Here is a 115343-nt window from a genome sequence, read left to right on the forward strand (position 1 = left end):
GCGTGAACTGGCTCGCGATCACGAGGCCGCCCACCGCCTTGAGCGCGCGCGCCACGTCGGCCACGCGCGCCGGCAACAGCAGCGCCGGCGGGTTGGTGTCACCGCCGCGCGCATACGCGCCGTTCGCATCGAGAAAGTCGTTCTGCAGGTCGATGACCACCAGCGCCGTCTTCGCTGCAATGGGTTTCTTCGCTTCGCTCATGACAGCCTCACCAGCAGGTTGCCGTGCGCATCGACCTCGGCATGGAAGCCGGGTTCGAGCCACACGGTGGTGTCGGCCTGCTCCAGGATCGCGGGCCCTTCGATGCGCGCAGCCACCGGCAATTCGAGCCGCGCATAGCGCACGGCCTCGTGCCACTGGCCGTGGTGGAACACGCGCTGAGTGCCCAGCGGCGCGATGCTGCCCTCCCCTTCGGGAGCGAGCACCTTCAGGTCGAACTTGGGCCGCACGCCGATGCGTGCGTAGCGCAGGTTCATCACACGAATCGGGATGCCTTCGAGCACGCGGCCGAAGGCGGCCGTGTAGCCGGCTTCGAATGCGGCGCGGATCGATGCGGCCGTGAGCGGCGCCCTGCCCGCATCGGCGAGCACCACGGGCAGCGTGTGCGTCTGGCCCGCGTAGAGCATGTCGAGCGCAATCACCTCGCGCACTTCGTCGAAACGAACGCCCGAGGAATCAAGGCGCTGCTGGCAGCTCGCGGCCAGTTCATCGATGCGGCGCTGTAGGTCGCCCACGTCGAGTTCGGTCAGCGGCTTGTTGAGCGTCTGAACCGCGTCGTGGCGCATGTCGGCAATCACGCAGCCCAGCGCCGAGGTCACGCCGGGGTAGCGCGGCACGATGCCCGTTGCCACGCCGACCTCGCGCATCATGGCGCACACATGCAGCGCGCCGCCGCCGCCGAAGGGCATGTAGGCGAAGCGGCGCGGATCGTGGCCGCGCTCGATGGACACGAGGCGAATGGCACCCGCCATGCGCGCATTGGCCACCGTGAGGATCGCCTCCGCCGCCGCGTGCACGTCCAGGCCCAGCGGACGCGCGACGTGTGCCTCGATGGCCTGGCGCGACTTCTCCGCATCCAGTGCCGCGAGCAGTCCGCCGCCCAGTGGCCTGTCCGCGGCGATGCGCCCCAGCAGCACGTTCGCATCGGTCACAGTCGGCCGCATGTTGCCGCGGCCGTAGCAGGCCGGACCGGGCACGCTGCCCGCCGACTCGGGGCCGACCTGCAGCATGCCGCTCGCATCCACGGAAGCGATGGAACCGCCGCCGGCGCCGATGGTCTCGATCTGGATCATCGGCGAGCGGATCACCATGCCGAACTCGATGGCAGTCTGCGCAGCCAATGCGGCCTCACCGTTCGCCACCAGCGACACATCGAACGACGTGCCGCCCATGTCGCCGGTGATCGCATTCGGAAAGCCCGCCGCGCGCGCAATTGCCGCGCAAGCGATCACGCCGGCCGCCGGACCCGACAGCGCGGTGCGCACCGGCAGGTCGCTCGCGGTCTGGCGCGACATCACGCCGCCGTTGCTCTGCACCACCAGCAGTTCGCCGCCGAAGCCCTGGCCGCGCAGGTCGGATTCGAGCCGACCGAGGTAGCTGCCCACCACCGGCTGCAACGCCGCGTTGAGCGTGGCGGTCGAGCAGCGCTCGAACTCGCGGATCTCGGGCAGCACTTCGCTGGCCGAGGTGACGTGCGGGTTGGGCCACAGCTCGCGCACCGCCGCGGCCGCGAGGCGTTCGTTCTCGGGGTTCGCGTAGGTGTTGATGAAGAACACGCACACGGCCTCGCAGCCGGCTTCGAGCAGCGAGCGAGCCTCGGCGCGCACCTGCGCCAGATCGACCGCCGTGTGCAGCGTGCCGTCGGCCAGCACGCGTTCGTCGACCTCGCGGCGCAGGTCGCGCGGCACCACGGGCAGGAAGCTGCCGCGCAGGCCCCAGGTCTCCGGCCGGTCGCGGCGGCGCATTTCCAGCACGTCGCGGAAGCCGCGCGTGGTGATGATGCCGGTGCGTGCCACCTTGCGTTCGAGCAGCGCATTGGTGCCGACCGTGGTGCCGTGCACGATGGTGGCGATGGCTGCGGCCGAATCGGCCACGCGCGCCACGCCGTTCATGAAGCCGCGCGCTTCCTCGCCGCGCGTGGACGGCACCTTGACGATGCGCGCCGTGCCGTTGGCCTCGTCGAGCACGAAGAGGTCGGTGAAGGTGCCGCCGACATCGACGCCGACGACAAGGGATTTACCAGTGGAAGTCATTCGGAGGCTTTCTTGTCGCTGTTGCCGGTGGGGGTTCCGGTCGTCACATAGCCCATCGCGCTGTCAACTTCGCGCTGCGGCGCGGGCCGCTCGGCCGCGTTGCCCCAGCCACCACCGCCGGGCGTTTCGAGCCGCACGCGCTCGCCGCGTGCAAGCTGGATGCCGCGCATCTTCGAAACCATGGGCGGCGTGTGCCACTCGCCCGCGTTCTCGTAACTGAACCTGTTGACCGCGCCTTCGCCGCCACCCGCGATGCCCTTGGGCGGCGAGGTGCCGCGTTCGCCGAAGACGAACACCTCGGCGTCCTTCTCCAGCAGTTCGATTTCATACACGGCACCGAGGCCGCCGCGATGCCAGCCGTCGCCGCCCGAGTCGGCGCGCAGCGACCATTCGGTGAAGCGCACCGGGTACGCAGCTTCGAGGATCTCGAGCGGCGGAATCGTCGCGGTCGAAATCGGCGCGTTGCCATGCGAGAGCCCGTCGCCGCCCGAATGGCCGCCGTGGCCGCCACCGAAGAAGCTGAACATCACCCAGCGCTGGCCCTCGCGGCCCTTGTCGCTGCGGTGGCCCGCGATGGACAACGCGTTGATCGTGCCGTAGGCCTGCGCCACCGCGCGGGTCGGGTCGGCCTGCGCCGCGGCGCTGAAGATCACGTCGATCATGCGCAGGATGGTCTCGGTGTAGCCGCCAACCGGGCGCGGGCGCTCGCAGCTGATCACCAGCTTGTCGGGAATGTTGAAGTCCACCGCGTCGAGCACGCCGGCATTGGCCGGCACGTCGGGAAAAAGGTGCTTGAGCGCGACGTAGCAAGCGGCCACGGCCGTGGCGCGCGAGATGTTCACCGGCCCCGCGCATTGCGGCGAGGTGCGCGAGAAGTCGAGCAGCAGCCGGTCGCCGGCCACCGTCATGTCCAGCGCGATGGTGAGCGGCTCGTTGGTGATGCCGTCGTTGTCGAGCACGTCCTCGAAGCTGTAGCGCCCGTCGGGCAGCGAGGCGATGTGCGAACGCATCAGGCGCAGCGCGCGACTGCGCAGCTCGCCGAGCGCATTCAGCACCAGGTCGTCGCCGTATTCGTCGAGCAGGCCGTTCAGGCGTTTTTCGCCGAGTTCCAGCGCAGCGAGCTGGCCATTCAGGTCGCCCCAGAGGCTGTCGGGCAGGCGCGTGTTGGCCTGCAGGATGGCGAGCACGTCCGCATCGAGCACGCCATCGCGCACGATGCGCACGGGCGGAATCTGCACCGCCTCCTGCCAGCACTCGGTGGCGGCGGGGTTGTAGTTGCCGGGCACCGCGCCGCCCACGTCGTGCCAGTGCGCGGCCGAGGCCATGTAGCAGTAGAGCTTGCCGTTGCGGAAGAACGGCTTCACCAGCTTGAAGTCGTTGGCGTGCGTGCCGCCGTCGTAGGCGTCGTTGCTGATCCAGATGTCGCCGTCCTTCATGCCGCCGCGCGGCTCGGCCGCCTTGGCGGTCGCGCGCACCGCGAAGGCCATGGCGCCGACGAACACCGGCAGCCCCGACTTGCCCTGCACCAGCGTGTCGCCGCTCGCCGCGTCGTACAGGCCGTGGCAGGCGTCGTGCGCCTCGGCAATGATGGGATTGAACGCGCTGCGGTAGAGCGTGGCGTCCATCTCGTCGGCCACCTGTTCGAGGCGGCCGCGCAGCACGGCGAGCGTGACGGGGTCGATCGCTGTCGTGGCCGCGGTCGGGGTAGCTGCAAGAGAAGAAGGATCAGGCATTGCTTGCTTTCTGGGAGGCCGGGGAGCCGCCACGCTGGCGTAACTGGTTCATCAATCCGCCGGCGCGGACCATGTCCATGAGGAATCCGGGAACGGGCTCGCAGGCCAGTCGCGCGCCGCGAGGCGAGACGACGGCGGGGATCGTGGTGTCGAGCGTGATGCGGTCGCCCTCGTTCAGCGTCTCGGCCTCGGCGCAGGTCAACAACAGCAAGCCGAGATTGAAGGCGTTGCGAAAGTACAGGCCGCTGTACGACGGCGCGATCACCGCCGCCACGCCCAGGTGCACGAGCACGGCCGCGGCCTGCTCGCGCGAGGAGCCGATGCCGAAGTTGGGGCCGGCCACGATCACGTCGCCCGGTTGCACCTCGCTGGCGAACTCGGGGCGCACGGCTTCGAGGCAATGCCTCGCGATGATGTCGATGCCATGCTTCATCGCATGGCCGGGCGCGAGCGCGTCGGTGTCGATGTCGCCACCCAGGCGCCACACCCGGTGCGGACGGTGCAGGGAGCGATCGTTCATGCGAGCACCTCGCGCGGATCGGTCACGCAGCCGCGCAATGCGGCGGCGGCCACTGTGTAGGGCGAACCCAGGTAGACCTGCGCGGTCGGCGAGCCCATGCGCCCCTTGAAGTTGCGCGCGGTGGTCGAGATGACGGTGACGTCGTCGCCCATCGGGTCGCCGTAGCCGGAGCAGGCGCCGCAGGCGGTGGGAAACAGTTCGGCGCCGGCGTCCATCAGCACCTGCAGCACGCCCTCCTCGCGCGCCTGTTCCTGGTCGCGGATACTGGCGGGCGCCACGATCAGGCGGATGCCGCTCGCCACCTTGTGGCCGCGCAGCACCTGCGCAGCAGCGCGCAGGTCGTCGAGCTTGGCGCCGGTGCAGGCACCGATGTAGGCCACATCGACGTGCGTGCCCACGTACCGGCTCACGCCGTGCGCGTTGGCCGGGCTGTGCGGCGCGGCGACGTAGGGCTCGAGCACGGAGGCATCGAAACGATGGTCCGTGAGCACGGCGCCGTCGTCGGTGAACCAGGGTGCCATGTCGACGGGCGGCGCGCCTGCGCCAGCCAGGAACGCAGCCGTGGTCGCATCGGGCGCAATCAGCCCGGCCTGTGCACCCAGCTCGGCGCTCATGTTGGAAAGCGTCATGCGCTCCTGCATCGACAGCGCGGCAACCGCAGGCCCCGCGAACTCGACCGCCTGGTAGCGCCCGCCGTTCATGCCGAAGCGGCCGATCATGTGCAGCATCATGTCCTTGGCGGTCACGCCCGCGGGAAGCGCGCCGTCCCACCACATGCGGATGGTCTCGGGCACGCGCAGCCAGATCTCGCCGGTGACCATCACGCCCAGCATCTCGGTGCTGCCGATGCCGAACATGTAGGCACCGAACGCGCCGCCCGTGGGCGAGTGCGAGTCGCCGCCCACGCACAGCATGCCGGGGCGGATGTGGCCGTGCTGCGGTACCACCACGTGGCAGATGCCCTGGCTGTCGTAGACGTGCGGCAGTTGCTGGTCCCGCGCCCAGTCGCGCGCGATGCGCACGATGCGGCGCGAGTCGTCGTCGCGCTCGGGCACGTAGTGGTCCATGACCAGCACCACGCGCGAGCGATCCCAGATCTGCGCGCCCAGTTCCTCGAGCATGGGCTTCAGGCGTCGCGGACCCGAGGAGTCGTGGAACATCGCCAGGTCGACGCCGCAGGTCACGATCTCGCCCACCGACACCCGCTCGCGTCCGCTCGCGCGTGCAATGAGCTTCTGCGCCAGCGTTTGCGCCGGCGCACGGGTTGGAGCCATCGATGTCATTCCGGCTTGGCTCCCGAGAACTTGACGACCTTGGCCCAGCGCGTGATCTCGCTCTGCACGAAGGCGGAGAACTGCTCGGATGAATTGCCGACCGGGATCGCGCCTTCGGTCTCAAGGCGCTGGCGCATGTCGGCCTGCTGCAGCGCGTGGCGCGCGGCATCGCCGATCTGCTTCACACGATCAGCGGGCATGTGCGCGGGGCCGAAGAGGCCGAACCATGCGCTCGATTCGTAGCCCGGCAGCGCCTCGGCAATCGCCGGCACGTTCGGGAAGGCCGGCAGCCGCCTGGCCGTGGTCACGCCCAGCGCCTTGAGCTTGCCGGCCTGGATGTGCGCCTTGACGTTGCCCACAGCCGCGAACATCAGCTGCACCTGGCCCGCGAGCACATCCTGCACCGCGGGCGAGGTGCCCTTGTAGGGGATGTTCACGATGTCCACGCCCGACTGCATCTTGAAGGCCTCGCCCGCCATGTGAAGCGACGAACCCACCGCGCCGATCGCGAAGTTCAGCTGCCCCGGCTTCGCCTTCGCGAGCGCGATGAGTTCGCGTACATCCTTTGCGGGCACCGACGGATGCGCGACGAGGATCGACGGCGACGTTGCCACGCAAGTGAGCGCGGTGAAGTCCTTCACCGGATCGAAGGGCAGCGCCGGGTAGAGCGTGGCGTTGATCGCGTGGCTGGTGAAGCTCATCAAGAGCGTGTTGCCATCGGGCGCGGCCTTGGCGACCGCATCGGCCGCGATATTGCCGCCGGCGCCGGGCCGGTTCTCGACGATCACCGTACGGCCGAGCGCCGGGCCCATGCTCACGGCGAGCGAGCGCGCGAGCGTGTCGGTCGAGCCGCCCGCGGGCGCGCCGACGAGGATGCGGACTGGTACGTTGCCGATCTGTGCGAAGGCACCGCCGGCCCATGCCGCGGCCAGCGACGTGAGGAGGATGTCGCGTCTCTTCATATGTTGTTCTCCGGGAAATCGTGGGGTAGTTCGCGGGGGTCAGAGCCCCAGGTAGGCTCGCCGCAGTTCGTCGCTGCCGAGCAGTTCGCCGGGCAGGCCCGAGAAGCGCACGCTGCCGTTTTCCAGCACGTAGGCGCGGTCGGCGATCTCCAGCGACTGGCCGACGTTCTGCTCGACCAGCATCACCGCGAGGCCGCCGTCGCGCAGGTTGCGGATCAACGAAAACATCTCTTCGACAAGGAGCGGCGAGAGGCCAAGCGAGGGTTCGTCCAGGATCAGCAGCACCGGCTCGGCCATGAGGCCGCGTGCGATGGCCAGCATCTGCTGCTCGCCGCCGCTCATCGTGCCGGCGTGCTGCGCCATGCGCTCGCGCAGCCGCGGGAAGATGTGGAACATCTTCTCGACGTTGGCCGCGCGCCGCTCGCGGGCGCGGGTGAAGGAGCCGAGCTCCAGGTTCTCCAGCACGCTCAGGTTGGGAAACACCTTGCGGCCTTCGGGCACCTGGATGAGGCCGGCCTTGACCACGTCGCGGTAGTGCGCGCCGCTCAGGTCCTTGCCGTCGAAGCGCACCGTGCCGCCCCAGGCCGGGCAAAGACCGCAGACCATCTTGTTGAGCGTGGACTTGCCCGCGCCGTTGCTGCCGAGCAGCGCGACCATCTCGCCCGCGTTCACCTGCAGGTCGACGCCGCGCAGCACCTCGACGCGGCCGTAGCCGCCACGCAGGCCCTGGATTTCAAGCAATGCGCTCATTCGAATACCTCCGTGCTTCGCACTGCGGTGCGAGCTTGCTTGGGAGCGGCCCGGCGCGCGCTCATGCCGCAACTCCCGATGCCGCCTTGCGCAGCCGCGCCGCAGTGCCATGGCCCAGGTAGGCTTCGACGACCTTGTCGTCGGAGGTCACCTGCGCCGGGCTGCCCTCGGCGATCAGCTGTCCCTGCGCGAGCACCCATACGTGCTCTGCGAGATTCATCACGGCCTGCATCACGTGCTCGATCATCAGCACCGTGACGCCGCTGTCGGCGATGCCGCGCACCACCGGCATCATCTCGGCGATCTCCTGCGGGTTGAGGCCGGCCAGCACTTCGTCCAGCAGCAACAGGCGCGGCTTCGTGGCGAGCGCGCGGGCCAGTTCGAGTCGCTTGCGGCCGGCCACGGTGAGGTCGGATGCGGGCTTGTCCAGCTGCGGCGCGAGGCCCACGCGCAATGCGACGGCCTCGGCGTTCTGCAGCGCCTCGGCACGGCCGCGCACATGCAGGTGCGCGCCGACGGCGATGTTCTCGCGCACGGTCTGCGCCGCGAAGGGCTTCACGATCTGGAAGGTGCGGGTCATGCCGAGCGCGGCATTGCGGTGCGGCTCGCGGCCGGTGATGTCCTCGCCCGCGAAGCGCACGGTGCCGGTGTCGGGCTTCAAGAAGCCCGACATCAGCGCGAACAGCGTGGTCTTGCCCGCGCCGTTCGGGCCGATCAGTGCGCTCAGGCTTCCCTCGCGCACCGAGAGGCTCACGTTCTGCACGGCCTTGAGGCCGCCGAAGGAGCGCGAAATTCCGTCGAGCATCAAGAGGGCTTCAGTCATTGCGGCCTCCCTTCGATTTCCACAGCTGCCGCACCGACAGCCCGATGCCCGCGATGCCCCGCGGCACGAAGATGACGATGAGCACGAGCACCGTGCCATAGATCACCATGTTGATGCCCGGCAGTTCGCCGAAGAGATTGCGCGTGAGGTCTGACAAAACATGCAGCACGACGGCGCCGAGCACCGGGCCCCACATCGTTCCCATGCCGCCGACGATGGCCGCGACCAGCGCCTCGATCGAAACGGCCGGGCCGTAGGCGATGCCCGCGTCGATGTACTGAAACACCTGCACGTAGAAGGCGCCCGCCGCACCCATGAAAGCAGCCGACAGGCCGATGGCGCCGAGCTTCACGCGGAACGGATTGACGCCGACGGCGCGCGCCGCATCTTCGTTGTCGCGCACCGCCTGCAGGTAGGCACCGAAGCGCCCGTTGCGCAGCCACCAGGTGACGAGCAGCGCAGCAACGACCATCGCGAGCACGACCCACAGGTAGCCGGCGCGTGAGGAAAACTGCAGGTTGGCCACCGATTCGCGCAGCGGCACCATGAGCCCGACGCCGCCGCCCGTGAAATCGACCGAGAGCGCGAGGATGCGGAACACCTCGGCAAAGGCCAGCGTGACGAGCGCAAAGTACGAGCCCTTGAGGCCGTAGCGGAAGGTGAGGGCGCCCATGAAGAGCCCGACCAGCGCAGCGCCGGCGATGGCCAGCGGCAGCGCGACCCAGGCGTTGATGCCGCCCTGCAGTTGCGCGATTGCCTGGATGTACGCGCCGGTGCCGAAGAACAGCGCATGCCCGAACGAGAACTGCCCGCCGAAGCCGCCGAGAATGTTCCAGGCCTGCGCGATGAGCGTGGCGTAGAGCGCCATCATCACGAAGTTGAGCGTGACGCCCGATTTGGTGACAAACGGCACGCACGCGACCAGCACCGCGAAAAGCGCGATGCCCGCGAGTTGCTTCATGCCTGCGCTCATGCCTTGGCTCCGAACATGCCTTGCGGCCTGAAGAGCACGACGCCGATGAAGATCGCAAAGATGCCGATCTGCCCCAGCGATTCACCGAGGTAGAGACCGCCGAGCGACTCGACGATGCCGACGAGGAAACCGCCGACGAGCGCCCCCACGAAGCTGCCCATGCCGCCAAGCACGACGATGGTGAAGGCTACGAGCACGAAGCCGCCGCCCACCTGCGGATTGACGTAGTACGCCGGCAGCAAAAAGCACGCGGCAGCGCCCAGGCACGCGAGGCCGATGCCGAAGCTCATCGCGTAGACATGGTCCACGTCGATGCCCATGAGCTTGGCGCCTTCCTTCTCCTTCGCGACGGCGCGGATGGCTCGGCCGAGGTCGGTGCGGCCCATGATCCAGAACAGGATGCCCGAGACCACGAGCGCACCCGCGAAAGCGACCAGTTTGGGCACCGCGATCATCGCGGGACCGATGGCGGCGGTGCTCAGCGAATAGGCCGTGTCGATGTTGCGCGTGTCCGACTTGAAGAACAGCAGCGCAAGGTTTTCCATGACGATGGCGATGCCCAGCGTGGCGAGCAGGATGTTCTCGTCCTTGCCGTGGCCCGCGCGGTTGATGACCACGCGCTGCAGCGCATAGCCGAGCGCGAACATGCCCAGCACGACGATGGGCAGCGCGAGGTACGGATCGATGCCCAGTTTTTCTTTCAGGAAGTACACCGCGTACAGCGCCAGCATCAGGCTGGCGCCGTGCGCAAAATTGATGATGTGCAGGACGCCGTAGATCAGCGTGAGCCCCAGCGCGATCAGTGCGTACACCGCGCCCGTCGTCAGCCCGTTCAGGACCGACGGGAAAAGAATGCCGAAATCGAACATCCCGCCTTCCGCCTCAGGCTGCGCGCAGCGGGAACACCGGGTCCACTTCGCGGTAGTCGCGCGGGATGATGACCTTGATGTCGTTCTTCACCACCTGCGTCATGAGCGGCTGCGCGCCTTCGTTCTGGCCGTTGACGAATTTCGTCGGGCCGTAGGGCATGAAGTGGTTCGAGAAGGTGCTCTTGTCCAGCGCGTCGATGATGGCGGCGCGCTCGCTCGATTTCGCGCGCTCCAGCGCATCGGCCAGGAGCCACATCGATGCGTAGGTCATGAAGACCTCGTAGCTGAAGAACTGGCCCTTGGCCTCCACGCGCTTGCGCAGGTCCTGCGCGCGCTTGTCCTTGGGGTTGAACCAGTGGTTGCAGTCGATGATGCCGTTGGCCGCATCCGGAAATTCCTTCACGAACTTGTAGCTCGACGCCGCGCCGCCCAGCACCGAGAAGATCGCCTTGGGCACCACCTTCTGCTGCTGCATGGTGCGCACCAGCAGCGCGTACTCGTTGTAGTAGTTGGCCGGGATCACGATGTCGGGGTTGATCGACTTCATGCGCAGCACGATGTTGTTGAAGTCGCGCGTGGGGTTGGCGTGCTTCACCACCTCCTTCACCTCGAAGCCGTAGCCCGGCAGTTCGCGCGAGAGCAGTTGCGCGGTGCCGGCGCCGAAGAGCGACTCCTCGTGGATGATCATCACTGTCTTGGCGGGGTTGCCCGCGGCCTTGTTGAGCACCAGCAGGTTGGCCATGGCCACCTCGGTCGACTTCTTGTAGCCGGAGCCGAAGCGGAAGGTGTTCTTCAGGCCGCGCTCCACGATCTGGTCGGCCACGCCCACATCGACCACATGCGGCAGGTTGTACTTGGCCGCAGCCTGCGTGGTCGCGAGACAGATCGCCGAGGCGTAGGCGCCCACGATGGCGGAGACCCCGGCTTCGTTCATCTTCTCGACCTCCGCGGCACCCGCCTGCGGCTGCGACTGCGCATCGCCGAGCAGGGCCTCCAGCTTCGCGCCGCCAAGCGACTTGATGCCGCCCGCCGCGTTGATGTCCTCGATGGCCATCAGCGCGCCGAGGCGGCACTGCTGGCCCGAATAGGCCAGCGCACCGGTGACCGGATGCAGCACGCCGACCTTGACGGTCTTGGGCTGCGCGCCGGCCACGAGCGGGAAGGCAACGGCGGTCGCCAGGGCGGCGGACTGCGACACGAAACTGCGGCGGTTCTGCATGGTGGGCTTTCCTTTTCTTCTCTTCAGTTGAACTGGGCTGACACGTCTTTGCTGACCCACACCTTCGCGTCGATGCTGCCCACGCGGGAGAGCTGCATTTCGTAGGTGTAGCGGTCGGGGCGGTAGAAGCCGTGCAACCACTGCACGGGCCGCTCGTCTTCGTCGTAGATGAGGCGGCGCACCGCCAGCAGGGCCGAGCCGACCGACACATCCAGGTGCTGCGCGAGCACGTTGTCGGCCAGGCGCGCGGAGATGGTCTGGTGCGCGCGCCCCACCTTCACGCCCGACTCCTCCAGCAGCACGAGGATGGGCTTCTTGGAGAGCTCGCGGCGGCCGAAGCGGCGCGCGATGGTGTCGGGCACGTAGGTGGTGATGTGGGAAAGCGGGCCTTCCTTGGTGGAGCGCACGCGCACCGCCTTCTGCACCGCATCGCCCAGCTGCAGCTGCAGCGCCTCTGCCACCTGGGTGGAAGCCGTGATGGTCGCGACCTCGATCACCTTCACCGAGGTGTGCAGGCCCATGGTGACGAGGTTCTCGAGCAGGCCGCGCAGGTTGGCACGCTCCAGGTTCTTCGCGCCCGGCTGTTCTCCGGCGGCCGATGGCGGCAGCGCACGCGTTCGGCGGCCGGGGTTGCGTGCGATCAGCCCTTCGGACGAAAGCTGCTCGAGCGCGCGGCGCACCGTGACGCGCGCCACGCCGAACTGCGCCATGAGCGCGAGTTCGCCGGGCAGGCCTTCCGCGAAACGTCCCTCATGCAACTGCTCACGCAGGACCAGGTAGATCTGGTGGTACTTCGGCAAAGGCATTTGCGACATGCCTTTGATGTTTTTGCAGTTTCAATGTTCTGTCAATGGGACATTTAAAACCGAAGACCGCGCTGCCAGGCACCGGGGGTAAAGCCGAACTGCCGCGTGAAAATGCGCGTCATGTGGCTCTGGTCGGAGAAGCCACTCGCCGCAGCGGCCTCTGCGAGATCGGCGCCGTGGCGGATCAGGTGGCGCGCGCGTTCACCGCGCTGCAGCACGAGCCAGGCATGCGGCGGCACGCCATAGGTTTTCTCGAAACGGCGCAGCACCTGGTAGGTGCTCAGGCCCGTCATCGCCGCGAGCTCGGCGAGCGTGGGTGGGGCCAGCAGTTCGTCGGCGAGGCGGTCGCGCACCTGCTTCACATCGGCAGATGCTTCGCGCGAAGGTGCGGCGGTGGAATGGTTGTCGCGCAGCAGGCCGCAGACTTCGGCCAGCGATTCTTCGCAAGCGAGCGATTCGGCGCGGTGTGCATCGGGTCTCGCAATGCGCCAGTCGTCGAGCCGGGTGAACAGGCGGCGCAGCGTGTCGCCGAGCCTTGCGTCCTGGATGACGGGGCGTGTCAACGCCACATCGGCGCCGGCATCGCCATGCAGGGCGGCCATCACATCGGCATCGAAATACACCATGCGCCAACGGCGCGACGGCCCGCCGAGCGGCTGGCCGTCATGCACTTCACCGGGGTTGGTGGCGATCAGGTCGCCGGCATACGCATCAACCTTGCCGCGCCCGCTGGCCGAGCGCTGCGCGCCCTGCTCCAGGAGGCCGAGTCCGTAGGTGGAATGCCAGTGCCGGCCGTAGTGGCGAGCACTCTCGATCGCGGTGCCGTGCACGCCCTCCCAGGGCGTGCCGAACACCTGCGATCGATGGTCCGGCGGCGCTTTCATCCGCCGGATGATCGCAGAGGATCAGAGCTTGAAGGGAATCACTTCCTGGCGTTGCTCGCCGAGACCTTCGATACCGAGCGTCATGACGTCGCCCTTCTTGAGGTACAGCGGCGGCTTCATGCCCATGCCGACACCGGGGGGCGTGCCGGTGGTGATCACGTCGCCGGGCATCAGCGTCATGAACTGGCTCACGTAGCTCACGATCTTGGCCACGGTGAAGATCATGGTCTTGGTGCTGCCGGTCTGCACGCGCTGGCCGTTCAGGTCGAGCCACATCGAGAGCTTCTGCGGGTTCTCGATTTCGTCGCGCGTCACGAGCCAGGGGCCGAGCGGGCCGAAGGTGTCGCAACCCTTGCCCTTGTCCCAGGTGCCGCCGCGCTCGATCTGGTATTCGCGCTCGCTCACGTCGTTGATGGTGCAGTAGCCGGCCACGTAGTCGAGCGCGCTCTTTTGCGAAACGTAGCGCGCCTGCGTGCCGATGACCACGCCGAGCTCGACTTCCCAGTCGGTCTTGACCGAGCCCTTGGGCAGCATCACCGGGTCGTTCGGGCCCTGGATGCAGCTCGTGGCCTTCATGAAGACCACAGGTTCCTTGGGCACCGGGAGGCCCGATTCGGCCGCATGGTCCGCGTAGTTCAGGCCGATGGCGATGAACTTGCCGACGTTGGCGACCGGGCTTCCGAAGCGCGGCTTGCCCTTGACCAGCGGCAGCTTGTCCAGCTTCAGCTTGCGCAGCTTGGCAATGGCGGCATCGCCAAGCTGCTCGGGACCGATGTCCTTGACGACGGCGCTCAGGTCGCGCAGCTTGCCGTCTGCGTCGATGAGGCCGGGCTTCTCCTTGCCGGGGTTGCCATAACGGACGAGTTTCATGCTTTCCTTTCAGTGCATTGAATGATCAATAAGTGGAGCGGCCACCGGACAGGTCGAAGACCGCGCCGGTGGAGAACGAACAATCTTCGGTGCAGAGCCAGCCGACCATCGCGGCCACCTCTTGCACCGTGCCGAAACGGCCCATGGGTATTTTCGACAGCATGAACGCGATGTGCTCGGGCGTCATCTGGTCGAAGATCGCGGTCTTCACCGCGGCGGGCGTCACGCAGTTGACGCGGATGCCGGTGTCGGCCAGCTCCTTGCCGAGCGACTTGGTGATGCCGATCACCGCCGCCTTGCTCGCGCTGTAGGCGCTGGCGTTGGGATTGCCCTCCTTGCCCGCCACCGAAGCGATATTGACGATGCGGCCATAGCCCTGCTTGCGCATCTGCCCGACCACCTCGCGGCAGCAGAGGAACACGCCGTTGATGTTGACCTCCATCACCTGGCGCCAGTCGTCCACCGGGTAGTCCCACAGCTTCACATTGGGGCCGGTGATTCCGGCGCTGTTGACCAGCGCGTCGATGCGCCCCGCATGCGCGAGCGTCGCGGCCACGGCCTTGGCGACCGAAGGCTGCTGCGACACATCGACCTTCAGCGCAAAGGCCTTCTCGCCGAGCGACTGTGCCGCCTGGTTCGCGGCCGCCTCGTCGCGGTCCCACAGCGTGACGCTGCCGCCCGAAGTCACCAGCCGCTGCGCGATACCGAACCCCAGGCCCGTGGCGCCGCCGGTGATGACCGCGTGCCGGCCGGTGAAGTCGAGCTGGTTCATATGGTGATGCCGCCGTCGACGGTGAAGAACTGGCCGGTCGCGAAGATCGATTCGTCGCTCGCGAGGAACACGACCACGGGCGCAATCTCTTCCGCCTGCGCGAGCCGGCCCATCGGCTGGCGCGCGATGAAGGCCTTGCGGGCTTCCTCGGGGTCGGCGTTGGCGTTGATGCGGTCGCCGAGCGACGGCGTATCGACCGTGCCCGGGCACACCGCATTGCAGCGAATGCCCTTGGCCACGTAGTCGGCCGCCACGCTCTTGGTGAGACCGAGCACCGCGGCCTTGGTGGTGCCGTAGACGAAACGGTTGGGCAGGCCCTTCATGCTGGAGCACACGCTCGCCATGTTGATGATGCTGCCGCGCCCCGCCTTCAGCATGCCGGGGAGCACAGCCTGGATGGTCCACATCTGGGCGCGCACGTTGAGCGCGAAGGCGAAGGCCAGGTCGTCGTCGCTCGCCTGCTCGATGGTGCCGTTGTGCACCACGCCCGCGCAGTTGAAGAGCACGTCGAGCGCAGGCAGCTTCGCGAACAGTGCGCCGATGGCCGCCTTGTCGAGCACGTCGAGCTTCACGGCGGTGACGTTCGCGACGCCGGCGTAGCGCTCCAGCAGCTTCTCGTTGACGTCGGTGGCCCAGACCTGGGCGCCCTCCGCGGCGAGCGCCAATACGCTCGCGTGGCCGATGCCCTGACCGGCTGCTGTGACGAGCGCGGTCTTTCCCTTCAGTCTCATGGATGTCTCCGATTCGGGTTTGGCCCGATGGGTGACACGGGCGACACATCGTATTCTGAATTGGCCTTACCACTTGTCCAATTCAGGACAACCCTTAAACCCTGCCCGCTCTCCACCCCTCGTGCCCCTCCAGACCGTCGAACCCCAGCGTCTCTATCGCCAGATCGCCGACCAGCTGCGCGCGCTGATCGCCAAGGGCGAGTTCGCCGTGGGCGCACGCCTGCCCGCCGAGCGCGACCTCGCCAAGCAGCTCGGCGTGAGCCGCCCTTCGGTGCGCGAGGCGCTGATCGCGCTGGAAGTCGAGGGCTGGGTCGAGGTGCGCACGGGCTCCGGCGTGTACGTGCTCGACCGCTCTCACCGTGCTGCGGCGCCGGTCGCGCCCACCGAGTGGGGGCCGCTGGAGCTGATCCGCGCGCGCCGCGTGATCGAGGGCGAAACGGCCGCCATTGCCGCCACCGCCGGCAAGCGCAAGGACGTCGACGCGATGACGCGCGCCATCGAGGTCATGCGCGAGATGGCCGACCGCAACGTGATGCCGCTGGAGGGCGACCGCGCCTTCCACCTCGCCGTCGTCAATGCCAGCGGCAACGTCGTGCTGGTCGAGACGGTGCAGAACTTCTGGGACTCGCGCAAGGGCCCGATCTTCACGCGCCTGGGCGGCTACTTCGAGAACGTGTCTTCCTGGCGCTCGGCCATCACCGAGCACGAGGCCATCCGCGATGCGGTGGCCGCCCGCGACGCCGAGGGCGCGCGTGCCGCGATGCACGCGCACATGGACAAGTCGCACCAGAGATTCAGCGCGAGCTGGCGACGCGCGAAGCCTTCCTGATTTCTCGCCAGCATCCCTGCCATTACTACAACGGAGACAAGCCACATGATCAGCAGCAAGAACAGCAGCAAACGCACCGCCCTCAAGGCCCTGGCCGCCTGCGCCCTCGCGGCCGGCGCGCTGGGCATCGCGGGCATCGCCTCGGCGCAGACCAAGCTCAAGTGGGCGCACGTCTACGAGACCTCGGAGCCGTTCCACAAGTATTCGGTGTGGGCCGCCGAGGAGATCAAGAAGCGCACCAACGGCAAGTACGACATCCAGGTGTTCCCCGCTTCCACGCTCGGCAAGGAAGCCGACATCAACCAGGGCCTGACGCTGGGCACGGTCGACATCATCCTGTCGGGCGCGAGCTTCGCGGGACGCACCTACACGCCGCTGGCGATCTCGTACTTTCCCTTCATCTTCCGCGATGCCGAGCACCAGCTGAAGTACGCCAAGAGCGACGTTTTCAACGAGCTCGCCAAGGGCTACGACGACAAGAGCGGCAACCACATCACCGCGCTCAGCTACTACGGCGCACGCCACGTGACATCGAGCGCGGCGCGGCCGGTGAGCAAGCCCGAGGACATGAAGGGCCTGAAGATCCGCGTGCCCGATGCGCCGGCCTACCTCGCCTTCCCGAAGGCGCTGGGCGCCAACCCGACGCCCATCGCGTTCGCCGAGGTGTACCTGGCCCTGCAGAACAACACGGTCGATGCGCAGGAGAACCCGCTGCCCACCATCGAGGCCAAGAAGTTCTTCGAGGTGCAGAAGAACATTTCGCTGACCGGCCACATCGTCGATTCGCTGCTCACGATCTGCTCGGGGCAGCTGTGGGGCAAGCTCTCGGCCGATGAAAAGAAGATCTTCACCGACGTGATGCAGGAAGCCGCCGAGAAGACCGGGCGCGAAATCATCGCGTCGGAGACGCGCCTCGTGGAAGAGTTCAAGAAGAAGGGCAACAACGTGATCACGGTCGACAAGAACGCGTTCCGCGAAGCGGTGCTCAAGGCGACCAAGCCCACTGACCAGGGCTATCGCCAGCAGGACTACGACCGCATCCTGGCGATCAAATGAGCTAACCCCCAGGCTGCGCGCACTGCGTGTCGCTTCTCCAACCCCCTTGCAGGGGGCGATACCAGAGGCCCGGCAAAGCCGGTTCCTCGGTATCCCCATGAAATACCCATCGCACCATCTGGAGCTGTATGACTGAGCAAAAGATCATCGACGACGAAGGCCACTTCCACGCGGAAGACGAGGTGGTCGACCTGTCGGGCACCATCGCCGAAGGCTGGATCTCGCTGGCCGTCTTCTGGCTCCTGGGCCTCACGGTCTTCTACCAGTTCATCACGCGCTACGTGATGAACGACTCGGCGGCCTGGACGGAGGAAGTGGCGCGCTACCTGCTCATCGGCGTCGTCTTCATCGGCGCGGCGGTGGGCGTGGCGAAGAACAACCAGATCCAGGTCGACTTCTTCTACCGCCACATGCCGCGCGCCATGGGCCGCGTGCTCTCGATGGCGGTGGATGTGCTGCGCACCGCCTTCTTCGTGGCTGCGGTGGTCATGACGGTGCAGATGATGATGAAGATCGGCAACCAGACGCGCATGACCCTCGTCGACCTGCCGATGAACTTCGTCTACGCGCTCTGCGTGTTCGGCTTCGCCGCGATGGCGTGGCGCTCGCTGCAGGTGCTGCGCATCCACTGGAAGCGCGGCTACAGCGTGCTGGAGCAGCCCGAGTCGACGCTCTCCGACCGTTGACCCCCGGCGCTGCAACGACCAAGAAAAAGACCCATGCTGAAAATCATCTTCCTGTTCTTCATGGCCGGCGGCATTCCGGTGGCCATCGCCATGGCCGGCGCCTCGCTGGTCTACATCCTGGTGAGCGACAGCACGCTGCCGCCCTTCGTGGTGATCCACCGGATGGTGAGCGGCATCGACAGCTTTCCGCTGCTGGCCGTGCCCTTCTTCATCCTGGCCGGCAACCTGATGAACAACGCGGGCATCACCACCCGCATCTACAACTTCGCGCTCGCGCTGGTGGGCTGGCTCAAGGGCGGGCTGGGCCATGTGAACGTGCTGGGCTCGGTGATCTTCGCGGGCATGAGCGGCACTGCCATCGCGGACGCCGCGGGCCTGGGCACCATCGAGATCAAGGCGATGAAGGAGCACGGCTACTCGACCGAGTTCGCCGTGGGCGTGACGGCCGCATCGGCGACGCTGGGACCGATCATTCCGCCGAGCCTGCCGTTCGTGATCTACGGAATGATGGCCAACGTGTCGGTGGGCGCGCTGTTCCTGGCGGGCCTCTTGCCCGGCGCGCTGATGGCGATTCTGATGATGCTCACGGTGGCCTACTATGCGCACAAGAACAAGTGGGGCGCGGACGTCAAGTTCTCGAGCACCCGGCTCTTCAAGGCGCTGATGGAGCTGGCCGTGGTGATCGGCTGGCCGCTGCTGCTGTGGCTGCTGGTGGTCAAGCTCGGCACGCCGCCGCAGCTCACGGTGTTCGCGGGGCTGGCCTCGCTCTTCGTGCTCGACAAGATCTTCAGCTTCGAGGCGCTGCTGCCCATCATGACGCCGGTGCTGCTGATCGGCGGCATGACGACCGGCCTCTTCACGCCCACCGAAGGCGCCATCGCAGCCTGCGTGTGGGCCATGATCCTGGGCTTCGCGTGGTACCGCACGCTCTCGTGGAAGATGTTCGTGAAGGTGTGCCTGGACACCGTCGAGACCACGAGCACGGTGCTCTTCATCGTGGCGGCGGCATCGATCTTCGGCTGGATGCTGACGGCCACCGGCGTCACCACCGACATCGCCGCCTGGGTGCTGGGCTTCACCAAGGAGGCATGGGTCTTCCTGCTGCTGGCCAACCTGCTGATGCTCTTCGTGGGCTGCTTCCTGGAGCCGACCGCGGCCATCACCATCCTCGTGCCGATCCTGCTGCCCATTGCCACGCAGCTGGGCGTGGACCCGATCCACTTCGGGCTGGTGATGGTGCTCAACCTCATGATCGGCCTGTTGCACCCACCCATGGGCATGGTGCTCTTCGTGCTGGCGCGCGTGGCGGGGCTGAGCTTCGAACGCACGACGATGGCGATCCTTCCCTGGCTCGTGCCGCTCCTGCTGAGCCTGGGCGTGATCACCTACATGCCCAACCTCGTGCTCTGGCTGCCCAAGATGTTCTTCTGACCATGACTCCCTATATCCGACTCCATCCCGCCGACGACGTCGTCATCGCGCGCTCGCAACTGCTGGGCGGCACGCTCGTCGAGAACGTGGCCGTGCGCGGCCTGATCCCGCCGGGCCACAAGGTCGCGATGCGCGCCATTGCGCAGGGCGAGCCGGTGCGGCGCTACAACCAGATCATCGGTTTCGCGAGCAAGGCCATCGCGCCCGGCGAGCACGTGCACACGCAGAACCTGAACATGGGCCCCGACAAAGGCGACTTCGAGCGCGACTACGCCTTCGGCGCCGACGTGAAGCCCGCGCCCGCCAGGCGCGAGACCACCTTCATGGGCATCAAGCGCGCCGACGGCCGCGTGGCCACGCGCAACTACATCGGCGTGCTCACCAGCGTGAACTGCTCGGCCACGGCTGCGCGCGCGATCGCGGACCACTTCTCGCGCAAGACCAACCCGTCGGCGCTCGCGGCGTTTCCGAACGTCGACGGCGTGATCGCTCTCACGCACGGCACGGGCTGCGGCATGGACACGCAGGGCATGGGCATGCAGATCCTGGAACGCACGCTCACCGGCTACGCCACGCACGCGAACTTCGCGGGCGTGCTGGTCGTCGGGCTCGGCTGCGAGGCCAACCAGATCAACGCGTGGCTCGCGACCGGCCACCTGGCCGAGGGCGAGAACTTCCGCACCTTCAACATCCAGGACACGGGCGGCACGCGCAAGACGGTCGAAAAAGGCGTGGCGCTCATCAACGAGATGCTGCCGCGCGCCAATGCGGTCAAGCGCGAGCCGTGCAGCGCAGCACACATCACCATCGGGCTGCAATGCGGCGGCTCGGACGGCTACTCGGGCATCAGCGCCAACCCCGCCCTTGGTGCGGCGGTCGACCTGCTGGTGGCGCACGGCGGCACGGCCATCCTCAGCGAAACGCCCGAGGTCTACGGTGCGGAGCACCTGCTCACCCGCCGCGCGGTGAAGCGCGAGGTGGGCCAGAAGCTCGTGGACCGCATCAAGTGGTGGGAGCACTACACCGAGATCAACGAGGGCGAGATGAACAACAACCCCTCGCCGGGCAACAAGACGGGCGGGTTGACCACCATCCTGGAGAAGTCGCTGGGCGCGGTCGCCAAGGGCGGCACGAGCAACCTGGAGGCGGTGTACGAATACGCGGAACCCGTCAGTGCACACGGCTTCGTCTACATGGACACGCCGGGCTACGACCCGGTGAGCGCCACGGGCCAGGTGGCCGGCGGCGCGAACCTCATCTGCTTCACCACCGGGCGCGGCTCGGCCTACGGCTGCGCGCCCTCGCCCTCGCTCAAGCTCGCGACCAACTCGGCGCTGTGGCAGCGGCAGGAAGAAGACATGGACATCAACTGCGGCGAGATCGTCGACGGCACAGCCTCGATCCAGGAGATGGGGCAGCGCATCTTCGAGCTGGTGCTGGCCACCGCGTCGGGTGCGCAGTCGAAGAGCGAGCAGCACGGCTACGGGCAGAACGAATTCGTGCCCTGGCAAGTCGGCGCGGTGATGTGAGCACGGTGCAGGCCATGGCAACACTCCCCTTCGGCTTCCTGGAAGGCACCGGCTTCGAACGGCTGGATGCGCGTTTCAACCCCTGCATCCCCGGCCCCGAGCGCGTCGAGCGGCTGTGGACCGGCGCGCGCTGGTGCGAGGGACCGGTGTGGTTCGGCGCACACCGCACGCTCCTGTGGTCGGACATTCCGAACAACCGCATGCTGCGCTACGACGAGGTGAACGGCACGGTCGGCATCTTCCGCGAGCCGTCGAACAACACGAACGGCCACACGGTGGACCGCAAAGGCCGGCTCGTGAGCTGCGAACACCTCACGCGGCGCGTGACGCGCACCGAGCACGACGGATCGATCACCGTGCTGGCCTCGCATTGGCAAGGCAAGCGCCTCAATTCGCCCAACGACGTGGTGGTGCATTCGGACGGCGGCGTGTGGTTCACCGACCCGAGCTACGGCATCCTCTCGGACTACGAGGGCCTGCGCGCGGAGAGCGAGATCGGCGCCTGCTACGTCTACCGCATCGACCCCGTGAGCGGCAACGTCGAGCGCATGGCCGACGACTTCGTGAAGCCCAACGGCCTCGCGTTCTCGCCCGACGAATCGCTGCTCTACATCGCCGACACCGGCGCGAGCCACATGAAGGACGGGCCGCGGCACATCCGCCGCTTCAAGGTGGGCACCGACGGTCGCTCCTTGAGCGGCGGCGAGGTGTTCGCCGAATGCACGAGCGGCATGTTCGACGGATTTCGCCTCGACACCGAAGGCAGCATCTGGACCAGCGCGCTCGACGGCGTGCACGCCTATCACCCCGACGGCACGCTGCTCGGCAAGATCCTCCTGCCCGAGCGCGTGGCGAACGTCTGCTTCGGCGGACCCAAGCGCAACCGGCTTTTCATCTGCGCGACGACGTCGCTCTACGCCATCACGCTGAACGCGAAAGGGGTCTGACCCATGCCCAGAACACTGCCGGCCGACGGCCTGCAAACCAACGTCTCCCGCATCCTCGAAGCGGCGGGCAGCAGCGCTGCCGAAGCGCAGCAAGTGGCCGCCAACCTCGTGCTGGCCAATCTGAGCGGGCACGACTCGCACGGCGTGGGCATGCTGCCGCGCTACATCGATGCGGTGGCCGAAGGCGGGCTGAAGCCCAATGCGTCGGTCAAGGTCAACCTCGACATCGGCACGCTGATGGGCCTGGACGGCCAGCGCGGCTACGGCCAGATCGTCGGCGTGCAGGCGATGGAACTGGGCATCGCACGGGCGAAGCAGCACGGCAGCTGCATCTTCACGCTCGCGCACGCGCATCACCTGGGCCGCATCGGGCACTTCGCCGAGATGGCGACGGCCCAGGGGCTGGTGGCGATGCACTTCGTGAATGTGCTCTCGCGGCCCGTGGTCGCGCCCTGGGGCGGTGGTGACGGGCGCTTCGGCACCAACCCGTGCTGCATCGGCGTGCCGCTCGCGGGCGCCGAGCCGTTCGTGCTCGACTACGCGACCAGCCGCGTGGCCCAGGGAAAGATGCGTGTGGCCCACAACAAGGGCGAGCAGGTGCCCGACGGCTACCTGATCGACGAGAAAGGCGCACCGACCAACGACCCGGGCGTGGTGGTCGTGCCGCAAGGCAACGGACTCTTCGGCGCGCTCATGACCTTCGGCGAACACAAGGGCTACGGCATGGCGGTGGCGTGCGAGCTGCTGGGCGGCGCGCTCACGGGCGGCGGCACGTGGCACCGGCCGGCGGACACGGCGCGCTCGGTGCTCAACGGCATGCTGACGGTGCTGATCGATCCGGCCAAGCTCGGGACGCAGAAGGCCTTCGACGAGGAGGCGCGCAAATTCATCGACTGGCTGCGTCGGAGCCCGCCGGGGCAAGGCTTCGACGAGGTGCAGATCGCGGGCGAGCCGGAGCGCAAGGCGCGTGTCGCGCGCCGGCAGGAGGGAATCTGGGTGGATGACGCGACCTGGGGAGAGATCGTCGCGGCGGGAGCCAAGGTGGGCGTCGCAGTCGCGTCCTGACCTTTCCTTCTTCTTGCGCCTTCCCCGAACGGGGAAGGGAACGTATCAGACGATCAAGGCGATCGTGGCTTCGAGGTGCTCGGACGGCGCGCGCCGGAAACCCGAGCGCGCAAAGCGCTGCAATTGCCCGACCACGAAGGCCGTGAGCGCCGCGGCGCGCACCTGCGCATCGACGGAGGGCGTGGACGACCCTTCGGCGGTGGCCGCGCCGCGCAATACCTGGCGCAACGTGGCTTCGATCTTGTCGAAGAACTGGTTCATGCGCTGCTGCAGGCGCTCGTTCTCGTAGACCAGCGCGTCGCCGACCATGACGCGCGTCATGCCCGGATTGCGCTCGGCGAACTGGACCAGCAACGTGAGGATTCGCGCGGCTTGCTGGGCGCCGGTGGCACCCTCGCGCTCGAGGATCTGGTTCACCAGGGTGAACACGCTCTGCTCGATGAAATCGATCAGGCCCTCGAACATCTGGGCCTTGCTCGCGAAATGGCGGTAGAGCGCAGCCTCGCTCACCTCGAGCCGCGCGGCCAGCGCCGCGGTGGTGACCCGCTCGGCGCCGGGCTGCTCGAGCATGGCGGCCAGCGCCTGCAGGATCTGCACGCGCCGCTCCCCCGGTTTCGGACGCTTGCGCGTCGGGGTGGCTGGCGTTTCCGCTGAGGTCTCTACGCCGGGAGCAGCTGTCTCTTCGTTCTGCATGGGAGCGCGTGCAAAGATGTAATCAATTGATTCTCGCACAGCGCAACAGGCGCGCCCCCCGCCCCTCTCAGCGGGCGCGGATCATCGTCCCGTAGGCCTGGTCGGTCAGGATCTCCAGCAGCATCGCGTGCGGCACGCGGCCGTCGATGATGTGCACCGCGTTCACGCCGCTCTTGGCCGCATCGAGCGCACCCTCGATCTTGGGCAGCATGCCGCCCGAGATGGTGCCGTCGGCGAACAGGTCGTCGATTTCGCGGGCGCTCAGGTTGGTGAGCAGCTTGCCGTCCTTGTCGAGCACACCGGGCGTGTTGGTCAGGAGCATGAGCTTCTCGGCCTTGAGCACGGTGGCGAGCTTGCCGGCGACGACGTCGGCGTTGATGTTGTAGCTCTCGTTCTCCTCGCCGAAGCCGATCGGGCTCACGACGGGAATGAACGCATCGTCCTGCAGCGCCTTCACCACGCTGGGGTCGATGGAGACGATGTCGCCGACCTGCCCCACGTCGTGCTGCACGTTGGGATCGGTGCGGTCGGCCAGCTTGAGCTTCTGCGCGCGGATGAGGCCGCCATCGCGCCCGGTCAGGCCCACGGCCTTGCCGCCAGCCTGGTTGATCAGGCCCACGATGTCCTGCTGCACCTCGCCGGCCAGCACCCATTCGACGACTTCCATGGTCTCGGCGTCGGTCACGCGCATGCCCTGGATGAAGCTGCCCTTCTTGCCCAGCTTGTTGAGCGCCGCCTCGATCTGCGGGCCGCCGCCATGCACCACCACCGGGTTCATGCCGACCAGCTTGAGCAGCACCACGTCTTCGGCGAAGTCGGCCTGCAGGGCCGGGTCGGTCATGGCGTTGCCGCCGTACTTGATGACGATGGTCTTGCCGTGGAACTTGCGGATGTACGGCAGCGCCTGGGCCAGGATCTCGGCCTTGTCGCGCGGGGGGATGTTGAGGACGGGGTCGGTCATGGGCGGTCAGGCTCCAAAGCGTTGAACGATGGGAACGAACAGAAAAATTCTCTCAAGGTCGCAGCCAACGCGGGACCTTGAACCTGACGATCATCAGGTAGGCACCCACGTACGTCGTGACGAACAGCAGGCAGAACAGCATCAGCACGATGGTGTTGTTCCAGAACAGCACCGCGGGCACCACCGACAGCGCGGCGAACATCCAGAGGTAGGGCGAGGTGCGGTTGTTGCGTGCGAGCAGCTGCCGCGCCTCATCGTCCGCCAGCGCCACGCGCACGATGCGGCGGAAGATCAGCTGGTGGAAATGCAGCGCATCGGCCGTACCGGGCGACTGGCCGCGCGCGAGCTTGCGGTAGATGGAGAACAGCGTCTCCCACACCGGGTAGATCAGGAGCAGCATCGGGAACCACGGCGACACCACGCGGTGCCGCTGCACCAGCGTCACGCAGGCCACGGCGATCACCATGCCCCAGACGTAGGCGCCGCCGTCGCCGGCAAAGATCTTGCCGCGCGGATAGTTCCAGACCAGGAAGCCGACCGTGGCGCCGACGAGGCACACCACCATGGCCGCCAGTTGCCGGTCGCCCACCTGCAGGGCCACGTGCGAGATCGCCAGGCAAACCAGCACGGCGACGGTGCCGGCCAGGCCGTTGTAGCCGTCGATGATGTTGAAGGCATGCGGCAGGCCGCCGATGGCGAGCGCTGCGAACAGAACCGTGGCATACGGCAGCATGGCCAGCCAGCCATCGACCATCGGGATGCCGGTGCGCGCAACGCCCAGCCCGAGCAGCCAGCACACCAGCAGGGCCGAGCCGATGGTGAGGCCCAGCCGATAGCGCACCTTCACCTTCTGCGTCATGTCTTCGACGATGCCGCCCAGCACCGCCGGCGCAATGCACAGCAGCGTCAGCATCGAGGTCTTGACGGGCCACGACACGTTGAAGGGATCGGTGCCGGTAATGCCCGCCGCCAGCCAGGCCACCCCCATGCCCAGCAGGATGCCCGCACCGCCCAGGCGCGGCACATGACCCTTGTGGAAGCGCTGCGGCATGTCGGCGCCGTAGAGCCGCGCGTGCCGGCGCGCCCGGCGCATGAAGAGCTGGACCGCGAAGGCGGCGACGAAGAAACTGATGACGATCAGGGCAATCATGTGTGGGAGTTGGGGAACCCTAGAATTCCCGAGCGAAATTAGACCATGCCCACGCCCTCATCCCCCGCCTTCCCCGCTCCTTTGCCCCCGATCACCATTTCCATCGTGAGCCACGGCCAGCTCGCGCTGGTAAAGCCGCTGATCGACCAGTTGGACCGGCACAGCCGCGCGTCGATTGCCAAGGTCGTGCTCACGGTGAACATTCCCGAGCCGGACGTGCTCGCGGGGCAAAGCTGGGGATTCGAGGTCGAGCGGATCGAGAACGCGAGCCCCAAGGGCTTCGGCGCCAATCACAACCAGGCTTTTGCGCGCTGCACGACGCCCTGGTTCCTGGTGCTCAACCCGGACATCCGTTTCGACAGCGACGTGCTCGCGCCGCTGATCGTGCAGGCCGCACCTGACGCCGGCCTGATGACACCGCGCATCCTGGAACCCGGCAAGCCCGCGCCCGAGCCGCACCGGGCCTTGCTCACGCCCTTCGAGATCCTCGGGCGCAACAAGGCAGGCTATGTGCCGCCGGCCGTTCCCGCGTGGATTCCCGGCCTGTTCATGCTGTTTCGCAGCGACGCCTACCGCCAGATCGGCGGCTTCGACGAGCGCTTCTTCATGTATGGCGAAGACTTCGACATCTGCGCCCGCACCCAGCTCGCGGGATGGAGACTGCAGGTCGGCGAAGACCTGCTCGCGCGACACGACGCCCAGCGCGCGAGCCACCGCAGCAAGCGCTATCTGTACTGGCACGTCACCAGCCTCTTGAAGGTGTGGCTGTCGGGCGCCTTCTGGCGCTACAGGCGGATGCAGCCGCCCCGCCCCTAACGAGCGCACCGATCGGGGCAAAAAGCGTTTGCGAGGACAATCGGGAACGAAAAAAGCAAGCGCGCCTTCACACAGACGATGACGACGACAACGACGAGCCCGACGTTCCATAACGAACACGCCCACCTGGTTCACCCCAAATACCGCCCGGACATCGACGGGCTGCGCGCCGTGGCGGTGCTCTCGGTCCTGGGTTACCACGCGTTCCCGCAGTGGATCAAGGGCGGCTTCATCGGCGTCGACATCTTCTTCGTCATCTCGGGCTTCCTGATCACCACGATCATCCTGGGCAGCTTCGAGGGCGACGGCTTCAGCTACCGCGAGTTCTACGCCCGGCGCGTGAAGCGGATCTTCCCGGCGCTGGCGCTGGTGCTGGCGGCCACGCTGGCCTTCGGCTGGTACGCGCTGCTGCCCAACGAATGGGTGCAGCTCGGCAAGCACATCGCCTCAGGCGCCGGGTTCGTCTCGAACTTCGCGTTCTGGAGCGAGGCCGGCTACTTCGACAACGCCGCCGAGACCAAGCCGCTCTTGCACCTGTGGTCGCTCGCCATCGAGGAGCAGTTCTACATCTTCTGGCCCGTGCTGCTGGGCCTGGCGTGGAAGCGCAAGTGGCGCGTGCTCTGGGTGGTGGGCATCGTGGCGGCGGCGTCGTTCCTGCTCAACGTGACGACCATCCACAGCCACCGCACGGCCGCGTTCTATTCGCCGCTCTCGCGCTTCTGGGAGCTGATGATCGGCGGCATGCTCGCGTACATGCGGCTGCACCGGCCCCTGCCCAAGCCGGGCTGGGGCCGCCATGCGCAATCCATCGCCGGGCTGGCGCTGATCGTGCTGGGCCTGTGCTTCATTCGCGGCGGCAAGGCCTTCCCGGGCTTCTGGGCGATCCTGCCGACGCTGGGCGCCTTCTTCTGCATCGCCGCCGGCCCGACTGGCGTGCTCAACCGCTACGTGCTCGCATCGAAGCCGATGGTGTGGGTCGGGCTCATCAGCTACCCGCTCTACCTGTGGCACTGGCCGCTGCTGGCGTACGCGCGCATCCTGGAAGGCAAGCTGCCTTCCGACGGCATCCGGGCGCTCATGCTGGTCGCCTCCTTCGTGCTCGCGTGGCTGACCTACCGCTTCGTCGAACGCTACACGCGCAAGAGCGAGAACCCCACGGTGACCTCGGGCCTCGTGGCCTCGATGGTGGGCTTCGTCGTGCTTGGCCTCCTGGCCACCACGGGCTACTACGTCGGACGCCACAGCGACCCCTACTTCAACAAGACAGCCGCAGCCGCCAAGGACTGGGCGTATCCGGACGGCCTGAGCCCGATCAAGGTCGACGGCGAGGTGCTGCAGCAGATCGGCCACGGCAAGCGCCGGGTGCTGTTCTTCGGCGACAGCCACATCGAGCAGTACGGCCCGCGCGCGGTGGAACTGAGCAAGACCTCGCCCGACACGCTCGACTCGCTCTCCTTCGTGACCTGGGGCGCCTGCCCGCCGATTCCCAATGTAGTCGACGAGCAGAACAACCTCTGCGCGGAACGCCGCGATGGCGGCATGCGCCTGGCGGTGAGCGACAAGTTCGATGCGGTCGTCTTCGGCGGCTGCTGGAACTGCTACTTCTCGGAAACCGACAAGCCCACCGCCGACAACGCCGCGGCGGATCGCTACTACTACCTCGACGGCAAGAACAAGCGCCGCTTCATGGGCGGCGGCGGCGCGGACTTCGCGCTCAACACGCTCGAGACCGTGATGACGGCGCTCTCCAAGCACAAGCAGGTCTACCTGCTGCTCGACAACCCGGTCGGCGAAGGCTTCGGCCCCGAGGAATTCGTGAAGGGTGGCCGCCTGGGCAACATGACCGTCGGGCGCATGTCGCCGACCGCGCCCTGGGTGCCGGAGCAGAAGGCGCTGCACGAGCGCATGCGCCAGATCGCACAGCGCAGCGGCGCCATCGTGATCGACCCGATTCCGACGCTGTGCGAGAAAGACTGGTGCACCCGCGCCGACGCCGATGCCACACCGATCTACAAGGACGCCGGGCACCTGCGCGCCGAGTACGTGCGCAAGTTCGCCACCTACGTCGACCCGGCAATGACGACGCCGAAGCAGCCTGCGGCGGCCGCTCCAGCCCCCGCCCGCTAGGCGTACAGGCGGCGCAGGCTGCGAATGCCCGGCAGGCGCGTGACGGCGCCGACCAGGCGCACCACGCCCGGCGGGCAGTGGTTGAGCAAAAACAGCGTGATCCGCAGGCGCAGCTTCTTCTTGCGCCCCACGTAGGGGTTGGCCAGCACCATCGCGCCGTATTCGTTGAGGATCGCAGTCATCTCCTCGCGGTACTGGTCGTCGTTCTTGATCGACTCGATCGCGTGGTTGACAAAGTACGGCTGGAACCGCGGCACCAGGCAGTCGCGGAAGTAGTAGCGCCCGCGCACGTGCTCATCGGGGAACATCTGCGTGAGCTTCTTGAAGTACTTGAAGCGGCTGCGGATCATCCGGATGCCGAAGGAGGTGCTCGCCGTATGGATGCACCAGACGGTGACGGCCTTGTCCACGAAGTAGTTGCTGAACCCCTTGCGGAAGATGCGCAGGAACAGGTCGTCGTCCTCGAAGCCCATGAACTGCGAATCGAAACCGTCGACGGCCTCGAAGGCCTTGCGGCTCACCAGCGCGGCCGATGGCAGCACGAACATGTCGTTGCGCAGCAGGTCGTTGATGTTGCGCTTGGGGTGCGTCGCGTGCTCCTTGATCACGCCGGTGCGGATCACGTTGCCGTCGGCGTCGGCCTCGTACAGGTCGGCGTAGACGTAGCCGAACAGCCGGTCGCCGGGCGGGATCGAAGACGCCAGCGTCTCGATGTGGTTGGGCAGGTAGAAGTCGTCCTGGTCGAGAAAGCAGATGAAGTCCGAGGTGGACGCCTTCACGCCGGCATTGCGCGCCGACCCTTGGCCGCCGTTTTCCTTGTCGATGATGCGAAACGGATAGCGCGCGGCCAGCGCGTCGAGCGAGGCGCGCTCCTCGGGGCGCGAGCCGTCGTTGACCACGATCACCTCGGCCGCAGACACCGTCTGCTCGAAGACGCTCTTCACGGAGCGCTCGATGAAATCGGCGCCGTTGTAGAACGGGATGATCACCACGACGCTCGGCCAGGCGGTCGGTTGCGCTGCGATGGTGGAATCTGGGGAGGCGTTCATTGGGTTCATGGTTCTTTGGGGGCGGAGCCTACACAGATTCGAAAAGGTCGCGGACCACGCCGCGCACGCCGCGGCCAAACTTGTCGTAGCGGCCGGTCATGGCTTCGCGCGCGATCGGCACGATGCGCGCGAGCCGCGACGCGGGCAAGGCGGCGCGGAAACGCTGGTGCACGATCTTGCTGCGCACCTTGGCGATGATCTCGGGCGGGACCCTGTCTCCCAGTTGCAGCAGCCTCGCAAGCAGCAGTTCGGCCTTGATTGCGCGCTCCACGTGCGTATTGCCGCGGGAAGCCAGCGCCTTGCGCACCTTCTCCGCAAGGGTGTCGCGCCGCGCGCCGATCTGGTTGGATTCGTGCTGGCGGTATTCGATGAGCGGCTGCTCCAGCAGGTCGACCCGCGCCGTGGTCGATGCGACGATGCCCAGCCATTCGTCGTGCACCCACTCGACCGGCAGCGGCAAGGCGTCGGCCAGCAGCGCGCGGCGAAAGACGGTGGTCGCGCCGGTCACCAGGTTGCGACGCAGCAGCGCATCGAAGGCCTTGCCGCCGTGCACCTGCGCGAGCTCCAAGGGCGTGACCTCGAGCGCATGGAACAGCGTCTGGTTCAGGTCGCGGCGCTCGGAATCGACCAGCCGCGCATCGGTGTGCAGCAGCATCAGGTTGGCGTCCTGCTCGAAGCGGGCCACCATCAACGCGAGCCGGTCGGGCATCCACACGTCGTCCTGGTCGCTGAGCGCAATCAGCTCGCTGGCGCAGGCACTGATGGCCTGCTCGAAATTCTTGACGACGCGCAAGGCAACCGGGTTCTCGAAGACCCGCAGGGCGATCGGCTGGCCCGGGCGTTCGGCCGCGCATTCGGCCACGGTCGCGCGCACCACCTCGACCGAGCCGTCGCGCGAGGCGTCGTCGGACAGCACGATTTCGACCGGCGGCCGGGTCTGCAGGCAGATGCTGCGCACCTGCTCGCGGAGGAACCGGGCGCCGTTGTAGGTGCAGAGGGCGACGGAGACTTCGAGAGGACGGGGAGCGTTCATGGGTGGGTTGTCGTGGCGATGCCGTTGCGGGGTTCGCGCGGCGGCCATGCCAGGTCGAAATCTTCGGTGTCGAGCGTGAGGTTGGGGTTGTAGGCGGGGTCGTGGGCGATCAGCCCGGCCCAGCGGCTTTGCATGAACGCGGACTCGCGCGCGAGCCGGTCCCGCGATTCCGCAGCCACTTCGAGGCCGCGGCTCGCCGACTCGTGATGCAGCAGTTCGGCATACGGTGTCCAGACGTTGCGATAGCCGGCCTGACGCAGGCGCAGGCAGAAATCGACGTCGTTGTACGCCACGCCGAGTTGTGCTTCATCGAGCCCGCCGACCTGTTCGTAGAGCGACTTGCGCACGACGAGGCAGGCCGCGGTGACCGCCGAAAAATTCTGGATCAGCTGGGCGCGCCCGCCATGGCCCGCGACGGTCGATGGCAGGTGCTTGTGCGCGTGCCCCGCCATGCCCCCGATGCCCAGGACCACGCCGCCGTGCTGGATGGTCATGTCGGGATAGAGCAGCTTCGCGCCGACCGCGCCCACGCCGGGCTGCAGCGCGAGCGACACCATTTCATGGAGCCAGTCGGGCGAGATGACTTCGATGTCGTTGTTGAGCAAGCCGACGAGTTCTCCGCGCGCCCGGGCCACGGCGGCGTTGTTCAGCGCCGAATAATTGAAGGGGCGGTCATCGCGAATCACGGTGATGCCCGGCTGCGCGTCGAGCGCGGCGAAGTACGCGAGCGCCTCGGGGTCGTCCGAACCGTTGTCGACCAGCAGGATCTCGTAGTTCGGGTAGGCAGTCTCCAGGACGATGCTCTCGATGCACTGGCGGACCAGGTTCACGCCGTTGCGGGTCGGGATGACGAGCGAAACAAAGGGCGGCGCCTCGGGCAGCGCATAGTGCGCGCGGAGGCCGTGAGGCGTCGCCTCGGCGGTGGCCGCGGTGCCGGTACGCTGGAAATGGCGTTCGAGTGCTTGCTCGTCGGCGGCACCGGGCGGCGCAGGCGGCGCGCTGGAGTGGCTGAGGATTCGCGGGATGTGGCGGATCTGGTCGGGTTGGATTCGCTCCACGCAACGCAATGCCAGATCGAAGCCCTCGGCCGCCGGGTTCAGGCCTCCCGCTTCATCGAACAGGCTGGCCTGGATCACGCCCATCGGCGAGAAAAGATTGCGCGACAAGAACAGGTCTGGATTCCAGTCGGGCTTGAAGCAGGGATTGCTGCGCTGCCCAGCGGCGTCGATCACGTCCGCATCGGCATACAGCATGCGGACCTCGGGGTGCGCGACGATCTCCTTCGCAATGCTCAAGAGCGCGTGGGCGGGCAGCGTGCAACCCGCCTCGAGCCAGACGATCCAGTCCGCCTCCGCGGGCCCGGTCAGCGGGCCGGACTGGAGTGCCCATTCCTTGTAGGACTGGGCCGCCAAGGACCGGGCCGCGTCCTGCGACGCCGCTGCGTTTGCAGTCAACACCAGGAAGCGGGGCCGCGCGGGCCATCCGGCCATCTCCACACGCAGGCGATCTTCTCGGGCGTCGCTGCCAGGGTTGTCGTAGCGCGCCACCCAGTCGGCATAGTTCCCCCGCTGAACAGGAGCGGCCGCCACCGGCACGCCGCGAACAATGCGCTGAAAGTGCCCGCCGAGCCATCGCAGCGGCGCGGTCAGGCGCCAGCTGCTGGACTGCGTCATGCTGCGCACCTGCGCATCCAGCGCCTTGACCTGCACCTCCAGCAGACCTATCTGCCGCTGCAGCTGGGCATTGCTCGAAGCGATGTCGAGTCCGCGCCGCCGGGGAAAGGGCTGCGCAGCCGGCAGCGTAGGCTTACTGAACATTGCTAAAGATCACGAGATGGCAGCTTCCACTGGTTACGGCCCCTCGAATCAGGGCCGGTAAAATTATCCCCTTCTTCAAACCTTACAAAAATATGCGCGTTCTTTCAGTTGTGCTCTCAGGAGGGGCGGGTTCCCGGCTTTGGCCCGCATCGCGCCAGACGTTTCCCAAGCCCTTCATGAAACTGGGCGGCTCGTCGCTGCTGCAGCAAGCCATCGAACGGGGACAGGCTTGCGGTACTGGCGACCTGATGATCGTCACCAACAAGGACCATCTTTTTCTTACAAAGGACGTGCTGCGGCAGATGACTGATCCGCCGGAAGCCACGCTGATGCTGGAGCCCAAGGGCCGCAACACTGGACCGGCGATCGCCCTGGCAGCGCTTCAGTGCATCCAGCAGTTCAGCGGCGACACCGTCATGCTGGTGCTTTCCGCGGATCATCTGGTGCCGGATGTCGAAGCTTTCGTGGCCAGCGCGAGCCAGGCATTCCGTCTTGCCACGCAAGGAGCCCTGGTCGTTTTCGGCATCAGCCCTACTGGGCCGGACACGGGCTTCGGCTATGTCGAAGTAGCCAAGGTCTCGCGCGACAACCAGCCCGCGAAGCGCTTCGTCGAAAAGCCAGACCTCCAGACCGCGCAGGAATACCTGGCAACCGGCCGTTACTACTGGAACAGCGGAATGTTCTGCTTCACGGCCGACGCGATCGTTGCTGCTTTCGAAAAATATGCTCCGGAATTGCTGGCCGCGGCACGCCATGCATTGAAGTCCTCGCAAGCTGTCGACAACACCATCCAGTTCGACCTGCATGCATTTGGCCTGCAGCCAGACATCAGCATCGACTATGCCGTCATGGAACCTGCGGACAACGTGTATGTGGTGCCGGCCAAGTTCAGCTGGAGCGATGTGGGCTCGTGGCCGGCGGTCGCCAAGGCTCACACGCCCGATGCCAGCGGCAACACAATGCCCTCAGATGTCGTCGCCATAGACACCACGGGCACCCATGTACAGGTCGACAGCCACGGCCCCAAACTGGTTGCCACATTGGGAGTGCATGATCTCGTGATCGTTGACACGCCCGATGCGCTGCTCGTGGCCCACAAGAACAGTGCCCAGGAAGTGAAGCGGGTTGTCGACACGCTGAAGGCCCGCAAGCATGAGACAGTGCATTTGCCTGCCGTCGTTCATCGTCCATGGGGCACGTACGCATCGCTCAAGGAAGAAGACGGGTACAAGGTCAAACGCATTACGGTAAAACCGGGAGAATCACTGTCTCTGCAATACCACCACCAGCGCGCCGAGCATTGGGTCGTCGTTCAAGGGCGTGGCATCGTGCAGATCGGTGAACTCGAACACGTCACCCTGCCGGGCCAGTACCGGTACATCCCATTGAAAGAGAAACATCGCTTGACCAATATCGGCGAAGAAGAACTGGTGCTCATTGAAGTCCAGTGTGGCGGCTACCTGGGCGAAGACGACATCGTCCGCCTGGCAGACACCTACGGACGCGCATGAGCCAAGTTCACTCCAACCTGCATCGCAGCGCCTTCTCCGACTGGTGGGAAGGTACTCGCCGCTCCGACATCTGGTGGACCCTGGCCTGGTTCGACATCGTGTTGCGCTATCGGCGCTCGATGCTCGGACCGCTGTGGCTCACGCTGAGCATGGGGGTCATGATCGGTGGCATGGGGCCGCTGTATGCATCGCTGTTCGGCAGCGAGCTGTCGCGGTTCTTTCCGCATCTGGCACTCGGCGTCATCTTCTGGGGCTTTTTCTCGAGCATCGTGACCGATGCCTGCAATGCCTTCGTCGGCTCGTCCAACTATCTGAAGCAAGGCTACTTTCCGATCAGCCTGTTCGTCTGGCGCAGCCTTGCGCGAAATCTGATCCAGTTTGGTCACCAGATCGTGCTGTACATCCCGGTGGCCCTGTGGGCGGGCATTTCACTGTCATGGTCGGTGCTGCTGATCTTGCCGGCCTTCGCCATCCTCATCCTCAACGCGCACGCCTTGGGTCTGCTGTTGGGCCTGATCTGCACGCGTTACCGCGACGTAACCCAGATCGTGACCAGTGTGATGCAGATGCTGATGTTCCTCACACCCGTGTTCTGGCTTCCAGAAAGTCTTCCGAGCCGCGCAAAGTATGTGCTCTGGAACCCCTTTGCACAGATGCTCGACCTGCTGCGCACCCCCCTGATGGGCGGTGTGGCCCACATTCATAGCTGGATCGGTATCGGCGTATGGACTGTACTTTGCGTGGCCGCCGCGATCGTGTTGTTCGCCAAATACCGCCGCCGCGTCGTCTACTGGCTCTGATCCATGGCATTCATTTCACTTAAAAACGTCGCCGTCAATTTCCCGATTTATGGGGCGGGCGCAGCATCGCTCAAGAAGACCCTGGCGGCTTCCGTCACAGGCGGGCGCTTTGGCAAGGAAACCGGCGTCACCGTGGTGCAAGCGCTCAGCGGCATCAACATCGAACTCAAGAGTGGCGACCGGCTGGGCCTCATCGGCCACAACGGCGCGGGCAAGTCGACATTGCTGCGCACGCTGGCCGGCGTATACGAACCATCGTCGGGTGAATTCATGCGCCAAGGCTCGGTCGCCAGCCTGATCGACCCCGCATTGGGCATCGAGATGGACGCCACAGGCGTCGAGAACATCATGCTGCGCGGGCTTGTGATGGGCATGAGCAAGAAAGAGGTGGACCGTCTCTCGCAGGATATCTGTGAGTTCAGTGGTCTGGGTGAATACGTCAACATGCCGGTGCGGACCTATTCGACCGGCATGATGATGCGGCTGGCTTTCTCGATCTCGACGAGTGTCGAGGCAGACATCCTGCTCATGGACGAATGGCTCTCTGTAGGCGACGCCGAGTTCACAGAGAAGGCAGAGAAACGCATGCGGGATGTGGTGGCGAAGTCCGGCATCCTGGTGCTTGCCTCCCACTCTCCTGAATTGATTGCGAAAGAGTGCAATCGAGTGATCCACCTGGAGCACGGGCGGATCGTCGAGCGTTAAGGCAGATTCGTCGGAGGCGTTGCGCTGCGACGCAGGGCATCGATTTCGCTCAGGCGCTCGGCCATTCGACGCCCTGCTTTTTCCAGCGACAAGTTCTTCTCCGCACTCAATCTACCGCGTGCCCCGATTTCGCGCGCCCACTCGGGCTCCTCGTAGAGTCGACGCATGAGTTGTGCCGCGTGCTCGACCGAAGGCTCCGCCCATTCCAGATCCGCATCGTAGGGAGGAATAGGGCGCCCGACCTTCACGCGCTCGTAAGACACAAGAAGGCTGTTTTCTTCGTCCATGAAATCCATGTTGCCGGAGAAGCCTGTCGCGATCACGGGTTTGCCCATCAACATCGCTTCAGCCATCGTCAAGCCAAGACCTTCGCTGCGATGGAGCGAGACATATGCATCGCACGCATGCATCAGCGAAAGCACTTCGTCCGAGCTCAGAACCTGGTCGATGATTGTGATAGTCGGAAATCCGGCCACCGCTTCGCAAAGCTCTCGGAATTGCTCGGGATGCCGGTCGCCGAACGAGGTCTTCAGCACCAGCGCGACAGGCTCGTCGGCGCTGAACGCCATTTTGAAAGCACGAACGAGCCCCAACGGGTTCTTGCGCTCCATCACACTCATCATGTGAAAGGTGAACAAAAACGTGAAGCGATGGGCATCGAGATCGAAGTACGCGCGTTCGCGAACCTGAAAGGGCGCGAGCGTCACGCCGGGGAAAAGCGTGCTCACTGGAACAGAAAGGCGCTCGCGCAGGCCGCGCGCGATAAACTCCGTTGCGGTCCAAACTTCATCAGCCTGAGCAGCATGGGCGGACCAAGCATCAGGTATGGAATCGAACTCCCAGTACCAATATGCGATGCGATAAGTGCGTGGCATTCGCTCGACGAGGTCTGCTCTCGCATAGGCTTCTGCGAAGAACGGCTCCGGTTGGGCGTGGATGATCGTGATGTCTCCTGTTTCCAGACCGTCAAAGCGCACATGCTGGGGATCGTCCCGCGCATCGGTTCTGATGTCGCGAAGGGACGTACGAACACCCGCTAGCGCCATCGCCTCGATCATGGCCTCTACGGAAACACGCAGGCCCGAGGGATAACAGAAGTGGCCGATGACATTGACGGTGGGCTTGAGCAAGTCGGGAATCAGTGCCTGCCCGTTCAGACCTGCAACCCATGCTCGCGCCTCTGGTCCGATCTGCGCCTCCTCGCTGCTTTCAAGCCATTGAAGTAAGCCCAGTGCAGCCGCTTTGTTCGACAGCGCGTCAGGATGCTCATCTCTCCAGCTGGTGCGTGCCAAATAGGCGATGCGGATCTGTAGCGCCGGCTCGAGAAAGTCGGAAGACACGGCCAAGCGCTGCGACACGCTGCCTGCACCATAGGTTTTGTCCACCCAGTCCGCGAAGCGGGACCAGCCAAAAACGGTCAACGCGTCGGGAAAGTGCTGCTGCCAATGTGGCGTGAACAAAAAGGCCAGTCGCAATTCCGCGCGCGGATTCTCCCGGGCCTGCAAGAACAGCCACCAGACCTCCTCAAGACCCAGATCACCCGCTTGCAGCCCGTGCTGCACGAACCACCGGAAGAGGCTTCGTTGGCCGGATGGCAGCAGGCCGTGCGGCAGCACGCTCCGTATCTCCTCACTGACCAAGAAGAATTGCCTGGCCCTGGCGGCAAAATCCTCGGAAAAAAGTGAAACCAGATGCTGGGCATTTTCAGGGGTCACCCCCAGGTTCTGCTGCCCTTCGGGGCTGTGCAACCAAAGCACAAGCCCCCCCCCTCCCGGCTCGGACAGTGCACCAGGAAACCGATCGCGGAGCTCTTTCCGCTGACGCAGCGCGTCAAGTAGAAAGCGGGCTGCGGCTTGGCGGTTCGTCACCGCATCCGCGTGGACGGACGGCCAAAAAACCTGTTCCGGCGGTAATTGGGCAGCCTTGAGCACGTCAGCTGTGTCGAGCAGATCAAGCATCAGAGCGGGGGCGGCGTCTGAATCTCCCCTCCGGAGAGTTTCCAGGCGCAACCTTTCCTGGTCGAGCAGATCGGCCAACGCCTTCACGCGCGCTTCGCGAGCCGCCCGTTCGTACAGAAATTGAAGCCGCTCACGCATCCGCCAAGGCGTCACCAGCCAGAACGCGGCCTTGGGAATCTTGCGTGCCGCTCGCCGCAGGGAATCAAACCCTCGCTTCACAGAAAGACACTTTCACAGACAAATGTAGCTTTCAACATTGGGGCTTTATCGTTGTGGCACCAATCATGCCAAGAAACCATCATTCCACCTCGTAAAATGGAAGGTAAACGCCAGAACATGCATTTCTTTCGGGAGCAAGCGTTTCAGACGCAAGTCACAATGACTAAAAACAACAGTCCCACGCCCTTTACTTCGTACGCACAAAACTTCGAGGACGTCATGCTCTGGCGGGCTTTGAAGCATGTGACTGCCGGTGTTTATGTCGACGTCGGCGCGCAGCATCCGGTGGTGGACTCCGTCAGCAAGGCCTTCTACGAACAGGGATGGCGTGGCATCCACGTCGAGCCTGTGCCGCACTATGCGGAACTTCTGAGGCAAGACAGGCCCGATGAAATCGTGCTACAGCTCGCACTTGCGAATCGCGCTGGAATTCTGGACCTCCATGTGGTTGCCGGAACAGGCCTGAGCACCGGCGTGAAGGCCTATGCGCAGAGCCTTCAGGCAACGCACGGATTTGCCCACCAAACCATACCAACGCCCATGCTGCCAATGAGCACTGCCCTGGCGTCGCTGGCAGGTCAGCAAGTGCATTGGCTCAAAATCGATGTCGAAGGCCTCGAAGAGGATGTGCTCCGCGGCTGGGACAGCAAGGCGCTGCGCCCGTGGATCATCTTGATCGAAGCCACCGTGCCCATGTCGACGGAACTGCGCTACGAAGGCGCCGACAGAATTCTGGTCAACGCAGGGTACCGGTTCGTGTATTTCGATGGACTTAATCGTTTTTACATCGCAGCGGAACACGCGGAGTTGATTCCGGCATTTCAAACGCCACCCAACGTCTTTGATGGCGTGCAGCTAAGCGGTTTTTCCTCCAGCGCATGGTGCGCACACCTGATTTCTAGTCACCGCACGGAGCGACAAGCGGATGCCGCACAACTCGAAGCCGCACGGGCCGAACTGGCTCGGGCAGAAAACAATGCGAGAGCCCGACTCGAAGAAGAAAAGACTCGCGTCCACCAAGCTGTGATGCGCGCCGTTGAGGCTGAAGCGCGCGCCAGCGCGGCCGAGGTATCGGCAAATCATGCAAACGACCGTGCGATTCATGCAGAAGCCAGAGCATTGCTTGCGGGGAACACACCGCTTAGACGGGTCGCAACAGCCATCGCAGATGGCCGCATCAAGAGCGGGATCAAGCGCCGAATCAAGACGGCGCTGCGCATCGCGGCCATTGCGGTGGCGCGGCATCCCGCACTGAAACGTTCGGCTGTCTTCGCCCTGAGTTGCATCCCGCCCTTGAGGCGCCGCTTGCAAGTGATGCTCGCCCCGTCGCCGGGTGCTGCATCAACGGACTCCATAGAAAAGCCTCTGCCGATGTCTCCAGACACCGCGTTGGTATTCAGACAACTCCAGCTTCGTCAAAGCCAGTACAGATCGGAAATCGCCTGATGCGAATCGTCATTGACCTTCAAGGCGCCCAGTCGAACGGCAGCAGGCACCGCGGCATCGGCCGCTACTCCCTATCCCTGGCACAGGCGATGGCGCAACATACCAGAGGCCATGAGTTCTGGCTTGCCTTGAATGGACATTTTCCTGATTCGGTAGAAGACATCAAAGTTGCCTTCGATGGGCTGATCGACCCCGCGTGTGTCAAAGTCTGGCGTCCGGCAGCACAGTCCGGATCCGCGGCCAGAGCATCAGGCGACGTCCAGGCAGACGAGAAGCTCTACGAAGCCTTCCTGTCGAGTCTTGCTCCCGATGCTATCCATGTATCCAGTCTCTTCGAGGGACTGGGCGATGCGAGCATTACCAGCATCGGCCGCTTTGCGCGTACGCCCACAGCTGTCACGCTCTACGATCTCATTCCCCTGATCAATCCGCAGCCTTACCTTGATAACCCCGTCATTCGAGACTGGTATATGGGAAAGGTCAAGGCAATGGAAAGAGCCAGCCTTTGGCTCGCCATATCGGAATCATCGAGGCAAGAGGGCCTTTCTCAACTGGGGCTTGACGCCGCGCGCTGCGTCAATGTCTCGACGGCTGCCAGTGATCATTTCAGAAAGGTCGATGTGCCTGAGGGGCGCATTCAGGAATTGCGCGCACGCTATCGCCTGCACAAGCCTTTTGTGATGTACACCGGAGGCATCGACCATCGGAAGAACATCGAGGGTCTTATCAGGGCATTTGCCCTGATCCCTCCGACATTGCGATCGGGACACCAGCTCGCCATCGTCTGCTCGGCGCGCGCCGAGGACCGCGAGGCCCTTCTTGCGCTCGCCCGAAAGCAAGGGCTGGCCGAAGGGGACGTGGCAGTCACGGGATTCGTGCCTGAACAAGACCTCATCGATCTGTACAACCTGTGCGCACTGTTCGTTTTTCCATCGTGGCACGAAGGGTTCGGGCTTCCAGCGCTGGAGGCCATGCTATGCGGCGCGCCAGTGATCGGTGCAAACACGTCCAGCCTGCCGGAAGTCATCGGATGGGACGACGCAATGTTCGACCCGCGCAACGACAGCGCCATCGCCGCGAAAATGTCGCAGGCGCTCGAGGACGACGCATTTCGAAAGGCCCTCGTCGAGCATGGTACGAAGCAGAGCAAGAAGTTCTCGTGGGACGAATCGGCCCGACGTGCACTGGCGGCCTTCGAGCAGATGCACGAATCAATCGGCGCCGCCGCCAAGGCGCCTCGCATGGCAATCGGAAAATCCCGTCCTCGCCTGGCTTATGTATCGCCGCTTCCGCCCGAGCGAAGCGGCATCGCGAACTACAGCGCCGAGCTGCTGCCGGAGCTTGCCAAGTTCTATGACATCGAGCTCATCACAGACTTGAAGGCGATCGACAAGCGCGAATTGCCGGTTTCATTTCCACTGCGCACCGTCGAATGGTTCCGCACAAACGGATCGGCGTTCGATCGGGTTCTTTATCACTTTGGAAATTCCGAGTTTCACCAACATATGTTCGGTTTGCTGCAGGAAATACCGGGCGTCGTCGTTCTGCACGACTTCTACCTGAGCGGCGTCCAGGCACATCGCGAGATCGTTGGGAAAGAGCATTTCAACTGGACGCATGCGCTCTACGAATCCCACGGATACCGCGCAGTAGCAGACCGCGCGCACGCAGCAGACTCGGCGGAGGTCGTCTTCCGGTATCCATGCAATTTCGATGTGCTTCGGCTTGCTTCGGGCGTTGTCGTTCATTCGCAGTATTCAGCAATGTTGGGCACCGAGTGGTTCGGCCCGACGCTCGCTGACAAGTGGGCACTCATCCCACACCTGCGGGTCATCCCTGAATCCATCGAGTCGGCAAGAGCTCGCGCTCGCGCGGACCTGGGACTGGACTCCGAAGAATTCCTAGTCTGCGCATTCGGCCTTCTGGGGCCCACAAAATTGAACCATCGCCTGCACGAGGCATGGTTGAAATCTTCGCTGGCGCAAGATCCAAAATGCAGGTTGGTCTTCGTTGGGGAGAACGAGAAAGGCCCATATGGACAGCGTCTGGAGCGCGCAATAGGCCAGGCTCAAGGGCGATCCGGCGTCAGCATCACGGGTTGGGCGGACTCAGAGACGTTTCACCGTTATTTGAGCGCAGCAGACGTCGCAGTGCAATTGCGAACCCTGTCCCGCGGTGAGACTTCGGGGACGGTACTGGACGCAATGAGCAGAGGAGTTCCGACGATCGTGAATGCCAATGGGTCCATGGCATCTTTGCCGACCGATGCCGTCATGATGCTCCCCGATGAATTTACCAACGACGAGCTCATAGCGATGCTGGAGAAGCTGCGTCATTCGCCCGAGGCTGCAAAGGCACTGGGACAAAGAGGGAAGCATCGGATCGAGACCGCGCACGCGCCCGCTGCTTGCGCACAAGCGTACTCAGATGCAATTGAATCATTCGCGGCCGATGCCGAGTACAGCCGCATCGGCTTGATCAGTTCAATCGCTTCGGATCTTGAGCTTTCCGAGACCAGCCTCGTCCAAGCCGCTCGCAGCATCGCACGAGCGCTGCCCTTGCCTGCACCCGCGCGCCAGATCTTTGTAGACGTCTCGGAACTGGTGCAAAAAGACTGGCAGAGCGGCATTCAGCGCTTGGTGAAATCGATGCTGCGCGCATTGTTCGAGGCACCGCCGGACGGATACCGAATCGAGCCCGTCTACGCCTTGAAGGGCACCCCGGGGTACAACTACGCAAGAAAATTTGCACTCCGATTTTTGGGATGCGGCTCAGAGAGCTTGCAGGACGCCCCGATCGATGCCAGAGAGGGCGACGTTTTCGTGGGCCTCGATCTGCAGCCGCATATCGTCCTGGAACAGACGGCCTTTTATCGGGAACTGCAGCAAATCGGCGTGCACGTTGAATTCGTCGTGTATGACCTGCTGCCTGTCCTGTTGAGCCACAGGTTCTTCGACGGCGCCAAGGAACTGCACGAACGCTGGCTCAAAGCAATCTCCGAAAGCAATGGCGTCCTTGCCATCTCCAACGCCGTGGCCGACGAGTTCACCGCTTGGGCTTCCGCGAACGTGCCTGAACGAATTGCCGCAGGGCTCAAGGTCGGCGTGTTTCATCTCGGTGCCGACATCGCTTCTTCGACATCCACAGCCAGCATACCGGCTCATGCCGCCTCGACGTTAGCCCTGATCGCTAAGGCCCCCAGTTTCCTCATGGTCGGCACGATCGAACCTCGAAAGGGCCACGAGCAAGCGCTGAGTGCGTTCGAGCAACTCTGGCGGGACGGGACCGATGTCAATCTCGTCATCGTCGGGAAGGCAGGTTGGATGGTCGAGGCGCTTGTCGAGCGCTTGCGACAGCACCCACAGCGTGGTCGACGCCTCTTTTGGCTCGAAGGCGTCAGCGATGAATACCTCGAACGGCTCTACGACACATGTGCGTGCCTGCTTCTGGCGTCGGAGGGCGAAGGCTTCGGCTTGCCGTTGATCGAGGCCGCAGCACACAAGCTGCCCATCGTGGCAAGGAATTTGCCCGTATTCAGGGAAGTCGCTACGGACCATGCGTTCTACTTCGATGGCATGACAAGCGATGCCCTGGCCTCAGCAGTCGAACAGTGGTTGGTCCTTCTCCGAAAAGAAGAGCACCCGCGCTCGGAGACAATGCCGCATCTGACCTGGCGGCAAAGCGCAGAACAGTTCAAGGCCGCGCTTCTGGGCGCCAGATAACACCAACCAAACTCGCGTCACCAGCAAGGCGGCATTTCGAGCTCCCATCGCCGCGGATATCTCACAATCATTCAGTTCAATAGGAAAGAGGATTTCGATGAAAAAGTGCGCTGTTGTAACAGGCATCACGGGCCAGGACGGTGCCTACCTGGCGGAATTGCTGCTGGAAAAGGGTTACGTGGTCTATGGAACCTATCGCCGCACCAGCTCCGTCAATTTCTGGCGCATCGAAGAGCTCGGCATCCAAGACAATCCCGACCTGCATCTTGTGGAGTACGACCTGACCGACCTCGGCAGTTCGATCACGCTGCTCAACGACGCAACACCAGATGAGGTCTACAACCTCGCGGCACAAAGTTTCGTGGGCGTAAGTTTCAACCAGCCCGCTGCCACGGCACAGATCACGGGCATCGGCGCCCTGCATTTGCTCGAGGCCATCCGCTTGGTCAATCCAAAGATTCGCTTCTACCAAGCCTCGACCTCCGAGATGTTTGGCAAAGTCCAGGCTATTCCACAGGTCGAGGACACGCCCTTCTACCCGCGAAGCCCGTACGGCGTGGCCAAGCTCTACGCCCACTGGATGACCATCAATTACCGCGAAAGCTATGACATCTTCGGCTGCAGCGGGATCCTGTTCAATCACGAGAGCCCTTTGCGCGGACGTGAATTCGTCACCCGCAAGATCACCGACAGCGTTGCCAAGATCCAGCTCGGCAAGCTCGAGGTGCTGGAACTGGGCAATCTCGACGCCAAGCGCGATTGGGGTTTTGCCAAGGAATACGTTGAAGGCATGTGGCGCATGCTGCAAGTCGCCGAACCCGACACCTATGTATTAGCGACAAACCGAACAGAAACAGTCCGCGACTTCGTCAAGCTCGCCTTCAAGGGCGCTGGCATTGCGGTTGACTTCAAGGGTTCGGCCGAATCGGAAATCGCAGTCGACACTGCGACCGGCAAAACCGTGATGCGCGTGAACCCGAAGTTCTATCGTCCAGCCGAGGTCGAACTGCTGATTGGCGACCCGGCCAAGGCCAAGGCCAAGCTGGGCTGGGCTCCTGCCACAACGCTGGAGCAACTGTGCCAGATGATGGTAGAGGCCGACCTGCGGCGCAACACTGCGGGATTCTCGTTTTGAAGATCCTGCTGACCGGTGCAGACGGCTTTACCGGCAGGCTGTTTGCCGAGCGCGCTTCCGCGGCCAGCCATACGGTGGTGCCTTTACAGGCCGACCTGACCAACGCCGCTGCTTTGCAGGAAGAAGCACTGGCAGTTGCGCCCGACGCGGTCGTGCACCTGGCGGCAATCAGCTTTGTCGGTCATGCAAACGAACACGCGTTCTACGGGGTGAATGTAGTTGGCAGCACGAATCTGCTCAACGCACTGGTGGCATTGCCGGTTCGCCCGAAGCGAGTGCTATTGGCGAGCAGCGCCAACATCTACGGCAACAGCAAGCATTCCCCCATCGACGAGATGCAGCCGCCGGCCCCGGTCAATCACTATGGAACGAGCAAGCTCGCCATGGAGTACATGGCAAGGACCTACACGGACCGATTGAATCTGGTCATTACCCGGCCGTTCAACTACACAGGGCCGGGACAGGACATCAATTTTTTGATTCCCAAGCTCGCCACGCATTTTGCGGAGCGGGCGCCTTCCATTGCACTCGGAAATTTGAACGTCGAACGCGAATTCAATGACATTCAAATGGTGTGTGATGCCTACTTGGTTCTGCTGACCCATGGCGAACCTGGCGAGATCTACAACATCTGCTCCGGAAATCCATACGCACTTCGCTTCGTCATCGAGACATTTTCCCGATTGACCGGGCATTCCCCTCTCATCGAAGTGAATCCGGCATTCGTCCGTGCCAATGAAGTTCACCGGTTGTGCGGCAACCCCGAAAAGCTCAACCGATTGATCCAGGCAAGCGGTGCGACCGTGCACACGCCAACGCTTGATGAAACGCTGGAACGCATGTTGCAGGCACTGAAAAAATAGCCGGAGTCGGGCGACAGTGCCTTGAAACTGTTCGATCTAGGCGAACAGATCGGCATCGCCGAGCGAGGAGCCTGCGACATCTTTCGCAGAAAGCTGCGGCTCCATGCCGATATCGGGCCAGACGATGCCCAGGGGGCGATCGTTCCAGACAATGCACCGCTCATGCGCAGGCGCGTAGTAGTCGGTGGTCTTGTAGAGAAACTCGGCCGTCTCGCTCAGCACCAGGAAGCCATGCGCAAACCCGGCGGGCACCCAGAGTTGCTTGTGGTTGTCTTCGTTCAGCTCGACGCCCACCCACTTGCCGAAGGTCGGCGACGACTTGCGGATGTCGACGGCCACGTCGAACACCGCGCCGCGCACCACCCGCACGAGCTTTCCCTGCGGCTGCTGGATCTGGTAGTGCAGCCCACGCAGCACGCCCTTGGCAGAGCGCGAATGGTTGTCCTGGACGAAATCGACGTGCTTGCCGATCGCTTCGTCGAAGGCCTTCTGGTTGAAGCTCTCGAAGAAGAAGCCCCGAGCATCGCCGAACACCTTCGGCTCGATCACGATCACCTCGGGGATCGCGGTGGGCGTGGCCTTCATGAGCGCACCTCGTCGTTCAGCAGGTGCTTCAGGTACTTGCCGTAGCCACTCTTCTCGAGCGGTGCGGCAAGCTTTTCGAGCTGCTCGGTCGAGATGAAGCCATTGCGCCACGCAATCTCTTCGGGACACGCGATCTTCAGGCCCTGACGATGCTCCAGCGTTGCGATGAACTGCCCGGCTTCCAGCAGGCTGTCGTGCGTGCCTGTATCGAGCCACGCATAGCCGCGCTGCATGATCTGCACGTTGAGCTGGTCGCGGTCCAGGTACGCCTGATTCACCGCCGTGATTTCCAGCTCGCCCCGCGCGCTGGGCTTCACTGCCTTGGCGATATCGACGACCTGGTTGTCGTAAAAGTAGAGGCCCGTGACCGCATAGCTGCTCTTGGGCTTGAGCGGCTTTTCCTCGATGCTGCTCGCCCTGCCCTGGGCATCGAAGGCCACCACGCCGTAGCGCTCGGGGTCGTGCACGTGGTAGGCGAACACCGTCGCACCCGAGGTCTTGGCATCCGCATCGGCGAGCAGGTGGGCGAAGTCGTGACCATAGAAGATGTTGTCGCCCAGCACCAGCGCGCTCGGGTCATTGCCCACGAACTTGTCGCCGATGATGAAAGCCTGCGCCAGCCCGTCCGGACTCGGCTGCACCGCGTACTGCAGGTTGATGCCCCACTGGCTGCCATCGCCCAGCAGCTGCTGGAAGCGCGGCGTGTCCTGCGGCGTGCTGATGATCAGGATGTCGCGCATGCCGCCGAGCATCAGCGTGCTGAGCGGGTAATAGATCATCGGCTTGTCGTACACCGGCAGCAGCTGCTTGCTGAGCGCCAGCGTCGCAGGATGCAGGCGGGTGCCCGAGCCACCGGCGAGGATGATGCCTTTGCGTTGCGTCGTCTTGGTCATGGATGTTCGTGTCTTGGCTTGCTCTGAGGATGTCAGAAGGTTTCGCGCAACATGCGGGCGACGCCGGACTGCCACTCGGGCAGCACGAGGCCGAAGGTCGATTGCAGCTTGGAGGTGTCCAGACGCGAGTTGTGCGGCCGCTTGGCCGGCGTCGGGAATGCGGTGGTGGGCACGGGCTCGACCGCGTCGGGGCCGGCCTTGAGCTCCACGCCCGCCGCCTTGGCCTGCTCGATCACGAAGCGCGCATAACCGTGCCACGTGGTCACGCCACCGGCCACCGCGTGATAGAGCCCGGCCTTGGACGGGTCCTGCAGCGTCGCGCGGATGGCGTGCGCGGTGATGTCGGCCAGCAGCTCCGCACCGGTGGGCGCGCCGAACTGGTCGTCGATGACGGTGAGCTTGTCGCGTTCCTTGGCGATGCGCAGCATGGTCTTGGCGAAGTTGCCGCCGCGCGCGGCGTAGACCCAGCTGGTGCGAAAGATCAGGTGCTTTGCGCAGCGCCTTGCCACCAGTTGCTCGCCTTCGAGCTTGGTGCTGCCGTAGACGCTGAGCGGGCCGGTCGCGTCGTCTTCCTTCCAGGGCTTGCTGCCGCTGCCGTCGAAGACGTAGTCGGTCGAGTAATGGACCATCAGCGCGCCGATCTGCTGCGCGGCCTCGGCCACCACGCCGGGCGAGGTGGCGTTGAGCTTGCGCGCGAACTCGGGCTCGCTCTCGGCCTTGTCGACCGCGGTGTGCGCGGCGGCATTGACGATGACGTCGGGCCGCACCTTCAGCACGGTCTCGGCCAGTTGCTCGGGGCGGCTGAAGTCGGCGTTGAAATCGGTGCTGTCGAAATCCAGCGCGACCAGTTCGCCCAGGGGCGCTAGGCTGCGCTGGAGCTCCCAGCCGACCTGTCCGCCCTTGCCCAGCAGCAGCAGCTTCATGCGGATGCCTTCGCGTCGTATTGCTTTTCGACCCACTCGCGGTACGCACCGCTCTGCACGTTGCGCACCCACTCGCCGTTCGCGAGGTACCACTCGACCGTCTTGCGGATGCCGCTGTCGAAGGTCTCGGCGGGCTTCCAGCCGAGCTCGCGCTCGAGCTTGCGCGCGTCGATGGCGTAGCGGCGGTCGTGGCCGGGGCGGTCGGTCACGTAGGTGATCTGTTCCTTGTACGGCTTGCCGTCGGCCTTGGGGCTCAGCTCGTCGAGCAGCGCGCAGACGGTGTTGACGATCTCGATGTTGGGCTTCTCGTTCCAGCCGCCCACGTTGTAGGTCTCGCCGAGTTTGCCGGCTTCGAGCACACGGCGGATGGCGCTGCAGTGGTCCTTCACGTAGAGCCAGTCGCGCACCTGCATGCCGTCGCCGTACACGGGCAGCGGCTTGCCGGCCAGCGCGTTGACGATCATGAGAGGGATGAGCTTCTCGGGGAAATGGAACGGCCCGTAGTTGTTCGAGCAGTTGGTGGTGACCACCGGCAGGCCGTAGGTGTGGTGCCAGGCGCGCACGAGGTGGTCGCTGGCGGCCTTGCTGGCCGAGTAGGGGCTGTTGGGCTCGTACTTGTTCTCTTCGGTGAAGGCCGGATCGGTCTTGGAGAGCGAGCCGTAGACCTCGTCGGTCGATACGTGCAGGAAACGGAAGGCGGCCTTCTGGTCGGCCGGCAGCGCATTCCAGAAGCCGCGCACGGATTCGAGCAGGCGGAAGGTGCCGAGCACGTTGGTCTGCACGAAGTCTTCGGGGCCGTGGATCGAACGGTCGACGTGCGATTCGGCGGCAAAGTTCACGACGGCACGGGGTTTGTGCTCGGCCAGCAGGCGGTCGAGCAGCGCGCTGTCGCCGATGTCGCCCTGCACGAAGATGTGCTTGGGGTTGTCCTTCAGCGACGCGAGCGTCTCGAGGTTGCCCGCGTAGGTCAGTTTGTCGAGATTCACGACCGGTTCATCGCTCTGTGCGAGCCAGTCGAGTACGAAATTGGCGCCAATGAAGCCTGCGCCGCCGGTTACCAGGATCATGGAGTCCCCTGTTGTTGTCGAACGATCGCCCTCTGGCGAATGAACGGACGATTATCCCATCGGCCCAAGGGGCGAAACCCGGGGTTGGCGCATCGCCGGTGCCCACCTACAATCGCCCCACTGCAGGAGAGCGGGCCACCCCGGTGGCCCTACCGAAGGCGCAAACTCCCATAAACGCTCAGGTCGGCCCGAACAGGGGGTCAGTACTGCATCAAATCAAACGCCGTCTGGAGAGCCATCGCACCCGCAAAGGTGTCGCGATGCACCGAAGGAGCAAACCCGTTGCAAGGCGCAACAGGTGAATCTCTCAGGTACCGAGGACAGGGGGAGCGGCAACTTGGACGGCGGACGTCCGGTTGCTTGCTATTGATTCAATAGCACACCACGCCCGCCATTCAAGCGCTGCACCTCAAAGGTACTTGAAATGCGCGTGATCGTTCTTGGCGCCGGCCTGCTCGGCGTGACCTCGGCTTACTACCTCCAGCAACTCGGCCACGAAGTGACCGTGATCGACCGGCAGGCCACCCCGGCCGCCGAAACCAGCTTCGCCAACGGCGGGCAGATCTCGGTGAGCCACGCCGAACCCTGGGCCAACCCCAGCGCACCGCTCAAGGTGCTGCAGTGGCTGGGCAAGGAAGACGCCCCGCTGCTCTTTCGTATCCGCGCCGACATGCGCCAGTGGCTCTGGGGCCTGCAGTTCCTGCGCGAATGCACCCCGGCGCGCACGAAGCACAACATCGAGCAGATCGTTCGCCTGGGCACCTACAGCCGCGACACGTTGCAGCAATTGCGCCGCGACACGGGCCTCCGCTACGACCAGCGCACGCAGGGCATCCTGCACTTCTATACGACGCAGAAGGAGTTCGACGGCGCGCTCAAGCCGGCCGAGCAGATGCGCGCCCTCGGCTGCGAACGGCTGGTGATCTCGGCCGATGAGGCCGTGAAGATCGAGCCCGCCCTTGCCCACATCCGCCCCCAGCTGGCCGGCGCCACCTACACGGCCGAGGATGAATCCGGCGATGCCAACCGCTTCGCGCGCGAACTGGTCGGCCTCGCGGCCGCGGCCGGGGTGAAGTTCCTCATGAGCCACACGGTGACCGCACTGCGCGAAGCCGGCGGCAGCATCGATCACGTCGAGGCCACCGACAGTGAAGGCCGTTTCCAGCGCATCCGGGGCGATGCCTTCGTGCTCGCGATGGGCTCGCTCAGCCCGCTGTACGCCGCACCGTTGGGCATCCGCCTGCCGATCTACCCGGCCAAGGGCTACTCTGTGACGTTGCCGGTCAAGGACGCATCGAAGGCGCACCAGGTCTCGCTGACCGACGACGAGTTCAAGCTCGTGTTCTCGCGCTACACGTCGGAGTCGGGCGACCGCCTGCGCATCGCCGGCACGGCCGAACTCAACGGCTACGACCGCGACCTGAACCGCGTGCGCTGCGAAGCGATCGTGCGGCGCGTCGAGGAGCTGTTCCCCGGCGCCGGCGACACCACGCAAGCCCAGTTCTGGACGGGCCTGCGCCCCGCGACGCCAAGCAACGTGCCGATGATCGGCAAGACAAAGCTGCCGAACCTGTACCTGAACACCGGCCACGGCACGCTCGGCTGGACACACGCCTGCGGCTCGGGCAAGTCGATCGCGCGGATCGTGAGCGGGCTCGCGCCGGAGGTGGATTTCGCGTTCACCGGCATGCCGGCGCAGCAGCCGCGCGTGCTGCAAGCAGCCTGATCGCGACCCGTCAGTCCTTGCTGGTGAACACCGTCAAAACGCCGGTGTAGCCATACAGGTGATGCCGGGCGATTTCGCCCGCGGCGAAGAAGCCGACCAGCGGCACGTCGCCCAGCGCGTGCCGAACGATCTGCAGCTCGGCGCCCGGTGCGCCGAAGTGCGGCCCGCCGCGCCCGGAGCAGCTCACGTACACCGCGCCCGCGATGCGGCGCGCGGGGTGCGGCGCCGCTTCGGCTTCGCCAGCAGCCACGGCGCGGGCGGTGGCCAGCGTTTGCTCTTCAGGCTCCAGCTCTTCACGGATTTCCGCGCAGATGCGCATCAGGTCGGCCCGCGCGGCTTGCGCGTTGCGGCGGCAGAAGGTCAACCGCATGCCGGCCTCGGCCGTGTCGGCGATCGCGATGCCGCGGCGCGTCGGGTCCAGGCCGATGATGTGGCGCACGAGCACGTCGGCGCCCAGGTCGCCGGTGCGGCGCACGCCGTCGCTGCCCGCGTCGGCCAGGCCGACCAGCGTGTTGCGCACGGCGTCGATGGCTTCCTGCGGGCGGTCGAGCGAGACCTGCAGGTCGGCCAGCAGTACGTCGAGCGCGGGCTCGCCGTCGAGCTTGAGCAGGAGGTTGCCATCGGCCTCGGTGATCTCGCGTTCGCGCACGCCCGAGCGCAGCGGCTGGCAGCCCTGCGTGACGCGCGACACCAGCCGCACGCCTTCGCCGAACACCACGCCCGACAGGCCGCCCGAGAACACGCCCCCAGCCGCGCCGTGGCCGCGGATGTTGCCGTTGCCACCCACCGCGAATTGCAGCGCCCCGCCACGGCCCGAAGAGAGTCCGCCGAAGAGATAGCCGGTGTCGGTGCGGCCGGCCATCTCGCCGATCAGCTCGGTGAGGTCGGGCGTCGCGGGGTCGGCGTGGACGAGCGCGGTGTGCGCCTCGAAGCCGCTCATCTCCGAATTGCTCAGCGGCGCCACGCCAGAGAACACGCGGTACTGGTCGCTCGGCAGCGCGCAGAGCATGAGGCTCATGCCGGGCTCGTCGAAGTACTCGGCGTTGTTGGCCGAGACGCCGATGCCCACGGCGCCCGACCAGTCGGTCACCTCGGGCAGCTCGGCACTCAGGTGATCGAGGATCTCCTGCGCCTCGGACGCGTAGTGGTCGGTGATGTAGAGCAGTCCGAGCGTCGGCGACGACGCGTAGTCGGGCAAGGCCATCTGCGCGCGCAGCTGGGCCAGCACGAGGCCGGCCGCCATGCGCCATTGCGGATGGGTGGCATGGCCGGTGGGAAACAACTTCATGATGCGTGCCAACCCGTTCTCTTCAAAAGTGGAATGTGTAGGACGTCAGCGGCGGCCGGTGGTTCGCTTGCGCGCGGCGGTCGACGTCTTTTTCTTTGCAGCGGGCGTTGCCGCCTTTCTCACCGCAGTCTTGGCCGCGGGCTTCCTTGCTGCGGCCGTCGTCTTGCCCATTGCCTTGCCGACCGCATCGGCCAGCGGCTGGGCCATGGCGGGCACCTTGAGCTGGGCTGCGTCCTGCAGCGCGGTGCTGGCGATCTGCTGGAACTGTTCGGTCAGCGAGCCCCACCACTGCATCGGATCGACCACGCCGGCGCCGTCAGCTGAAGCCTTGCCGGAGGCCGGCTTGCTGCGCGGTTTTTTCTTCGGCACCGGTGCTTCTGCTTCTGATTCTTCCTCGATCTCGGTTTCGTCTTCTTCCTCGACCGGTTCGGGTTCGGGCGCAGCCGCTGCAAAGGGCGCTGGCGCAGGGGCGGCAGCGGCAGCGGCCTGCTTGGTGAACACGCTCGCCAGGTCTTCCATCCGCACGTTCATGCCGCGCAGGGTCGAGAGGGTCATCTTCTGCACCTCGAGCGCCTGGATCGTGGCCTTGAGCGCATGGCCGTTCTGCTCGAGCCAGTACTGCACGGTCTTGAGTTCCTGGATGCGCTTGTCGACCTCTTCCACGCTCAGCGTGGGTGCCACCCAGCTTGCCAGGCTCGGGATGCCCGGCACCGACGATGCGGCGCCGGCGCCTGCCGCGGCGCCCCCGGCCAGGTTCTTCAGGAAGTCGAATCCGGGGACGAACTGGCTGAAGTTGAAAGGTTGGCTGGCGTTGGTCATGCGGGAGGTCTCCTGGCTGGGTTTTCTTGTGTCGGCAGCTTACTCCAAGGACCCGGCCTTTGACCCGCCAGGCGCGGGCTTTTACCTGCCGTCAGAGCTCACTTCTGACCTTGCTGAAAACCTTCCAGAAAGCCGCATCCTGCGAGGTCGCGAAGTTGATCCGCATCATCGTGCTCGGCGGCCGGCGCGCATGGAACAGCGAGCCCGGCGCCAGCAGGTAGCCCTGGTCGAGCATGCGCTGGGTGAGCGCGTCGGTGTCGACGCCCGTGTCGACCCAGCCGAAGAGCCCCGCCGGCTCCGAGGCGAAGGTGCAGCCGTGCGACATCGCGAGCTTCACCGCCCGCCCGCGCGCGCCGTCGAGCCGGATGCGGATGCGGTCCGCATGCCGGCGCAGCTGGCCCTGGTCGATGCACCACGACAAGGCCCGCTCGAACAGCGTGGGCGAGGTCAGCGTGGCCAGGAGCTTGGTCTCCAGCAGCCGCTCCTTCAGCGCGGGCGACGCGGCCAGGAAACCGATGCGCCAGTTGGGCGCGATGATCTTGGCGAAGCCGCTCACGTACACGGTGCGCTGCAGCCCGTCGAGCGCGCTCAGCCGCGTGGCGTGCTCGGGCGCGAGATGGCTGTAGGTGTCGTCCTCGACGATGTGGAAGTCGTGCTCGTTCGCGAGCTTGAGCACCCGGTGCGCGCTGCCCGGCGTGAGGCTGTAGCCGGTCGGGTTGTGCAGCACGCTCACGCTCACGAAGAGCTTGGGCTTGTGCAGCACGCAGTACTGCGCCATCACCTCCAGGTCGGGCCCGTCGGCGCGGCGCGGCACGGGCAGGATGCGCATGCCCAGCGCCTCGAGCCGCGCGAACTCCAGCGCCCAGCCCGGCTCCTCGACCATCACCGGATCGCCCGGCCGCAGCAGCGTGCGGCTCACGATGTCCAGCGCATGCGTCGCGCCGATGGTGGTGATGATCTGGTCGGGCGCGGCCGGCACGTTGATGCCGACGAGCTTCTGCGAGAGGCTGCGGCGCAGGCTCATGTCGCCGGAGGGCTCGCCGTACTGGAGCGACAGCTCCTGCAGCACAGCTGTACTGGTCATGCGCCGCACGGCCGTGGGCACGAAGGTGGACGACATCCAGTCCGGCGGAAACACGCCCATGCCGGGCTGCGGCTTGTCGCTCGGGCGGTGGAACATGCTGCGGATCAGCGAACTCGCGTCGGCCGGTACACGCGAAGCCATCATCTGCACGGCCATCGCCGCCGGCATGTCGTTCACGCCGACGGCGTCGGAGGCCTTGGCCGTACGACCGTCCTGGGTCTGCGCCGAGTCGCGCACGTAGAAGCCGCGCTGCCGGCGGGCTTCGACGAGTCCTTGCGCAAGCAGCTGGTCGTAGGCGGCAACCACCGTGTACGGGCTCACGCCCTGCTGCCTGGCGCATTCGCGCACCGAGGGCAGCCGGGCGCCGGGCGGCAGCAGCCGGGTGCGGATGCGCTCGGCCAAGCGGTCGGCCAGTTGGCCGGTCAACGACTGGGTGGAGGTGCGTGTCAGCATGCGGCGTCGAAAGGCTGTGTCGATGGCTTCACCAATACAGATGCCTTGTTTGTCCGGCCATCTGTACTGGAACTGTAATGGTCACAAGTTTAGAGTCTGTGCCATGAACTGGCAAGAATTCACCGCGCTGCTGGTGCTGGCCACGGCGATGAGTTTTTCGCCCGGTCCCAACACCACGCTTTCCACCGCCCTGGCGGCCAACGGCGGCCTGCCGCGCGCGATGCGCTTCGTGGTCGCGGTGCCGATCGGCTGGACGCTGTTGCTGGCGATCTGCGCCGCCGGCCTCGGCGCGCTGGTGGTGGCGGTGCCGCCGCTGCGCCTGGCAATCAAGGGCTTGGGCATCGCCTACCTGTTGTGGCTGGCGTACAAGCTCAGCGGCAGCGCCAAGCTCGGCAAGGCCGACAGCGCCAGCCTCTCGGTCGGTTTCGGCCAGGGCGTGATGCTCCAGTTCGTCAACATCAAGGCGTGGCTGCTCGCGCTCACGCTGGTGGCCGGATGGATCGCCGGCCAGCCCGACGCGCTCTCGCGCTTCGCCATCGTCGCGCCGGTGATGCTCTTCTATGCCTTCGTCAGCAACTTCGCCTATGCGATGGTCGGCGCACTGCTGCGCGACTGGCTCGCCAAGGGCTCACGCCTCCTGTGGTTCAACCGTGCGATGGGCCTCGTGCTGGTGCTTACGGCGTGGTGGATGGTGGGCGTATGAGCGCCGCGCCGGGCCGCCCCAAGCAAGCTCGCACCGCAGTGCGAAGCACGAAGGTTACGCCAATGACCAACAGGCTCAACATCAAGGACGAGACGCTGGGCATGTGGCTCGGCGTGATCGGCGTGGCCCTGTTCGCGGTGACCCTGCCCATGACGCGGCTGGCCACCGGCACGCAGGCCGCGCCGCAGCTGTCGCCCTGGTTCGTCACGCTCGGGCGCGCGGCGCTGGCGGGCGTACTGTCGGCCATCTTCCTCTTGGCCACGCGCTCGCCGCGGCCCGCATCGCACCAGTGGAAGCCGCTGGGCATGGCGGTGCTGGGCAACGTCATCGGCTACCCGCTGCTGCTGGGCTACGCACTGCGCGTGGTCACGGCCAGCCACGCGGCGGTCGTCACGGCGCTGCTGCCTCTGGTCACCGCCGCTGTCGCCGCATGGGTGCTGCACCAGCGCGCGCGGCTCGGCTTCTGGCTCTGCGCCATCGCGGGCAGCCTGCTGGTGGTGGTGTTCTCGGTGCTGCGCGCGAGCCAGGGCGGCCATGGCTTCGGCTTCGAATGGGCCGACCTGCTGCTGGTGGGCGCGGTCATCGCCGCGTCGTTCGGCTACATCTACGGCGCGCAGGTCACGCCGTCGCTGGGCGCCGAACGGGTGATCTGCTGGGTCTGCGTGATGGCCCTGCCGGTGACGCTGCCGGCTACGCTGGCGCTGTGGCCGACGCAACCCATCGCCACCTCGTCGTGGCTGGGCTTTGTCTACGTCGGCATGTTCTCGATGTGGATCGGCTTCTTTGCCTGGTACCGGGGCCTGGCCCTCGGCGGCGCACTGCGCGTGAGCCAGACGCAGCTGCTGCAGCCCTTTCTCTCGATCCTCGCGTCGATCCCGATCCTGGGCGAGCCGCTCGATGTGGTGACGCTGGGCTTCGCGATCGCGGTGGTGGCCACCGTGGTCATCGGCAAGCGGCTCTCGCAACCGCCGGTCGCGCCGGCGGCAGCGCTGCCCGCCGCAGTCCGCACCGGAGGACGCTGATGTTCAGTCACATCACTGTCGGCTGCACCGACCTGCCGCGCGCCGCCGCTTTCTACGACGCGCTGCTCGCGCCGTTGGGCCTCGTTCGCCGCGCCGTCATGCCCGATGGCGGGCCCGAATCGGCCTGCTGGGTCGCGCCCGGGCAGACGCTGCCGCGCTTCTACGTGTACATCCCGCTGGACGGTGAACCCGCCAGTGTCGGCAACGGCAGCATGGTCGCGTTCAACGCGCCCTCGGCCGATGCCGTTCATGCCGCCCACGAGGCGGCCTTGCGCCAGGGCGGCCGCGACGAAGGCGCGCCCGGCCCCCGCCCACGCTACGGCCAGGGCTATTACGGCGCCTACCTGCGCGACCCGGACGGCAACAAAATCCATGTTGTGTACCGTGGCGACATTCCACAGAACCTCACCTCACCCGCCTGAAAGAAGAAACACCATGAACTGGAAACTCGCCGCCCGCGCCGCCAAGATGAACCCGTCGGTGCTGCGTGAAATCCTCAAGGTCACCGAACGCCCCGGCATCATCAGCCTGGCGGGTGGCCTGCCCTCGCCCAAGACTTTCCCGATCCAGGCTTTTGCCGACGCCTGCGCCGAGGTGCTACACAACGATGGCCAGGCCGCGCTGCAGTACGCCGCGAGCGAGGGCTACGCGCCGCTGCGCCAGGCCGTGGCCGACATGCTGCCGTGGGACGTCGACGCCTCGCAGGTGCTCATCACCACCGGCTCGCAGCAGGGCCTGGACCTCGTGGCCAAGGTGCTGATCGATCCGGGCAGCAAGGTGCTGGTCGAGACGCCCACCTACCTCGGCGCGCTGCAGGCTTTCGGTCCGATGGAGCCGAACCCGGTGAGCGTGGCGAGCGACGAAGACGGCGTGATCGTCGACGACCTCGTGGCCAAGGCGAAGGACGCACGCTTCGTCTACCTGCTACCCAATTTCCAGAACCCGACGGGCCGCACCATGACGGAAGAGCGCCGCGCCGCCGTCTCGGCCGCCGCCGCCGAGGCGGGCCTTCCCATCGTCGAGGACAACCCCTATGGCGAGCTCTGGTTCGACGAAGCCCCGCCACTGCCGCTGACCGCGCGCAACCCCGAAGGCTGCATCTACCTGGGTTCGTTCTCGAAGGTGCTCGCGCCCGGCCTGCGCCTGGGATTCCTGGTCGCGCCCAAGGCCATCTACCCAAAGCTGCTGCAGGCCAAGCAGGCGGTGGACCTGCACACGCCGATCTTCACGCAGCGCATGGTGTCGGCCGTGATGAAGGACGGTTTTCTCGATCGCCACGTGCCCACGATCCGCGCGCTCTACAAGCGCCAGCGCGACGCGATGATGGCCGCGCTCACCCGCGAGATGGCCGGCCTGGACGTGAAGTTCAACGCCCCCAAGGGCGGCATGTTCCTGTGGGCGCGCCTGCCCGAGGGCATCGACACCGTGAAGCTGCTGCCCAAGGCCGTCGAGCGCAACGTGGCCTTCGTGCCCGGCGCGCCGTTCTACGCGGGGCTGGGCGATCCGCGCACGCTGCGCCTGTCGTTCGTGACGGCCAGCGTGGAGGAGATCGATGCGGCCATCGCCGCACTCGCCGTCACGCTGCGCGAAGAGCTGGAACTGCTGGGCGAGCACAAGCTCGCGCCCGCGCAGGTGTGAAGGGGCGGGAACGATGATCGGCCTCGCCACGCTCTCGCTCTTCCTGCTCGCCGTGCTGGCGCTGTTCCTCTCGCCGGGGCCGAACATGGCCTTCGTGCTCTCGCATGGCGTGGCGCACGGGCCGCGCGGCGGGTTCGCGGCGGCCATCGGGATCTCGGCGGCCGACCTGGTGCACACGCTGTTCGCGGCGACGGGTGTCACCGCGCTGGTGGCCGCCTGGCCGCCGTCGTTCGACGTGCTGCGCTATGCGGGCGCGCTGTACCTGGTGTGGTTGGCGGTGCAGGCCCTGCGCAGCGGGGGCGGCTTGCGCATCGGCGCGCAGGCCCAGCCCGCCGGGTTCGGGCGCATCGTGCGCATGGCCCTGCTGAACAACCTCGTCAATCCGAAGGCGCTGCTGTTCTTCATGGTGTTCCTGCCGCAGTTCGTCGATCCGACGCGCGGCAGCGTGCCGCTGCAACTGGTGCAGTTGGGCGTGGTGCTGTCGATGGCCGCGCTCGCGTTCAACACGCTGCTGGGCGCCTGCAGCGGGCAGGTCGGGCGCTGGCTGCAGCGCCGGCCCGGCGCCGAGAAGTTCCAGCGCACGTTGCTCGCGCTGGTGATGATCGGCCTCGCCATCCGCCTGCTGATGCTCGACCGGCCCACCGCCTCCGCGGCCCCGCTTCCCGCACAAGGACACTGAAATCATGCTCAACATCTGGGGCCGCATCAGCTCGATCAACGTCCGCAAGGTGGTGTGGTGCGCGCAGGAACTCGGCCTGGACTTCCAGCGCACCGAGGCCGGCGGCAAGTTCGGCGTGGTGCAGACGCCCGAATACCTCGCGCTCAATCCGAATGCAATGGTGCCCACCATCGACGACGGCGAAGGCGCCGAGCGTGTGACGCTCTGGGAATCGAACGTGATCGTGCGCTACCTCTGCGCCAAGCACTCGCACGGCACCCTCTACCCGAGCGAGCTGCCCGCGCGCTTCGACGCCGAGCGCTGGATGGACTGGCAGCAGACCACGCTCAACCGCGCGAGCCGCGACGCCTTCATCCAGTGGGTGCGCACGGCACCGTCGGAACGCCAGCCGGCGCTGATCGAAGCCTCGGTGCGCGAGAGCGAAGCGCTGTTCGCGATGCTCGATGCGCACCTCGCGCAACGCGCCTACATGGGCGGCGAGCGCTTCACCATGGCCGACATTCCCATCGGCTGCGAAGCGCACCGCTGGTTCGGGCTGCCCGCCGCCGAATACCGCCGGCCGAGCTGGCCGAACGTGGAGCGCTGGTACGCCGATCTTCTTTCTCGTCCGGGCGCGCGCGGCGTGCTCGATCTAGGACTGGAATGACCCCCAGTCTTCGCGCACTTCGTGTCGCTTCGCCAACCCCCTTGCAGGGGGCGACACCCGTGGCCCGGCAAAGCCGGTTCCACGGTGTCTCCCCGACTGACATTGCCAATTGATCCGAACCGTTTGAATCCGATGAAATCCCGCCCCTTCAAGCAAGTCGACGTCTTCACCGCCACGGCCTACCGCGGCAACCCGCTCGCCGTGGTCATCGACGGCACGGGCCTGGACGACGCCGCGATGCAGCGCTTTGCGCAGTGGACCAACCTGTCCGAGACCACCTTCCTCCTGCCGCCGACCGAGCCGACGGCCGACTACCGCGTGCGCATCTTCACGCCCGGCGGCGAACTGCCCTTTGCCGGCCATCCGACCATCGGCACTTGCCATGCGTGGCTGCAGGCCGGCGGCAAGCCCAAGGTGGCCGGGCTCGTGGTGCAGCAATGCGGCGCGGGCCTCGTGCCGCTGCGCCGCGAGGGCGACCGGCTGGCCTTTGCCGCGCCGCCGCTCAAGCGCAGCGCGCCGAGCCCCGCGTTGCTCGCCAAGGTGGCCGGTGCGCTGGGGTTGAAGGCGCAGCAGATCGTCGCGGCGCAGGTGCTGGACAACGGCCCGGTCTGGTTCGGCCTGCTGGTCGAAGATGCCGACGCGGTGCTGGCGCTGCAGCCCGACCACCGCATGCTCAAGGAGCTGGGTGTGAAAGCCGGCGTGGCGGGCGTGCCCGCGGCGGTCGACATCTCGCCGCTGATCGGTCGCTCCAACCGCGAGGCGCGCGCCTTCGGCAACCGCAAGGCCGCCGAGTACGACGACGGCGCGAAGATCGATCTCGAAGTGCGCGCTTTTGCCGAGCCGATCGGCGTGCAGGAAGACCCGGTCACCGGCAGCCTGAACGCGAGCCTGGCCGAATGGCTGATCGCCGACGGCCACATGCCCGAGCGCTACCTCGCGGCGCAGGGCCAGTGCCTCGGCCGCGCGGGCCGCGTGTACATCGAGCGCGACGCCGAAGGAAAGATCTGGGTCGGCGGCGATGCCGTGACATGCGTCGACGGCAACGTCACGCTCTGAACGAAAGCCCCTCGCCATGCACGCCGAACTCGACCACCTGGTGATCGCCGCCACGTCGCTCGCCGACGGCGTGGCGTGGTGCGAAGCAACGCTCGGCGTCACGCCCGCACCCGGCGGCGTGCACCCGCTTATGGGCACGCACAACCGGCTGCTGAACGTCGCGAGCGATGCGTTTCCGCGGGCCTATGCGGAGATCATCGCGATCGAGCCCGGCAAGCAACCCTCGCGGCCCGGCACGCGCCGCTGGTTCGACCTGGACGACGCTGGACTGCAGGCGGGCCTTGCGCAGCACGGCCCGCGTCTCATCCATTTCGCGGCGCGCGTGCCCGATGCCGCCGCAGCGACCCGCGCGCTGGCCCACGAAGAGCATGCGCACATCGACCGCGGCCACCTGCTCGAAGCCTCGCGCGACACGCCGGCCGGGCGCCTCGAATGGCAGATCACGGTGCGCGACGACGGCCAGCGGCTCTTCTATGGCGCGCTGCCGACGCTGATCCAGTGGGGCGCGGTGCATCCGACCGATGCGATGCCCGCCTCGGGCTTGGCACTGCGTTCGCTGCGCGTGGCGCATCCGCGCGCGCCGGCGCTCGCCGCCGCGCTCTCGGCCATCGGCATGGGCGACCTGCAAGTGGACGCCGGCCCGCCCAACCTCGTCGCGGTGTTCGACACGCCGCGCGGCCCCGTCACGCTCGAATCCAAAGGACTCTGACCATCATGCTGACCCTGACCGAGATCGCCTGGTTCGCCCTCGCCTCGCTGCTGCTGGCGCTCACGCCGGGGCCGAACATGATCTATTGCGTCTCGCGCACGCTGATCCAGGGCCGCCGCGCGGGAATGATCTCGCTGGGCGGCGTGCTGATGGCCTTTCTGGTGCACCTGTTCGCCGCAGCGCTCGGGCTCACCGCGCTGCTGCTGGCGGTGCCGCTCGCGTTCGATGCGATCCGCATCGCCGGTGCGGCCTACCTGCTGTGGCTCGCGTGGCAGGCGGTGCGGCCCGGCGGCAATGCGCCTTTCGAGGCCCGCGCGCTGCCGGCCGATCCGCCCGGCAAGCTCTTTCGCATGGGCTTTCTCACGAACCTGCTGAACCCGAAGGTGGCGATGTTCTACCTGTCGTTCTTTCCGCAGTTCATCCATCCCGAACGCGGCTCGGTGCTGCTGCAGAGCATGCAGCTGGGCATGGCGCAGATGGCGAGCAGCGCGGTGGTCAACACGGTGATGATCTTCGGCGCCGCGAGCATCACGGCGGTGCTGTCGCAAAGCGCCGGCTGGCTGCGTGCGCAGCGCTATGTGATGGGCAGCGTGCTGGCCGCGCTGGCAGTGCGGGTCGCCCTGACAGAACGCAAGTAAGCCAACAAGAAAGAACTCCGTGAAATTCACCCGCGAAGAGATCGAAGCCGCGCAGCGCACCGTGCATGCGGCCATGCCGCCCACCCCGCAATACACCTGGCCGCTGCTGTCGCAGCGCCTGGGCGCGACGCTCTGGGCCAAGCACGAGAACCACACGCCGGTCGGCGCCTTCAAGATCCGCGGCGGCCTCACCTACTTCGAGACCCTCGCGCGCGAACAGCCCGGGGTGCGCCACGTGATCAGCGCAACGCGCGGCAACCACGGCCAGTCGCTCGGCTTCGCGGCGCGGCGGCACGGCCTCGGCGCGACCATCGTGGTGCCGCACGGCAACTCGCAGGAGAAGAACGCCGCGATGCGCGCGCTCGGCGTCGAACTGGTCGAGCACGGCGACGATTTCCAGGCGGCATCGGAACACGCGGCCGTGCTGGCGGAGCGCGACGCGCTGCACCGCGTGCCTTCGTTCCACCGCGAGCTGGTGCGGGGCGTATCGACCGCGTATGTCGAATTCTTCAGCGCGTTCAAGGACGCGCCACCCGATGTGCTGTTCGTGCCCATCGGCCTGGGCTCCGGTTTTGCCGGCGCGGCCGCGGCGCGTGCGCATTGCGGTGCGTCGACCAAGCTCATCGGCGTGGTGTCGGCGCACGCCACGGCGTACCGCGATTCCTTCCGTGCGGGCAAGCCCGTCGAATCGCCGGTCAGCACGCGGCTGGCCGACGGCATGGCATGCCGCGTGCCGGTGCCCGAATCGGTCGAGGTGATCCTGCGCGAAGCCGACGACGTGATCACCGTCACCGACGACGAGGTGGCGGAGGCGATGCGCATTCTTTTCAGCGACACGCATAACGTGGCCGAAGGCGCCGGTGCGGCGGCACTGGCCGCCGCGCTTCAGCAGCAGGAGCGCTGGCGCGGCAAGACGGTGGGCATCAGCGTGAGCGGCGGGAATGTCGATTCGGACATGTTCGCCGGCGTGCTCTCGCGCAGCGCTTCCTGAAGGCGGATCAGGGCAGCGGCCGGGTGTTTGCCGTGTCCAGCGGCAGGCGCGACACCTCCGCCAGCAGCAGCGCCAGTTGCTGCGCGGCCGCATCGACCACCGCCTGCCCCTTTGCCGCCGTCGCCGCGGCCGCATTGCCAGCCGCGCCCTCTGCGTTGTAGTCCTCCATCGCCCAGCCGAGCTTGGCGCTCTTGCCGTTGCCGAGGATCGCGTAGTCGGCCGCGCGCTTCTCCGAGGTCGATGGGAAATCCTTCGCCTCGCCCATGCGCACAAGTTGCGGGGTCAGCGCCAGCATCATCGAGGTCTCGATCTCGCCCGCGTGCACGCCGAAGCGGTGCTCCCCGGCGCTGAACTGCGCGCCCGCATCGCCCAGCGGCAGGTTGAACCAGCTCACGCTGTAGACGATGAGCCCGTGCGCCGCGCGCAACTCGCGCGCCACGACGTCCATCGCGCCCACATGGCCGCCGTGCGCATTGAAGAGCACCAGCTTCTTCACACCGGCGCGCGCCACGCCCGCGCCGATTTCGTTCCACATGCGGATCAAGGTCTCGGCCGACAGCGTGAGCGTGCCCGCGAAGCGCGCGTGCTCGGGGCTGAGGCCGATCTGCTGGGTCGGGAGGAACAGCACCGGCAGGTCCGCCGGCAGCAGCGGCAGCGATGCCGCCACGATGCCGTCGGCCAGCACCGTGTCCACACCCAGCGGCAGATGCGGCCCATGCTGCTCGGTGGCGCCCAGCGGCAGCACCGCCACGGTGGCTGCCACATCGAGCGCCGCGAAGTCGCGCGTTGTGAGGTGAGACCAGAAGCGGGGCAGGGATACCGGGGATGCGTTCATCCGGCGATCTTAGAGCGGTGATTCAATCCACGCGACCCCGCCGGGCCGCGCCCGGCCCTGGCCACTCAACGACACGACAAGGACACCCCATGGACCTCCAGCTCCAGGACCAGCACGTTCTCATCACCGGCGGCAGCAAGGGCATCGGCCTGGCCTGCGCGCTGGGGTTCCTGCGCGAGGGGGCGCGCGTGAGCCTCGTCTCCCGCGACCTGCAGAACCTGGAAGAGGGCCGCAAGACGCTGATCGACAGCTTCGCCGGGGCCGAAGGCCGCGTCTCGGTGCATGCCGCCGACCTCAAGGACCCGGCCAGCGCCGTGGCCGCGCTCGATGCGGCCGAGAAGGCGTTCGGCGCGGTCGACGTGCTCGTCAACTCGGCCGGCGCCGCGCGCCGCACCCCGCCCGACGACCTGACCCCCACCGCGTGGCACGACGCGATGGACGCGAAGTACTTCACCTACATCCACATGATCGACCCGGTGGTCAAGCGCATGGGCCAGCGTGGCCGCGGCGCGATCGTCAACGTGATCGGCCAGGGCGGCAAGGTCGCGAGCCCCGTGCACATGGCCGGCGGCGCGGCCAATGCGGCGCTGATGCTGGTGAGCGCCGGCATGGCCTCGGCCTATGCGGCCAAGGGCGTGCGCGTGAACGCGGTGAACCCCGGCCTCACGCTGACCGCGCGACTGCAGGAAGGCATGAAGGCCGATGCGAAGCTGCAGGGCATCGACACCGACGAGGCGTTGAAGCGCGCCACCGCGCGGCTGCCGCTGGGTCGCATCGCGACGCCGGAAGAGATCGCCAACACGGTCGTCTTCCTGGCATCGCCGAGAGCAAGCTACGTGACGGGCGCCACCGTCGCGATGGATGGCGCAGTCACACCGATGATCTGACGGCGGTCAGCGCCTCGAACTTCAGCGCCAGAAAGTCGACAAACGCCCGCACACGCGCCGGCACGAAGCGTCCGCTCGGAAGCAGCGCATGCAACGGATACGGCTCCGTCTGCCAGTCGGTCATGAGGTGCACCAGCCGCCCGCTGCGGATGTCGTCGCGCACATCGAGCGCCGACTTCAGCGTGATGCCGTAGCCAGCCACCGCCCACTCGCGCGCGAGCGAGGCGTCGTCCACGCTGCGGTTGCCGTTCACCCGCACTTCGGTCCACTGCCCGTTCTGCGCGAAACGCCAGATGCGGTGGCGGCGCCCGGCGCGATTGAAGATCAGGCAGTTGTGGTGCACCAGGTCCTGCGGCGTCCTGGGCGCGGGATGGCGGCGAAGGTACTCGGGCGAGGCGGTCAGGAGCGGGTTGGTCATCGCGAAGGGCCGCGCCACCAGCCGCGAATCGGCCAGCGCGCCGTAGCGCAGCGCCACATCGACCTCGTCGCGCATCACGTCCAGCGGCCGGTCGCCGACCGAAAGCGAGAGCTGCACGCCGGTGTTCAGCGCGAGGAATTCGTCGAACCACGGCAGCAGCGTGCTGCGCGTGAGGTCCGAGGGCGCGGCCACGCGCAGGGTGCCGACCAGTTCGCCGCGGTCGGCCGTGACCAGCGACTCGCCCTCGTCGAGCAGCTCGAAGGCCCGCACCGCGTAGTCGAGCAGCGTCTGGCCTTGCGGCGTGAGGCGCATCGCGCGCGTGGAGCGCTCGAAGAGGCGCGCGCCGAGCTGCGTTTCGAGCCGCTTGAGCGTGGCGCTGGCGGCCGCGGGCGTGATGCCCAGCGCATGGGCCGCGGCCGTGAGCGTGCCGCCGCGCGCGGTGTGCACGAGCACCTGCAGGTCCGAGGTATTTTCAATCTTCATTTGAAAGTGTTGGTATTCACGGCCCACTTATCAAATGGCCGTTGCCATCCTACAGTTCAGGCATCGTTTCAGAAAGGTCCCTCGCCATGAAAGCCATCGGCTACTACCAGCCCCTTCCCATCGACAACGCCGAATCGCTGCAGGACATCGAACTGCCCGCACCCGTGCCCGGCGCGCGCGACCTGCTGGTGCGCGTGAAGGCGGTGTCGGTCAACCCGGTCGACACCAAGGTCCGCAAGAACGCCGCGCCCGAAGCCGGACAGGCCAAGGTGCTGGGCTGGGACGCGGTCGGCATCGTCGAAGCCATCGGCAGCGGCGTGCAGAACTTCAAGGTCGGCGACCGCGTGTACTACGCGGGCTCGATCATCCGCCCCGGTGCCAATTCGGAACTGCACACGGTGGACGAGCGCATCGCCGCCATCGCGCCGAAGAGCCTGGACGACGCGCAAGCCGCCGCGCTGCCGCTGACCACCATCACCGCGTACGAACTGCTGTTCGACCGCCTGCAGGTGCCCAAGGGCGGCGGCGCGGGCCAGACGCTGCTGATCACCGGCGGTGCCGGCGGCGTGGGCTCCATCCTCATCCAGCTCGCCCGTCAGCTCACGCAGCTGCGCGTGATCGCCACCGCCTCGCGCCCCGAAACGCGCGAGTGGTGCCTGGCGCTCGGCGCGCACGTGGTCATCGACCATTCGAAGCCGCTGGCCACCGAACTCAAGGCCGCCGGCATCGGCGAGGTCGACATGGTCGCCAGCCTCACGCAGACCGAGCAGCACTACGCGCAGATCGTCGAGAGCCTCAAGCCCCAGGGCCAGCTCGCGGTGATCGACGACATGAAGGTGCTCGACGCGATGCCGCTGAAGACCAAGTGCATCTCCCTGCACTGGGAAATGATGTTCACGCGCTCGCGCTTCACCACGCCCGACATCGCCGAGCAGGGCGCGCTGCTCGCGGAAGTGGCCGCGCTGGTCGATGCGGGCCGCGTGCGGACGACGGCGAACGCGAGCTTCGGCACCATCAACGCTGCGAACTTGAAGAAGACGCATGCGCTCATCGAGAGCGGCAAGGCGCAGGGCAAGGTGGTGCTGGCGGGGTTCTGAGCCAGCTAGCTCACCTGCCAGGGCAGGCCACGCATTCGCTCGCGCTTTTCTTCTTCGTCGAAGTGCGCGAGCGAAGGCTTGACGAGGTCGCTGCGCGCCACGAGGCCGACCAGCGCAAGCGACTGCGCATCCTTCACGACCGGCAGCCGCTCGAGCCGGTGGCGCGCAAGGCGCGTGGCCACTGCGCGGCAGTTCTCGCCCGCGAGCGCGAACACCGGTGCCGCGCCTTCGCAGGCATCGCCCACCGTGCCGACGCTGAACGCGGCGAACATCGCGCGGTCGGCCATGCCGATCACCGCATTGCCGCGCAGCACCGGGTAGGCGCGATGCACCTGGCCTTCGCCGAAATACTGCGCAAGCGCCTCGCCCACGGGCAGCGCGGCGTCGATGCTGCGCACCTCGCGCGTCATCACTTCCTCGACCGAATGGCGCTCCAGCACAACATGGCGAAACCAGGCTGACTCACAATCGCCGCATGACCGCTCCGCTGATCGAATTCGACACCGACCGCCTGCGCCTGCGCCAATGGCGCGAGAGCGATCTCGCGCCCTTCGCCGCCATGGCGGCCGACCCGCAGGTGATGGAATTCCTGCTGCCTTTGCCCACGCGCGCCGACAGCGATGCGTCGGCCAACCGCGCCAGTGCGCTCATCGCGAAGAACGGCTGGGGTTTCTGGGCCGTCGAGCACAAGGCCACGGGCGAATTCATCGGCTTCACGGGGTTGAACGTGCCGCTGGCGACACTGCCGTTCTCACCGTGCGTCGAGATCGGCTGGCGCCTCGCGCGCCACACCTGGGGCCAGGGCTTCGCGACCGAGGCCGCGCGCGGCGCGCTGCAGGTCGGCTTCGAGCGGCTCGGCTTCGACGAGATCGTGGCCTTCACCGCGGCCGGCAACCTGCGCTCGGCCGCGGTGATGGAACGCATCGGCATGCACGAGGACGTGGCCGGTGCATTCGACCATCCGTCCGTGCCCGCCGGAAGCCCGCTGCTTGCGCACCGGCTCTTCCGGATCCGCCGCCCGCAGCGCTGAAGAAGCCGGCGCGAGTTACTGCGGCTTCGCGCGCGACACGCGCCACACCGCGTTGCCCACGTCGTCGGCCACCAGCAGCGCGCCGCTCTTGTCGAGCGCCACGCCCACCGGCCGGCCTTGTGCCTTTTCGTCGGCGGTGAGGAAGCCGGTGAGGATGTCCACCGGCGGCCCGCTCGGCCTGCCGCCGATGAAGGGCACGAACACCACCTTGTAGCCCGACTTGGGCTTGCGGTTCCACGAGCCGTGCTCGCCGATGAAGACGCCGCTCGCGAACTCCGGCGGCATGCCGCGCGCGTGCGAGAACACGAGGCCCAGCGGCGCGACGTGCGAGCCGAGCGCGTAGTCGGGCGCGATCGCCTTGGCCGCCATCTCGGGGTTCTGCGGCGTGACGCGCGCATCGACGATGCCGCCGTAGTAGGTCCAGGGCCAGCCGTAGAACGCGCCCTCCTTCACCGAGGTGAGGTAGTCGGGCACGAGGTCGCTGCCGATCTCGTCGCGCTCGTTCACCACGGTCCACAAGACGTTGGTGTCGGGGTCCCAGCCCATGCCATTGGGGTTGCGCAGGCCGCTCGCGAAGAGGCGCTTTTCACCGCTCTTGGCATCGACCTCCCAGATCGCGGCACGGCCCTCCTCGGCCGCGAGGCCGTTCTCGCCGATGTTGCTGTTGGAGCCGACGGTCACGTAGAGCTTGGTGCCGTCGGCATTGGCGATCACGTTCTTGGTCCAGTGGTGGTTGATGCCCGCGGGCAGTTGCGTGACCAGCGTGGGATTGGCCTTCACCGAGGTCTCGCCCTCGGTGTAGGGCACCTTCACGAGCGCATCGGCATTCGCGATGAAGAGCTCGTTGCCCACCAGCGCCATGCCGTAGGGCGACATCAGGTTGGTCATGAAGACCTGCCTGACCTCGGCCACGCCGTCGCCGTCGGCATCGCGCAGCAAGGTGATGCGGTTCGGGCTGGGCACGCCGGCACCGGCGCGGGCCATGACCTTGCCCATGACCCAGTTGCGGATCTTGGCGACCGGGCCGTCGTCGCTGCTGCCGCCGGGCTTGGGCGGCTTGTTGCTCTCGGCCACCAGCACGTCGCCGTTGGGCAGGGTGTAGACCCAGCGCGGGTGCTCGAGGCCGCGCGCCAGCGCCGTCACGCGCAGGCCTTCGGCGGGCGTGGGCGCGGCTGTGTCGGTCCAGCCGACGGCAGGTGCCACGTTGACAGTGGGAATCAAGGTCTTGTTCGGCTCGGCCAGCTGCGGGCGGGGGCCGGTCGTGGCCTCGGGTGCCAGCTTGGCGGCCTCGCCGCAGCCGGCGAGCAATGCGGCCGCGATGGCCAGGGCGGATAACTGCCAGATCGAAGCGCCCATGCGGGTGGGTGCTTGCTGCGGAGCTTTCATGCGTGATCCTTCGCGGCGGGGGCCGCATACCGGGCAGATCATCCACTGGCGCCCGGCCCCGGGGTTGTCGGTCGTGGGCGCTTTCTGGCGTGGGCCCACCCCAATCGCGCATCGCCGCTACCATCGCCGCATGACCGACGACCTGTTCCGTGCCGACGCCTACCTGCGCACCTGCGAAGCCCGCATCCTGCGCATCGACGAAGCCGGCATCGTGCTGGACCGCACGGTGTTCTATCCGCTGGGCGGCGGGCAGGCGGGAGACGCCGGCGTGCTGGCTTTGGCCGACGGCCGCGAAGTCGTCATTGCCGACACTCGCAAGGCCAAGAATGAAGAAGGCCAGCCCACCCACGAATTCCTCCATGTGCCGGCGCCCGAACAGGCCGACCTGCTGACCGCGCTGAAGCCCGGCGACACCGTCACCGCCCGCCTCGACTGGGAGCGCCGCCACCGGCTGATGCGCTTTCACACCGCCTCCCACCTGCTGTGCCACCTGGTGCCCGTACCGGTGAACGGCTGCTCGATCACGCCCGACTACGCGCGCATCGACTTCCACATGACCGATCCGCTCGACAAGGAAGCGCTTACCGCCGGCCTCGCCCGCCTGGTCGAGGCGGCGCATCCGCTGACCGTGGGTGCCATCACCGACGAGGAGCTCGATGCGAACCCGGCCCTCGTCAAGAGCATGAGCGTGCAGCCGCCGCGCGGCACGGGCACGGTACGCACCATCCGCATCGGTGGCGAAGGCGACGCGCAGATCGACTTCCAGCCCTGCGGCGGCACGCATGTTGCGAACACCTCGGAAATCGGCGCCGTGCTCGTCACCAAGATCGAGAAAAAGAGTGCCAACAGCCGGCGCGTGGTGCTGGGCTGGGCGACCGCCGCGGCCTGACGAGAACCCGGAACTTCGCCTCGCCCTATTGCTCCGACTGACGGCATGATCTTTTCGCGCATCCATTTCGCTACGCTTCTGATAGCAATTTCCGCAGCCAGCATGCCGGCTGCGGCGCAATTGGCTTCCAAGACCGGGGCCGTCGTCACCACCCCCCATGTGCGCGCCGAACTGGTCGCCCACGCGCCCGATGGCGTCACGCCCGGCGCACAGGCCTGGGTCGGCCTGCAGATCACGCACCAGCCCGAGTGGCACACCTACTGGAAGAACGCCGGCGATTCGGGCCTGCCCACCGAACTGACGTGGACGCTGCCCGCCGGCGTTTCGACCGGCGAGATCGCCTGGCCGGTCCCGAAGAAGATTCCGGTCGGCAACCTCGCCAACTACGGCTACGAGAACACCGTGCTGCTGCCGGTGCCGCTGGAGGTGTCGACGCTCTACAAGCCACCGATGGCGCTCGCCGGCGGCACGCCCGCGATGGACGTGAAGCTCAAGGCCTCCTGGCTGGTCTGCCGCAAGGAGTGCATCCCCGAAGAGGGCGAATTCACCCTCTCGCTGCCGCTGCAGGGCTCGACCGCGCTGCACAAGGCCGAGTTCGATGCCGCACATGCCGCCCAGCCCCAGCCGCTGGCCAAACCGGGCGGCATCGAGGTCAATGGCAACAACCTGCAAGTCAGGCTCGAAGGCCTGCCGGCCGCCGTGCAGGGCAAGACGCTCGCCTTCTTCCCCGAAACGCCCGAGGTGATCCGCACCGCGGCCGTCTCCGGCAAGGACTGGACGCAAAGCTGGCAAGGCGACACCTGGACCGCGACGATGCCGCTGGCCGACCAGCGCAGCGCGAGCCCCACGGTGATGCCGGTGGTGGTCGCACTCGCCGAGGCCGACCGCCAGCCGGGCCAGCCGGTGGCGTGGCGCGCGGAAGCGCCGGTCACGGGCACCTGGCCCGCCGTCGCCACGCCGGGGCGCGCCGAGGTGTCGCCCGCACTGCAGGCCGCGCTCGCTGCCAATGCCGCGAACGCCGCAGCCAGTTCCACCACCGACCTGCCGGCCCAGCCCACCGGCACCTTCGCCATGGCATTGTTGGGCGCGCTGCTCGGCGGCCTGCTGCTGAACCTCATGCCCTGCGTGTTCCCGATCCTCGCGATCAAGGTGCTGGGCTTCGCGCGGCAGGCCGGCAACGCCAGCGCGCACCGCAAGGCGGGCCTCGCGTACACGGGCGGCGTGATGCTGTCGTTCCTCGCGCTCGGCGGCGCCATGCTCGCGCTGCGCGCGGCCGGTGCGCAGCTCGGCTGGGGCTTCCAGCTGCAGTCGCCCGGCGTGGTGGCGGCATTGGCGGCGCTCTTCACGCTGATCGGCCTCAACCTCGTGGGCGTGTTCGAGTTCGGCCACGCGGTGCCGTCGTCGATGTGCACCGCGCAGGCCAAGCACCCGCTGGCCAACGACTTCCTCTCGGGCGTGCTCGCCGTGGTGATCGCCTCGCCCTGCACCGCGCCGTTCATGGGCGCCTCGCTCGGCTTCGCGATCGGCCTGCCGGCCGCGCAGGCGCTGCTGCTCTTCGTGGCGCTCGGCCTCGGGCTCGCGCTGCCTTACCTCGTGGCCGGCTTCGTGCCCGCCGTCGCGCACCTGCTGCCCAAGCCGGGTCCGTGGATGGGCACGCTGCGCCGCCTGCTGGCCTTCCCGATGTTCGCCACGGTGGCATGGCTGGTGTGGATCCTCGGCCAGCAAAGCGGCATCGACGGCGCGGGCACGCTGCTTGCGCTGCTGGTGTGCCTCGCGGCCATCGTCTGGGCGTTCACGCTGCGCGGCCGCACGCGCCTCGTGATTGCCACCGTGCTGATCGCCTTCACCGCGGTGCTGACCGGCGCCATCGGCCGCAACCTGCTGCAGGTCGTGGAGCCGGCCAAGCTGGCTGCAGCAAGCACCGCGAACCAGCGCTGGCAACCGTGGTCGGCCGAGCGCGTGAGTGAACTCTCCAGCGCCGGCCAACCGGTGTTCATCGACTTCACCGCCGCCTGGTGCGTGACCTGCCAGTACAACAAGAAGCGCACGCTGGCCGATGCCGAGGTGCTCGCCGATTTCGATGCCAAGAAGGTCGCGATGCTGCGTGCCGACTGGACCCGCCGCGACCCCGCCATCACCGCCGCGCTCACCGCGCTCGGCCGCAGCGGCGTGCCGGTCTACGTGCTGCAGGCGCCGGGCAAGGCACCGGTCGTGCTGACGGAAATTTTGGGTAAGGACGAGGTCCGCGCTGCACTCGCCGCGCTTTGACCACCTGCGTGACATGGGTTGTCACATGCACTTGAAGAAACGGTTCTAAGCTGCAGTTGTTGTTTGGAATTTTCTAATGGAGCTCAAGCTGGCCATGTCTCTCTCGCCAACCTCCGACTCGCGTTCCCTTCGTGCCGCGCGCCATGCCCGCGCCGCCCTGAGCCGAGCCTCCCGCCGTGCCGTCGTCGCCGCCGCTGTCGCACTCGGCGGGGCCTTCCTGATGGGCACCAACGCCTTTGCCGCACCGGCCGTGGGCCAGAAGGCGCCCGACTTCGTTGCCGTCGACACCACCGGCGCCAAGCACAAGCTCTCGGACTTCGCCGGCAAGTTCGTCGTGCTCGAATGGACCAACCCCGGCTGCCCTTTCGTGCGCAAGCACTACGGCAGCGGCAACATGCCCGCCACGCAAAAGGCCGCGACCGACAAGGGCGTGGTGTGGCTGGCCATCAATTCCACCGAGCGCGCTGCGAGCGACTACCTGAAGGCCGACGCGCTCGATGCCTGGATGAAGTCGCAATCGGCCGCGCCCACCGCGGTGCTGATGGACGAGGACGGCGTCATCGGACAGGTCTACGGCGCGCGCACCACGCCGCACATCTTCATCATCGATCCCAAGGGCGTGCTGGTGTATGCGGGCGGCATCGACAGCATCGCATCGGCGCGCGCGGACGACATCAAGACCGCGACCAACTACGTGAACCAGGCGCTGGGCGAAGCCTTCGGCGGCAAGCCGATTTCGGCGGCCACGACGCGGCCCTACGGCTGCTCGATCAAGTACAAAGCCTGACGCGCACGCAAGCAAGCACGCGCGTCGTCACTCTGCGAGTGACAGCTACCTGACTCCCGCGGTCAGGTAGCGGTCGGGGAGCCCGGCCTACCCTTGGCGGACACACATCGCCCAAGGGGACAACAAGATGAATCCTGCGCCTTCCGCTGCGCAACAAGGCGCGGTCGCCCGCCCTTCCTCCACCACGGCTTCCTCCTCGAAATTCGCCACCGTCCTGCGCGTGACCGGCGGCAACTTCATGGAGATGTTCGACTTCTTCCTGTTCGGCTTCTACGCCACGCAGATCTCGAAGGCGTTCTTCCCCGCGGGCAACGAGTTCGCCTCGCTGATGCTCACCTTCATGACCTTCGGCGCGGGCTTCCTGATGCGTCCGCTGGGCGCGATCTTTCTCGGCGCGTATGTCGACCGCGTCGGCCGCCGCAAGGGCCTGATCGTCACGCTCGCGCTCATGGCGCTGGGCACGCTGCTCATTGCCTGCGTGCCGGCCTACGCGACCATCGGCGCCATCGCGCCGCTCCTGGTGCTCATCGGCCGGCTGCTGCAGGGCTTCTCTGCGGGCGTGGAGCTGGGGGGCGTGTCGGTGTATCTCTCGGAGATGGCCACGCCGGGCCGCAAGGGCTTCTACGTGAGCTGGCAGTCGGCCAGCCAGCAGGTGGCCATCGTCGTGGCGGCTGCGCTCGGCTACTGGCTCAACGTGACCTTCACCTCGCAGGAGATCGGCGACTTCTACTGGCGCGTGCCCTTCTTCGTCGGCTGCCTGATCGTGCCGGTGCTGTTCGTCATCCGCCGCTCGCTGCAGGAGACCGAGGAGTTCATGGCGCGCAAGCACCGCCCCGATGCGCGCGAGATCTTCCAGTCGATGGTCGCCAACTGGGGCCTCGTCATCGCGGGGATGATGCTGGTGTCGATGACCACCGTGTCGTTCTACCTGATCACGGTCTACACGCCGACCTTCGGCAAGTCGGTGCTGCACCTGAGCACGACCGATGCGCTCATCGTCACGCTGTGCGTGGCGATCTCGAACTTCATCTGGCTGCCGATCATGGGCGCGCTCTCGGACCGCGTGGGGCGCAAGCCGCTCTTGATCCTGTTCACCGTGCTGACCATCCTCACCGCGTACCCGTCGCTCAAGTGGCTGGTGGGCGCACCGAGCTTCGCGCGCATGCTCGAAGTGGAACTGTGGCTGTCGTTCCTCTATGCGAGCTACAACGGCGCGATGGTGGTGGCGCTCACCGAGGTGATGCCGGTGAACGTGCGCACGGCAGGCTTCTCGCTGGCCTACAGCCTGGCGACGGCGCTGTTCGGCGGCTTCACGCCGGCCATCGCGACCGGGCTGATCGAGATGACCGGTGACAAGGGCGCGCCGGGGTTGTGGATGACGGCAGCCGCCATCTGCGGGCTGATCGCCACGCTGGTGCTCTACCGGCGCAACGTGAGCCCGGCGGATTCGCGACGCGTGCCGGTGGTCTGAGCAGATCCCGGTCCGCGGGCGCGAGCCCCTGCGACAATTGGGAAATGCCTTTCGCCCCACTGCAAAACGACACTTTCCTGCGAGCCTGCTGGCGCCAGGCCACCGATCACACGCCCGTCTGGCTGATGCGCCAGGCCGGCCGCTACCTCCCGGAGTACGTCGCCACGCGCGCCAAGGCCGGCAGCTTCATGGGGCTGGCGACCAACACCGACTACGCCACCGAAGTCACACTCCAGCCGCTCGCGCGCTATCCGCTGGACGCGGCCATTCTTTTCTCCGACATCCTCACCGTGCCCGACGCCATGGGCCTGGGCCTGTCGTTCGAGGCCGGCGAAGGCCCGCGCTTCGCCCGCCCGGTGCGCGACGAGGCGGCCGTGGCCGCGCTCGAAGTGCCCGACATGCAAAAGCTGCGCTATGTGTTCGACGCCGTGGCCTCGATCCGCAAGGCGCTCGACGGGCGGGTGCCGCTGATCGGCTTCTCGGGGAGCCCGTGGACGCTGGCCTGCTACATGGTCGAAGGTGCGGGCTCCAGCGACTACCGGCTCGTGAAGAGCATGCTCTACGGCCGCCCCGACCTGATGCACCGCATCCTCGCGGTGAACGCCGATTCGGTCGCCACCTATCTCAATGCGCAGATCGACGCGGGCGCGCAGGCCGTGATGGTCTTCGACAGCTGGGGCGGCGTGCTGGCCGACGGCGCCTTCCAGGAATTCAGCCTCGCCTACACGGCCCGCGTGCTCGCGGGCCTCAAGCGCACCGGCGCCGACGGCCAGCCCGTGCCGCGCATCGTGTTCACCAAGGGCGGCGGCCTGTGGCTGGAGGCCATGCGCGCGCTCGACTGCGAAGTGCTCGGCGTGGACTGGACCGTGAACCTCGCCACCGCGCGCCGCCAGATTGCCGAAGGCACCGACGGCAAGGCCAAGGCGCTGCAGGGCAACATCGACCCGAACGTGCTGTTCGCGCCGCCCGCGCAGATCGAAGCCGAGGTGGCCAAGGTGCTGCAGGCTTTCGGCAAGCCGCACGCCGACCGCAACGCACCAGGGCCGACGCACATCTTCAACCTGGGCCACGGCATCAGCCAGTTCACGCCGCCCGACCATGTGGCGGCGCTGGTCGACGCGGTCCACACGCAGTCGCGCGCCCTGCGCGGTTGAAACTGTGACGGCGGGGCGGGTCACGCGAACGCGCGGGACGCCCCAGGAAAATCGCTCCGAATCCGTTTGTCAAGCCCAAAAACGGTCTAGGAGGCCCGACTTATGCACAAAACGCGTGTTGCACTGCGCAAGATTATCTGAGGCACCGCCTTCTTTGCTCCCAAACCAATAGCACGCGTAAGTTGTTGATTTATATAGGATTTGAACTTTGCTTTTTTTTGGGGCAATCCAGCCAGAGCCTTGATTTTCAAGGCTCCCCAGCGTGTCGAGCCCTGTTGTCAACAAAGTTATCCACAGAAACTCTGGATGGCCGGCAAAGCACTGGAAAATCAACGACTTAAGTGGATTTGTTCAAAGTCGCATTAACAACCGTTGCCAAGAAGGTCCCCCATCCCTACAGCCAGCCCCGCTCCCGAAACGGACGCCCCGACCCCGGGCGATTCCGCTGCGCCGCCGCCTGACAGCGCGCCGGCGGGCCTGGCATGGCGTCTCGACATCGCGGTGCAGACGCCGGCGCACGCCGCGCTCGGCGACCTGCTGAGCTACGCCGGTGCCGCGCCGCTCGTGCCCGGCACGCTGGTGCGGGTGCCGCTGGGCCGGCGCGAGGTGCTGGGCGTGGTCTGGAACGAGCCCGTCTCCCTGGACGGCGCACAGCCCGACATGGCCCTCAAGCCCGTGGGCGCCGCGCTCGACGCGCTGGCGCCGCTCGGCGAGGCCTGGCGCGACCTCGTGACCTTTGCCGCGCGCTATTACCAGCGCTCGATCGGCGAAATCGCCCTGGCCGCCCTGCCGCCGCAACTGCGCGACCTGACGACGACGCAGCTCGCGCGTCGCCTCAAGCGCAAGACGACGACCGGCCCTGTCGCCGAGACCGCCGAAGCCGCCAACCTGATCGCGCTGAGCCCGGAACAGACGGCCGCCCTCGCCCGCATCGAGGCGGAGAGCGGCACCTTTCTCCTGGTCGGCAGCACCGGCAGCGGCAAGACCGAGGTGTACCTGCGCTGCGTGGCCGACCTGCTCGCGCGCGACCCCGGGGCGCAGGCGCTGGTGATGGTGCCCGAGATCAATCTCACGCCGCAGCTCGAAGCCCGCTTCAAGGCCCGCTTCGGCGAAGAGGCGGTGGTGTCGCTGCACAGCGGCATGACGAATCCGCAGCGCCTGGCGAGTTGGCTCGCCGCGCACAGCGGCGCCGCGCGCATCGTGCTGGGCACGCGCATGGCGGTGTTCGCGTCGATCCCGGGGCTCAAGCTCATCGTGGTCGACGAGGAGCACGACCCGAGCTACAAGCAGCAGGAAGGCGCGCGTTACTCGGCGCGCGACCTCGCCGTGTGGCGCGGCCAGCGCGAGGGCGCGAAGGTGATCCTCGGCTCGGCCACGCCGTCGCTCGAGAGCTGGCACCAGAGCCGGCCCGCCGAGGGCGACGACCCGGGCGGGCGCTACGTGCGGCTGGAGATGCCATCGCGCATTGGCGCCGGCGAGCTGCCCGCGGTGCGGCTGGTCGACATGAACCTGCAGCCGCCGAAAACGGTGCTCTCGGGCGCGCTGCTCGACGCCATCGGCCAACGCATCGCGCGCGGCGAGCAGAGCATGATCTTCCTGAACCGCCGCGGCTATGCGCCGGTGCTGGCCTGCGGCGACTGCGGCTGGAAGAGCGAATGCCCGCACTGCAGCGCCTACCGCGTGTTCCACAAGATCGACCGCACGCTGCGCTGCCACCACTGCGGCTTCACCGAACGCGTGCCGCGCGCCTGTCCGGCCTGCGGCAACCCCGACATCGCGCCCGTGGGTCGCGGCACCGAGCGGCTCGAGGAACACCTGGCCGAACTGTTCGCCGCGGTGAAGCGGCCCGACGGCAGCGCGGTGCGCATCGCGCGCATCGACGCCGACAGCACCAAGAAGCAGGGCGCGCTCGAATCGCAGCTGGCCGCGGTGCATGCGGGCGAGGTCGACGTGCTGGTCGGCACGCAGATGATCGCCAAGGGCCACGACTTCCGGCGCATCACGCTGGTGGCGGCGGTCAACCCCGACGGCGCGCTCTTCTCCAGCGACTTCCGCGCACCCGAGCGGCTGTTCAGCCTGCTGATGCAATCGGCCGGCCGCGCCGGACGCGACGCCGCCTACCTCGCGGCACAAGGCGCGACGGCCGAGATGTGGATCCAGACCTTTCACTCGCAGCACCCGCTCTTCATGGCGCTGCGCAAGCATGACTACGCCGCGTTCGCCAAGCAGCAGCTCGACGAGCGCCGCGCCGCCGGCATGCCGCCCTTCGCATTCCAGGCGCTGCTGCGCGCCGATGCGCGCGAGCAGTCGGTGGCGCAGGCTTTCCTGAACATCGCGGCCGATGCGGCCGAGGCATTGCCCGGCGCCGACATCGTCACGCGCTACCCCGCGGTGCCGCTTTCGATCCAGCGCGTGGCCGACGTGGAGCGCGCGCAGATGCTCATCGAAAGCCCTTCGCGCGCCGCGCTGCAACGTCTGCTCGCGAGCTGGCAGCCCTTGCTGCACGAACTGCGCCGCACGCCCGAGGGCAAGGGCGTCATCCGCTGGCTGGTCGACGTCGATCCGCACAGCATCTGAGCCGGTTGTCCTGCACCGTGTTCGGGCGAGCAGCGCCAAGGTCATCCGGCATGAACACCTTCATCTCCGCCATGCGCCGCCAGGCGGGCACCGGCCTCGTCCTGCTGTCGATGTCGATGCTGGCCCTTGCGCAACAACCGCCCGCAGCCACCGGCCCGGCCGCCGCGCTGCGCGCGCAGCTGCAAGCGCTCGCACCCCAACTGGAGCGCAATGCCTTCCGCCGCCCCCTCGCACTCCAATCGAGCGAAGCCGCGGACCGGTTGAGCGGCGACGTCTATGCGCTGGTGGACCATCCCTTCGCGCGCGTGAGCGGCGCGCTGCGGGAGCCTGCCGCGTGGTGCCAGGTGCTGATGCTCCACCTCAACACCAAGCACTGCGCGGTGAAGGGCGGCGGCACCACGCTGGCGGTGGCCATCGGCCGCAAGTTCGACCAGCCGCTGTCGGATGCACAGACCATCGCCTTCGCCTACACGCCCGGAAAAGCAGACGCGAACTACCTGAACGTGCGCCTGAGCGCGGACACCGGCCCGCTTTCCACACGCGACTACAGCATCGTGTTCGAAGCGGCACCAGCCGACGGTGGCAAGACGGCGATCCACCTGCGCTATGCGTATGCCTACGGCACGGCGGCGCGACTCGCGATGAAGGGCTACCTCGCCACGCTGGGCAGCGACAAGGTCGGCTTCACGCCCGCGGGAGAGGGCGGCTACATCGGCGGCGTGCGCGGCGTGGTGGAGCGCAACACCATGCGCTACTACCTGGCGATCGACAGCTACCTCGATGCGCCCGGCGCAGGCCAGCTGGAGCAGCGCCTTGCGGCGTGGTTCGATGCGACGGAGCAGTACGCCAGGCAGCTCCACGAAATCGAGAAGAGCGACTACCTCACGATGAAGCGCCACGAGTTCCAGCGCATGCAGCAACAGCAGGCTGCGTCCTGAAACGACGACGACAGCGTCGCGCTCATTCCAAGAACTCGGTAGTCAGTGGTGGCCGGTGGGCTCCTTGCCCATGTCGACATAGCGCAGCTCGCGGTGATGGCGACGCCGCGCAATGCTGCCCGGCCATGCGAACACCACGAGGCTCAACGCGCCCAGCGCGATCGACGCGGCGGTGCCGAGCACACCGACATGCCAGACCCAGCCCACGCCGGCGAGCCAGGCCACCCACAGCAGGATGCGAACCAGTATTGCCATCGCGCGCCCTATTCACATCGTTGACATCTTTGACCTGGAACCACTGTAGCAGCGCATCTGCAAACTCAAGCATTCAACTGAAGGCATATCGATGCCTACGACTTACGGCCTGCCCTGCGATTACCCAGAAATAATCTGCAAAAAGTGTTGACGCAATGCCATGAGGCTGTTCAAGCTGTAAACGCGCAGTAAACCCGCGAACTCGACGCGGGCTCCGGGTTCGAAGCAAGCTCGCTCGCTCACACGCAAAGGTCGCCGTGAAATCGTCGTCTCTTCCTGGTTGGGTCCTCTCGTTTGCGTGCATCGCCTCCGTTGCCGGCATGGCCGGCACACCCGTTGCCGCCGTCGCCGCGGACATCGAATTGCAAGGCCGCGAACTGGTGGTGTCGGGCATGCTGGACGGCAGCGCGATCAAGACCTTCACCGACCACCTGGCAAGCGGCACCGTGCGCACCGTGGTGTTCGAAGACCTCTCCGGCGGCACCGCCGATGCGGCAGGCGCCTTTGCCGATGCCATTCGCGCGAGCGGCGTCGACACCGAGATCCGCGGCCAGTGCATGGCCGCCTGCGCGTACGCGTTCCTTGCGGGCAAGACGCATCGATTCGGTTACGGCTTCCAGGTCAACGGCATCCTGCTGCCGGTGGCCGCGCGCCCCACCGCGGCCGAGTTGGCCGTGCGCTGGCGCGGCGACGAAGCCCACAAGACACTGGCCGACTTCACGCCCGCAACCGCCACCACGGCGGGCACGGCGACGGCGAAATCGGTGGAGGCCAGTGTCCCGCCCCTGAAAGACAACTGGCAGCCCGATCACGGCGTGCTCTTCACCGCGAGCCCCACCCTCTTCGGCCGCATCTACAACGCCTACTACTGCGACGGCACGCAGGGCCGCGATTTCTCCAAGTGCGAGCGGCTCTCGGATGCCGACCCGTACAAGCTCGGCGTTCTCACGCCGTAGCCAGCCCGTCAGCGCAGCACGCCGACCGCAAACGGAAAGCTGAAGAACGCCGCCACCGTCGTCCACAGGATGATGCGTGCGATGCGGCCGTTGTCCGCGCCGAAGCGCTCGGCCAGCATCGACACGTTGCTCGCGCTCGGCAGCGCCGCGACGAGCACGATCACCACCAGCGCCGCGTGCGAGAGCGGCAGGCCCAGCGCGATGGCGCCGGCGCCCAGCGCCCACACCAGGAGCGGATGCAGCAGCAGCTTGACCGCCACCACCGGCAGCACATCGGACAGCGGAGCCTTGCGCATCGGTGTGCGGCCCGTCCCCATGGCTTCGGCAACGGCCGCGCTGGCCTGGTGCTCGCGCGCCAGCAACGCGGAGCGCGCCAGCACCGCGCCGATGGTGAAGAGCGCCACCGGCGAGGCCGCATCCGCGAGCATGGCCACGGTGCGATCGATGGGTCCCGGCAATTGCCAGCGCGCGGCCGACAGCAGCACGCCCAGCAGGATCGACCACGGCATCGGGTTCACGACGATCCCGCGCAGCGCCTTGCGCGCCGCCTGAGAGGCCCCCTGCCGCCCCGCGCCGCCGGCGCCATCGAGCCGCGACAGCGCAATGCAGAGCGACGAGGTCACCACCAGGTCGAACGCGATCGTGATGATCATCGGCCCGGCCGCCTGCGCGCCGAGGATCGCGACCAGCAGCGGCACGCCCATGAAGCCGGTGTTCGGAAAGGCGGCCACCAGCGCGCCAAAGGCCGCGTCGTTCCAGCCGATGCGCGCGTTGCGGGTCAGCATGACCACGCCCGCCACCACCGCCAGCGCGCTCGCGCCCCAGATGAGTGCCACGCTGCCGTCGAGCAGCTGCGCGATCGGCGTGCCGGCGCCGAAGCGCAGCAGCATGCACGGCAGCGCGAAATACAGCACGAAGGTGTTGAGGCCGGGAATCGCCTCCAGCGGCAGGAGGCGGGCGCGGGCGGCGGCGTAGCCGGCCGCGATCAGCGCGAAGAAAGGGAAAGTTACAAGAAATACAGGCAGCACCGCCCGATTGTCGTTTGCCCCCGCTTGCGCCTGGCCCGCCTGGCCCCTTTCCTGCGTGTCCCGCCTACAACGTCCAGAGGGTCCGGCCCCGTATCATTGCCCGCTTTCCGCCTGCCGTTCCCCACGGCGTTCCCCGTTCCCCTCCCCCATGTCCCACGGTCTCAATCTCGCGCAACAAGAAGCGGTCAACTACATGCACGGTCCCTGCCTCGTGCTGGCAGGCGCGGGCTCGGGCAAGACACGGGTGATCACGCACAAGATCGGCCGGCTGATCCAGGCCGGCCTCGAACCCAAGCGCATCGCGGCCATCACCTTCACGAACAAGGCCGCCGCTGAAATGCGCGAACGCGCCAAGGACCTGATCGGCCGGGACGCACGCAAGGTGGTGGTCTGCACCTTCCACGCGCTGGGCGTGCGCATGATGCGCGAAGACGGCGCGGTGCTGGGCCTGAAGCCCGCCTTCAGCATCCTGGACAGCGACGACGTGACCAAGATCCTGAAGGACGCCGGCGGCACCACCGACATCGCCACCGCCCGCATCTGGCAGTGGACCATCAGCAAGTGGAAGAACATGGGCCTCGATGCCCGGCAGGCCGCCGCCGCCGCGGTGGACGACAACGAGCGCATCACGGCCGAGGTCATGCGCCACTACGAGGAGCGGCTGCAGGCCTACCAGAGCGTCGACTTCGACGACCTGATCGGCATGCCGCTCAAGCTCCTGCACGAGTTTCCCGAAGTGCGCGCCAAGTGGCAGGCGGCGCTCGGCCACATCCTGGTGGACGAATACCAGGACACCAACGCCACGCAGTACGAAGTGCTGAAAGCCCTGGCCGGGGACCGCGCCCGCTTCACCGCCGTGGGCGACGACGACCAGTCGATCTACGGCTGGCGCGGCGCCACGCTGGACAACCTGAAGAAGCTGCCGATCGACTATCCGACGCTCAAGGTCATCAAGCTGGAGCAGAACTACCGCTCCACCAGCGCCATCCTGCGTGCGGCCAACAACGTGATCGGCCCCAACCCCAAGCTGTTTCCCAAGACGCTGTTCTCCGAGCTGGGCGAAGGCGAGCCGGTGCGCGTCGTCGATGCCGACACCGAACTGCACGAGGCCGAGCGCGCGGTGGCGCGCATCGTGAGCCTGCGCGCGGGCGATGCGACCACGCAGGGCAAGCAGTACAAGGAGTTCCGCGACTTCGCGATCCTCTACCGCGCCAACCACCAGGCGCGCGTGCTGGAGCAGGCGCTGCGCCGCGCGCAGATTCCCTACAAGGTGTCGGGCGGCCAGAGCTTCTTCGACCGGGCCGAGATCAAGGACCTGTGCGGCTGGTTTCGCCTGTGGGTCAACAACGACGACGACCCCGCGTTCCTGCGCGCCATCACCACGCCCAAGCGCGGCATCGGCCACACCACGCTCGCGAGCCTGGGCACCTTTGCGAGCCAGTACAAGCTGAGCCTGTTCGCGGCGCTGTTCAGCCCCTCGCTGCCCAGCGTGATCCCCAAGCGCACGCTCGAAGGCGTGCACGAGTTCGGCCGCTACATCAACGACCTGGAATACCGCGCGCGCCGCACCATGGGCGCCGAGGCCTCGCGCACCTTCATGCTCGACTGGCTCAAGGAGATCGACTACGAGCGCCATCTCTACGACGGCGAGGAGAGCGAGGCCGCCGCCGCCACGCGCTGGAACAACGTGATGGAGTTCGTCGACTGGATGTCGCAGCGCGCCGGCGGATCGCTGGACGACGCCTCGGGCGCCAACGACAACGACGAGACCGAGCGCAAGAGCCTGCTCGAGGTGGCGCAGACCATCTCGCTGCTCTCGACCATCAGCGAGCGCGAGCAGGACCAGAACGTGGTCACGCTCTCCACGCTGCACGCCTCCAAGGGCCTGGAGTGGCCGCATGTGGTGCTGATCGGCGTGACCGAAGGCATGCTGCCCTTCAAGCTCGACGACGACAACGGCCGCCAGAAGGTGGTGAGCGACGAGACGACGCAGCGCCTGCAGGAAGAGCGCCGCCTGATGTACGTGGGCATCACCCGCGCGCAGCGCAGCCTGGCCGTGAGCTGGACCAAGAAGAGGAAGCAAGGCCGCGACATGGTGCCCTGCCTGCCGAGCCGCTTCATCGCCGAGATGGGCCTGGACAAGACCACCACGAAGGAAGACCCACGCGAAAAACTCAAGGCGCTGCGCGCCGAGTTTGCGCAGAAGGCACAGGACAGCGCGGCGGCAAAGGCGGCCGCCGCGGCGGCGCCATGAAAGCGCTGCTCGCTGCCTTCGCCGCGCTTGCGATCACCGGCTGTGCCGCGGTCGATCCCAACTGCCCCACCGACGCGCGCGACCTGCCATTGACATCGCTCTACGGCCGCTGGGAAGCGCGCTTCGACGGCCTGCCCACCGTGTCCGTCGTGCAGCTGGGCAAGCATCCCGATTACGCCGGCGTGCGCGGCACGATCACGCGCAGCGCCGATGGCGGCGCCAAACCTTCGGTGGCGCAGCTCGCGGGCGACGTCGACGACGAGGGCGCCCTCTCCATCGACGAATCGCTGGACGGCCGCGCCATCAGCGGCAACTGGGCCGGTACGCTGCAGCCGCGCTCGTGCGGCCGCGAATTCAGGGGAACGTGGCGCAACGCCGCGGACGAAAGCACGCACCCGTTCGTGCTGATCAAAACGGGCGGTTCGGAAGGAAAACAATGACCACACGCACACATGCGTTCTCAGCGACGTTCATGACGTTCGCGGCTTGCCTGGGCAGCGCGGCCGCGTATGCACAGGCCGTCGACAAACCCGCGAGCCCGCTGGCCGATTCGCAGCTCACCTGGCAGCAATGCGCCGCGCTCGGCAACAACAACGATGCGCGCCTGGCCTGCTTCGATCGCTGGGCGCAGCAGCAGACGCTGCCTTCGGTGTCGGTGCCCGTCGCGCCACCGGTGCTGGCCAGCACGCAGGCGCCGCCGGTGGACGGCGCGATCCCCGCCACCCGCGTGATCTCGGTGGCCACCACCGAGGGCTGCCGCGACCAACAGTACTCGGCGCTCTCGCGCTTCTGGGAGCTGGAGAACGCCACCGACTGCGGCACCTTCGGCTTCCGCGGCTACCGGCCTCTCTACGTCGCTGCCTCGGCCGCGACAAAAAAGCCGCAGGTGCCCACCTCGCCCTCGCCCGACCACACCGGCGAGCCCGTCGCCTACCAGGCCAACGAGATGCGCATCGGCCTGTCGGTTCGCACCAAGCTCGCACAGGGCATGCTCACGCAGAACGACCCGATCAAGAAAGACTCGCTGTGGTTCGCCTATTCGCAGCAGTCGACCTGGCAGCTGTTCAACGGTGCGATCTCGCGGCCGTTCCGCACCACCGATCACGAGCCCGAGCTGATGTATGTCTACCCGACCGACTTCCACCTGCCCGGGGGCTGGCGCTGGCGCTATGCGGGCCTCGGTATCGTGCACCAATCGAATGGCCAGAGCCTGCCGCTGTCGCGCAGTTGGAACCGCGTCTACCTGATGGGCGGCGCCGAGCTGGGCGACAAGTTCCAGATCACCGGGCGCATCTGGAAGCGCATCTCGGAAGATGCAGCGAAGGACGACAACCCCGACATCGCCGACTACATCGGCCGCGCCGAGATCACCGGCCGCTGGAACCTGAATCGCGACAACACGCTCGGCGTGACCGTGCGCAACAACCTGCGCGACAGTGGCCGAGGCTCGGTGAAGCTCGAATGGCTCAAGGCCATCGGCGATCCGACCAAGAGCAACCTGCGCTTCCACACGCAGCTGTTCCATGGCTACGGCGACACGCTGGTGGACTACAACCGCAAGCGCACCGTGCTCAGCATCGGTCTCAGCTTGGTCGACTTCTGATCTTCTTCATCTACACCTGCAAACATCATGAGTGCTGACCTGTCCCCCGTCGATGCCACGCAGCGCGAGATCATCGCGGCGCTGCACGTGGCCCCCGTGTTCGATGCCGCCGCCGAACTGGCGCGGCGCACCGACTTTCTCGCGAGCTACCTGCGCGGCACCGGCCTGAAGACGCTGGTGCTCGGCATCAGCGGCGGCGTCGATTCTCTGACCGCCGGCTGCCTTGCGCAGCGCGCCGTCGAGAAGCTGCGCAGCGAAGGCTACGACGCGACCTTCATCGCGATGCGCCTGCCCTACGGCGTGCAGAGGGACGAAGCCGAAGCCCAGCGATCGCTCACCGTGATGAAGCCCGACCGCACGATCACCGTCGACATCCGCCCCGCGGCCGACGGCATGCTCGCCGCGCTGAAGGCCGGCGACCTGAAGTTCCGCGATGCGGCGCACGAGGACTTCGTGCTCGGCAACATCAAGGCGCGCCAGCGCATGATTGCGCAGTTCGCAGTGGCCGGCGCGCACGACGGCATCGTCATCGGCACCGACCATGCGGCCGAGGCGCTGATGGGCTTCTTCACCAAGTTCGGCGACGGCGCGGCCGACATCACGCCACTCACCGGACTCAACAAGCGCCGCGTGCGTGCCGTGGCCGCGCTGCTCGGTGCGCCCGACGAACTGGTCTACAAGGTGCCGACCGCCGACCTCGAATCGCTGGTGCCGGGCAAGCCCGACGAAGACGCCTTCGGCGTCACCTACGAACAGATCGACGACTTCCTCGAAGGCAAGCCGGTGTCGGCCGCGGCGCGCGCGATCATCCTGTCGACGCACCGCAAGAGCGCGCACAAGCGCGCGCTGCCGGTCGAGCCGCCGCCCTCCAACGCCGGCTGACACCGCGGCCCGCGAGCCGCCACGCAACACCACGCAACGCGCCCTTTCAGGGCGCGTTTGCTTTTGCGCGCCTGAAAACCTAAGGCCACAGAAATCATCGAGAACATCGATTCCAAATAAAACACTGGATTTTTTCAGATCATCGTTCTAGCATCCGCCCCGCGCCGGAAACACGGCGCACTTCCAGCAAAGAGCTGCATGGCTTGGGCAGATGAAGGAAACAACATGACGAGACGAATCCCCCTTTCGGTGGCCGCATGGGCGCTGCCGTTGTGTGCCGGCACCGCGTCGGCGCAAAGCAGCCTCACGCTGTACGGCACGGTCGATGCCGGCCTGCGCTACGAGACGCACGCTACCGACTACGGCGCCGACGGCGCGCCCGTGAACACCCGCTCGCGCTTGCGCATGACAAGGGAAGGCGGCATGTCGGAAAGCTTCTGGGGCGTGAAGGGCACCGAAGACCTCGGCGGCGGGCTGCAGGCGATCTTCCAGCTCGAGAGCCACTTCGACCTGCGCAACGGCGACCCGCTTCCCAAGGACGGCTCGCAGTACATGCAGATCGCCTCGGTGGGGCTGGTGTCGCAGTCGTGGGGCCAGCTCACGCTGGGGCGGCAGTACAACGTGGCGATGGAGGCGGCCTCGCTCGCCTACGGCTCCAACCTCTGGGCCGACTACTTCAATGCCTTCAAGCCCGAGCACACCCTCCTGGCCGCGAGCAAGACCAACAACATGATTCACTGGGGCGCGCAGTTGGGCGACGTGGTGCTGCTCGCGCAGTACGCCATCGGCGAGGGCGAGGGTTCCTCGAAGCGCGGCAGCCAGTACGGCGTGGGCGTGGCCTATGTGCCGGAGAACGGACCGGTCAAGCTGGCCGGCGCGCTCATGCGCACCAAGGACGACAACACCAACGCGAAGTTCGACATCTACACGGCCGGCGCGCAGTTCAGGCTCGGCGAATCGGCCACGCTGCAGGCCGGCTACATCGAGAACCGGCGCGACAACGACTTCACCTCGTTCGCGAACGGCCCGTTCAGCGCGGTCGACCTCGCGGGGCTGGGCATCATCTCGCCGATGCAGACGGTGGACCCCACCATCCCCGGCGGCTTCAGCAAGCGACGGATGATCCTGGGCGGCATTACCTACAAGGCCACACCCTTGCTCACGCTCGCGGCCAATGTGTGGTTCACGCGGCAGCGCGGCTACACGAGCGACTTCGACGGCTCGGCCAGCCAGTACCAGCTGGTTGCGGGGTATGCGCTGTCGAAGCGGACCATGCTCTATGCCGAAGTCGATCACTCGGTGTACCGGGGCGGCCTGATCGGCGCGCAGCTCGTGGGCATCAATGCGCAGAGCCCGACGGTCGCGCGCACGCAGACCGGCACCACCATCGGCATCCGCCACACCTTCTAGGCAGGCAGCGAACGCATGCGACTCGTCTCTCGTTTCTTTCTCACGGTGGTCCTTCTCGCGGGTCTCGCGGCCTGCAAGGAAGAGGCACCACAGCCGCCTTCCGCATCGGACATCCAGCGCGCCGAATCGCTGCGGCCCGAATCCGCCGAACTGCGCGCGCGCTACGAGCGCTCGTGCCTCGCGTGCCACACATCCATCGACGCCAAGGCGCCGCTGACCGGCGACATCGCGCAATGGAAGCCGCGCCTGGACAAGGGCATGGATGTGCTCGTGAAGCACGCGATGGAAGGCTTCAACGCGATGCCGCCCAAAGGCCTGTGCGCGGATTGCAGCGAAGCCGACATGCGCGCGCTGATCGTCTTCATGAGCCAAGGGAGGGAAGAACGGAAATGAGCAACGACAACGCGCCACCCACGCACAGCGAGCGCCGCCGCACGGTGCTGAAAGCGGGTGCGGGCATCGCGGTCACAGCCGCATTCGCCGGCAGCGGCATCGAGGCACGCGCCGCGGCAGACGCCGTCGCGCCAACGGCCGCAACAACAACGCCCGCCCCCGGCTGGACGAACTGGTCTGGCATCGCACGCTGCACGCCCAAGGCCATCGAGACGCCGGGCGACGAAGCCGAACTCGCGGCGGCATTGCGCAAGGCCAGCGCGGGCGGTGCGCGCTGCGTCGGCGCAGGCCACTCGTTCACAGCGCTGGTGCCGACCGACGCCACGCTGATCTCGCTCGACCGCATGTCCGGCATCGTCGCAAGCGACGCACAAGCGCAGACCGTGACGCTGCACGCCGGCACGCGCCTTGCGCTGCTGTCGCGTGCGCTGGACGCGCAGCACCTGGGCCTGCGCAACCTGCCCGACATCGACGCTCAATCCTTGGCGGGGGCCATCGCCACCGCAACGCATGGCACCGGAAAGGACCTGCCCGCGCTGCATGCGGACGTGGTGGGCCTGCGGCTCATGACGCCGGGCGGCGAGGTGCTCGAATGCAGCACCGATCGCAACCCCGAATTGCTCGCCGCCGCGCGCGTGTCGCTCGGCAGCCTGGGCGTGATCACGCAGGCCACGGTGCGCGTGGTGCCCGCCTTCAACCTGCACCGCCGCGTGTTCCTCAAGCCCTTGCAAGCGATGCTCGACGGGGCACCCGCGCTCGCCGAAAAGCATCGCAACTTCGAGTTCTACTACCTGCCCTTCACCGGCTATGCGGCCGGCATCACCAACGACCTCTACACCGGCACCGACACGGTCCAGTCGCCCTCGGCCGACGAAGACATGCTGCGCGACCTCAAGCGCCTGCGCGACTGGCTCGGCTGGTTCCCGTCGCTGCGCCGCTGGGTCGCCGGCAAGCTGATCGACGGCGAGCAGACCGAGGAAGCGAAGAACCGCTCGTGGAAGCTGCTCTCCACGCAGCGCCCCACCAAGTTCAACGAGACCGAGTGCCATGTGCCGCGCGCCGACGGCATCGCCTGCGTACGCGAAGTCATCGCCGCGCTGGAGCGGCGCAACGACGTGTTCTTTCCGCTGGAGTTCCGCTTCGTGAAGGCCGATGACGCGTGGCTCAGCCCGTTCCACCAGCGCGACAGCTGCTCGATTGCCGTGCATGCCGCGCAGGGCGAGCCGTATGACTACCTGCTCTCGGAAATCGGCCCGATCTACCGCAAGTACCAGGGTCGGCCGCATTGGGGCAAGCTGCACGACCTGAAGGCACCGCAACTCGCGGCGCTGTATCCGCGCTGGAACGACTTCCTCGCGCTGCGCGCACGGCTCGACCCGGAGGGGCGCATGCTCAACCCGTATCTGCGTCAACTTTTCGGGGTGACCGCATGAGCCGTCGAAAGATCCTCCTGGGCACGCTCGGCGCGGCCGCTGTCGGCACCGTCGGTGCCTTCGCGCTGCGGCCGGGCGACAACGGCGCGCCGCACGACGATTACTTTCGCGCGCTCAACGACGAGCTGAAGAAGAACGGCCCGATGCGCCCCTGCATGGTCATCGACCTGGACCGCATGGACCGCAACATCGACCGCGTGACGCAGAGCCTGCGCCAGGGCGGCAAGCATTACCGCATCGTCGAGAAGTCGCTGCCTTCGCATGCGCTCATCGACTACGTGGCCAAGCGCTCCGGCACGAAGCGGCTGATGTCCTTTCACCAGCCCTTCCTCAACATCGATGCGGAAATCTTCCCGGACTTCGACATCCTGATGGGCAAGCCACTGCCGGTGCAATCGGCAGCGCTGTTCTACAAGAAGCTCAAGGGGCCGTTCGAGCCGTCGCGGCAACTGCAGTGGCTGCTCGACACACCCGAGCGGCTGCAGCAGTACCTCGCGCTGGCGCAGGGCATCGGCAGCAAGCTGCGCATCAACATCGAGATCGACGTGGGCCTGCACCGCGGCGGCGTGGCCGACAACGCCACGCTCGGCCGGATGCTCGACCTCATCGCCGCGAACCCGCAGCAGCTCGAGTTCGCGGGCTTCATGGGCTACGACGCGCACGTGGGCTTCGGTGTGCCGAAGGTGCTCGGGTCGTCCGAAGAACTACTCGGCAAGGCGATGGCGATCTACCAGGGCTTCGTCGATCACGTGCGCGGCCAGTACCCGGCGCTGTGGAACGACAGCCTCACGCTCAACACCGGCGGCAGTCCGAGCTACAAGCTGCACGAGGCGGAGAAGGTGAGCAACGAGGTCAGCACCGGCACGGCCCTCCTCAAGCCCACGCACTACGACATCGAGACGCTGGCCGCGCACGAGCCCGCCGCGTTCATCGCCACGCCGGTCATCAAGGCAACCGGGCCGGTGGCCATTCCGGCGCTCGACGGCAAGTCGAAGGTCTTCTCGTGGTGGGACGTGAACCAGCGCCAGACCTACTACATCTACGGCGGCTACTGGCTCGCGGACTACGCCTCGCCCAAGGGGCTGCAGTTCAACGGCATCCTGGGCCACAGCGCGAACCAGGAGAACGTGAACGGCTCGCCGGCCACCGGCCTCGCGGTGGACGACCAGGTGTTCCTGCGCCCCGCCATCGCCGAAGGCGTGCTGCTGCAGTTCGGCGATCTCGTCACCGTGCGGGGCGGCAAGGTGCAGGACCACTGGCCGGTGTACCGGGAGGGCACTTAAGAAGAAGCAACGCAGGTTCCCCGTCAACGAACAGCCGCGATGCGGCACAAGGAGACTTCCATGGACACAACACAAAAAGAACAATGGAAAGAAAAACGCGTGCGGCCAACCGCATGGCTCGCGCGCACGGCCGCCGCTGCCGCGCTCCTGCTGGCCGGCGTGCAGGCGGCCCATGCGGGCTATGACGTCGGCGTGGGCAAGGCCGACATCACCGCGGTCGAGCTCGGCAGCCTGAGCGCGGGCTTCGTCTTCGATCCGCCCTACGACGGCCTGCAGTCGCGCCAGTTCGTGCGCGCCTTCGACATCGAGGACGGCGCGTCGCGCCGCGAGGTGATGGTGGTCGTGGCGGAGCTGGGCCTGGCCAGCGGCAACCTCAAGCGCGTCGCGCTCCAGCAGTTGCAGGTCCGCTACCCCGGCCGCTTCACCGACGACAACTTCGTGCTGACGATGACGCATACGCACGGCGTGCCGAACGTGGGCAATGCATCGAACCCGCGGCTCTTCAAGGCCCAGGTCGATGGCGTGGTGAAGGCCGTCGAGGCGGCGATGGCCGACAAGGCGCCCGGCAGCATCGAGGTCAACCGCGGCCAGCTGCGCGGCGTGGGCGCCAACCGCTCGGCGCAGGCCTTCGTGCTGAACAAGCCCGAGGACCAGGCCGTGTTCCCCGAGCGCATCGACACCGGCATGACCCAGCTGCGCTTCGTGCGCAATGGCGCCGCCGTCGGCGCGCTGATGTTCTACGGCCTGCATCCGACCAACATGATCGACGAGGCCTTCAGCTTCATCAGCACCGACAACTACGGCCACGCGGCGCGCCGGCTCGAAGACGATGTCGACCAGGGCCGGCCGGCCGGCAGCAGGCGCTTCGTCGCGGCGTTCGCGCAGACCGGCACGGGCGACGTCACGCCCAACATCAACTTCAAGAATTGCAACGACGTCGATCCGCCGTTCTGGGTCAGCTGGAAGACCCATGTGCTGGCGCGCCACGACTGGGGCTGCAACCGTGGCTCCAGCACGCTCGGGCCCTTCGAGAGCATGCGCGATACGGGGGACAAGCTCTTCGCGGCGGCGAAGTCGCTGCTGGTTGCGGATGCCGTCGCCGGGAAACCGGTCGATGCCGGCGTGCCGTCCAACCAGCGGCTGAACTACCAGTACAAGGCCGTCGATTTCGCGAAGATCGCGGTGTCCGGCAAGTACACCGGCGGTCACGGCGACCAGGCGACCTGCGACCCCGCCTGGGGCTCGGCCTTCGCGGCGGGCAGCAGCGAGGACATGGGCTCGATCCTCGCGCAGGAGGGCGCCGACAACCGCACGAGCCTCGCGCAGATCGTGAGCATCCTCATCAACCTGCCGCTGGTTCCCGCGATCGTGAAGCCGCTGCTCGACGCCTCCTACCAGCCGATCACCAGCGACGTGCGCGAGTGCCAGGGGCGCAAGGACGTGCTCGCGGCACTGGTGCCCGGGCCGACCTCGCTGCAGGTGGTGAAGCTCGGTTCGCTGACGCTGGCCTTCACACCCTTCGAGCTGACGACGATGACGCAGTACCGCATCCGTCGCCACCTCGCGGCAACGCTGAACGCGGGCGTGGACGACGTCATCGCCGTCGGCTACAGCTCCGGCACGGTGCCCAGCCTGCAGGTCGACAGCACCGGCGGCTATGTCGTGACGCCGGAGGAATACGACAGCAAGCAATACGAGTCCGGCTACACCGCCTGGGGCAAGTGGACGCAGCCGGCGCTCGCGCAGGCGCTCGATGTGATGGCCGCCACGCTGGTCGCCAGCGACGCGAAGCCCAGCGTCACGCCGGTGGTGCCCGCGCCGCAGGACCCGCTGGTCGTAGCCGCGCGCACGCCCGAAGACAAGCTCCCCGCAGCCGTCCCCTGGGACGGCGTGCCGCTGTTCTCGGGCATGGGCGTGGTGCTGAAGGGGCCGCAGGTGGTGCAGCACGAAGTCAACGGCAAGCTGCAGGCCGACGACAAGCGCCGCTTCCTCGAAGCCACCTTCGTGAGCAGCCATCCGATGAACCGGCTGGGCAGCATCGACTCGTTCCTCTTCATCGAGAAGCAGGCGGCCGACGGCAGCTGGAAGGAAATCGAACGCGACGGCCGCTGGGGCACCACGGTTCAGTGGAAGGCGATTGCGCTGTGCATCAACTGCCGTTCGGCAACGGTGTCGTGGCAGATCCCGGCCGATGCCGCGGGCACGTACCGCATCGTCCACAAAGGCAACTACAAGCCCAGCTGGATCCTGCCCGACGTGGTCGAGTACCGCAGCGCGACCGCACCCTTCGAGCTCAAGGCCTGAGCCATGACGCGTAACAGACATCGGTACATCTGGACGGTCGCGGCGCTGTGCACCCTGGGCGTCGGCGCGGCGATCTTCGCCGTCGACACGGGCACGCCGGGCTCCGGCGCGGAGGATGCGGCAGCCCGGCCGGCGACAGCCGCGATGGCGGGCATGCCGGCCGCTGCCGCCGCGCAAGGCAGCCAGCCCGCTTCGCCATGGACCGCCTCGCCCTTCCTCAAGGGCCCGGCTTTCACGCAGCCGGCATCGACGGGCCCCGGCCCGGTCGAACGGATGCTCGACATTCCGGCACTGCAAGCGCGCTGGGCCGGCGATCCGAGGCGCGATGAGAAGATCGGCGAGGTGATCGCAGTCACCCGGCTGCAGGACCGCATTGGCGGCATCGGCGAAACGCTGGCGGGGCTTCCGCCCGAAGCGCGGCGCGGCGAGGTCGAGATCCTGGTCCACCAGATGCAGGCCTTTGCGGCACGCGGCGTGCTGCCGAAGGAAGAGGTGGAAGATGTGGAGGCCCAGTTGCTGGCGCTCCTCGACCCCGATGGCAACCCGCAGGACAATGGCCAGCCCCGCAGGCACGGCCCCCGAGGATTCAGATGACGACCCAGACCATGAGACAGACCTTCGACGCCATGCGTGCCGCCAGCCTGCGCGCGCAGACCCCGCCATGGAGCGAGCGTGCCGACCGCCTGGAGCGCCTGCGTGCGCTGGTGATGGACCACCGCAAGGAGATCGCCGCCGCCATCAGCGCGGACTTCTTCAACCGGCCGTATCAAGAAACCGAACTGGCCGAGGTCTTTCCCGCCGTCGAGGGCATCAACCATGCGCTGCGCCACGGCAGGAAATGGATGCGCACGCAGCGCCGCTCCACCGGCCTGTGGTTCAAGCCTGCGTCGTCGCGGATCATGCCGCAGCCCCTGGGCGTGGTCGGCATCGTGGTGCCGTGGAACTACCCGCTGAATCTTGCAGTGGGGCCGATGACCGCGGCGCTCGCCGCGGGCAACCGCGTGATGGTGAAGCAGTCGGAATTCACGCCGCGCTTTGCCGAACTGTTCGCCACCCTCGTGCGAGCCGTCTTCGCGGAAGACGAGATCGCCATCGTCAACGGCGACGCCGAAGCGGCGCGCGAATTCTCCAGCCTGCCCTTCGACCACCTGCTGTTCACCGGCTCGACGGCCGTCGGCCACCATGTGATGCGCGCCGCGAGCGAGAACCTCACGCCGGTGACGCTGGAGCTCGGCGGCAAGTCACCCGCGATCATCGGGCCCGAGGCCAACTTCGACAAAGCCGTCGAACGCATCCTCGTGGGCAAGACGCTCAATGCGGGCCAGACCTGCATCGCGCCCGACTACGTGCTGGTGCCCGAAGGCCAGCAGCAGCGCTTCGCGGACAGCGCCCGTCGCGTGTTCAACGCGATGTACCCGGACATCGCGCGCAACACCGACTACACCAGCATCGTGAGCCCGCGCCACTTCTCGCGCCTGCAGGAGCTGGCCGCGCTGGCGCAGATGGAAGGCGCATCGGCCACCCCGCTCTCGGACATGACGCCCGACGCCGCGACACGCCGCTTTCCGCCGGTGCTGCTGACCGGCGTGCAGGACAGCATGCGCGTGATGAAGGAAGAAATCTTCGGCCCGATCCTGCCGGTGATGACCTATGGCGCCATCGACGACGCCATCGCGTATGTCAACGCGCATCCGCGCCCGCTTGCGCTCTACCTCTTCGAGAAGAACGGCGCGACCATCGAGCGCGTGATGCAGCAGACGGTGGCCGGCGGCGTGTCGATCAACGACACCCTGCTGCACGTCGCGCAGGACGACCTGCCCTTCGGCGGCGTCGGTGCGAGCGGCATGGGGGCGTACCACGGCGAGCACGGCTTCCGGACCTTCTCGAAGATGAAGCCGATCTTTCACCAGTCGGCCTTCAACGGTGTCGGCCTCTTCAAGCCGCCCTACGGCAAGACCTTCGAGCGGATGATGAAGCTGCTGGTGCGCTGAAAAACTTCTTCAGCTGCGTCCCTGCGACAGCAGCTTGATGGCCGCGGCCGACTTGGCGCCCGGAAAGCGCTGCACGATGCCCGAGAGAAGAATGTCGAGCAGCAGGTTCAGGTGCGCCTCGGCCTCGAGCCGCTCGATCCACGGATCGTCGCCGGTGGACACGCGCAGCGAGGTCATGCCGTGCATGCCCTCCCAGAGGATCTGCGTGGCCACGGCCACCTGCTTGTCGTCGGCGGCCATGTAGCCGTCGCGCACCAGTTCCGCGGTGAGGCTGCAGACGAAGGCGTAGGGGTCGTTCTCGATGTCGCCGAACGTGAGCGTCGAGGTCTCGACGGGCGCCGCGGGGCGCCGCTCCATGAACACCAGGAAATACTGGTCGGGGTGCTTGAGCCCGTACTCGACATAGGCCAGGCATGCGAGCCGTATGCGTTCGATCGGGCTCTTCGCCGGCAGCACCGCGGCCTGCATGAGCTTGTTGAGCCGGATCAGGTCGTCGTCGACCGCGTTGGCGATCATGCTGGCCTTGTCGCCGAACAGCGCATAGACCACCGTGTTCGAGAAGCCCGATTCTTCCGCCACCTTGCGCATGGTGATTTCGCGCGCGCCGCTCTTGGCGACCATCTTGCGCACGACCTTCAGGATGTCCTTGCGGCGTTGTTCCAGCTCTCGCTGCTTGCGTTCCTGAAGATTGCTGCTTGTGACCATGGCGTCTTGGAGATGGGCGTCTTTTTGCTGGATGGAATCTTATCCCGCAGGCGGGACGGACGGCCCAGTGCCCCTCGGGGCATAAGGTTTCAGGGCGTGTGCGCAGATTGCCCCGGACACCCGCTACTTGAACTCGTCCGCCGTGATCCCGAGCTTGCGCAGCTTGTCGTGCAGCGTCTGCCGCGCAATGGCCAGCGCGGTGGCCGTGGCCGGCTGGTCGCCCTGGTGCTTGCGCAGCGCCTCGACGATCACTGCGCGCTCGAAGGCCTCGACCTGCTGCGGCAGCGCGCGCGGCAATGCGGGCAGGCCTTCGCCGGTGCCGCGCGTCTGCGTGAGGCGCTCGCCGAGCAGCCCCAGCACGAAGCGGTCGGCCACGTTGCGCAGCTCGCGCACGTTGCCGGGCCATGCGTAGGCCATCAGGTCGGCCAGCTGCGCATTGGTGAGCAGCGGCGCCGCGCGCTCGTAGCGGCTCGCGGCCAGCAGCGTGAAATGTTCGAACAGCAGCGGAATGTCTTCGCGGCGCTCGCGCAGCGGCGGCAGCTCGATGAAGGCCACGCCCAGCCGGTAGTACAGGTCGGCCCTGAACTTCTGCTGGTCGCTCATTTCCTTCAGGTCGTCCTTGCTCGCGGCCACCACGCGGCAGTCGAAGGGAATCGCCTTGTTGGAGCCGATGCGCTCGATGCTGCGCTCCTGCAGCGCACGCAGGAGCTTGATCTGCACCGGCATCGGCATGCTCTCGATCTCGTCGAGAAAAAGCGTGCCGCCATTGGCGTATTCGAACTTGCCCACGCGCACGCGGTTGGCGCTGGTGAAGGCACCCGCCTCGTGGCCGAAGAGCTCGCTCTCGGCCAACGCCTCGGGCAGCCCACCGCAGTTGAGCGGCACGAAATGCTGGCGCCGGCGCTCGCTGCGGTCGTGCAGGCAACGGGCGACCAGCTCCTTGCCGGTGCCGGTCTCGCCGTAGATGAGCACGTCGGCCGAGGTCTCGGCCAGCGTCATCACCGTGCGGCGCACCAGCTGCATCTGGGCAGATCGGCCGATGAGCACCGACTGGATGCCGTTCCAGTTTTCCAGTGCATCGCGCAGCGCGCGCACCTGCAGAGAGAGCTGGCGGCGCTCGATGGCGTGGCGCACGATGGCCACCAGCCGTTCGGAGCTGAAGGGCTTCTCGATGAAGTCGTAGGCGCCCTCGCGCATGGCCTGCACCGCCATCGCGATGTGGCCGTGGCCGGTGACCAGGATCACGGGCAGCTCGGCATCGACCGCATGCAGCTCGCGCAGCCACTCGGTGCCGCTCAGGCCCGGCAGGCGCACATCGCTGACCACGATGGCCGGCACGCCGAAGCTGATGTGCGAGCGCGCGCGCTCGGCGCTGTTGAAGGCCTCGACCTCGAAACCGGCCAGGGCCAGTACCTGGGTCGTGCTGAGGCGGACGTCTTCGTCGTCCTCGACCAGCATTACCCGGATGGCAGGGGCTTCGCTCACTTGTTGATCACTCCTGTGGGGGTGGGGATAAGGATGTTCTGCACGGCGGCCGGCAGGTCGACGACGAACGATGCGCCGCCTTCGGCGAGGTTGGCCGCACGCAGCGTGCCGTCCATGGCGCGCACCAATTGTGCCGAGATCACGAGCCCGAGCCCGAGGCCCGTGCCCGCGGGCTTGCTGGTGACGAAAGGCTCGAACAGGCGCGGCAGGATGTCGGGCGGGATGCCGGGGCCGGTGTCGCTCACGCGCAGGACCACGCGGCCTTCGTTCGGCCGCGCCTCGATGCGCAGCGTGCGCACCGGCGACTCCTGCATCGCGTCGATGGCGTTGCGCATCAGGTTGACGAGCACGCTGCCAAGCGCGGCTTCCTCGGCCATCACGCTCAGGCTTGCGGGCTGCAGATCGACCTCGATGGCAATGGCGTTCTTCTTCGTGGCCTCGGCCACGATGGCCTGCGCGTCGGCGATGGCGCGCGCCACCGGCACGGCGGCCAGCGGCAGCTCGCTCTTGTGCGCGAAGGTCTTGAGCTGCGAGGTCAGGCGCGCGAGACGGTCGACCATGCTGCGAATGCGCTGCAGGTTGCCGCGCACGTCGTCCAGGCGGTTCTTGTCGAGCAGGATGGCGGCGCTCTCCGAGAGCGTGCGCATCGCGGTGAGCGGCTGGTTCAACTCGTGCACCACGCCCGTCGACATCTGGCCGAGCGCCGCCATCTTTCCGGCGTGCAGCAGCTCGCCCTGTGCGGCGCGCAGTTGCACAGTGCGCGCGACCACGGTCGATTCGAGGGTGTCGTGCGCCGCCTGCAGCGCGGCCTGGTTGGCGAGCTTCTGCCGCACGGCGCGGCGGCGCTGCCACAGCGTGACGGCAATCAGCAGCAGCACCGCCATCGCCAGGCTCGCAGTGATGGCCGCGTTGCGCGCGCCCACGCGCACCGGCGCCAGGTCGTCGAGCACCACCAGTTGCCACGGCGCGCCGCGCAGCTTGCGCGTGGAGGCGAGCTGGTCCACGCCGTCGAGCGCGATCACCTGCACGTCGCGCGCCAGCGTTTCCTTCGGCGTCCATTGCAGCGGCTGCAGCGCGGCTTCGCCATAAGGCCGCGAGCGCTGCACCTCGGCACGCTGCAGGCCATCCAGCGGCAGCATCGGGCGGAACTTGAGGTCTTCGCGGGTGGAGAGGATCACCACGCCGCGCTGGTCGATCAGCACCACGTCGCCCAGGAGCTTGCGCCAGGTGCGCTCGGCCTCCTCGAGATTGACCTTCACGGCCACCACGCCGCGCGTGGGCTGGTCGCGGCGCAGCGCATACGAGAGGTAGTAGCCGGGCTTGCGGCTGGTGATGCCCACGCCATAGAAGCGGCCCCGGCCCTGCCCGAGCGCATCGATCACGTAGGGCCGGAACGACAGGTTCTGCCCGACGGTGGTGCCGGGACGGTCCCAGTCGGAGGCCGCGAGCGAAGTGCCGCCGGCGTCCAGCACGTAGAGCATCTCGGCGCCCGCGGTGGCGCTCACGCCGTCCAGGTAGCGGTTGACCGCATCGCGCAGCGCCCCGTCCGAGGGTGTGCCCAGCAGCGCCGGGACGATGGGCGTCATTTCCAGCAGCGCGGGCAGGTATTCGAAGCGGGCCAGATCGGCATCCAGCGCGGTCGCGAGCATGTCCAGCCGGTGGTCGGCCGCGTCGCGCAGGCGCGCCAGGCCGTTCTGCATGGCCAGGTGGTGGCCGGCGAAGGCGGCGACGGCCACCAGGGCCAGTGCGCCGAGCCAGCGAAGCAGGCCGCGCCAGCGTTTGGGAGTTGGAGAAGACAAGTCGAAGCGCAGTGCCGGCTGCCGTGAGGTCATGAGCCCGTTATTGCACAAGGCCGTGAAGGCCGCATCGGTGGCAGCCCGGTGGCGTGCATCCTGCAACATTTCTTCCAGGCTCGGCGTGCGCTCGGGCACGGCGTGGTTCGCCGGGCCGGCGGCGGCAGCAAGACGGCCGCCGGCAGGGGTCATCGCTTCGCCGTGCCGCCCTGCTTCAGGGCCGTGGCGTCGGTGAACTTGTTGATCAATGCGACCTGATCGATGCCGTTTTTCAGGATCATGGCTGTGCGCTCACTGCATGTGCTGGCCGCCGTTGATGGCGATGTTGGCGCCCGTCACGAAGGCGGCTTCTTCCGAAGCCAGGTAGATGATCAGGCCGGCCACTTCCTCGGGCTTGCCCAGCCGGCCGACGGGGATGTGCGGCAGGATCTTGCTGTCGAGCACTTCCTTCGGGATGGCCGTGACCATCTTCGTGCCGATGTAGCCGGGCGAGATGGTGTTGACCGTCACGCCCTTCTTGGCCACTTCGAGCGCCAGTGCCTTGGTGAAGCCGTGCACGCCGGCCTTGGCGGCCGAGTAGTTGGTCTGGCCGAACGCGCCCTTGGAGCCGTTCACCGACGACACGTTGATGATGCGGCCCCAGCCCCGCTCCACCATGCCGTCTGCCACCTGCTTGCTCATGTTGAAGAGGCTGTCGAGGTTGGTGCGCAGCACCGCATTCCAGTTGATCTGGTCCATCTTCTTGAAGGTCATGTCGCGCGTGATGCCGGCGTTGTTGACCAGCACGTCGACCGGGCCCAGCGCCTCCTGCACCTGGCTCACGGCGCGCGCGCAGGAATCGTAGTCGGCCACGTCGCAGGGCACGGCCAGGATCCGGTAGCCGCGCGACGCCATCTGCGCCACCCACTCGGCGTGCGACTTGTTGCCCGGTGAATAGGTCACCGCCAGCTTGTAGCCCGCATCGACCATCTTGGTGGAGATCGTCTCGCCCAGGCCGCCCATGCCGCCGGTGACCAGGACCACTTGTTCTTTGCTGCTCATTGGCTTGCTCCTCGTTGCTTGGTGAATGTGAAAGACCGGGTTCAGACGCGTTCGACGGCCAGTGCGACCCCCATGCCGCCGCCGATGCACAGCGACGCCAGGCCCTTGTTCGCACCGCGGCGGCGCATCTCGTGCAGCAGCGTCACCAGCACGCGGCAGCCCGAGGCGCCGATGGGATGGCCGATGGCGATGGCGCCGCCGTTCACGTTGATGCGGCTCGTGTCCCATTCCATCTGCTGGTTGACCGCGCAGGCCTGCGCCGCGAAGGCTTCGTTGATTTCCATCAAGTCCAGGTCCTGCGCCTTCCAGCCGGCCTTCTTGAGCGCGAGCTGCGAGGCGGGCACCGGGCCCATGCCCATGAGCGAGGGATCGAGGCCCGCGCTCGCATAGGCGCGGATCACGGCCAGCGGCGTGAGGCCGAGTGCGGCAGCGCGCGAGGCAGACATCACCAGCACCGCGGCGGCGCCGTCGTTCAGGCCCGAAGCGTTGCCGGCGGTCACCGAGCCGGCCTTGTCGAACGCGGGGCGCAAGCCCGCGAGCGCGTCGGCATTGGTCTTGCGGTTCACGAATTCGTCGGCCGCGAAGACGATCGGGTCGCCCTTCTTCTGCGCGATGCTGAAGGGAAGGATTTCGTCGTTGAAGCGCCCCGCATCCTGCGCGGCCGCGGCCTTCTGCTGCGAGGCGAGCGCGAGCGCGTCCTGCATCTCGCGCGTGATGCCATATTTCTTGGCCACGTTCTCGGCCGTGGTGCCCATGTGGTACTGGTTGTAGACGTCCCACAGGCCGTCCACGATCATCGTGTCGACCAGCTTCCAGTCGCCCATGCGCTGGCCGTTGCGCGAGTTGGGCAGCACGTGAGGCGCGGCGCTCATGTTCTCCTGGCCGCCAGCCACCACGATCTCGGCATCGCCGCACTTCACCGCCTGCGCCGCGAGCATCACCGCCTTCAGGCCCGAGCCGCAGACCTTGTTGATGGTGAGGCCCGGCACGCCGATGGGCAGCCCGGCCTTGATGACCGTCTGCCGCGCCGGGTTCTGCCCCGCGCCGGCCGCGAGCACCTGGCCCATGATCACTTCGGACACCGCATCGCCCGGCACGCCGGCCTTCTCGAGCAGCCCCTTCACCACGTGCGCGCCCAGTTCCGGCGCGGGCGTGCCGGCGAGTGCGCCGCCGAACTTGCCGACCGCCGTGCGTTGCGCGGCCACGATCACGATATCGTCTGACATGAGAGTCTCCTTGGGTTGATGCGAGAGCGAGAGAAGAAGCGAAGCGACGGCGCTGCGTTTCAGCGCGCCGGGCCGGCGGGCATGTGCACCTCGGTCGCGTCGAGCACCTGCTCGGGCTCTTCGGCCTCTGCCGTGCTCTCCCGGTTCAGGATGCGGTCCATGCGCGCGACGTCGAGATCGTCGGTCCACTTGGCGACCACGACGGTCGCGACGCCGTTGCCGATCAGGTTGGTGAGCGCGCGCGCTTCCGACATGAAGCGGTCGATGCCCAGGATGAGCGCGAGGCCCGCGACCGGTACATGGCCCACGGCCGACAGCGTCGCCGCCAGCACGATGAAGCCGCTGCCCGTGACACCCGCCGCCCCCTTCGAGGTGAGCAGCAGCACGGCCAGCAGCGTGAGCTGCTGCGTGAGCGACATGTCGGTGTTGGTCGCCTGCGCGATGAACACCGCTGCCATCGTCAGGTAGATCGAGGTGCCGTCCAGGTTGAACGAGTAGCCCGTGGGCACCACCAGGCCGACCACCGACTTTTTGGCGCCCAGGTTCTCCAGCTTGGCCATCATGCGCGGCAGCACCGATTCGCTGGACGAAGTGCCCAGCACGATCAAGAGCTCTTCCTTGATGTACTTGATGAACTTCCAGATGCTGAAGCCGTGCACCCGCGCAATGAGCCCGAGCACCACGAAGATGAAGAACAGGCAGGTCAGGTAGAAGGTAGCCATCAACTGGCCGAGCTGCAGCAGCGAGCTCACGCCGTACTTGCCGATGGTGAAGGCCATGGCACCGAAGGCGCCGATGGGCGCGACCTTCATGATGTAGCCCACGATCACGAAGAGCACGTGCGAGCCCTTCTCGATCACGTCGAACACCAGCGTGCCGCGGCCGCCGAACTTGTGCAGCGCAAAGCCGAACATCACGGCAATCAGCAGCACCTGCAGGATCTCGCCCTTGGCGAACGCATCGACCACCGTGTTGGGAATCACGTTGAGCAGGAAGTCGGTGGTGCTCTGCATCTTGCCGGGGCCGGTGTAGGCCGCGACGCTCTTGGCGTCGAGCTGGCTCACGTCCACGTTCATGCCGGCGCCGGGCCGCACGATGTTGATGATGACCAAGCCCACCACCAGCGCGATGGAGCTCACGATCTCGAAGTACAGCAATGCCAGGCCGCCGGTCTTGCCGACCTTCTTCATGTCTTCCATGCCGGCGATGCCAACCACCACCGTGCAGAAGATGATCGGCGCAATGATCATCTTGATGAGCTTGATGAAGCCGTCGCCCAGCGGTTTCATCGCGGCGCCGGTGTCGGGCCAGAAGTGGCCCAGCAGCACCCCGAGCACGATGGCGGTGATGACCTGGAAGTAGAGGGATTTGTAAAAGGGCTTGGGTGCGGCCTGAGAGTCCACGGATATCTCCTAGAAAATTTCTGGCGCCGGCGGCACACGGCCGGGCGCCTGCAAAACGGTCGACGGAGGGATGCAAACGCTGGCTGCCGCAGTGCGGCCCGGCAGTGCGAACGCGTCGGTCCGCCTGCCGGTTTCCCCAGGGTCAAGGTCGCCTGGGGATGTCGGTTTGTCTCCCGTGTCATGGCCGCACCTCATCGGGTCACGCGGCCGCTGCCTGAACCCAGCAATCGACATGCCATGCGCGAGCCGCCGTCCGAAGCTTGCTAAGTCGTTGATTTCATGAGGATCGGCGCCGCCCTTGACCCAACGGCCCGCCGAGGATCCGGATGCGCAGCCGGATGTCCGTCCGAACTGCCGGACCCGATGCCAAGGGCAAACCCTGAGTGACAAGGACCCGGCGGGCACCACTAGGACATTCGTCCAATGGCGCCAAAAGCCCCGCACGACGACAGTACGGGCTCCCCTTCAACCCTTCTTCAACCCTCAGCTTTTCGACAGGACCTTCATGAAAACCGCTCAACGCTTCAAGCTCGCCGCCGCTGCACTCGCCATCGGCCTTTCCTTCGCCACGGGCGCCGTCGCCGCGGACAAGCCCAGCGTGGTCATCGTCCACGGCGCCTTCGCCGACGGCTCCGACTGGGCCAAGGTGATCCCGCTGCTGCAGGCCAAGGGCGTGAACGTGGTGGCGGTGCAGAACCCGCTGACTTCGCTCGAAGACGACGTGGCCGCCGCCAAGCGCGCCATCGACGCGCAGCCCGGCAAGGTCGTGCTGGTCGGCCACTCGTGGGGCGGCTCGGTCATTACCGAGGCCGGCGCGAACGACAAGGTGTCGTCGCTGGTCTACATTGCGGCCTTCGCACCCGACGCGGGCCAGAACTCGGCCGAGCTCGGCAAGGACTATCCGGCCGCGCCCGGCTCCGCGCACATCAAGGCCGACGCGAGCGGCTTCCTCTCGCTCACGAAGGAAGGCATGGCCAAGCACTTCGCGCAGGACCTTCCCGCCGCCGCCACGTCCGTGATGACCGCGACGCAGGGCCCGATCCTGGGCAAGTCGTTCGAGCAGAAGCTGACCGTGGCCGCATGGAAGACCAAGCCTTCTTGGTACCTGGTCGCAAGCTCGGACCACATGATCCAGCCCGCGCTGCAACGCGACATGGCCAAGAAGATCGGCGCGACCGTCAGCACGGTGAACAGCAGCCACGTGCCGCAGCAATCGCAGCCGGCCAAGGTGGCGCAGGTGATTCTGGACGCGGTGAGCCATACCAAGTAAGGTGCCCGGCGTGCCGGCTGCGGCCGGCGCGCCTTCTTCCTTTCTCTTCTTGATTTTTCCTGTGCAGCCTGCGCCCCACATCCCGGTCTTCGACGCCATCAAGGCCCTTGCATTCGTCGGCGACCTGAGCATGGGGCAACCCATCGACCATTCCGCACGCACCGCGTGGATCGCCTCGCAACTGGCCGCCGCCATCGGCCGCGACCAGGCGGTGCAAGGCCATGCGGCCTGCGCGTCGCTCCTGCGATGGTCGGGTTGCACCGCGAATGCGCCCGAGTTTTCCGACCTGATGGGCGATGACGTCGGCGGGCGCCGCGCGATGCTCTCGAACGCATCGGCGAGCGCCGCGGCCGAGCTTGCGGCCTCCGTCGGTCCGATGGCGGAGATCCATTGCGAGGTCTCCGGCGATATCGCGCGAACGCTGGGCATGCCGCCCGAGGTCGAACGCACGCTGCGCCACATGTTCGAGACCTTCGACGGGCGCGGCAAGCCGCATGGGCTGCGCGCCTCGCAGATTCCCGAAGAGGTGTTCATCGTCTCGGTGGCCGGCGACCTTGAAATCTTCTCGCGCGTGCACGGCCTGAGCAACGCCTTGCGCTACATCGCCGACCGCGCCGATGCGCGCTATCCGGCCTTTGTGGTCGACGCCGTGCAGAAGCATGCGGTCGACTGGCTGCATGCGCTGGAGCAAGGCGCGGCAGCCGACATGCAGTCGCCCTCCAGCGCATTGCGCGAGGCAACCGCATCGCTCGAACTGATCGCCGACGTGATCGACCTCAAGCTGCCATGGATGACGGGCTTCTCGCGCCGCGTGGCCGATGCCGCGTTCGCTTGTGCAGCAGGCGTGGGGCTGGGCGATGTCGAACAGGGGCAGGTGCGGCGCGCGGCGCTCATCCATGGCATCGGTCGCGCGTCGGTGCCGAACGCTGTGTGGGATTCGCCGGGCGTGCGCAGCGAAGCCGACAAGGAGCGGCTGCGCCTCGTGCCCTACTGGACAGACCGCGCGGCACGGCGCATCGGCACGCTGCGCACCGAAGCGGAGATCGCTTCCTTCGTGGACGAGCGCCTCGACGGTTCGGGATTTTTTCGCGGCATCAAGGGACCGGCCATCGATGTGGCGGGCCGTGTGTTGGCGGTGGCGGCGCACTGGGTGTTGTTGCGCACCAGCCAGCCGGGGCAGGCTGCGCTCGATGAAGCCGATGCGATCGCGGCGCTGAAACGCGAGGCGGAACTGGGGCGGCTCGATGCGGCGGCTGTGGCTGTGCTGACGGGGCATCCGCAGGCTGCGGCCGTCACTGCACCTTCGAACGAAGCGGCCGCCCTTCTCTCCAGCCGCGAGATCGAAGTGCTCGGGCGCATCAGCCTGGGCGACAGCAACAAGGAAGCGGCGCGAGTTTTAGGCATCAGCCCGAGTACCGTGCGGGCGCACCTGGAGAACATCTTTCGCAAGCTTGAATGCACGACGCGTGCTGCGGCTACCTTGAAGGCGTTGACGCTCGGGTTGCTCTGAGTGTGCGCTGCCGTTCAGGGCGGGTGCACAGGCCACCGGGTACTCCCCTCCGCGAATGTCCCCCGGGGCTGCGCCCCTCCTCCTTGATTTCGCTGCGGGGAGCACCCGATGCCCTGCGCACTGGGGCACGCTACTGGTTATCGGCCGATCAACCTGTGCTCTGAAGACGAGCACGCCGATGGGGTGCCTTGCGCAGCGAAATCAAGGAGGAGGCCGCAGGCCGGGGGACATTCGCTTCGCCGCGTACCCCGTCGGCGTGATCGCCGCCCTGAACGGCTTTAGCCGAACGTGAACGCGTAAGCCTGCGCCCCACCGTCGAGAAACTCGATCTCGAACAGCCGGTTCTTCCCACTCTTCGTCTGACGAACGAGCTGGTAGAGCTTCTGCGCCTCGATGGTCCCGTAGCCCTGCGCGTCGGTGTCCGCGCCGTGGTCCGCGAGCGGTGGCTTGCCATCGATCAGCACGCGAAATCGAACCGGCTTGCCGTCGCCCGCCGGGCCGAGCACCAGGTGCAGGTCGCGCGCCTGGAAGCGATAGGCGATGCGGCTGCTCGCCTGGTTCGACACGGCGCGCTCGGGCTCCACGGTCCAGTCGCCGGCGAGCGCCCACTGGTTCGTGCGCAGCATCGCAGGGCTTTGGTAGACATGCGCGCGGCCGCTCACCAGACCGCCGGGCGATGCGAAGCCCTCCGCACGCTCTGCGCCCACATAGGTCTCGCCGGACATCGCGAGTTCGTCACCCGGCGCGGCCTGCGTGCCCTCACCCTTCGGTGCGACCACACCGGCCGGCAGGTTGCGCTGACCTGCTTCGGCAAGCAGTTGCTGGATGATCTGCTCGGCCTTGTCGTAGCGGTTCTCGCCGAACTGGTGATGGCGGATGCGCCCCTCTGCATCGATGAAATAGAACGCGGGCCAGGCCTGGTTGTCGAAGCCGCGCCAGATCTTGAAGTCGTTGTCGAGCGCCACCGGGAAGCCGATGCCCAGGTCCTTCGTCGCCTTGTGCACGTTGGCCGAACGCTTCTCGAAAGCGAACTCCGGCGAGTGCACGCCGAGCACGACGAGCCCCGCGTCCTTGTACTTCTCGGCCCACGCGCGAACGTAGGGCAGCGTGCGCAGGCAGTTGATGCACGAGTAGGTCCAGAAGTCGACCAGCACGACCTTGCCGCGCAGGGCCTCGGGGGTGAGCGGCGGCGAGTTGATCCATTCGGTCGCGCCGGCGAGCGAGGGGAACTGGCCTTCGATGCCGAGCTTGTGCACGGGGGCCGGCTCCGGGAGCACGGCGGCGGTCTTGACGAAACCGGTGTCCTGTTGCTGCGGAGTCGAATCGACCAGCGGCCTGGATGGCGGTTGTGGTTGCGGCTTCGGCATGTCGATCTTCTCCACGAGTGCTTTTTCGAGCGCCGATGTAGTGCCCACCGAGAGCTGGCTGAGCACGCCGGTGTCGAGCCCCAGCGCAATCGCGCCGACGCCCACCAGCACAGCTACACCCGCGACACGGCGCACCCATTCGCCCGTGTGCAGCGAACGCTTCATGACCGCGAACAGGCGTCCGCCGAACAGCAACGCTGCCGCCAGCGAGGTGCACGCACCGGCCGCATACGCGAGCAACAGCACCGTGGTGCCGACGCTCGCGCCGTTGAGCGCCGCGCCCGTCAGGATGAGCCCGAGGATCGGACCCGCGCACGGCGCCCACAACAGGCCCGTGCCGACGCCCAGCAGCAGCGGCGAGAACACCGAGGCCTTGGCTTGACCGTTAGGCTGCGATTCGGACAAGCGGATGCCCAGCGTCACCAGCGGCCGGCTCATGCGGTCGGCCAGGCTCGGGAAGAGCAGCGTCACGCCGAACAGCGCGAGCAGCGCGATGGCCGCGTAGCGCCCGTACTCGTTCACCGCGACCACCCAGCCGCCGCCGACCGCGGCCAGCGTGGCGATGGCCGCGAAGGCCACCGCCATGCCCATCAGCATCGGCAGGCCATGCGAGCGGAACGGGCGGTCGGCGCGTGCGAACACGAAGGGCAGCACCGGCAGGATGCAGGGGCTCAGGATGGTGAGCACTCCGCCGAGGTAGGCAATCAGAAGGAGCAGCATGGTTCGGGTCTCGTCTGTGGTGGTCGAAGTGCACCGTCGGGGCGTGCAGGGTCTTCACGGTCTCGACGCGCGAGCCGCGGGTTGTGAAATAAGGAGGGCGGGAGCTGCCGCGACACGCGCGGCATGGCTCCTTCAGGCGGGTCGCGTGGGCATGGTCAGGCGTGCCTCCAGTCCGCCTTCGGGGCGGTTCTGCAGCTTCAGCTCGGCGCCCATCGCCATCGCGAGCTGGTGCGCGATGGCAAGGCCCAGGCCCGTGCCGCCGGTGCTGCGGTTGCGCGAGCTTTCGACGCGGTAGAAGGGCTTGAGCACCGCGTCCAGTTCGTCGGGCGGAATGCCCGGGCCGTTGTCGACGACGGCGATGGAGAGCTGGCCTTCACCGGCTTTCACCCTCACACGCACGTCGCTGCCGAAGATGAGCGCGTTGTCGATCAGGTTCATGACGATGCGGCGCATCGCATTCGGCCGGCCCACGATGGGCGCGCCCACCCGGCCTTCGAGGTGCACCGTCTTGCCGGCGTCCTCGTAGTCGGCCTGCATGCTTTCGAGCAGCGCGTCGGCGTCCATGCGCAGCGGCGGCTCGGTGGCGCCGTGCAGCGTGCGCGCATAGGTCACGCCTTCGCGCACCAGCGAATGCATCGCGTCCAGGTCCTGGCGGAATTTGCCGCGGTCGTGCTCGTCGTCCATCATTTCGGTGCGAAGCCGCATCCGCGTGATGGGGGTCTGCAGATCGTGCGAGATGGCCGCGAGGATTTCCACGCGCTCGGCCATGTAGCCGCCGATGCGCTGCTGCATCGCGTTGAAAGCGCGCGCGGCGTGCGCCACTTCGGTCGGGCCTTCTTCCGCGAGCTTCTGCGGCTTGAGGTCGGGGCCCAGGTCGTCGGCCGCGGCGGCCAGGTCGGCCAGCGGCCGCGTGACCAGCCGCACCGCGAACCAGGCGCAGACGGCCAGCACCAGCAACTGGATCGCCAGCAGCCACATGACCCAGCTGGACACCGGCATGCCCACGCGACGCGCGTGCACGACGACCGAGGACCCGTCGGTCATGCGCACCTGGATTTCCAGGCCCTCGGGCGGCTGGAGCACCTCGCCGACCTTGACGATCTCGAAGGGGCGCATGGCCTCCACGATGGCCGTGGCGAACTGCTGCGACAACAAGGACCGGGGCGGCACGCCCTCGGCCATGCCGCCCAGCACGAAGCGGTAGTTGCGCCGCTCCAGCTTCTCGAGCCAGGCCGGGCGTTCGGCAGCGGGCAGGCGGTCGAGGATGGCGACCGAGCTGGCGATGTCGCGCTCGATGCCGATCATCATCAGCTCGCGCATCGCCATGTCGCGCTCGTAGCGGATGGCGGCGAAGGTGAGCAGTTGGGCGATCGCCAGGCCCACCACGATGATCAGCGTCACGCGGGAGAACAGCGATCGCGGCGCCAGGCGGCGCAGGCTGCCGGAGGTGCCGGCAGGTGGATTCACGACGACGGGGCTGGCGGGTGAGGTGGACATGGGCTCGTTTATAGACCCGGGCCTCGCCGGAAAGCCCATCGCATGTATCGCAGTGTGTTCAGCAGCAAGAAGCGACATGGAACATTACCCGTTCGGCCCCGTCGTTCGCTCGCTCAGACCACGTTGATGGTGACGTCGATGTTGCCGCGCGTGGCCTTGGAGTACGGGCAGGTCTGGTGCGCCGCATCCACCAGCGACTGGACGACGTCGCGCTCGATGCCGGGCACGCTGACGTTCAGGCGGGCCTTCAGGAAGTAGGCGCCGTCGGTGTTGGCGAGGTCGACTTCGGCGTCCACGGCCAGGTCGGCGGGCAGCTTGATCTTGAGCTTGCCGGCAGCGAGGCCCATCGCGCCGATGAAGCAGGCGGACCAGCCGGCGGCGAAGAGCTGCTCGGGGTTGGTGCCGGTGCCCGGGCCGCCGGGGGACGAGAGCTTGACGTCCAGGCGGCCGTCGCTGCTGGTCGAGGCGCCGTCGCGGCCGCCGGTGGTGTGGGTCTTGCCGGTGTAGAGGATCTTTTCGGTGGAGGTCATGGTGTTTCCTTGGAAGGGTTGGTTGGGAACGGACCGGATTGTTGGGCCGCTCCCGCCCTCCGGGAGCACCTTGCGTATGCCTTTGTATCTGCCGAAGAAACTCACACAGTACGTTTCACACTGGCCGCTCGGCATCGCGCGGACGCGTGCGCATTTCCTTCGCCAGGTGTTTCCACGGCAGCTGCGACGGATCGGCGATGAAGGGCCCGGGCGAGCGCACCACGAGGATTTCCTCGGCCATGGCGGCGAAGTCGGCGCGAAAGTGCACCGAGCTCTTGTTCACGAGGATCTTCATCGTCTCGGGCGCGATGCCGACGGTGCGGTACATGTTCCGGTCGAGCAGCTGCGCCTTGGCCGAGCTCACCGCGATACGCACACCGCCGATGCGCAGGCACGCCATCGGCCCGAGATCGGAGGCCTTGCCGTTCATCATCGGACCGCCGTAGACGAACTGGCCGCCGGACAGCGCTTCGACCTGGAAGGAGCCGCGCAGCGGCGCATCGCCCTCGACCTGCGGACAACCGCCCAGGCCGATGTCGATCCATGCGCCCACGCCCGCCGCATGCGCTGCCGCTGCGGCGGCGGGGTCGCAGATGAGGCCCAGCGCCGCGTCCTGCGCGCCGTGCCTGAGCAGCGCGCGCAGCAGGCCCGTTGTGTTGGAGTCGCCGCCGACGCCGGGGTTGTCCTGCGTGTCCGCGAGGATCACCGGTCGCGTGGCCGTTTGCGCGACCTGCATCGCGCGCAGCACCGCGGCATCGGGCTCCTCGAACCGCACCGCCCATTGGTGCTCGGGGTGGCAGATGCGAGAGAACAGCGCATCGACGGCGCGTTCGATGCGTGCCGCGTCGAAGCCGTAGCCCCAGACCACCGGGCCGCATTCCGCGAAGTCGGAGGCCGGAAAGCCCGGCGCGAAGGAGAGCGAGAGCACGCCTTCCTTTTCCAGTTCTTCGAGCAGGTCGTACATGCCGCGCGCGGGCTGCATCATGGTGGACATGCTGTTCACCGGAATGAGGAACGGCACGCGCCGTGCCACGCGGTGCGCCGGCTTGTCGCTGCCGGTGAGCGCAAGCAGCAACTCCCCGGCCCGCCGGCCCGTGTCGGCCATGTCGATGTGGGGATATGTGCGGTAGGCCACCAGCCCGTCCGCGAGCGCGAGCATCTGCGTGGTGACGTTGGCGTGCGAATCGAGCGAGACCACGATCTTCATCTGCGGGCCCACCACCGCGCGGATGCGGGCGAGCAGTTCGCCTTCGCCGTCATCGAGGTGCTGCGCGACCATCGCGCCGTGCAGGTCGAGGTAGATCGCATCGAACGACGCCGTCTTCACCGCCTCGACGATCTCGCCCGCGATGCGCTCGTAGGCATCGGTGGTCACATGCGCCGAGGCGCCCGCGCCGGCCCAGATGACGGGCGTGACGGCATGCCCCTTCTCGCGCACGAAGTTGATGAAGCCGCTCGCGGGCAGGTTCACGCCGAGCAGGCCGAAGAGACCTTCACCGCGCACGAGCCCCGGAAAATCTTCGCCGCGCACGAAGCTGTCGTACGAGGCCACGGTGGGCGCGAAGGTGTTGGTCTCATGCTGGAAACCGGCGACGAGGATGTTCATCATCATTGGGCAGTCAGTTGAATGGAACGGGCCATCTTCTTGAACTTCTCCGTCTCGTCGACGTAGAACTTCGCGGAGGCGGCAAGGGGTTGCGGCTTCATCGGCACCGTGCCCGAGAGCGCGAGCGCCTTGACCATCTCGGGCGACTGGATCGCCTGCTGCGAGGCCTCCAGCAGCACGCGAAGCCGGTCGTCCGGAATGCCCGCCTTGGCCATCACCGCCAGCCAGATGGAGTGCACGAACTCGCTCTTCCTGGCGATGCCGCTCTCGGAGATGGCGGGCACATCGGGCAACGTGCGCATGCGCTGGGTGTCGAGCACGTCGATGGCCTTGATCTTGCGGCTTTCGAGCAGCTGGATCGACGCACCCAGGTTCGGCAGGATCGTGATGTCGATCTGCTGGCCGACCAGGTCCTGCATCATCGGCGTGGCGCCCTTGTAGGGCACGTGCAGCAGCTTGGCGCCTGTCGTCTGCGCGAGGTATTCGGAGACGATGTGGTACATCGAGCCGTGCCCCGGGCTGCCGAAGGTGAGGCTCTGGCTGCCGGGCTTCTTCGCGGCGGCGATCAGTTGTTCGAGCGATGCATACGGCAGGTCGTTGCGCGCCATCACCACCAGCGGATGCGTGGAGATCGGTGCGACGAGCGCGAGCTCTTCGGGCTTGTACTTCGCCGACGCGTTGGACAGCGGCGCGAGGATCGCCTCGTTGGGCGAACCCATGATGAGCGTGTAGCCGTCGGCCGGCTTGCTCAAGAGGCGCTGCACGGCGAGCGCGCCGCCCGCGCCCGGCAGGTTCTCGATGATGAGCGGCTGGCCGAGCGCCTTCGCCATCGACGGCTGCATGGCGCGCGCGAGCACGTCGGCGGGGCCGCCGGGTGGGAACGCGACGAGCATGGTCACGGGCTTGGAGGGGAACGCCTCCGCGGCGAGTGCCGGGCCGGCGGCCGTCGCGCTGACGAGCAACGCGGCCGCAAGGGCGGCGATGCCCGCGAACGCACGGGCGATGGGGGTCTTCGGAATGTCTCTCATGGGGTCCTCTTCTTTCCAGACTGCGTGGGGCGTGGGGCGTGGGGCGGGCGGTGGGCGCGGGGAATCGCGTGGAACAAATTGTTCGGCGTAGCATCTGTTCGAGCAACAGCAACTTTTTGACCACTTCGTTGCCCACCAGGCAACGACTCGAGGATCGAACACCATGCGCGACATCAACCAGAAGCGGCTGAAGTACTTCCACGAAGTGCTGGTTCACGGCTCGATCCGCGGCGCGGCCGATGCGCTGAACACCGCGCCCTCGGTCATCACGCGGCAGGTGGCATTGCTCGAAGAAGAACTGGGCCTGCTGCTCTTCGAGCGGCAGGCGCGCGGCGTTGCGCCGACCGATGCCGCGTTCCATCTGCTCGAGTACTGGCGCGGCTGCCAGGCGCACCAGGAGCAACTGACCGAGCGGCTGCGCGCCATCGAGTCGATGGATGCGGGCACCGTGCGCATCGTCGCGAGCGAAGGCTTTGTCGACGGATTGATGGCACAGGTGGTCGCGCCGTTCTGCGCGACGCACCCGAAGCTGTCGGTGGTGCTCGATGCGTTGCCCGCGAGCGAGCTGATCGCCGAAGTGGTGAGCGATGCCGCGCACATCGGCCTGGCCTACAACCCACAGTCGGATGCGCAGCTGCAGTTCGTCGCCAGCGCCGCCGCGCCCGCCAAGCTGCTGGTGCGCACGGGGCATCCGCTCACGAAGATCGCGGGCCCGCTGCAGATACGGCAGCTCGCCGGCTACCCGCTGGGCCTGATGCCGCCAGGCTACGGCGTGGGGCGGCTCGTCGAACTGCTCGAGTACGCGGAGCATGTGAAGCTGCACCCGAGCCTGCGCAGCAACTCGGTGGTCGGCCTCAAGCGCTTCGTGCGCACCACCGATGGCGTGACCTTCATCGGTGCGGGCCTCGCGGCGGCGCCGGAGATCGAGGCGGGGCACCTTGTTGCGCTCGACCTGGCGCATCCGCTGTGCAAGTCGGCGCAGGTGCGGCTGATGGTGCGCCAGGGGCGGCCGTTGCCGGTGGCTGCCGAGCGGCTGCTCGCGGAAATACGGCAGGGCTTCTCGGTGTTCGCAAGCGCGCGTACGCCGGAGAAGAGAGTGCGACGCCGTTGAAACGTAGTGTGTGGATTTCTCGCGTCGATACACAGGCATACAGCCTTCGGATCGCAGAGGGGAAGCACGGCCAAAGATGCGCCCGTCCGTTCATTCGGGCGGCCCGCAAGGCCTCTTCACTTCACCCTTACTCGACGAAAGATCACCATGTCTTCTGTGTCTACCGCGCCCACACGGCGCCACTTCTTCGCCACCACCGCCGTCGCGGGTGCCGCCGGTTTCGGGCTGCTCTCCAACCCGGCGTTCGCGCAGGGTTCGGGCGCCGCGGCTGGCGCCGATGTTCCCGCCACGACGAAGCCCCGCGCGCCGACCGGCGACACGTCGATCCGCCCCTTCCGCATCCATGTGCCCGAGGCCGTGCTGGTCGACCTGCGCCGCCGCATCCAGGCCACGCGCTGGCCCGACCGCGAGACGGTCAATGACCAGACGCAAGGCGTGCGGCTCGAAAAACTGCAGCCGCTGGTGCGTTACTGGGGCACGGGCTACGACTGGCGCAAGGTGGAGAAGCGCCTCAACGCCCTGCCCCAGTTCATCACCGAGATCGACGGGCTTGACATCCAGTTCGTGCATGTGCGCTCGCGCCATGCGAATGCCATGCCGCTGGTCATCACGCACGGCTGGCCGGGCTCGGTGATGGAACTCCTGAAGGTCATCGGCCCGCTCACCGACCCGACGGCGCACGGCGGACGCGCGGAAGACGCCTTTCACCTCGTGCTGCCCTCGATGCCCGGCTACGGCTTCTCTGGCAAGCCGCAAAGCACCGGCTGGGGTGCCGACCGCATCGCGACCGCCTGGGACGTGCTGATGAAGCGCCTGGGCTACACGCGCTATGTGTCGCAGGGCGGCGACTGGGGTTCGGTGGTCGCCGACAAGATGGCGCGCCAGGCGCCGCAGGGGCTGCTGGGCATCCACGTGAACATGCCCGCGACCGTACCGCCGGACGTGGCGAAGGCGCTCAACAACGGCGACCCCGCACCGGCCGGTCTCTCGGAGAAGGAAAAAGCCGCATTCGAATCGCTCAAGTACCTCTACACCAGGGGCGGCGGCTACGCGGCCATGATGGTGACGCGCCCGCAGACCCTGGGCTATGCGCTGGAAGATTCGCCCGCGGGCCTGGCCGCCTTCTTCTACGACAAGTTCAACGAGTGGACCTACAGCGGCGGCGATGCCGACAAGGCACTCACCCGCGACGAGATGCTGGACGACATCACGCTCTACTGGGTGACGAAGACCGCGACCTCGGGCGCGCAGCTCTACTGGGAAAACAACGCCAACAACTTCAACGCGGTCGATATCTCGATCCCCGCGGCGGTGACGGTGTTCCCGGGCGAGATCTACCGCGCGCCGAAGAGCTGGACCGAGCGGGCCTACCGCAACCTGATCTATTTCAACGAGGTGGACAAGGGCGGCCACTTCGCGGCCTGGGAGCAGCCGGAGCTGTTCGCGGTCGAGATCCGGGCGGCGTTCAGGTCGCTGCGATAGCGGCCTGGCCGGGCGGAGGGCGCGAAACATAGTGTCGCGACCTCCGCCTGCAGATACTTGCGCATACAAACCCCCTGCCCGTTCGCGGCGGCCGGGATACATTCCGGCTGCGGCGCACTTCATACCTCACACACAGCCATGACTCCCAAGACCTCCGACCACATCCTCATCGTCGACGACGACCGGGAAATCCGCGAACTGCTCACGACCTACCTGGTCAAGAACGGCCTGCGCGTGGTGGCAGTGCCCACCGGCCGGCACATGCGCGCGGCGCTGGAGGAGTCGGGGCCCTTCGACCTCATCATCCTGGACCTGATGCTGCCGGGCGAAGACGGCCTCACGCTGTGCCGCGACCTGCGCACCGGCAAGTACAAGGCCACGCCGATCCTGATGCTCACCGCCCGCAGCGAAGAGGCCGACCGCATCCTCGGCCTAGAGATGGGCGCCGACGACTACCTGGCCAAGCCTTTCTCCGCACGCGAACTGCTCGCGCGCATCCGCTCGGTGATGCGGCGCACGCGCATGCTGCCGCCGAACATGGGCGCGGTCGAGCCGTCGCAGAAGCTGGCCTTCGGCGACTGGCATGTGGACACGGTGGCGCGCCACCTGCTGGACGACAGCGGCACGATGGTGGCGCTGAGCGGCGCCGAGTACCGCCTGCTGCGCGTGTTTCTCGACCATCCGCAGAAGGTGCTGAGCCGCGACCAGCTGCTGAGCCTTACCCAGGGCCGCGAAGCGGAGCTCTTCGAGCGCTCGATCGACCTGCTCGTGAGTCGCCTGCGCCAGCGCCTGCGCGACGACGCGCGGGAGCCGCGCTACATCAAGACGGTGCGAAGCGAGGGTTATGTCTTCGCTTCGGCCGTCGAGGCGCGGGACGACTGAGGTTCATCCCGCTGCCGCCTCATCCGGGCCTCATCCGGCGCGGCGCGCCGAGAGCAGCAATTCCCAAGTCGCTTCGGCGAACTCCTTCGGTGCTTCTTCGGGCAGGTTGTGCCCGGCGTTCTCGACCACGCGGTGCGAGCGCGGGCCGCTGAACTTCGCCGCGGTCGACTTGCCATCGGTGGCCGGCACCACGCCATCGGCCTTGCCGTCGAGTGTGATGGTCGGCACGGCGATGGCGGGCAGCGCCGAGAGCCGGCGTTCGACGTCCGCGTATGCCGCGCAGCCGTCCGCTGCGCCCAGGCGGTGGCGGTACGAATGGATCACCACGTCGACATAGTCCGGGTTGTCGAATGCGGCAACGTGGCGGGCCAGCGTGGCCTCGTCGAAATGCCAGTTCGGCGAATTGCGCAGCCAGATGGTCCGCGCGATCTCGCGGCGGTTGGCAATGAGGCCGGCGCGTCCACGTTCGCTCAGGAAATAGTGCTGGTACCAGATGCCCGACTCGACCGACGGCGCGACCGGCAGGCTCGCCTTCGCGATGTCCTGGATCAGGTAGCTGTTGACCGACACGAGGCCTGAAACGCGCTCGGGCCACAGCGCCGCTGCGACGCAGGCCGCGCGCCCACCCCAGTCGTAGCCGGCGAGCACCGCGCGATCGAGTTTCAGCGCATCCATCAGCGCGACGACATCGACGCCGATGGCCGCCTGCTGACCGGAACGTGGCGTGGCGCTGTCGATGAAACGCGTGGAGCCATGACCACGCAGGTA

101 protein-coding genes, 1 pseudogene and 2 riboswitches (2 of these 104 only partly in view) are annotated in these 115343 nt (G+C 66.9%); of the genes and pseudogenes, 54 read left to right on the top strand and 48 right to left on the bottom strand.

Translation table 11 applies throughout. The annotated features are described in order from the left end of the window. From J2W23_RS26355 to J2W23_RS26430, 16 genes are all read right to left on the bottom strand, one after another. Nucleotides 1-202: the 5' end (the start) of a cysteine hydrolase family protein gene (locus J2W23_RS26355; protein ID WP_307650847.1), read on the bottom strand. 413 nt of this gene lie to the left of the window's left edge; only the first 202 of its 615 coding nucleotides appear in the window; it begins with the start codon at nt 200-202; its stop codon lies beyond the left edge, outside the window. Continuing rightward, nucleotides 199-2253 carry a hydantoinase/oxoprolinase family protein gene (locus tag J2W23_RS26360; RefSeq protein ID WP_307650848.1) on the bottom strand — a complete coding sequence of 685 codons (2055 nt, stop codon included), beginning with the start codon at nt 2251-2253 and terminating at the stop codon, nt 199-201. The genes J2W23_RS26355 and J2W23_RS26360 overlap by 4 nt, the downstream gene beginning before the upstream one ends. After that, nucleotides 2250-3986, bottom strand: a complete 1737-nt coding sequence (locus J2W23_RS26365) for a hydantoinase B/oxoprolinase family protein (protein ID WP_307650849.1) — start codon at nt 3984-3986, stop codon at nt 2250-2252. The genes J2W23_RS26360 and J2W23_RS26365 overlap by 4 nt, the downstream gene beginning before the upstream one ends. After that, entirely contained in the window at nt 3979-4506 is a 528-nt protein-coding gene (locus tag J2W23_RS26370) for a LeuD/DmdB family oxidoreductase small subunit (protein WP_176660042.1), read from the bottom strand. The genes J2W23_RS26365 and J2W23_RS26370 overlap by 8 nt, the downstream gene beginning before the upstream one ends. Beyond that, a complete protein-coding gene (locus J2W23_RS26375) occupies nt 4503-5789 on the bottom strand; it encodes a 3-isopropylmalate dehydratase large subunit (protein ID WP_307650850.1) in 1287 nt (428 codons plus the stop codon). The genes J2W23_RS26370 and J2W23_RS26375 overlap by 4 nt, the downstream gene beginning before the upstream one ends. After that, complete coding sequence (locus J2W23_RS26380) at nt 5786-6742, bottom strand: tripartite tricarboxylate transporter substrate binding protein (RefSeq protein ID WP_307650851.1); 957 nt, start codon at nt 6740-6742, stop codon at nt 5786-5788. Before J2W23_RS26380 ends, J2W23_RS26375 begins: the two co-directional genes overlap by 4 nt. A gap of 39 nt (nt 6743-6781) precedes the next feature. Continuing rightward, a complete protein-coding gene (locus J2W23_RS26385) occupies nt 6782-7492 on the bottom strand; it encodes an ABC transporter ATP-binding protein (protein ID WP_306880518.1) in 711 nt (236 codons plus the stop codon). 61 nt (nt 7493-7553) lie between these two features. After that, nucleotides 7554-8315 carry an ABC transporter ATP-binding protein gene (locus J2W23_RS26390; protein WP_307650852.1) on the bottom strand — a complete coding sequence of 254 codons (762 nt, stop codon included), beginning with the start codon at nt 8313-8315 and terminating at the stop codon, nt 7554-7556. Next, a complete protein-coding gene (locus tag J2W23_RS26395; protein WP_307650853.1) occupies nt 8308-9288 on the bottom strand; it encodes a branched-chain amino acid ABC transporter permease in 981 nt (326 codons plus the stop codon). Before J2W23_RS26395 ends, J2W23_RS26390 begins: the two co-directional genes overlap by 8 nt. Further along, nucleotides 9285-10157 (bottom strand): branched-chain amino acid ABC transporter permease, encoded by an 873-nt coding sequence (locus tag J2W23_RS26400; protein ID WP_307650854.1) that lies wholly within the window; start codon nt 10155-10157, stop codon nt 9285-9287. The genes J2W23_RS26395 and J2W23_RS26400 overlap by 4 nt, the downstream gene beginning before the upstream one ends. Nucleotides 10158-10170: 13 nt before the next feature. Next, nucleotides 10171-11376 carry an ABC transporter substrate-binding protein gene (locus tag J2W23_RS26405; protein WP_307650855.1) on the bottom strand — a complete coding sequence of 402 codons (1206 nt, stop codon included), beginning with the start codon at nt 11374-11376 and terminating at the stop codon, nt 10171-10173. A gap of 23 nt (nt 11377-11399) precedes the next feature. Continuing rightward, nucleotides 11400-12182 (bottom strand): GntR family transcriptional regulator, encoded by a 783-nt coding sequence (locus J2W23_RS26410; RefSeq protein WP_176660034.1) that lies wholly within the window; start codon nt 12180-12182, stop codon nt 11400-11402. A 53-nt stretch (nt 12183-12235) separates the two neighbouring features. Continuing rightward, nucleotides 12236-13066, bottom strand: coding sequence for an AraC family transcriptional regulator (locus J2W23_RS26415; RefSeq protein WP_307650856.1), 831 nt, complete (start codon nt 13064-13066; stop codon nt 12236-12238). A 21-nt stretch (nt 13067-13087) separates the two neighbouring features. After that, nucleotides 13088-13936, bottom strand: a complete 849-nt coding sequence (locus tag J2W23_RS26420) for a fumarylacetoacetate hydrolase family protein (RefSeq protein ID WP_307650857.1) — start codon at nt 13934-13936, stop codon at nt 13088-13090. Between the two features lie 25 nt (nt 13937-13961). Further along, nucleotides 13962-14708 carry an SDR family NAD(P)-dependent oxidoreductase gene (locus tag J2W23_RS26425; RefSeq protein WP_307650858.1) on the bottom strand — a complete coding sequence of 249 codons (747 nt, stop codon included), beginning with the start codon at nt 14706-14708 and terminating at the stop codon, nt 13962-13964. Then, on the bottom strand, nt 14705-15439 hold the full coding sequence (locus tag J2W23_RS26430; protein ID WP_307650859.1) for an SDR family oxidoreductase: 735 nt from the start codon (nt 15437-15439) through the stop codon (nt 14705-14707). Before J2W23_RS26430 ends, J2W23_RS26425 begins: the two co-directional genes overlap by 4 nt. A gap of 121 nt (nt 15440-15560) precedes the next feature. Between J2W23_RS26430 and J2W23_RS26435 the strand changes: the two genes are divergently transcribed. The 7 genes from J2W23_RS26435 to J2W23_RS26465 all read left to right on the top strand — a co-directional run bounded on the left by J2W23_RS26435 (nt 15561) and on the right by J2W23_RS26465 (nt 22982). Next, nucleotides 15561-16268 carry a FadR/GntR family transcriptional regulator gene (locus tag J2W23_RS26435; protein ID WP_307650860.1) on the top strand — a complete coding sequence of 236 codons (708 nt, stop codon included), beginning with the start codon at nt 15561-15563 and terminating at the stop codon, nt 16266-16268. Between the two features lie 45 nt (nt 16269-16313). Further along, the gene (locus tag J2W23_RS26440) at nt 16314-17324 is read left to right on the top strand and encodes a sialic acid TRAP transporter substrate-binding protein SiaP (protein WP_307650861.1); all 1011 of its coding nucleotides are present in this window, start codon (nt 16314-16316) and stop codon (nt 17322-17324) included. Between the two features lie 128 nt (nt 17325-17452). Then, nucleotides 17453-18010: a TRAP transporter small permease gene (locus tag J2W23_RS26445; protein ID WP_307650862.1), complete on the top strand. Its 558-nt coding sequence runs from the start codon at nt 17453-17455 to the stop codon at nt 18008-18010. A gap of 33 nt (nt 18011-18043) precedes the next feature. Further along, nucleotides 18044-19441, top strand: coding sequence for a TRAP transporter large permease (locus J2W23_RS26450; RefSeq protein ID WP_176660026.1), 1398 nt, complete (start codon nt 18044-18046; stop codon nt 19439-19441). 2 nt (nt 19442-19443) lie between these two features. After that, the gene (locus J2W23_RS26455; RefSeq protein ID WP_307650863.1) at nt 19444-20970 is read left to right on the top strand and encodes a UxaA family hydrolase; all 1527 of its coding nucleotides are present in this window, start codon (nt 19444-19446) and stop codon (nt 20968-20970) included. Between the two features lie 14 nt (nt 20971-20984). After that, a complete protein-coding gene (locus J2W23_RS26460; protein ID WP_307650864.1) occupies nt 20985-21917 on the top strand; it encodes an SMP-30/gluconolactonase/LRE family protein in 933 nt (310 codons plus the stop codon). 3 nt (nt 21918-21920) lie between these two features. Next, entirely contained in the window at nt 21921-22982 is a 1062-nt protein-coding gene (locus J2W23_RS26465; RefSeq protein ID WP_307650865.1) for a malate/lactate/ureidoglycolate dehydrogenase, read from the top strand. A gap of 45 nt (nt 22983-23027) precedes the next feature. Here J2W23_RS26465 and slmA read toward each other — a convergent pair whose 3' ends face one another. The 3 genes from slmA to J2W23_RS26480 all read right to left on the bottom strand — a co-directional run bounded on the left by slmA (nt 23028) and on the right by J2W23_RS26480 (nt 25786). Continuing rightward, a complete protein-coding gene (gene slmA, locus J2W23_RS26470) occupies nt 23028-23675 on the bottom strand; it encodes a nucleoid occlusion factor SlmA (RefSeq protein ID WP_307650866.1) in 648 nt (215 codons plus the stop codon). A gap of 67 nt (nt 23676-23742) precedes the next feature. Then, nucleotides 23743-24636, bottom strand: a complete 894-nt coding sequence (gene argB / locus J2W23_RS26475) for an acetylglutamate kinase (protein ID WP_176660021.1) — start codon at nt 24634-24636, stop codon at nt 23743-23745. Nucleotides 24637-24688: 52 nt separating this feature from the next. Next, the gene (locus J2W23_RS26480) at nt 24689-25786 is read right to left on the bottom strand and encodes a glycosyltransferase family 4 protein (protein ID WP_176660020.1); all 1098 of its coding nucleotides are present in this window, start codon (nt 25784-25786) and stop codon (nt 24689-24691) included. 45 nt (nt 25787-25831) lie between these two features. Here J2W23_RS26480 and J2W23_RS26485 point away from each other — a divergent pair, with 45 nt between their 5' ends. Together J2W23_RS26485 and J2W23_RS26490 are read left to right on the top strand one after the other, a co-directional pair. Next, nucleotides 25832-26602 (top strand): glycosyltransferase family 2 protein, encoded by a 771-nt coding sequence (locus J2W23_RS26485; RefSeq protein ID WP_307607319.1) that lies wholly within the window; start codon nt 25832-25834, stop codon nt 26600-26602. Between the two features lie 78 nt (nt 26603-26680). Further along, entirely contained in the window at nt 26681-28729 is a 2049-nt protein-coding gene (locus J2W23_RS26490) for an acyltransferase family protein (protein WP_307650867.1), read from the top strand. Here the strand turns inward: J2W23_RS26490 and J2W23_RS26495 are convergent. From J2W23_RS26495 to J2W23_RS26505, 3 genes are read right to left on the bottom strand one after another with little or no spacing between them, the layout of a single operon-like run. Then, complete coding sequence (locus tag J2W23_RS26495) at nt 28726-29778, bottom strand: glycosyltransferase family 2 protein (RefSeq protein WP_307650868.1); 1053 nt, start codon at nt 29776-29778, stop codon at nt 28726-28728. The genes J2W23_RS26490 and J2W23_RS26495 overlap by 4 nt on opposite strands. A gap of 28 nt (nt 29779-29806) precedes the next feature. Continuing rightward, on the bottom strand, nt 29807-30811 hold the full coding sequence (locus tag J2W23_RS26500; protein WP_307650869.1) for a glycosyltransferase family 2 protein: 1005 nt from the start codon (nt 30809-30811) through the stop codon (nt 29807-29809). Further along, nucleotides 30808-32628 (bottom strand): glycosyltransferase family 2 protein, encoded by a 1821-nt coding sequence (locus J2W23_RS26505; protein ID WP_307650870.1) that lies wholly within the window; start codon nt 32626-32628, stop codon nt 30808-30810. Before J2W23_RS26505 ends, J2W23_RS26500 begins: the two co-directional genes overlap by 4 nt. Before the next feature lie 92 nt (nt 32629-32720). Here J2W23_RS26505 and J2W23_RS26510 point away from each other — a divergent pair, with 92 nt between their 5' ends. Genes J2W23_RS26510 through J2W23_RS26520 form a run of 3 tightly spaced genes read left to right on the top strand, consistent with a single transcriptional unit; the run spans nt 32721 to nt 35644 of the window. Beyond that, a complete protein-coding gene (locus tag J2W23_RS26510) occupies nt 32721-34139 on the top strand; it encodes a mannose-1-phosphate guanylyltransferase/mannose-6-phosphate isomerase (protein ID WP_176660014.1) in 1419 nt (472 codons plus the stop codon). Continuing rightward, nucleotides 34136-34939: an ABC transporter permease gene (locus J2W23_RS26515; protein WP_176660013.1), complete on the top strand. Its 804-nt coding sequence runs from the start codon at nt 34136-34138 to the stop codon at nt 34937-34939. The genes J2W23_RS26510 and J2W23_RS26515 overlap by 4 nt, the downstream gene beginning before the upstream one ends. A gap of 3 nt (nt 34940-34942) precedes the next feature. Continuing rightward, nucleotides 34943-35644 (top strand): ABC transporter ATP-binding protein, encoded by a 702-nt coding sequence (locus tag J2W23_RS26520; protein WP_176660012.1) that lies wholly within the window; start codon nt 34943-34945, stop codon nt 35642-35644. Here the strand turns inward: J2W23_RS26520 and J2W23_RS26525 are convergent. Next, entirely contained in the window at nt 35641-37821 is a 2181-nt protein-coding gene (locus J2W23_RS26525; RefSeq protein ID WP_307650871.1) for a glycosyltransferase family 4 protein, read from the bottom strand. The genes J2W23_RS26520 and J2W23_RS26525 overlap by 4 nt on opposite strands. 159 nt (nt 37822-37980) lie before the next feature. On the opposite strand from J2W23_RS26525, the gene J2W23_RS26530 reads away from it, so the two are divergent. The 4 genes from J2W23_RS26530 (at nt 37981) to J2W23_RS26545 (ending at nt 44987) form a co-directional block, all read left to right on the top strand. Continuing rightward, a complete protein-coding gene (locus J2W23_RS26530) occupies nt 37981-39267 on the top strand; it encodes an FkbM family methyltransferase (protein WP_176660011.1) in 1287 nt (428 codons plus the stop codon). Next, nucleotides 39267-42989: a glycosyltransferase gene (locus J2W23_RS26535; protein WP_307650872.1), complete on the top strand. Its 3723-nt coding sequence runs from the start codon at nt 39267-39269 to the stop codon at nt 42987-42989. Before J2W23_RS26530 ends, J2W23_RS26535 begins: the two co-directional genes overlap by 1 nt. A 97-nt stretch (nt 42990-43086) precedes the next feature. After that, complete coding sequence (gmd, locus tag J2W23_RS26540; RefSeq protein ID WP_176660009.1) at nt 43087-44124, top strand: GDP-mannose 4,6-dehydratase; 1038 nt, start codon at nt 43087-43089, stop codon at nt 44122-44124. Continuing rightward, nucleotides 44121-44987 carry an NAD-dependent epimerase/dehydratase family protein gene (locus tag J2W23_RS26545; protein ID WP_176660008.1) on the top strand — a complete coding sequence of 289 codons (867 nt, stop codon included), beginning with the start codon at nt 44121-44123 and terminating at the stop codon, nt 44985-44987. Before gmd ends, J2W23_RS26545 begins: the two co-directional genes overlap by 4 nt. Before the next feature lie 36 nt (nt 44988-45023). Here the strand turns inward: J2W23_RS26545 and rfbC are convergent, their stop codons facing one another. Genes rfbC through rfbB form a run of 4 tightly spaced genes read right to left on the bottom strand, consistent with a single transcriptional unit; the run spans nt 45024 to nt 48455 of the window. Further along, complete coding sequence (gene rfbC, locus J2W23_RS26550; protein WP_176660007.1) at nt 45024-45572, bottom strand: dTDP-4-dehydrorhamnose 3,5-epimerase; 549 nt, start codon at nt 45570-45572, stop codon at nt 45024-45026. Continuing rightward, on the bottom strand, nt 45569-46465 hold the full coding sequence (gene rfbA / locus J2W23_RS26555; protein ID WP_307650873.1) for a glucose-1-phosphate thymidylyltransferase RfbA: 897 nt from the start codon (nt 46463-46465) through the stop codon (nt 45569-45571). The genes rfbC and rfbA overlap by 4 nt, the downstream gene beginning before the upstream one ends. Nucleotides 46466-46497: 32 nt before the next feature. Then, nucleotides 46498-47388, bottom strand: coding sequence for a dTDP-4-dehydrorhamnose reductase (rfbD, locus tag J2W23_RS26560; protein WP_307650874.1), 891 nt, complete (start codon nt 47386-47388; stop codon nt 46498-46500). Beyond that, entirely contained in the window at nt 47385-48455 is a 1071-nt protein-coding gene (gene rfbB / locus J2W23_RS26565; RefSeq protein WP_176660004.1) for a dTDP-glucose 4,6-dehydratase, read from the bottom strand. The genes rfbD and rfbB overlap by 4 nt, the downstream gene beginning before the upstream one ends. A gap of 113 nt (nt 48456-48568) precedes the next feature. Next, nucleotides 48569-48661: riboswitch (glycine riboswitch) on the top strand. An 11-nt stretch (nt 48662-48672) separates the two neighbouring features. Continuing rightward, a riboswitch (glycine riboswitch) is annotated at nt 48673-48789 on the top strand. Between the two features lie 90 nt (nt 48790-48879). Between rfbB and J2W23_RS26570 the strand changes: the two genes are divergently transcribed. Then, nucleotides 48880-50181 (top strand): D-amino acid dehydrogenase, encoded by a 1302-nt coding sequence (locus J2W23_RS26570; RefSeq protein ID WP_176660003.1) that lies wholly within the window; start codon nt 48880-48882, stop codon nt 50179-50181. A 10-nt stretch (nt 50182-50191) separates the two neighbouring features. Here J2W23_RS26570 and J2W23_RS26575 read toward each other — a convergent pair whose 3' ends face one another. The 3 genes from J2W23_RS26575 to J2W23_RS26585 form a co-directional block, all read right to left on the bottom strand. After that, nucleotides 50192-51469 carry an FIST signal transduction protein gene (locus tag J2W23_RS26575; protein ID WP_307650875.1) on the bottom strand — a complete coding sequence of 426 codons (1278 nt, stop codon included), beginning with the start codon at nt 51467-51469 and terminating at the stop codon, nt 50192-50194. Nucleotides 51470-51514: 45 nt separating this feature from the next. Further along, complete coding sequence (locus tag J2W23_RS26580) at nt 51515-52288, bottom strand: PhaM family polyhydroxyalkanoate granule multifunctional regulatory protein (RefSeq protein ID WP_307650876.1); 774 nt, start codon at nt 52286-52288, stop codon at nt 51515-51517. 91 nt (nt 52289-52379) lie between these two features. Then, nucleotides 52380-53825, bottom strand: a complete 1446-nt coding sequence (locus tag J2W23_RS26585; protein ID WP_307650877.1) for an aminotransferase-like domain-containing protein — start codon at nt 53823-53825, stop codon at nt 52380-52382. 103 nt (nt 53826-53928) lie between these two features. On the opposite strand from J2W23_RS26585, the gene J2W23_RS26590 reads away from it, so the two are divergent. The 10 genes from J2W23_RS26590 (at nt 53929) to J2W23_RS26635 (ending at nt 61907) form a co-directional block, all read left to right on the top strand. Then, complete coding sequence (locus J2W23_RS26590) at nt 53929-54528, top strand: LysE family translocator (protein ID WP_176659999.1); 600 nt, start codon at nt 53929-53931, stop codon at nt 54526-54528. A 62-nt stretch (nt 54529-54590) separates the two neighbouring features. Further along, entirely contained in the window at nt 54591-55550 is a 960-nt protein-coding gene (locus J2W23_RS26595; RefSeq protein ID WP_307650878.1) for a DMT family transporter, read from the top strand. Next, nucleotides 55550-55972 (top strand): VOC family protein, encoded by a 423-nt coding sequence (locus J2W23_RS26600; protein ID WP_176659997.1) that lies wholly within the window; start codon nt 55550-55552, stop codon nt 55970-55972. Before J2W23_RS26595 ends, J2W23_RS26600 begins: the two co-directional genes overlap by 1 nt. Nucleotides 55973-55985: 13 nt before the next feature. Beyond that, the gene (locus J2W23_RS26605) at nt 55986-57188 is read left to right on the top strand and encodes an aminotransferase-like domain-containing protein (protein WP_307650879.1); all 1203 of its coding nucleotides are present in this window, start codon (nt 55986-55988) and stop codon (nt 57186-57188) included. 13 nt (nt 57189-57201) lie between these two features. Beyond that, on the top strand, nt 57202-57867 hold the full coding sequence (locus J2W23_RS26610) for a LysE family translocator (RefSeq protein ID WP_307650880.1): 666 nt from the start codon (nt 57202-57204) through the stop codon (nt 57865-57867). A 4-nt stretch (nt 57868-57871) separates the two neighbouring features. Next, a complete protein-coding gene (locus J2W23_RS26615; protein WP_307650881.1) occupies nt 57872-58513 on the top strand; it encodes a glutathione S-transferase family protein in 642 nt (213 codons plus the stop codon). A gap of 132 nt (nt 58514-58645) precedes the next feature. Next, complete coding sequence (locus J2W23_RS26620) at nt 58646-59569, top strand: PhzF family phenazine biosynthesis protein (protein ID WP_307650882.1); 924 nt, start codon at nt 58646-58648, stop codon at nt 59567-59569. Nucleotides 59570-59585: 16 nt separating this feature from the next. After that, nucleotides 59586-60278: a VOC family protein gene (locus J2W23_RS26625; RefSeq protein ID WP_307650883.1), complete on the top strand. Its 693-nt coding sequence runs from the start codon at nt 59586-59588 to the stop codon at nt 60276-60278. A gap of 5 nt (nt 60279-60283) precedes the next feature. Then, nucleotides 60284-60916 (top strand): LysE family translocator, encoded by a 633-nt coding sequence (locus J2W23_RS26630; RefSeq protein WP_307646620.1) that lies wholly within the window; start codon nt 60284-60286, stop codon nt 60914-60916. Between the two features lie 19 nt (nt 60917-60935). Further along, nucleotides 60936-61907 carry a threonine dehydratase gene (locus tag J2W23_RS26635; RefSeq protein ID WP_307650884.1) on the top strand — a complete coding sequence of 324 codons (972 nt, stop codon included), beginning with the start codon at nt 60936-60938 and terminating at the stop codon, nt 61905-61907. Nucleotides 61908-61914: 7 nt separating this feature from the next. Here J2W23_RS26635 and J2W23_RS26640 read toward each other — a convergent pair whose 3' ends face one another. Further along, nucleotides 61915-62742: a creatininase family protein gene (locus tag J2W23_RS26640; protein WP_307650885.1), complete on the bottom strand. Its 828-nt coding sequence runs from the start codon at nt 62740-62742 to the stop codon at nt 61915-61917. Nucleotides 62743-62831: 89 nt separating this feature from the next. Here J2W23_RS26640 and J2W23_RS26645 point away from each other — a divergent pair, with 89 nt between their 5' ends. Further along, nucleotides 62832-63629: an SDR family oxidoreductase gene (locus tag J2W23_RS26645; protein WP_307650886.1), complete on the top strand. Its 798-nt coding sequence runs from the start codon at nt 62832-62834 to the stop codon at nt 63627-63629. Here J2W23_RS26645 and J2W23_RS26650 read toward each other — a convergent pair. Then, complete coding sequence (locus tag J2W23_RS26650; RefSeq protein ID WP_307650887.1) at nt 63613-64530, bottom strand: LysR family transcriptional regulator; 918 nt, start codon at nt 64528-64530, stop codon at nt 63613-63615. The two genes, J2W23_RS26645 and J2W23_RS26650, sit on opposite strands and share 17 nt — an antisense overlap. Nucleotides 64531-64616: 86 nt before the next feature. On the opposite strand from J2W23_RS26650, the gene J2W23_RS26655 reads away from it, so the two are divergent. Beyond that, on the top strand, nt 64617-65627 hold the full coding sequence (locus tag J2W23_RS26655; protein WP_307650888.1) for a zinc-binding alcohol dehydrogenase family protein: 1011 nt from the start codon (nt 64617-64619) through the stop codon (nt 65625-65627). Nucleotides 65628-65632: 5 nt separating this feature from the next. Here the strand turns inward: J2W23_RS26655 and J2W23_RS26660 are convergent. After that, nucleotides 65633-66064 (bottom strand): annotated as a pseudogene (locus J2W23_RS26660) (CBS domain-containing protein); the annotation flags it as partial. Between the two features lie 38 nt (nt 66065-66102). Between J2W23_RS26660 and J2W23_RS26665 the strand changes: the two are divergent. After that, complete coding sequence (locus J2W23_RS26665) at nt 66103-66657, top strand: GNAT family N-acetyltransferase (protein ID WP_307650889.1); 555 nt, start codon at nt 66103-66105, stop codon at nt 66655-66657. Between the two features lie 15 nt (nt 66658-66672). On the opposite strand, the gene J2W23_RS26670 is transcribed toward J2W23_RS26665, so the two are convergent. Further along, nucleotides 66673-68043, bottom strand: a complete 1371-nt coding sequence (locus J2W23_RS26670) for a PQQ-dependent sugar dehydrogenase (protein ID WP_307650890.1) — start codon at nt 68041-68043, stop codon at nt 66673-66675. 130 nt (nt 68044-68173) lie between these two features. Between J2W23_RS26670 and J2W23_RS26675 the strand changes: the two genes are divergently transcribed. The 7 genes from J2W23_RS26675 to J2W23_RS26705 all read left to right on the top strand — a co-directional run bounded on the left by J2W23_RS26675 (nt 68174) and on the right by J2W23_RS26705 (nt 78127). Then, nucleotides 68174-68932, top strand: a complete 759-nt coding sequence (locus J2W23_RS26675; protein ID WP_176659984.1) for an alanyl-tRNA editing protein — start codon at nt 68174-68176, stop codon at nt 68930-68932. Nucleotides 68933-68977: 45 nt separating this feature from the next. Then, a complete protein-coding gene (locus J2W23_RS26680) occupies nt 68978-71200 on the top strand; it encodes a protein-disulfide reductase DsbD family protein (RefSeq protein ID WP_373423990.1) in 2223 nt (740 codons plus the stop codon). Between the two features lie 94 nt (nt 71201-71294). After that, a complete protein-coding gene (locus tag J2W23_RS26685) occupies nt 71295-71987 on the top strand; it encodes a redoxin domain-containing protein (RefSeq protein WP_307650891.1) in 693 nt (230 codons plus the stop codon). Between the two features lie 127 nt (nt 71988-72114). After that, nucleotides 72115-73458 carry an MFS transporter gene (locus tag J2W23_RS26690; protein WP_307650892.1) on the top strand — a complete coding sequence of 448 codons (1344 nt, stop codon included), beginning with the start codon at nt 72115-72117 and terminating at the stop codon, nt 73456-73458. Nucleotides 73459-73502: 44 nt separating this feature from the next. Continuing rightward, a complete protein-coding gene (gene hemE / locus J2W23_RS26695; protein WP_176659980.1) occupies nt 73503-74612 on the top strand; it encodes a uroporphyrinogen decarboxylase in 1110 nt (369 codons plus the stop codon). A 501-nt stretch (nt 74613-75113) separates the two neighbouring features. Next, complete coding sequence (gene priA / locus J2W23_RS26700) at nt 75114-77189, top strand: replication restart helicase PriA (RefSeq protein ID WP_307650893.1); 2076 nt, start codon at nt 75114-75116, stop codon at nt 77187-77189. Nucleotides 77190-77239: 50 nt separating this feature from the next. Beyond that, a complete protein-coding gene (locus J2W23_RS26705; RefSeq protein WP_307650894.1) occupies nt 77240-78127 on the top strand; it encodes a hypothetical protein in 888 nt (295 codons plus the stop codon). Between the two features lie 42 nt (nt 78128-78169). Here the strand turns inward: J2W23_RS26705 and J2W23_RS26710 are convergent, their stop codons facing one another. Continuing rightward, a complete protein-coding gene (locus J2W23_RS26710; protein ID WP_176659978.1) occupies nt 78170-78382 on the bottom strand; it encodes a hypothetical protein in 213 nt (70 codons plus the stop codon). A gap of 320 nt (nt 78383-78702) precedes the next feature. Here J2W23_RS26710 and J2W23_RS26715 point away from each other — a divergent pair, with 320 nt between their 5' ends. Beyond that, complete coding sequence (locus J2W23_RS26715) at nt 78703-79338, top strand: hypothetical protein (protein WP_307650895.1); 636 nt, start codon at nt 78703-78705, stop codon at nt 79336-79338. 8 nt (nt 79339-79346) lie between these two features. Here the strand turns inward: J2W23_RS26715 and J2W23_RS26720 are convergent, their stop codons facing one another. Beyond that, entirely contained in the window at nt 79347-80366 is a 1020-nt protein-coding gene (locus J2W23_RS26720; RefSeq protein WP_307650896.1) for an AEC family transporter, read from the bottom strand. 148 nt (nt 80367-80514) lie between these two features. Between J2W23_RS26720 and J2W23_RS26725 the strand changes: the two genes are divergently transcribed. The 11 genes from J2W23_RS26725 to J2W23_RS26775 all read left to right on the top strand — a co-directional run bounded on the left by J2W23_RS26725 (nt 80515) and on the right by J2W23_RS26775 (nt 93919). Further along, a complete protein-coding gene (locus tag J2W23_RS26725; RefSeq protein WP_176659975.1) occupies nt 80515-82620 on the top strand; it encodes an ATP-dependent helicase in 2106 nt (701 codons plus the stop codon). Next, entirely contained in the window at nt 82617-83060 is a 444-nt protein-coding gene (locus J2W23_RS26730) for a hypothetical protein (protein ID WP_176659974.1), read from the top strand. Before J2W23_RS26725 ends, J2W23_RS26730 begins: the two co-directional genes overlap by 4 nt. Next, a complete protein-coding gene (locus J2W23_RS26735) occupies nt 83057-84223 on the top strand; it encodes a phospholipase A (RefSeq protein ID WP_176659973.1) in 1167 nt (388 codons plus the stop codon). Before J2W23_RS26730 ends, J2W23_RS26735 begins: the two co-directional genes overlap by 4 nt. Before the next feature lie 27 nt (nt 84224-84250). Beyond that, the gene (nadE, locus tag J2W23_RS26740) at nt 84251-85105 is read left to right on the top strand and encodes an ammonia-dependent NAD(+) synthetase (protein WP_307650897.1); all 855 of its coding nucleotides are present in this window, start codon (nt 84251-84253) and stop codon (nt 85103-85105) included. 225 nt (nt 85106-85330) lie between these two features. Beyond that, entirely contained in the window at nt 85331-86515 is a 1185-nt protein-coding gene (locus tag J2W23_RS26745) for a porin (RefSeq protein ID WP_307650898.1), read from the top strand. Nucleotides 86516-86530: 15 nt separating this feature from the next. Next, nucleotides 86531-86908, top strand: a complete 378-nt coding sequence (locus tag J2W23_RS26750) for a c-type cytochrome (protein ID WP_307650899.1) — start codon at nt 86531-86533, stop codon at nt 86906-86908. Further along, nucleotides 86905-88341: a D-arabinono-1,4-lactone oxidase gene (locus J2W23_RS26755; RefSeq protein WP_307650900.1), complete on the top strand. Its 1437-nt coding sequence runs from the start codon at nt 86905-86907 to the stop codon at nt 88339-88341. The genes J2W23_RS26750 and J2W23_RS26755 overlap by 4 nt, the downstream gene beginning before the upstream one ends. Then, nucleotides 88338-89624 carry a DSD1 family PLP-dependent enzyme gene (locus J2W23_RS26760; RefSeq protein ID WP_307650901.1) on the top strand — a complete coding sequence of 429 codons (1287 nt, stop codon included), beginning with the start codon at nt 88338-88340 and terminating at the stop codon, nt 89622-89624. Before J2W23_RS26755 ends, J2W23_RS26760 begins: the two co-directional genes overlap by 4 nt. Before the next feature lie 60 nt (nt 89625-89684). After that, complete coding sequence (locus tag J2W23_RS26765) at nt 89685-91928, top strand: neutral/alkaline non-lysosomal ceramidase N-terminal domain-containing protein (RefSeq protein WP_307650902.1); 2244 nt, start codon at nt 89685-89687, stop codon at nt 91926-91928. 3 nt (nt 91929-91931) lie between these two features. Continuing rightward, nucleotides 91932-92522 carry a hypothetical protein gene (locus J2W23_RS26770; RefSeq protein ID WP_307650903.1) on the top strand — a complete coding sequence of 197 codons (591 nt, stop codon included), beginning with the start codon at nt 91932-91934 and terminating at the stop codon, nt 92520-92522. Then, the gene (locus J2W23_RS26775) at nt 92519-93919 is read left to right on the top strand and encodes a coniferyl aldehyde dehydrogenase (RefSeq protein WP_307650904.1); all 1401 of its coding nucleotides are present in this window, start codon (nt 92519-92521) and stop codon (nt 93917-93919) included. Before J2W23_RS26770 ends, J2W23_RS26775 begins: the two co-directional genes overlap by 4 nt. Before the next feature lie 9 nt (nt 93920-93928). Here J2W23_RS26775 and J2W23_RS26780 read toward each other — a convergent pair whose 3' ends face one another. From J2W23_RS26780 to J2W23_RS26805, 6 genes are all read right to left on the bottom strand, one after another. Next, nucleotides 93929-94624 carry a TetR/AcrR family transcriptional regulator gene (locus J2W23_RS26780; RefSeq protein WP_307650905.1) on the bottom strand — a complete coding sequence of 232 codons (696 nt, stop codon included), beginning with the start codon at nt 94622-94624 and terminating at the stop codon, nt 93929-93931. 123 nt (nt 94625-94747) lie between these two features. Then, entirely contained in the window at nt 94748-96109 is a 1362-nt protein-coding gene (locus tag J2W23_RS26785) for a sigma-54-dependent transcriptional regulator (RefSeq protein ID WP_176659964.1), read from the bottom strand. Beyond that, complete coding sequence (locus J2W23_RS26790; RefSeq protein ID WP_307650925.1) at nt 96106-97941, bottom strand: sensor histidine kinase; 1836 nt, start codon at nt 97939-97941, stop codon at nt 96106-96108. Before J2W23_RS26790 ends, J2W23_RS26785 begins: the two co-directional genes overlap by 4 nt. A gap of 252 nt (nt 97942-98193) precedes the next feature. Beyond that, nucleotides 98194-98943: an acetoacetyl-CoA reductase gene (gene phbB, locus J2W23_RS26795; protein WP_307650906.1), complete on the bottom strand. Its 750-nt coding sequence runs from the start codon at nt 98941-98943 to the stop codon at nt 98194-98196. 41 nt (nt 98944-98984) lie between these two features. After that, complete coding sequence (locus J2W23_RS26800; RefSeq protein WP_307650907.1) at nt 98985-100169, bottom strand: acetyl-CoA C-acetyltransferase; 1185 nt, start codon at nt 100167-100169, stop codon at nt 98985-98987. Nucleotides 100170-100228: 59 nt separating this feature from the next. Next, nucleotides 100229-101572 carry a dicarboxylate/amino acid:cation symporter gene (locus tag J2W23_RS26805; RefSeq protein WP_307650908.1) on the bottom strand — a complete coding sequence of 448 codons (1344 nt, stop codon included), beginning with the start codon at nt 101570-101572 and terminating at the stop codon, nt 100229-100231. A 505-nt stretch (nt 101573-102077) separates the two neighbouring features. On the opposite strand from J2W23_RS26805, the gene J2W23_RS26810 reads away from it, so the two are divergent. Then, nucleotides 102078-102842: an alpha/beta fold hydrolase gene (locus J2W23_RS26810; protein ID WP_176659960.1), complete on the top strand. Its 765-nt coding sequence runs from the start codon at nt 102078-102080 to the stop codon at nt 102840-102842. A gap of 61 nt (nt 102843-102903) precedes the next feature. Next, nucleotides 102904-104352 carry an HD domain-containing phosphohydrolase gene (locus tag J2W23_RS26815; RefSeq protein WP_307650909.1) on the top strand — a complete coding sequence of 483 codons (1449 nt, stop codon included), beginning with the start codon at nt 102904-102906 and terminating at the stop codon, nt 104350-104352. A gap of 278 nt (nt 104353-104630) precedes the next feature. Here J2W23_RS26815 and J2W23_RS26820 read toward each other — a convergent pair whose 3' ends face one another. The 5 genes from J2W23_RS26820 to J2W23_RS26840 all read right to left on the bottom strand — a co-directional run bounded on the left by J2W23_RS26820 (nt 104631) and on the right by J2W23_RS26840 (nt 111100). After that, entirely contained in the window at nt 104631-106439 is a 1809-nt protein-coding gene (locus J2W23_RS26820) for a cytochrome c biogenesis protein DipZ (RefSeq protein WP_307650910.1), read from the bottom strand. A 132-nt stretch (nt 106440-106571) separates the two neighbouring features. Continuing rightward, nucleotides 106572-107936 carry an ATP-binding protein gene (locus J2W23_RS26825; protein ID WP_307650911.1) on the bottom strand — a complete coding sequence of 455 codons (1365 nt, stop codon included), beginning with the start codon at nt 107934-107936 and terminating at the stop codon, nt 106572-106574. 113 nt (nt 107937-108049) lie between these two features. After that, nucleotides 108050-108466 carry an organic hydroperoxide resistance protein gene (locus J2W23_RS26830; RefSeq protein WP_307650912.1) on the bottom strand — a complete coding sequence of 139 codons (417 nt, stop codon included), beginning with the start codon at nt 108464-108466 and terminating at the stop codon, nt 108050-108052. A gap of 115 nt (nt 108467-108581) precedes the next feature. Beyond that, nucleotides 108582-110072: a M81 family metallopeptidase gene (locus J2W23_RS26835; protein WP_307650913.1), complete on the bottom strand. Its 1491-nt coding sequence runs from the start codon at nt 110070-110072 to the stop codon at nt 108582-108584. A 2-nt stretch (nt 110073-110074) separates the two neighbouring features. Continuing rightward, on the bottom strand, nt 110075-111100 hold the full coding sequence (locus tag J2W23_RS26840) for a tripartite tricarboxylate transporter substrate binding protein (RefSeq protein ID WP_307650914.1): 1026 nt from the start codon (nt 111098-111100) through the stop codon (nt 110075-110077). Between the two features lie 163 nt (nt 111101-111263). On the opposite strand from J2W23_RS26840, the gene J2W23_RS26845 reads away from it, so the two are divergent. The 3 genes from J2W23_RS26845 to J2W23_RS26855 all read left to right on the top strand — a co-directional run bounded on the left by J2W23_RS26845 (nt 111264) and on the right by J2W23_RS26855 (nt 114575). Then, nucleotides 111264-112211 (top strand): LysR substrate-binding domain-containing protein, encoded by a 948-nt coding sequence (locus J2W23_RS26845; protein ID WP_307650915.1) that lies wholly within the window; start codon nt 111264-111266, stop codon nt 112209-112211. 147 nt (nt 112212-112358) lie between these two features. Next, on the top strand, nt 112359-113693 hold the full coding sequence (locus J2W23_RS26850) for an epoxide hydrolase family protein (protein WP_307650916.1): 1335 nt from the start codon (nt 112359-112361) through the stop codon (nt 113691-113693). Between the two features lie 138 nt (nt 113694-113831). Then, a complete protein-coding gene (locus J2W23_RS26855; protein WP_013539189.1) occupies nt 113832-114575 on the top strand; it encodes a response regulator in 744 nt (247 codons plus the stop codon). A 30-nt stretch (nt 114576-114605) separates the two neighbouring features. Here the strand turns inward: J2W23_RS26855 and J2W23_RS26860 are convergent, their stop codons facing one another. Then, nucleotides 114606-115343: the 3' portion of an alpha/beta fold hydrolase gene (locus J2W23_RS26860; protein ID WP_373423991.1), read on the bottom strand. 285 nt of this gene lie beyond the right edge of the window; only the last 738 of its 1023 coding nucleotides appear in the window; its start codon lies off the right edge, out of view; the stop codon is at nt 114606-114608.

The sequence above is a fragment of the Variovorax boronicumulans genome, assembly GCF_030812215.1.
In the GTDB taxonomy this organism is placed as follows: domain Bacteria; phylum Pseudomonadota; class Gammaproteobacteria; order Burkholderiales; family Burkholderiaceae_C; genus Variovorax; species Variovorax boronicumulans_C.

Coding starts and splice junctions, on each gene's coding strand:
- J2W23_RS26405 (WP_307650855.1), bottom strand. CDS start 11,376: ATGCAGAACCGCCGCAGTTTCGTGTCGCAGTCCGCCGCCCTGGCGACC.
- J2W23_RS26460 (WP_307650864.1), top strand. CDS start 20,985: ATGGCAACACTCCCCTTCGGCTTCCTGGAAGGCACCGGCTTCGAACGG.
- J2W23_RS26655 (WP_307650888.1), top strand. CDS start 64,617: ATGAAAGCCATCGGCTACTACCAGCCCCTTCCCATCGACAACGCCGAA.
- J2W23_RS26445 (WP_307650862.1), top strand. CDS start 17,453: ATGACTGAGCAAAAGATCATCGACGACGAAGGCCACTTCCACGCGGAA.
- J2W23_RS26580 (WP_307650876.1), bottom strand. CDS start 52,288: ATGACCAACGCCAGCCAACCTTTCAACTTCAGCCAGTTCGTCCCCGGA.
- J2W23_RS26530 (WP_176660011.1), top strand. CDS start 37,981: ATGACTAAAAACAACAGTCCCACGCCCTTTACTTCGTACGCACAAAAC.
- J2W23_RS26765 (WP_307650902.1), top strand. CDS start 89,685: ATGGACACAACACAAAAAGAACAATGGAAAGAAAAACGCGTGCGGCCA.
- J2W23_RS26750 (WP_307650899.1), top strand. CDS start 86,531: ATGCGACTCGTCTCTCGTTTCTTTCTCACGGTGGTCCTTCTCGCGGGT.
- J2W23_RS26510 (WP_176660014.1), top strand. CDS start 32,721: ATGCGCGTTCTTTCAGTTGTGCTCTCAGGAGGGGCGGGTTCCCGGCTT.
- J2W23_RS26850 (WP_307650916.1), top strand. CDS start 112,359: ATGTCTTCTGTGTCTACCGCGCCCACACGGCGCCACTTCTTCGCCACC.
- phbB (WP_307650906.1), bottom strand. CDS start 98,943: ATGAGCAGCAAAGAACAAGTGGTCCTGGTCACCGGCGGCATGGGCGGC.
- rfbB (WP_176660004.1), bottom strand. CDS start 48,455: ATGATCCTGGTAACCGGCGGCGCAGGCTTCATTGGCGCCAATTTCGTA.
- J2W23_RS26360 (WP_307650848.1), bottom strand. CDS start 2,253: ATGACTTCCACTGGTAAATCCCTTGTCGTCGGCGTCGATGTCGGCGGC.
- J2W23_RS26370 (WP_176660042.1), bottom strand. CDS start 4,506: ATGAACGATCGCTCCCTGCACCGTCCGCACCGGGTGTGGCGCCTGGGT.
- J2W23_RS26670 (WP_307650890.1), bottom strand. CDS start 68,043: ATGAAAGCTCCGCAGCAAGCACCCACCCGCATGGGCGCTTCGATCTGG.
- J2W23_RS26730 (WP_176659974.1), top strand. CDS start 82,617: ATGAAAGCGCTGCTCGCTGCCTTCGCCGCGCTTGCGATCACCGGCTGT.
- J2W23_RS26520 (WP_176660012.1), top strand. CDS start 34,943: ATGGCATTCATTTCACTTAAAAACGTCGCCGTCAATTTCCCGATTTAT.
- J2W23_RS26585 (WP_307650877.1), bottom strand. CDS start 53,825: ATGCTGACACGCACCTCCACCCAGTCGTTGACCGGCCAACTGGCCGAC.
- J2W23_RS26395 (WP_307650853.1), bottom strand. CDS start 9,288: ATGAGCGCAGGCATGAAGCAACTCGCGGGCATCGCGCTTTTCGCGGTG.
- J2W23_RS26680 (WP_373423990.1), top strand. CDS start 68,978: ATGATCTTTTCGCGCATCCATTTCGCTACGCTTCTGATAGCAATTTCC.
- J2W23_RS26755 (WP_307650900.1), top strand. CDS start 86,905: ATGAGCAACGACAACGCGCCACCCACGCACAGCGAGCGCCGCCGCACG.
- J2W23_RS26770 (WP_307650903.1), top strand. CDS start 91,932: ATGACGCGTAACAGACATCGGTACATCTGGACGGTCGCGGCGCTGTGC.
- rfbD (WP_307650874.1), bottom strand. CDS start 47,388: ATGAAGCTGCTGCTGCTGGGCAAGGGCGGACAGGTCGGCTGGGAGCTC.
- J2W23_RS26675 (WP_176659984.1), top strand. CDS start 68,174: ATGACCGACGACCTGTTCCGTGCCGACGCCTACCTGCGCACCTGCGAA.
- J2W23_RS26810 (WP_176659960.1), top strand. CDS start 102,078: ATGAAAACCGCTCAACGCTTCAAGCTCGCCGCCGCTGCACTCGCCATC.
- J2W23_RS26825 (WP_307650911.1), bottom strand. CDS start 107,936: ATGTCCACCTCACCCGCCAGCCCCGTCGTCGTGAATCCACCTGCCGGC.
- J2W23_RS26535 (WP_307650872.1), top strand. CDS start 39,267: ATGCGAATCGTCATTGACCTTCAAGGCGCCCAGTCGAACGGCAGCAGG.
- J2W23_RS26385 (WP_306880518.1), bottom strand. CDS start 7,492: ATGAGCGCATTGCTTGAAATCCAGGGCCTGCGTGGCGGCTACGGCCGC.
- J2W23_RS26465 (WP_307650865.1), top strand. CDS start 21,921: ATGCCCAGAACACTGCCGGCCGACGGCCTGCAAACCAACGTCTCCCGC.
- J2W23_RS26630 (WP_307646620.1), top strand. CDS start 60,284: ATGCTGACCCTGACCGAGATCGCCTGGTTCGCCCTCGCCTCGCTGCTG.
- J2W23_RS26610 (WP_307650880.1), top strand. CDS start 57,202: ATGATCGGCCTCGCCACGCTCTCGCTCTTCCTGCTCGCCGTGCTGGCG.
- J2W23_RS26500 (WP_307650869.1), bottom strand. CDS start 30,811: ATGAACGCTCCCCGTCCTCTCGAAGTCTCCGTCGCCCTCTGCACCTAC.
- J2W23_RS26595 (WP_307650878.1), top strand. CDS start 54,591: ATGACCAACAGGCTCAACATCAAGGACGAGACGCTGGGCATGTGGCTC.
- J2W23_RS26830 (WP_307650912.1), bottom strand. CDS start 108,466: ATGACCTCCACCGAAAAGATCCTCTACACCGGCAAGACCCACACCACC.
- rfbA (WP_307650873.1), bottom strand. CDS start 46,465: ATGACCAAGACGACGCAACGCAAAGGCATCATCCTCGCCGGTGGCTCG.
- J2W23_RS26800 (WP_307650907.1), bottom strand. CDS start 100,169: ATGTCAGACGATATCGTGATCGTGGCCGCGCAACGCACGGCGGTCGGC.
- J2W23_RS26645 (WP_307650886.1), top strand. CDS start 62,832: ATGGACCTCCAGCTCCAGGACCAGCACGTTCTCATCACCGGCGGCAGC.
- J2W23_RS26725 (WP_176659975.1), top strand. CDS start 80,515: ATGTCCCACGGTCTCAATCTCGCGCAACAAGAAGCGGTCAACTACATG.
- J2W23_RS26485 (WP_307607319.1), top strand. CDS start 25,832: ATGCCCACGCCCTCATCCCCCGCCTTCCCCGCTCCTTTGCCCCCGATC.
- J2W23_RS26790 (WP_307650925.1), bottom strand. CDS start 97,941: ATGACCTCACGGCAGCCGGCACTGCGCTTCGACTTGTCTTCTCCAACT.
- J2W23_RS26590 (WP_176659999.1), top strand. CDS start 53,929: ATGAACTGGCAAGAATTCACCGCGCTGCTGGTGCTGGCCACGGCGATG.
- hemE (WP_176659980.1), top strand. CDS start 73,503: ATGCCTTTCGCCCCACTGCAAAACGACACTTTCCTGCGAGCCTGCTGG.
- J2W23_RS26845 (WP_307650915.1), top strand. CDS start 111,264: ATGCGCGACATCAACCAGAAGCGGCTGAAGTACTTCCACGAAGTGCTG.
- J2W23_RS26375 (WP_307650850.1), bottom strand. CDS start 5,789: ATGACATCGATGGCTCCAACCCGTGCGCCGGCGCAAACGCTGGCGCAG.
- J2W23_RS26640 (WP_307650885.1), bottom strand. CDS start 62,742: ATGAACGCATCCCCGGTATCCCTGCCCCGCTTCTGGTCTCACCTCACA.
- J2W23_RS26480 (WP_176660020.1), bottom strand. CDS start 25,786: ATGATTGCCCTGATCGTCATCAGTTTCTTCGTCGCCGCCTTCGCGGTC.
- J2W23_RS26835 (WP_307650913.1), bottom strand. CDS start 110,072: ATGAACATCCTCGTCGCCGGTTTCCAGCATGAGACCAACACCTTCGCG.
- J2W23_RS26365 (WP_307650849.1), bottom strand. CDS start 3,986: ATGCCTGATCCTTCTTCTCTTGCAGCTACCCCGACCGCGGCCACGACA.
- slmA (WP_307650866.1), bottom strand. CDS start 23,675: ATGCAGAACGAAGAGACAGCTGCTCCCGGCGTAGAGACCTCAGCGGAA.
- J2W23_RS26605 (WP_307650879.1), top strand. CDS start 55,986: ATGAACTGGAAACTCGCCGCCCGCGCCGCCAAGATGAACCCGTCGGTG.
- J2W23_RS26430 (WP_307650859.1), bottom strand. CDS start 15,439: ATGAGACTGAAGGGAAAGACCGCGCTCGTCACAGCAGCCGGTCAGGGC.
- J2W23_RS26775 (WP_307650904.1), top strand. CDS start 92,519: ATGACGACCCAGACCATGAGACAGACCTTCGACGCCATGCGTGCCGCC.
- J2W23_RS26410 (WP_176660034.1), bottom strand. CDS start 12,182: ATGCCTTTGCCGAAGTACCACCAGATCTACCTGGTCCTGCGTGAGCAG.
- J2W23_RS26490 (WP_307650867.1), top strand. CDS start 26,681: ATGACGACGACAACGACGAGCCCGACGTTCCATAACGAACACGCCCAC.
- J2W23_RS26570 (WP_176660003.1), top strand. CDS start 48,880: ATGCGCGTGATCGTTCTTGGCGCCGGCCTGCTCGGCGTGACCTCGGCT.
- J2W23_RS26515 (WP_176660013.1), top strand. CDS start 34,136: ATGAGCCAAGTTCACTCCAACCTGCATCGCAGCGCCTTCTCCGACTGG.
- J2W23_RS26400 (WP_307650854.1), bottom strand. CDS start 10,157: ATGTTCGATTTCGGCATTCTTTTCCCGTCGGTCCTGAACGGGCTGACG.
- J2W23_RS26625 (WP_307650883.1), top strand. CDS start 59,586: ATGCACGCCGAACTCGACCACCTGGTGATCGCCGCCACGTCGCTCGCC.
- J2W23_RS26745 (WP_307650898.1), top strand. CDS start 85,331: ATGACGAGACGAATCCCCCTTTCGGTGGCCGCATGGGCGCTGCCGTTG.
- J2W23_RS26440 (WP_307650861.1), top strand. CDS start 16,314: ATGATCAGCAGCAAGAACAGCAGCAAACGCACCGCCCTCAAGGCCCTG.
- J2W23_RS26685 (WP_307650891.1), top strand. CDS start 71,295: ATGTCTCTCTCGCCAACCTCCGACTCGCGTTCCCTTCGTGCCGCGCGC.
- J2W23_RS26425 (WP_307650858.1), bottom strand. CDS start 14,708: ATGAACCAGCTCGACTTCACCGGCCGGCACGCGGTCATCACCGGCGGC.
- J2W23_RS26820 (WP_307650910.1), bottom strand. CDS start 106,439: ATGCTGCTCCTTCTGATTGCCTACCTCGGCGGAGTGCTCACCATCCTG.
- gmd (WP_176660009.1), top strand. CDS start 43,087: ATGAAAAAGTGCGCTGTTGTAACAGGCATCACGGGCCAGGACGGTGCC.
- J2W23_RS26380 (WP_307650851.1), bottom strand. CDS start 6,742: ATGAAGAGACGCGACATCCTCCTCACGTCGCTGGCCGCGGCATGGGCC.
- J2W23_RS26455 (WP_307650863.1), top strand. CDS start 19,444: ATGACTCCCTATATCCGACTCCATCCCGCCGACGACGTCGTCATCGCG.
- J2W23_RS26735 (WP_176659973.1), top strand. CDS start 83,057: ATGACCACACGCACACATGCGTTCTCAGCGACGTTCATGACGTTCGCG.
- J2W23_RS26760 (WP_307650901.1), top strand. CDS start 88,338: ATGAGCCGTCGAAAGATCCTCCTGGGCACGCTCGGCGCGGCCGCTGTC.
- J2W23_RS26780 (WP_307650905.1), bottom strand. CDS start 94,624: ATGGTCACAAGCAGCAATCTTCAGGAACGCAAGCAGCGAGAGCTGGAA.
- J2W23_RS26420 (WP_307650857.1), bottom strand. CDS start 13,936: ATGAAACTCGTCCGTTATGGCAACCCCGGCAAGGAGAAGCCCGGCCTC.
- J2W23_RS26390 (WP_307650852.1), bottom strand. CDS start 8,315: ATGACTGAAGCCCTCTTGATGCTCGACGGAATTTCGCGCTCCTTCGGC.
- J2W23_RS26615 (WP_307650881.1), top strand. CDS start 57,872: ATGCTCAACATCTGGGGCCGCATCAGCTCGATCAACGTCCGCAAGGTG.
- J2W23_RS26505 (WP_307650870.1), bottom strand. CDS start 32,628: ATGTTCAGTAAGCCTACGCTGCCGGCTGCGCAGCCCTTTCCCCGGCGG.
- J2W23_RS26665 (WP_307650889.1), top strand. CDS start 66,103: ATGACCGCTCCGCTGATCGAATTCGACACCGACCGCCTGCGCCTGCGC.
- J2W23_RS26620 (WP_307650882.1), top strand. CDS start 58,646: ATGAAATCCCGCCCCTTCAAGCAAGTCGACGTCTTCACCGCCACGGCC.
- J2W23_RS26710 (WP_176659978.1), bottom strand. CDS start 78,382: ATGGCAATACTGGTTCGCATCCTGCTGTGGGTGGCCTGGCTCGCCGGC.
- J2W23_RS26705 (WP_307650894.1), top strand. CDS start 77,240: ATGAACACCTTCATCTCCGCCATGCGCCGCCAGGCGGGCACCGGCCTC.
- J2W23_RS26715 (WP_307650895.1), top strand. CDS start 78,703: ATGGCCGGCACACCCGTTGCCGCCGTCGCCGCGGACATCGAATTGCAA.
- J2W23_RS26575 (WP_307650875.1), bottom strand. CDS start 51,469: ATGAAGTTGTTTCCCACCGGCCATGCCACCCATCCGCAATGGCGCATG.
- J2W23_RS26650 (WP_307650887.1), bottom strand. CDS start 64,530: ATGAAGATTGAAAATACCTCGGACCTGCAGGTGCTCGTGCACACCGCG.
- J2W23_RS26450 (WP_176660026.1), top strand. CDS start 18,044: ATGCTGAAAATCATCTTCCTGTTCTTCATGGCCGGCGGCATTCCGGTG.
- J2W23_RS26840 (WP_307650914.1), bottom strand. CDS start 111,100: ATGAGAGACATTCCGAAGACCCCCATCGCCCGTGCGTTCGCGGGCATC.
- J2W23_RS26690 (WP_307650892.1), top strand. CDS start 72,115: ATGAATCCTGCGCCTTCCGCTGCGCAACAAGGCGCGGTCGCCCGCCCT.
- J2W23_RS26600 (WP_176659997.1), top strand. CDS start 55,550: ATGTTCAGTCACATCACTGTCGGCTGCACCGACCTGCCGCGCGCCGCC.
- J2W23_RS26855 (WP_013539189.1), top strand. CDS start 113,832: ATGACTCCCAAGACCTCCGACCACATCCTCATCGTCGACGACGACCGG.
- nadE (WP_307650897.1), top strand. CDS start 84,251: ATGAGTGCTGACCTGTCCCCCGTCGATGCCACGCAGCGCGAGATCATC.
- rfbC (WP_176660007.1), bottom strand. CDS start 45,572: ATGAAGGCCACGCCCACCGCGATCCCCGAGGTGATCGTGATCGAGCCG.
- J2W23_RS26495 (WP_307650868.1), bottom strand. CDS start 29,778: ATGAACGCCTCCCCAGATTCCACCATCGCAGCGCAACCGACCGCCTGG.
- argB (WP_176660021.1), bottom strand. CDS start 24,636: ATGACCGACCCCGTCCTCAACATCCCCCCGCGCGACAAGGCCGAGATC.
- J2W23_RS26415 (WP_307650856.1), bottom strand. CDS start 13,066: ATGAAAGCGCCGCCGGACCATCGATCGCAGGTGTTCGGCACGCCCTGG.